Origin of the sequence: Arsenicibacter rosenii (assembly GCF_001870735.1) — a bacterium.
Taxonomy (GTDB): Bacteria; Bacteroidota; Bacteroidia; order Cytophagales; family Spirosomataceae; genus Arsenicibacter; species Arsenicibacter rosenii.
The window spans coordinates 57,672-158,359 of sequence record NZ_MORL01000011.1 but is presented as its reverse complement, the minus strand read 5'-3'; the positions used below and the strand labels follow the sequence as shown (position 1 = coordinate 158,359).

General features: G+C 51.1%; 92 protein-coding genes and 2 tRNA genes (1 of these 94 only partly in view). 55 read left to right on the top strand and 39 right to left on the bottom strand.

Features of this window, described 5'->3' with window-relative positions:
• From BLX24_RS19365 to BLX24_RS32755, 17 genes are all read left to right on the top strand, one after another.
• The coding region (locus BLX24_RS19365) for a putative Ig domain-containing protein (protein WP_177225875.1) at positions 1-2,964 on the top strand (2,964 nt) is incomplete at its 5' end.
• On the top strand, positions 2,964-4,064 hold the full coding sequence (locus tag BLX24_RS19360; protein WP_071504837.1) for a hypothetical protein: 1,101 nt from the start codon (positions 2,964-2,966) through the stop codon (positions 4,062-4,064). The genes BLX24_RS19365 and BLX24_RS19360, both read left to right, overlap by 1 nt.
• Positions 4,065-4,271: 207 nt before the next feature.
• On the top strand, positions 4,272-7,097 hold the full coding sequence (locus tag BLX24_RS19355; RefSeq protein ID WP_071504836.1) for a phage head spike fiber domain-containing protein: 2,826 nt from the start codon (positions 4,272-4,274) through the stop codon (positions 7,095-7,097).
• The gene (locus BLX24_RS19350; protein WP_071504835.1) at positions 7,097-7,654 is read left to right on the top strand and encodes a hypothetical protein; all 558 of its coding nucleotides are present in this window, start codon (positions 7,097-7,099) and stop codon (positions 7,652-7,654) included. Before BLX24_RS19355 ends, BLX24_RS19350 begins: the two co-directional genes overlap by 1 nt.
• A 4-nt stretch (positions 7,655-7,658) precedes the next feature.
• Complete coding sequence (locus BLX24_RS19345) at positions 7,659-8,078, top strand: hypothetical protein (protein ID WP_071504834.1); 420 nt, start codon at positions 7,659-7,661, stop codon at positions 8,076-8,078.
• A gap of 1 nt (position 8,079) precedes the next feature.
• Complete coding sequence (locus BLX24_RS19340) at positions 8,080-8,466, top strand: DUF1353 domain-containing protein (RefSeq protein WP_071504833.1); 387 nt, start codon at positions 8,080-8,082, stop codon at positions 8,464-8,466.
• Positions 8,463-9,221 (top strand): hypothetical protein, encoded by a 759-nt coding sequence (locus BLX24_RS19335; protein ID WP_071504832.1) that lies wholly within the window; start codon positions 8,463-8,465, stop codon positions 9,219-9,221. The genes BLX24_RS19340 and BLX24_RS19335 overlap by 4 nt, the downstream gene beginning before the upstream one ends.
• Positions 9,182-9,703 carry a hypothetical protein gene (locus BLX24_RS19330; RefSeq protein WP_083422069.1) on the top strand — a complete coding sequence of 174 codons (522 nt, stop codon included), beginning with the start codon at positions 9,182-9,184 and terminating at the stop codon, positions 9,701-9,703. Before BLX24_RS19335 ends, BLX24_RS19330 begins: the two co-directional genes overlap by 40 nt.
• 9 nt (positions 9,704-9,712) lie before the next feature.
• Positions 9,713-10,003, top strand: coding sequence for a hypothetical protein (locus BLX24_RS19325; protein ID WP_071504831.1), 291 nt, complete (start codon positions 9,713-9,715; stop codon positions 10,001-10,003).
• Positions 9,993-10,382: a hypothetical protein gene (locus BLX24_RS32760; RefSeq protein ID WP_071504830.1), complete on the top strand. Its 390-nt coding sequence runs from the start codon at positions 9,993-9,995 to the stop codon at positions 10,380-10,382. The genes BLX24_RS19325 and BLX24_RS32760 overlap by 11 nt, the downstream gene beginning before the upstream one ends.
• On the top strand, positions 10,282-10,677 hold the full coding sequence (locus tag BLX24_RS32210) for a hypothetical protein (protein WP_177225874.1): 396 nt from the start codon (positions 10,282-10,284) through the stop codon (positions 10,675-10,677). Before BLX24_RS32760 ends, BLX24_RS32210 begins: the two co-directional genes overlap by 101 nt.
• A gap of 50 nt (positions 10,678-10,727) precedes the next feature.
• The gene (locus tag BLX24_RS19315; protein ID WP_071504829.1) at positions 10,728-11,030 is read left to right on the top strand and encodes a ubiquitination-like system serine protease family protein; all 303 of its coding nucleotides are present in this window, start codon (positions 10,728-10,730) and stop codon (positions 11,028-11,030) included.
• Positions 11,031-11,032: 2 nt separating this feature from the next.
• The gene (locus BLX24_RS19310) at positions 11,033-13,117 is read left to right on the top strand and encodes a hypothetical protein (RefSeq protein WP_071504828.1); all 2,085 of its coding nucleotides are present in this window, start codon (positions 11,033-11,035) and stop codon (positions 13,115-13,117) included.
• Positions 13,117-13,596 carry a hypothetical protein gene (locus BLX24_RS19305; protein WP_071504827.1) on the top strand — a complete coding sequence of 160 codons (480 nt, stop codon included), beginning with the start codon at positions 13,117-13,119 and terminating at the stop codon, positions 13,594-13,596. The genes BLX24_RS19310 and BLX24_RS19305 overlap by 1 nt, the downstream gene beginning before the upstream one ends.
• Positions 13,596-17,177: a phage tail tape measure protein gene (locus BLX24_RS19300; RefSeq protein WP_071504826.1), complete on the top strand. Its 3,582-nt coding sequence runs from the start codon at positions 13,596-13,598 to the stop codon at positions 17,175-17,177. Before BLX24_RS19305 ends, BLX24_RS19300 begins: the two co-directional genes overlap by 1 nt.
• A 49-nt stretch (positions 17,178-17,226) precedes the next feature.
• The gene (locus BLX24_RS19295; RefSeq protein WP_177225873.1) at positions 17,227-18,387 is read left to right on the top strand and encodes a putative phage abortive infection protein; all 1,161 of its coding nucleotides are present in this window, start codon (positions 17,227-17,229) and stop codon (positions 18,385-18,387) included.
• Positions 18,388-18,586: 199 nt separating this feature from the next.
• On the top strand, positions 18,587-18,736 hold the full coding sequence (locus tag BLX24_RS32755) for a hypothetical protein (RefSeq protein ID WP_177225872.1): 150 nt from the start codon (positions 18,587-18,589) through the stop codon (positions 18,734-18,736).
• A 14-nt stretch (positions 18,737-18,750) separates the two neighbouring features.
• Here BLX24_RS32755 and BLX24_RS19290 read toward each other — a convergent pair whose 3' ends face one another.
• The 4 genes from BLX24_RS19290 to BLX24_RS19275 all read right to left on the bottom strand — a co-directional run bounded on the left by BLX24_RS19290 (position 18,751) and on the right by BLX24_RS19275 (position 21,310).
• Positions 18,751-18,993 carry a hypothetical protein gene (locus tag BLX24_RS19290; protein WP_071504824.1) on the bottom strand — a complete coding sequence of 81 codons (243 nt, stop codon included), beginning with the start codon at positions 18,991-18,993 and terminating at the stop codon, positions 18,751-18,753.
• A 9-nt stretch (positions 18,994-19,002) separates the two neighbouring features.
• Positions 19,003-19,572 carry a recombinase family protein gene (locus BLX24_RS19285; RefSeq protein ID WP_071504823.1) on the bottom strand — a complete coding sequence of 190 codons (570 nt, stop codon included), beginning with the start codon at positions 19,570-19,572 and terminating at the stop codon, positions 19,003-19,005.
• A 190-nt stretch (positions 19,573-19,762) separates the two neighbouring features.
• The gene (locus tag BLX24_RS19280; protein WP_071504822.1) at positions 19,763-20,245 is read right to left on the bottom strand and encodes a hypothetical protein; all 483 of its coding nucleotides are present in this window, start codon (positions 20,243-20,245) and stop codon (positions 19,763-19,765) included.
• A gap of 12 nt (positions 20,246-20,257) precedes the next feature.
• Positions 20,258-21,310 (bottom strand): helix-turn-helix domain-containing protein, encoded by a 1,053-nt coding sequence (locus tag BLX24_RS19275; RefSeq protein WP_071504849.1) that lies wholly within the window; start codon positions 21,308-21,310, stop codon positions 20,258-20,260.
• Positions 21,311-21,524: 214 nt separating this feature from the next.
• On the opposite strand from BLX24_RS19275, the gene BLX24_RS19270 reads away from it, so the two are divergent.
• Genes BLX24_RS19270 through BLX24_RS19260 form a run of 4 tightly spaced genes read left to right on the top strand, consistent with a single transcriptional unit; the run spans position 21,525 to position 24,859 of the window.
• On the top strand, positions 21,525-22,340 hold the full coding sequence (locus tag BLX24_RS19270) for an SMODS-associated NUDIX domain-containing protein (RefSeq protein ID WP_071504821.1): 816 nt from the start codon (positions 21,525-21,527) through the stop codon (positions 22,338-22,340).
• Between the two features lie 7 nt (positions 22,341-22,347).
• Complete coding sequence (locus BLX24_RS19265) at positions 22,348-23,520, top strand: cyclic GMP-AMP synthase DncV-like nucleotidyltransferase (RefSeq protein ID WP_071504820.1); 1,173 nt, start codon at positions 22,348-22,350, stop codon at positions 23,518-23,520.
• Positions 23,513-24,004 carry a type II CBASS E2 protein gene (locus BLX24_RS32205; protein ID WP_143092718.1) on the top strand — a complete coding sequence of 164 codons (492 nt, stop codon included), beginning with the start codon at positions 23,513-23,515 and terminating at the stop codon, positions 24,002-24,004. The genes BLX24_RS19265 and BLX24_RS32205 overlap by 8 nt, the downstream gene beginning before the upstream one ends.
• 54 nt (positions 24,005-24,058) lie before the next feature.
• Entirely contained in the window at positions 24,059-24,859 is an 801-nt protein-coding gene (locus tag BLX24_RS19260; RefSeq protein WP_071504819.1) for a matrixin family metalloprotease, read from the top strand.
• Between the two features lie 9 nt (positions 24,860-24,868).
• Here BLX24_RS19260 and BLX24_RS19255 read toward each other — a convergent pair whose 3' ends face one another.
• The 6 genes from BLX24_RS19255 to folP form a co-directional block, all read right to left on the bottom strand.
• Positions 24,869-26,149, bottom strand: coding sequence for a Y-family DNA polymerase (locus tag BLX24_RS19255; protein ID WP_071504818.1), 1,281 nt, complete (start codon positions 26,147-26,149; stop codon positions 24,869-24,871).
• On the bottom strand, positions 26,146-26,598 hold the full coding sequence (locus tag BLX24_RS19250; RefSeq protein ID WP_229201851.1) for a LexA family protein: 453 nt from the start codon (positions 26,596-26,598) through the stop codon (positions 26,146-26,148). The genes BLX24_RS19255 and BLX24_RS19250 overlap by 4 nt, the downstream gene beginning before the upstream one ends.
• A 415-nt stretch (positions 26,599-27,013) precedes the next feature.
• A complete protein-coding gene (locus tag BLX24_RS19245) occupies positions 27,014-27,448 on the bottom strand; it encodes a hypothetical protein (RefSeq protein WP_071504817.1) in 435 nt (144 codons plus the stop codon).
• 408 nt (positions 27,449-27,856) lie between these two features.
• The gene (locus tag BLX24_RS19240) at positions 27,857-29,179 is read right to left on the bottom strand and encodes a hypothetical protein (RefSeq protein WP_071504816.1); all 1,323 of its coding nucleotides are present in this window, start codon (positions 29,177-29,179) and stop codon (positions 27,857-27,859) included.
• Positions 29,180-29,439: 260 nt separating this feature from the next.
• Positions 29,440-29,512, bottom strand: a tRNA-Lys gene (locus BLX24_RS19235).
• 53 nt (positions 29,513-29,565) lie between these two features.
• Positions 29,566-30,444: a dihydropteroate synthase gene (gene folP / locus BLX24_RS19230; RefSeq protein ID WP_071504815.1), complete on the bottom strand. Its 879-nt coding sequence runs from the start codon at positions 30,442-30,444 to the stop codon at positions 29,566-29,568.
• Positions 30,445-30,511: 67 nt separating this feature from the next.
• Here folP and BLX24_RS19225 point away from each other — a divergent pair, with 67 nt between their 5' ends.
• The 3 genes from BLX24_RS19225 to BLX24_RS19215 all read left to right on the top strand — a co-directional run bounded on the left by BLX24_RS19225 (position 30,512) and on the right by BLX24_RS19215 (position 32,865).
• On the top strand, positions 30,512-31,051 hold the full coding sequence (locus tag BLX24_RS19225) for a DUF1599 domain-containing protein (protein ID WP_071504814.1): 540 nt from the start codon (positions 30,512-30,514) through the stop codon (positions 31,049-31,051).
• 79 nt (positions 31,052-31,130) lie between these two features.
• Entirely contained in the window at positions 31,131-32,273 is a 1,143-nt protein-coding gene (locus BLX24_RS19220; protein ID WP_071504813.1) for a BT_3928 family protein, read from the top strand.
• An 85-nt stretch (positions 32,274-32,358) separates the two neighbouring features.
• A complete protein-coding gene (locus BLX24_RS19215) occupies positions 32,359-32,865 on the top strand; it encodes a shikimate kinase (RefSeq protein WP_071504812.1) in 507 nt (168 codons plus the stop codon).
• 89 nt (positions 32,866-32,954) lie between these two features.
• On the opposite strand, the gene BLX24_RS19210 is transcribed toward BLX24_RS19215, so the two are convergent.
• Positions 32,955-34,529: a hypothetical protein gene (locus BLX24_RS19210; RefSeq protein WP_071504811.1), complete on the bottom strand. Its 1,575-nt coding sequence runs from the start codon at positions 34,527-34,529 to the stop codon at positions 32,955-32,957.
• Between the two features lie 140 nt (positions 34,530-34,669).
• Entirely contained in the window at positions 34,670-36,019 is a 1,350-nt protein-coding gene (locus BLX24_RS19205; RefSeq protein WP_071504810.1) for a pilus assembly protein, read from the bottom strand.
• A 225-nt stretch (positions 36,020-36,244) separates the two neighbouring features.
• Between BLX24_RS19205 and proS the strand changes: the two genes are divergently transcribed.
• Complete coding sequence (proS, locus tag BLX24_RS19200) at positions 36,245-37,717, top strand: proline--tRNA ligase (protein ID WP_071504809.1); 1,473 nt, start codon at positions 36,245-36,247, stop codon at positions 37,715-37,717.
• A 116-nt stretch (positions 37,718-37,833) separates the two neighbouring features.
• Positions 37,834-38,265, top strand: a complete 432-nt coding sequence (locus tag BLX24_RS19195) for an FKBP-type peptidyl-prolyl cis-trans isomerase (RefSeq protein ID WP_071504808.1) — start codon at positions 37,834-37,836, stop codon at positions 38,263-38,265.
• Positions 38,266-38,343: 78 nt separating this feature from the next.
• Here the strand turns inward: BLX24_RS19195 and BLX24_RS19190 are convergent, their stop codons facing one another.
• From BLX24_RS19190 to BLX24_RS19180, 3 genes are all read right to left on the bottom strand, one after another.
• Positions 38,344-38,745, bottom strand: coding sequence for a hypothetical protein (locus BLX24_RS19190; RefSeq protein WP_071504807.1), 402 nt, complete (start codon positions 38,743-38,745; stop codon positions 38,344-38,346).
• Between the two features lie 260 nt (positions 38,746-39,005).
• Positions 39,006-39,626 (bottom strand): hypothetical protein, encoded by a 621-nt coding sequence (locus BLX24_RS19185; protein ID WP_071504806.1) that lies wholly within the window; start codon positions 39,624-39,626, stop codon positions 39,006-39,008.
• Between the two features lie 337 nt (positions 39,627-39,963).
• Entirely contained in the window at positions 39,964-40,662 is a 699-nt protein-coding gene (locus tag BLX24_RS19180; protein ID WP_071504805.1) for a TetR/AcrR family transcriptional regulator, read from the bottom strand.
• A gap of 125 nt (positions 40,663-40,787) precedes the next feature.
• On the opposite strand from BLX24_RS19180, the gene BLX24_RS19175 reads away from it, so the two are divergent.
• The 4 genes from BLX24_RS19175 to BLX24_RS19160 all read left to right on the top strand — a co-directional run bounded on the left by BLX24_RS19175 (position 40,788) and on the right by BLX24_RS19160 (position 45,497).
• Positions 40,788-41,783 (top strand): ABC transporter transmembrane domain-containing protein, encoded by a 996-nt coding sequence (locus BLX24_RS19175; protein ID WP_071504804.1) that lies wholly within the window; start codon positions 40,788-40,790, stop codon positions 41,781-41,783.
• A 32-nt stretch (positions 41,784-41,815) separates the two neighbouring features.
• Positions 41,816-43,168 (top strand): HlyD family secretion protein, encoded by a 1,353-nt coding sequence (locus BLX24_RS19170; RefSeq protein WP_071504803.1) that lies wholly within the window; start codon positions 41,816-41,818, stop codon positions 43,166-43,168.
• Entirely contained in the window at positions 43,165-44,619 is a 1,455-nt protein-coding gene (locus BLX24_RS19165) for a TolC family protein (protein ID WP_071504802.1), read from the top strand. Before BLX24_RS19170 ends, BLX24_RS19165 begins: the two co-directional genes overlap by 4 nt.
• Positions 44,620-44,759: 140 nt before the next feature.
• Positions 44,760-45,497, top strand: coding sequence for a toxin-antitoxin system YwqK family antitoxin (locus tag BLX24_RS19160; RefSeq protein WP_143092717.1), 738 nt, complete (start codon positions 44,760-44,762; stop codon positions 45,495-45,497).
• Here the strand turns inward: BLX24_RS19160 and BLX24_RS19155 are convergent.
• From BLX24_RS19155 to BLX24_RS19140, 4 genes are all read right to left on the bottom strand, one after another.
• Positions 45,491-46,453 (bottom strand): glycosyltransferase family 9 protein, encoded by a 963-nt coding sequence (locus tag BLX24_RS19155; RefSeq protein ID WP_071504800.1) that lies wholly within the window; start codon positions 46,451-46,453, stop codon positions 45,491-45,493. The two genes, BLX24_RS19160 and BLX24_RS19155, sit on opposite strands and share 7 nt — an antisense overlap.
• 52 nt (positions 46,454-46,505) lie before the next feature.
• Positions 46,506-47,579 carry a DUF4249 domain-containing protein gene (locus tag BLX24_RS19150; RefSeq protein WP_071504799.1) on the bottom strand — a complete coding sequence of 358 codons (1,074 nt, stop codon included), beginning with the start codon at positions 47,577-47,579 and terminating at the stop codon, positions 46,506-46,508.
• Positions 47,580-47,615: 36 nt separating this feature from the next.
• Positions 47,616-50,069 (bottom strand): TonB-dependent receptor, encoded by a 2,454-nt coding sequence (locus BLX24_RS19145; RefSeq protein WP_071504798.1) that lies wholly within the window; start codon positions 50,067-50,069, stop codon positions 47,616-47,618.
• A 195-nt stretch (positions 50,070-50,264) separates the two neighbouring features.
• The gene (locus BLX24_RS19140; RefSeq protein ID WP_071504797.1) at positions 50,265-51,989 is read right to left on the bottom strand and encodes a helix-hairpin-helix domain-containing protein; all 1,725 of its coding nucleotides are present in this window, start codon (positions 51,987-51,989) and stop codon (positions 50,265-50,267) included.
• Positions 51,990-52,125: 136 nt separating this feature from the next.
• On the opposite strand from BLX24_RS19140, the gene BLX24_RS19135 reads away from it, so the two are divergent.
• Positions 52,126-52,422, top strand: a complete 297-nt coding sequence (locus BLX24_RS19135) for a 2TM domain-containing protein (protein WP_071504796.1) — start codon at positions 52,126-52,128, stop codon at positions 52,420-52,422.
• Positions 52,423-53,036: 614 nt separating this feature from the next.
• Here BLX24_RS19135 and BLX24_RS19130 read toward each other — a convergent pair.
• The 5 genes from BLX24_RS19130 to BLX24_RS19110 all read right to left on the bottom strand — a co-directional run bounded on the left by BLX24_RS19130 (position 53,037) and on the right by BLX24_RS19110 (position 56,144).
• Complete coding sequence (locus tag BLX24_RS19130; protein ID WP_071504795.1) at positions 53,037-53,417, bottom strand: hypothetical protein; 381 nt, start codon at positions 53,415-53,417, stop codon at positions 53,037-53,039.
• Between the two features lie 96 nt (positions 53,418-53,513).
• Positions 53,514-53,966, bottom strand: coding sequence for a DUF4488 domain-containing protein (locus BLX24_RS19125; protein ID WP_229201850.1), 453 nt, complete (start codon positions 53,964-53,966; stop codon positions 53,514-53,516).
• A gap of 53 nt (positions 53,967-54,019) precedes the next feature.
• Positions 54,020-54,805, bottom strand: coding sequence for a class I SAM-dependent methyltransferase (locus tag BLX24_RS19120; protein ID WP_071504794.1), 786 nt, complete (start codon positions 54,803-54,805; stop codon positions 54,020-54,022).
• A 50-nt stretch (positions 54,806-54,855) separates the two neighbouring features.
• Complete coding sequence (locus BLX24_RS19115; RefSeq protein WP_071504793.1) at positions 54,856-55,677, bottom strand: thymidylate synthase; 822 nt, start codon at positions 55,675-55,677, stop codon at positions 54,856-54,858.
• A gap of 5 nt (positions 55,678-55,682) precedes the next feature.
• Positions 55,683-56,144 (bottom strand): OsmC family protein, encoded by a 462-nt coding sequence (locus BLX24_RS19110; RefSeq protein WP_071504792.1) that lies wholly within the window; start codon positions 56,142-56,144, stop codon positions 55,683-55,685.
• Between the two features lie 60 nt (positions 56,145-56,204).
• On the opposite strand from BLX24_RS19110, the gene BLX24_RS19105 reads away from it, so the two are divergent.
• Complete coding sequence (locus tag BLX24_RS19105; protein WP_071504791.1) at positions 56,205-56,519, top strand: hypothetical protein; 315 nt, start codon at positions 56,205-56,207, stop codon at positions 56,517-56,519.
• A 1-nt stretch (position 56,520) separates the two neighbouring features.
• Here BLX24_RS19105 and BLX24_RS19100 read toward each other — a convergent pair whose 3' ends face one another.
• From BLX24_RS19100 to pgi, 4 genes are all read right to left on the bottom strand, one after another.
• Complete coding sequence (locus BLX24_RS19100; RefSeq protein ID WP_071504790.1) at positions 56,521-57,087, bottom strand: precorrin-2 dehydrogenase/sirohydrochlorin ferrochelatase family protein; 567 nt, start codon at positions 57,085-57,087, stop codon at positions 56,521-56,523.
• Between the two features lie 84 nt (positions 57,088-57,171).
• On the bottom strand, positions 57,172-58,014 hold the full coding sequence (locus tag BLX24_RS19095; RefSeq protein WP_071504789.1) for a hypothetical protein: 843 nt from the start codon (positions 58,012-58,014) through the stop codon (positions 57,172-57,174).
• Between the two features lie 128 nt (positions 58,015-58,142).
• Positions 58,143-58,976, bottom strand: coding sequence for an outer membrane beta-barrel protein (locus BLX24_RS19090; RefSeq protein WP_229201849.1), 834 nt, complete (start codon positions 58,974-58,976; stop codon positions 58,143-58,145).
• A 109-nt stretch (positions 58,977-59,085) separates the two neighbouring features.
• Positions 59,086-60,741 carry a glucose-6-phosphate isomerase gene (pgi, locus tag BLX24_RS19085; protein ID WP_071504787.1) on the bottom strand — a complete coding sequence of 552 codons (1,656 nt, stop codon included), beginning with the start codon at positions 60,739-60,741 and terminating at the stop codon, positions 59,086-59,088.
• Between the two features lie 269 nt (positions 60,742-61,010).
• On the opposite strand from pgi, the gene BLX24_RS19080 reads away from it, so the two are divergent.
• Positions 61,011-61,694, top strand: a complete 684-nt coding sequence (locus tag BLX24_RS19080) for a hypothetical protein (RefSeq protein ID WP_071504786.1) — start codon at positions 61,011-61,013, stop codon at positions 61,692-61,694.
• On the opposite strand, the gene BLX24_RS19075 is transcribed toward BLX24_RS19080, so the two are convergent.
• From BLX24_RS19075 to BLX24_RS19065, 3 genes are all read right to left on the bottom strand, one after another.
• Positions 61,683-62,510: a helix-turn-helix domain-containing protein gene (locus tag BLX24_RS19075; RefSeq protein WP_071504785.1), complete on the bottom strand. Its 828-nt coding sequence runs from the start codon at positions 62,508-62,510 to the stop codon at positions 61,683-61,685. The genes BLX24_RS19080 and BLX24_RS19075 overlap by 12 nt on opposite strands.
• A 413-nt stretch (positions 62,511-62,923) precedes the next feature.
• Positions 62,924-63,700, bottom strand: a complete 777-nt coding sequence (locus BLX24_RS19070) for a glycoside hydrolase family 25 protein (RefSeq protein ID WP_083422066.1) — start codon at positions 63,698-63,700, stop codon at positions 62,924-62,926.
• A gap of 79 nt (positions 63,701-63,779) precedes the next feature.
• On the bottom strand, positions 63,780-64,415 hold the full coding sequence (locus BLX24_RS19065; protein WP_071504784.1) for a peroxiredoxin: 636 nt from the start codon (positions 64,413-64,415) through the stop codon (positions 63,780-63,782).
• 212 nt (positions 64,416-64,627) lie between these two features.
• Between BLX24_RS19065 and BLX24_RS19060 the strand changes: the two genes are divergently transcribed.
• The 4 genes from BLX24_RS19060 (at position 64,628) to BLX24_RS19045 (ending at position 66,276) form a co-directional block, all read left to right on the top strand.
• A complete protein-coding gene (locus BLX24_RS19060; RefSeq protein ID WP_071504783.1) occupies positions 64,628-65,080 on the top strand; it encodes a DUF3299 domain-containing protein in 453 nt (150 codons plus the stop codon).
• 117 nt (positions 65,081-65,197) lie between these two features.
• Positions 65,198-65,271: transfer RNA gene (locus BLX24_RS19055), tRNA-Ala, on the top strand.
• Positions 65,272-65,413: 142 nt separating this feature from the next.
• Positions 65,414-65,668 carry a GIY-YIG nuclease family protein gene (locus BLX24_RS19050; RefSeq protein WP_071504782.1) on the top strand — a complete coding sequence of 85 codons (255 nt, stop codon included), beginning with the start codon at positions 65,414-65,416 and terminating at the stop codon, positions 65,666-65,668.
• A gap of 47 nt (positions 65,669-65,715) precedes the next feature.
• Positions 65,716-66,276, top strand: coding sequence for an NUDIX hydrolase (locus BLX24_RS19045; RefSeq protein WP_071504781.1), 561 nt, complete (start codon positions 65,716-65,718; stop codon positions 66,274-66,276).
• A gap of 18 nt (positions 66,277-66,294) precedes the next feature.
• Here the strand turns inward: BLX24_RS19045 and BLX24_RS31750 are convergent, their stop codons facing one another.
• Both BLX24_RS31750 and BLX24_RS19035 read right to left on the bottom strand, forming a co-directional pair.
• Positions 66,295-66,867: a C40 family peptidase gene (locus tag BLX24_RS31750; protein WP_083422065.1), complete on the bottom strand. Its 573-nt coding sequence runs from the start codon at positions 66,865-66,867 to the stop codon at positions 66,295-66,297.
• A 66-nt stretch (positions 66,868-66,933) separates the two neighbouring features.
• A complete protein-coding gene (locus BLX24_RS19035) occupies positions 66,934-68,253 on the bottom strand; it encodes an alkaline phosphatase D family protein (RefSeq protein WP_071504844.1) in 1,320 nt (439 codons plus the stop codon).
• A 148-nt stretch (positions 68,254-68,401) separates the two neighbouring features.
• Here BLX24_RS19035 and lysA point away from each other — a divergent pair, with 148 nt between their 5' ends.
• The 3 genes from lysA (at position 68,402) to BLX24_RS19020 (ending at position 71,383) form a co-directional block, all read left to right on the top strand.
• Positions 68,402-69,679 (top strand): diaminopimelate decarboxylase, encoded by a 1,278-nt coding sequence (gene lysA / locus BLX24_RS19030; RefSeq protein WP_071504780.1) that lies wholly within the window; start codon positions 68,402-68,404, stop codon positions 69,677-69,679.
• A 61-nt stretch (positions 69,680-69,740) separates the two neighbouring features.
• Positions 69,741-70,454, top strand: a complete 714-nt coding sequence (locus BLX24_RS19025) for a YebC/PmpR family DNA-binding transcriptional regulator (RefSeq protein ID WP_071504779.1) — start codon at positions 69,741-69,743, stop codon at positions 70,452-70,454.
• A 125-nt stretch (positions 70,455-70,579) separates the two neighbouring features.
• Positions 70,580-71,383 (top strand): SDR family oxidoreductase, encoded by an 804-nt coding sequence (locus tag BLX24_RS19020; RefSeq protein ID WP_083422064.1) that lies wholly within the window; start codon positions 70,580-70,582, stop codon positions 71,381-71,383.
• On the opposite strand, the gene BLX24_RS19015 is transcribed toward BLX24_RS19020, so the two are convergent.
• Both BLX24_RS19015 and BLX24_RS19010 read right to left on the bottom strand, forming a co-directional pair.
• On the bottom strand, positions 71,380-72,096 hold the full coding sequence (locus tag BLX24_RS19015; protein ID WP_071504777.1) for a GAF domain-containing protein: 717 nt from the start codon (positions 72,094-72,096) through the stop codon (positions 71,380-71,382). The genes BLX24_RS19020 and BLX24_RS19015 overlap by 4 nt on opposite strands.
• Before the next feature lie 93 nt (positions 72,097-72,189).
• A complete protein-coding gene (locus tag BLX24_RS19010; RefSeq protein ID WP_071504776.1) occupies positions 72,190-75,798 on the bottom strand; it encodes a carboxypeptidase regulatory-like domain-containing protein in 3,609 nt (1,202 codons plus the stop codon).
• Between the two features lie 172 nt (positions 75,799-75,970).
• Between BLX24_RS19010 and BLX24_RS19005 the strand changes: the two genes are divergently transcribed.
• Together BLX24_RS19005 and BLX24_RS19000 are read left to right on the top strand one after the other, a co-directional pair.
• The gene (locus BLX24_RS19005; RefSeq protein WP_071504775.1) at positions 75,971-77,218 is read left to right on the top strand and encodes a DUF2264 domain-containing protein; all 1,248 of its coding nucleotides are present in this window, start codon (positions 75,971-75,973) and stop codon (positions 77,216-77,218) included.
• 81 nt (positions 77,219-77,299) lie between these two features.
• Entirely contained in the window at positions 77,300-78,181 is an 882-nt protein-coding gene (locus tag BLX24_RS19000) for a sugar phosphate isomerase/epimerase family protein (RefSeq protein WP_071504774.1), read from the top strand.
• Between the two features lie 52 nt (positions 78,182-78,233).
• Here BLX24_RS19000 and BLX24_RS18995 read toward each other — a convergent pair whose 3' ends face one another.
• A complete protein-coding gene (locus BLX24_RS18995; RefSeq protein WP_071504773.1) occupies positions 78,234-78,575 on the bottom strand; it encodes a XisI protein in 342 nt (113 codons plus the stop codon).
• 168 nt (positions 78,576-78,743) lie between these two features.
• On the opposite strand from BLX24_RS18995, the gene BLX24_RS18990 reads away from it, so the two are divergent.
• A complete protein-coding gene (locus tag BLX24_RS18990) occupies positions 78,744-80,255 on the top strand; it encodes a glycine--tRNA ligase (RefSeq protein WP_071504772.1) in 1,512 nt (503 codons plus the stop codon).
• Between the two features lie 220 nt (positions 80,256-80,475).
• Here BLX24_RS18990 and BLX24_RS18985 read toward each other — a convergent pair whose 3' ends face one another.
• Both BLX24_RS18985 and BLX24_RS18975 read right to left on the bottom strand, forming a co-directional pair.
• Positions 80,476-81,447, bottom strand: a complete 972-nt coding sequence (locus BLX24_RS18985) for an Imm49 family immunity protein (RefSeq protein WP_083422063.1) — start codon at positions 81,445-81,447, stop codon at positions 80,476-80,478.
• A gap of 710 nt (positions 81,448-82,157) precedes the next feature.
• Entirely contained in the window at positions 82,158-82,592 is a 435-nt protein-coding gene (locus tag BLX24_RS18975; protein WP_071504769.1) for a DUF6705 family protein, read from the bottom strand.
• Between the two features lie 636 nt (positions 82,593-83,228).
• Here BLX24_RS18975 and BLX24_RS18970 point away from each other — a divergent pair.
• The 5 genes from BLX24_RS18970 to pelA all read left to right on the top strand — a co-directional run bounded on the left by BLX24_RS18970 (position 83,229) and on the right by pelA (position 90,200).
• A complete protein-coding gene (locus BLX24_RS18970) occupies positions 83,229-83,627 on the top strand; it encodes a sugar 3,4-ketoisomerase (protein ID WP_071504768.1) in 399 nt (132 codons plus the stop codon).
• 22 nt (positions 83,628-83,649) lie between these two features.
• Positions 83,650-85,983: a glycosyl hydrolase family 28 protein gene (locus BLX24_RS18965; RefSeq protein ID WP_071504843.1), complete on the top strand. Its 2,334-nt coding sequence runs from the start codon at positions 83,650-83,652 to the stop codon at positions 85,981-85,983.
• A gap of 1 nt (position 85,984) precedes the next feature.
• On the top strand, positions 85,985-87,901 hold the full coding sequence (locus BLX24_RS18960; RefSeq protein ID WP_071504767.1) for a glycoside hydrolase family 88 protein: 1,917 nt from the start codon (positions 85,985-85,987) through the stop codon (positions 87,899-87,901).
• Between the two features lie 111 nt (positions 87,902-88,012).
• The gene (locus BLX24_RS18955) at positions 88,013-89,086 is read left to right on the top strand and encodes a pectinesterase family protein (RefSeq protein WP_071504766.1); all 1,074 of its coding nucleotides are present in this window, start codon (positions 88,013-88,015) and stop codon (positions 89,084-89,086) included.
• 85 nt (positions 89,087-89,171) lie between these two features.
• A complete protein-coding gene (gene pelA, locus BLX24_RS18950) occupies positions 89,172-90,200 on the top strand; it encodes a pectate lyase (protein WP_229201848.1) in 1,029 nt (342 codons plus the stop codon).
• Between the two features lie 122 nt (positions 90,201-90,322).
• Here the strand turns inward: pelA and BLX24_RS18945 are convergent, their stop codons facing one another.
• Positions 90,323-91,342 carry a LacI family DNA-binding transcriptional regulator gene (locus BLX24_RS18945; protein ID WP_071504764.1) on the bottom strand — a complete coding sequence of 340 codons (1,020 nt, stop codon included), beginning with the start codon at positions 91,340-91,342 and terminating at the stop codon, positions 90,323-90,325.
• Positions 91,343-91,595: 253 nt separating this feature from the next.
• On the opposite strand from BLX24_RS18945, the gene BLX24_RS18935 reads away from it, so the two are divergent.
• The 7 genes from BLX24_RS18935 to BLX24_RS18905 all read left to right on the top strand — a co-directional run.
• The gene (locus BLX24_RS18935) at positions 91,596-93,125 is read left to right on the top strand and encodes a tagaturonate reductase (protein ID WP_071504762.1); all 1,530 of its coding nucleotides are present in this window, start codon (positions 91,596-91,598) and stop codon (positions 93,123-93,125) included.
• Positions 93,126-93,154: 29 nt separating this feature from the next.
• Complete coding sequence (locus BLX24_RS18930) at positions 93,155-94,810, top strand: UxaA family hydrolase (RefSeq protein WP_071504761.1); 1,656 nt, start codon at positions 93,155-93,157, stop codon at positions 94,808-94,810.
• A 122-nt stretch (positions 94,811-94,932) separates the two neighbouring features.
• Complete coding sequence (uxaC, locus tag BLX24_RS18925; RefSeq protein WP_071504760.1) at positions 94,933-96,399, top strand: glucuronate isomerase; 1,467 nt, start codon at positions 94,933-94,935, stop codon at positions 96,397-96,399.
• Positions 96,338-97,348 (top strand): sugar kinase, encoded by a 1,011-nt coding sequence (locus tag BLX24_RS18920; RefSeq protein ID WP_071504759.1) that lies wholly within the window; start codon positions 96,338-96,340, stop codon positions 97,346-97,348. Before uxaC ends, BLX24_RS18920 begins: the two co-directional genes overlap by 62 nt.
• Positions 97,349-97,399: 51 nt before the next feature.
• Positions 97,400-98,059, top strand: a complete 660-nt coding sequence (locus BLX24_RS18915) for a beta/alpha barrel domain-containing protein (RefSeq protein ID WP_071504758.1) — start codon at positions 97,400-97,402, stop codon at positions 98,057-98,059.
• Positions 98,060-98,064: 5 nt separating this feature from the next.
• Positions 98,065-99,384 (top strand): MFS transporter, encoded by a 1,320-nt coding sequence (locus BLX24_RS18910; RefSeq protein WP_071504757.1) that lies wholly within the window; start codon positions 98,065-98,067, stop codon positions 99,382-99,384.
• Between the two features lie 388 nt (positions 99,385-99,772).
• Positions 99,773-100,688, top strand: partial view of a SusC/RagA family TonB-linked outer membrane protein gene (locus BLX24_RS18905; protein ID WP_071504756.1) — the 5' portion only. Its footprint extends 2,276 nt past the window's final position; 916 of the gene's 3,192 nt are visible here — the first part of the coding sequence; it begins with the start codon at positions 99,773-99,775; the stop codon falls past the right edge of the window.

Sequence of the window (100,688 nt, the reverse complement as noted above, 5' to 3'; positions counted from 1 at the left end):
ACCGGTACGGCCGGCGCAGCGGGTTCCCGGTTCTACGCCGGTGCCGGAGCACCTTCGGCCGGTACCGGCACAACCATCGACCTGTACCTGAACACCACCACCGGTGATGTGTATGAAAAAACGTCCGGATCCTGGGCGGTGTCGGGCAATATTAAGGGGGCACAGGGCAATACCGGCAATACCGGTACCGCCGGCAACAATGCCTACACCGGCACAACCGCGAATTATACCCAGCCCAATGTGGGTAACAGCGTAGCCGTATCGGTCGGTAATGCCGGCTGGGCGACCGTGGGTCAGATTGTCTACCAGACTTTCGGGGGCTACTATGAGGTTGTCACGACCGGATCAGGGACGCTGACGCTGAAAAATCTGGGTTATACCGGCAGCGGGGCAGGAGCAACCGTGATTCCGGGTGCTCTGGTACCGGCCGGTATGCGGGGTACGGACGGCAAGACCATTATTTCGGCCACCGTTGCTCCGGACAACGGGCTGGGTAACAACGGTGATTTCTGGATTAACATCAACACCAATATTTTCTACGGGCCTAAGTCCGGCGGCGTCTGGCCGTCCGGCATTTCGCTGGTGGGTCCGCAGGGCCCTAAAGGGGATACGGGTTCACAGGGAACCCAGGGCATTCAGGGACCGCAGGGACCGGCCGGGCCGGACTGGGTACTGCGTTTCGGGATCAGTAACGGTCCCCGGTTTATCAAGCTGGCCACCCTGCCGGCCACCAGCTCCGGAACGTACGATGAGACCGTTGTGTCTGGTTGTCTGGGTGGCTTTCTCAACAATGAGAAATGTCTGATCACGGCCCGTTTCTCCACCCGCTCCTCAGTAGCCGGAGAGCTGGGCTATAACTACAACTACTCAGGCAACAACGGATCGGCCGGCATCAGGGTATACAAAAACGGTGACGGCAGCTTTACAGTCTATGCCTATGCGTCCGCGCAGTTTGTGTCGGGGGCGCTGATGGTGTTTTCTTCTCAGGGAACTCCGGAAACGACAACGGGAAATCAGTATACCGCTGTAGGCGGCACACTGATGTTTGACAGTCAGGCGCCTTCCACGTACGTGCCGGACTGGCGCTTTGATGTGGGTGGATTTACCGTCAAGGGTGGTCTGGCCGCCCCGCGCCTGTTTGGTACGGCGATGCCGGCGATCAATAGTACGGTGCTGAGTAACTCCGCCTATACCATGGTCGCCCGGGAAAATGCGACCACCGAGCTGGTGACTGTTTCGCTCTCCCAGCTCAAGCAGGCCCTGTCGGTAACGACGAGCAGTATTTCAGCGCAGTCGGGCAGTACCGGCCAGAACTTCAGCTACAACGCCGGTCAGCACTTTACCGATCCGACCGGCAAGCCGCTGTCGTTTTCGGTGTCGGGAGCGCCGCCCGGTATCAGTATCGGGGCATCTACCGGCCTGATCAGCGGCACGCCGTCGGCGGCGGGCGTGTACACCGTTACCGTTACATCGACCGACATCGTGGGCTGGACCAAAAGCGTGTCTTTTCAGCTGACCGTGCTGCAGGTGGGCAGCACGGTCGATAAGCTCTATTACGAGTGGGACACCAATTCAAAGGGGTACTGGGGCTATGCCGCCGTTTCTGATACGGACAATGCCGTCGCGTATGAGATTCTGCTGACGCCGCTTTCGGGACAAAGTGGCGGACCGGCCCAAACGTACCGTGCCATGAGCGCGGGATCGTGGACCTACAGCGGCATTACCTACAACCGGCGCTATCAGTTTGTGCCGGCCTTTGCCGGCGGGGCGGACGTGAATGCCGGCTGGTGGCGCCAGCGGGTGCGGAAGGTATCGGATACCACGGTTGCCCGGCAGGCCGACGTGCAACTGATTGCCGGCTCCAACAGCAGCGGGGATATTACCAACAACTCACCCTACGTGCCGCCGGCCAACAACCCGCCGGTCTGGCAGGCAGGCGGCCCCTACCGGGTAGCCCGCAAACGCCAGTCGGTTACGCAGCTGCCGGCGGCCATCGATCCCGAGGGGGGGGCGGTCAGCTACTCCTGCGGATCACTGCCGGCGGGCTTAACATTTAACAGTACAACCCGCCAGATTTCAGGTTTGACGGAAGTAGCCATCGGTGACTATGCGGTGGTGGTGACCGCCACTGACAGCGCCGGTCAGGCGGCGGTGATGACGATTACCCTCACAGTGGCCATGTCGCCCTGTACGGATTTCCGCACCTATACCGGTGCGGATAATGTCGGAACGTCTCAGATCATCTGGGAGCGGGCCTATACGCAGGCGGATAATTACGGACTGCCCCGTGCGTTCGTTTCGAGTGCAGAACTGATTTCGTCGATGCAGACCGAAAACAGCGGTTACTACGGTTTTGATCTCAACCGGGTAACCGGCGGCAACTGGGTTGTCGGCAGCCGGGTATGGGGCAGTAATAACGCCAACCTGACAACTGGCTGGGCAGACTATCCCTACGACGACGCCGGCTGGATTGCCCGGAATGCTACATGGTCCGGCGGACAGCTCCAGAGCGTGGACATGATCCGGATGAATAACTGCGGCTACATACAGGAGATCCAGACCTACACGGCGGGCAGTACCCAGCCGCCGGCCGGATTCGACTATACAGTACCGGCGCTGCTGTCAAGCTGGCCCGAATCGGAGCCCCGTACCAATTACCATGGTAAACCCATAGGTCCGGGCAAAATGTCGCTCGACAACGGCATCATCCATATCGAAATCTGGCAGGGCTACGGGGCGACCATCGGCTTTTTCGGGGCATCGGGCGGCATCAACGTCATTAATCAGAACGACCACGGTCGCGGGGCCGATGACGGGATCTACACCGGTCCGGAGCCCAACTATTCCCAGAACGGCAAGAATCCGAATCCGAACTGGCCGGGCCTTGGCTACAACCCGCTGGGTATCGGGGACAGCTACAACAACTCCAGTCTCGTGCTGGCATACTCAAAATACACAGTCTGATGGCAGATCAATTGTATAGTAAAACCCGCATGAAGCTCTGGCCGCTCGACAACGAGCTGTCCGATGCGGTCATCGAGCGCTGGGCACGCCTGAACGGACGGGCGGCTGAAGTCTTCCGGAAGGTAACTATGTCCCGCTCCGACAAAACCTTCTACGCTGCCGACCAGCAGGAGCGGCCCTGCTTCATGATCAACGGCTCGCAGCGCAACATTGTCTTCTATAACGGTTCGGCCCCGTGGACACGCGCGGCCGTTACCGTCACTAACGGCTACGAAACGGTAGGGGGCGTCTATCAGCCGCATGAGCAGACGCCGTTTCACGTCTCGGAGCCGTGGATCGGGGTGCAGGTGGGCACGGTGGGCTCTGAAATGCTGGTGGCCGCGCTGTACTGTCCGGACGGCTACCGGATGTGCTACACCCACTACGCCCAGAACGATACGGGAACGACCGATCTGGAGAATGCCTGTACCTATCTGGCCAACTCCCCCATGGCCATCATCGACTCGGACGCGACGTATTACTGGCGACACGCCTACATCCTGGGTACGGTCGATCAGATCCGGGACTACGTGTACGCGCAGGCCCGGCAGGCAAAACCGGACTGGAGCTTTACCATGGCAAACGGCCGTAACGATTTTCACCCCTGGAAGGGGGGGGATCAGAAAATGCCCTTCCCCCAGGACAGCTGGCGGGTGACCATGCAGGACCATGAATCAAAACTGGTCTCGGCAATGGGCAGCTGGGCGGCGTCGGGTATCACGAACCTGAAAATCCAGATGGCCTATACCGGCTCACGCTCAAACCTGTTTGCCTTGTGGCTGCGCTCGGGTCAGAAACCGGCGGGCTTTAACCCCGACCGGCCCTCACAGGAGAGCCTGCGCTGGCCGAATGGCACCATCGCCGGTCCGGCGTATGACACCCAGTCGATGACCTTTCCGGTGACGGGCGACGGGGTAGAACGAGTGTATACCATCAACGTGGCCAGTAAATCGGGCTGGACGGGCATCATCCAGCAGTTTGAGATCGGCTACTACTACGGCTGGGCGGGCAGCGTGAATCCCGGTGAAATCTTTAATGTGAAACGAATCTGGTGTGAATAATGCGAATTCTCGATCCAAACCAAACCTTCACCGTCTGCGCCGGTGAGCGACCCATTATCGGCGACGTGCTGCACTGTCCGCTCCGGAGCGCCTGCACGGCCCATCACCACTACATTAAGGCAGAAGCAGGCCTGTTAAAGGCCGGCAGGGTTGCCGAATATCGCCCTGATTCAGGCGACGAGTTCTGCCACTTTCCCACACCAGAGCATGAGTAGTATTCTTTTTAAACCGCAGCCCACCGAGATCGAAGGCTATGCGCACGGCCAGCAGGACGTGCTGCTTCGCTTTGCGGCGGGCAGCATTCCGTCCGGACTGACCGTAAGGGTCTACAGCGGTCTGGGACAAACGCTGATGCCGGGCTTTGCGCCGGCGCTGGTCGCTGCCGGTCTGACCGATGCAATATTTCTGCGGTGGACCCAGATCCAGAAACAGGCTATGTCCGCCTACAGCTCACTGTGGATCGAGCTGATCTGGGACGGAGTGTGCCAGCTGGCAGGCCCGCTGCGAATGAACCTCAGTCCGGCGGCCGGTCCCGAGGTCGGGCTGGTAACGGCACGCACGCGTACCTCCGGTGATGTGTTCGTGTATGCCGATCAGCTGGTGAGTCTGGCGCTGAGCATTCAGGCGGATGTAACCGGCAAGCTGGGCCAGATCAACGCCGTTAAGCAGCACGTAGACCAGAAGTCAGACCATGTAGATGAGCAGGCCGATCACGTGGATGAGCAGACGGATCATGTTGATCAGCAGAAAACGCTCATCGATCAGGCTAAGCAGCACATTGATGGCCAGGCCAATCACGTGGATGATCAGACGGATCATGTTGATCAGCAGAAAACCCTCATTGACCAGGCGAAAGAGCACATTGACGGGCAGGTTACCCACGTTGATGTGCAGACTGATCATGTTGATCAGCAGAAAACCCTCATTGATCAGGCGAAACAGCACATTGACGGGCAGGCCACCCACGTGGATGAGCAGACCGGTCACGTGGATCAGCAGAAAACCCTCATTGACCAGGCTAAAGAGCACATTGACGGGCAGGCCACCCACGTGGATGAGCAGACGGACCATGTTGATCAGCAGAAAACCCTCATTGATCAGGCGAAACAGCACATTGACGGGCAGGTTACGCACGTCGATGATCAGACGGACCATGTTGATGCTCAGAAAACGCTCATTGATCAGCAAAAGGCGCTGATTGATCAGGCGGCCCAGCAGGTCGCCCAGAACGCGCAGACGGCCACCGATCAGGCGGGCATTGCCGTGGCCAACCGGTTTGTCTTCAAGGGAAGCTATCAGAATAACACGGTTTACGCCGCCGGTGACGGGGTAATGTATGCCAACAGCTTTATCCGGCGAAAAACGGCGGGCAGTTCGGGCAGTACGTTTGTTCCCGGCGACTGGGACTTTCTGGCGATGGGCATAAATCTGCGGGGCACTTATCAGAATAATACCTATTACGCCCTGAATGATCTGGTGATCTTCCGGCGCTCAGCCTATCTGGCACCGGCCAACCTGACGACCGGGGCGACCTTTAACCGCGCCAGCTGGGTGCGTATTGCCGCCGGCTGGAATCCGGCCGGCGCCTGGACGGCTGCTGCGGCAGTATACGAAGATGACATCCTGACCAATCAGGGCAGCACTTACCGGGTGACTACGGATCACACCACGCCCGCAAGTTTCAGTACCGCAAATCTGGAGCTGATTGCCGCCAAGGGGGATCCTGGCACATTAACGGCGAGTGCGTTTCCGGTAGTTTCCCTGCCGCTGTCCGGCACCGATAAAATCGTCATCCAGCGCGGGGATGGTTCGATGGGTAAAATCGACCCGTTTACGACGGGCTTTCCGGATAGTAGACCGAGTGTATTATTTGACTTTGCGGGTTCCGGTGTTGTTTCGCCCAGACTGGTTTACAGCCGGTCGGGTCAGGCAACACGGTTTAACCGCGCGGGCAATCTGGAAACGGTCGGGGCGAATGTGCCCCGGATTAATCACGATCCGGCTACGGGGAAATGTCTGGGCTACCTGTCGGAAGAAACCCGCGCTAACCTGATTACACAGTCGGCCGGATTTGACTCCTCGGCATGGGTGCGGATGGGTTGTACAACATCAGCCGGGCCTGTACTGACGCTGGATAACGCCTTAGTGACCAAAGTCATTCCAGGAGCTGCTTTTGCCGGTGTGGGCTTAATGCAGAATATAACACTCAGCAACCAGAACGCGGTGTTATCGGTCTTCGCAAAAGCCGGTGAGTACAACGGCCTTCAGCTGAATATGAACGGTAGCGGAGCGGCGGCCAGAGCATTTTTTAACCTTGTAACGGGTACGGTAGCGTTTGCCACAGCCGGCACAAGCGGCATTATTCCGCTTAAGGACGGTTGGTATCTGTGCTGGGTAGCAACCGCTGCTGCTGTTACCGGCACAACAACGTGTCAAATCATGCCGTGGGATAGTGTCATTGCGACTCCAAACGGGACAGGAGGGGTCTATATGTCTGACCCGCTGGCCGAAGTCGGAACGTTTGTTACCTCACGCATCAAAACGCTGGCAACCTCACTCACGCGGGGCGCTGATCTGCTCTACCTGCCTGTTTCATCAAGTTGGTTCAATAAAATGGAAGGGACACTTTTTGTTGAAGTCTATACGCGTGGTATCTCGAGTGCAGTACAGCAGTTTGCCTTATCGCTGGTCGGGCCTGCCTGGGGGATTGGCATTAGGCAGACATCTGCAACTACAATGTTTGGTCAGTTCAGGGATCAGGGTTTAGGAGGCGATGCCGGTACATTTACTATCGTTCCCAATACGGTACAGCGTTTTGCGATTACCTACAAAGACGGGCAACCGATTAAGTTTTACGGGGCTTCTGGAGTTAACACCGGAGCGGCTAACTACTCAGCTGCTTTAGGGGCGCTGTACACAAGGTTGTGTATTGGCTGTTACAACGATTCTAATGTTTTTAACAATCACGTGCTGAAAGCCGCCTACTGGCCTGTCCAGCTGACACAATCACAAGCCCAAACACTGGTATTATAATGGGACCAAACGCAAGCGGGACAAGTCCCGATCAATTATCACCTAATTCCCTGCTGGGCGGAGCCGCATTTATCGAAGTGTCCGACCTGTACGCGATGCTGGTAGCCCATACCACGCTCGATCTGCTGCGCGGCAGCAAGAATACAACGGCGCGGGTGGTATACATAACAGACTCTGCTGTTCAGGGTGTATTCATCCGCGACGATGCGGATACGACCACGCCGGACGACGGAAAGGACTGCTTACTTACAGCGGATGATACACCGGTCCGGTTTAAGCGCCGGTTGGCGCTCCGGACGTATACGCCCACCTCGGGCAGCGACACCACTATGATAACGGGTGCAGTAGTATATGACGCAAACGGCATCTGGATAAAGACGGGGGCCAGTACAGTCATGCTTGCCCAGTTCATGCGATCCGGAGCGACAAATGCCCGGCCGACCGGCCTGACAGCAGCTCATACCGGATTACAGTATTACGATACATCCCTAAACAAACCAGTCTGGTATAGCGGATCAGGGACAACCTGGAAAGACGCGACCGGCGCAACCGTTTAACATCATGCAGCAGCAACGAATTACCCTGCCCGACGATCCGACGCTGGTCGGTATCCGTCAGGATCTGGTCTGTGAAGGCTTCGCAGTTTCCTTTACTGAGTCACGGATTATTCCGGTCCTGTTTCTGGAGCAGTTCTTCCGGACGCAGACCGAAGTGCCCGCCGAAGACGGCAGTACAACGATTGTCTACGGCGAGTGGCAGCCCTATAAGCGGTTCTACCCGTCGGGCCGCGTCTCGATTCCGACCGAATCCAACAACATCAAGCGGGTCGATCCGGCTACGTTTGAGCTGGTGGAAAGCGGCGGCATCGGGGAAGTGGACGCCATCTGGTCGCAGTTCGGCGGGCCGATTTCGGTGCTGCTGGGCACGCTGATGAACCGGATGATCCAGCGGGGAAACCTTAACGATCTGAGTCAGCTCTGATATGGCCGTTCACATTCTGCTTGTCTCTGTAATGAAGGTCTACGGCGAAGATCCCGAGTGGTGGATGCTGACTGAGCCGGCACGGATTCCCTGTCCGGGTGGCGATGTGATCGTGCCGGCCGGCTATATCACCGACTACGCCTCCAGACCCAAATTTGTGCCGGACTGGCTTATCCCCAAATCAGGGCTGAGTGCGATGCCGTCAGCCGCACACGATTATCTCTGCGAGACGGGAGTCGTTTCGCGCAGGGAAGCCGACCTGACATTTAACCGGCTGCTGCTGGAGGCGGGCGTTCCGCGCTGGCAGCGGCTGCTGATGTATTACTATGTCCGGCTATTAGGCTGGGCGCGCTATAAAAAACAACCCGAACAAACTTTACCTCAATGACACAGCCAATAGCCCCCGATCTGCACCGGGGCGTAAAACAACTCAACAGCCGGCAGCCGGCACCGGACAAGGAAAACCTGAAAGCCCAGCTGGCCGCACTGGCCAGCCAGGTCGCCGAAATTGAACTGGAAGAAGTGCAGCAGCAGGAGCAGCAGCGCACCCAGGCCCAGCGCGAATATCAGGAGCTGCTCAAGGGAGCCGAAGATTTCCGGCAAAAAGCCATGAAGGCCATCACAACAACCAAGAAGGAGGCCTTTGAGGAAAAAATGTATCAGTGCCTCGACGCTGCCCAGACCATGCGGGAAGAATTCCCGTTCCTGGCTGAGCAGGCCGAAGCCGTTCAGCAGGAGCAGGCTCAGAAGCAGCCCAAACACTTTGTGGTCGGCAGCACGAATGCACTGGTCGTCATGCTGGTCATTTTTGTGGCCTCCTGCGCGCTGACCTACTGGATTTTCGGGGGCGATGCCAAAGACCCGCTCAATCCGCTGGGGAACACCATCATTCAGAATGCGCCGATCCGGGCAGCGGTGACCTTTAACATCGACTTTATGGGACATCTGGTTGGCTTCTTTTTCATCTGGTTACTGCAACCTTATATCTACCAAATATGGCACAACCAAATCCACTCCGAGCGGTCCTTAAAATCACTCTTGTTTTCCGATGCGCCTGCATCCTCTGTCTTGTTTGTCTCAGTAGCGGCCTTCATAGCCGAAGTGTGGCTGTTCATTACGATCTACAACGCAGTAGTGATCTGACGCCGCCGGATTCTGTACTGGAGGCGCGCCGGGCGTGTATCCTGCGGGCGACGGCCAGTCAGGCCTACGTGGTCGAAAAGACCGGCCGGAATGATCACCCGCAGATCTACGAATATTTCCGGGTCGCCGGTTTTCCCAACGCAAAGTCCTGGGACTGGCACGGTCGCGCCTGGTGCGGGGTCTTCGTCTACTGGGCAGCTAAGGAATGCGGCTGCGTGCTGCCGAAGGGTAACTACGCAATGGTGCTCACGTGGCAGAATCTCAAGTCGTTCCGGCTGCTGCCGGGCGAGATTCCAAAGCCGGCCGATGTGGTGACCTACAAGCCCTACAGCCACGTCGAGTACGTGAATATCTGGCCGCCGGATCCCCGCAAGCTGTTCTTTTACGCTGACGGCGGAAATACCGGTGGCAGCGTGAAAACGCAGATTATGGTACTACGCCGTAAGGCTGACGTAAAAACTGTAATACGTATCGTTCGCTAATATCCAACCATGAAAAACAACCTCTCTCTGCTGGACCGGCTACAACTGCCAACCAGTCCGTTTTTTAAGCCCCTGGTGAAAGCCGGGCTTTTAGTTGCCATGCTATCCGCCTTTCTGGTGACCATTCAGGCCAGCCTTACCTCGGGCGGCATTGATGCGCCGGTTTGGCTGAAAACCACAACAATCGTTGTGGGCGCCATCGGGGCGGGCATTGCCGCCGCCGCTAAACTGACGGTCGATTCTGAGGCTCCCGAGACAATTGCGCGCATCCGGATCAACAGCCTGAACGATGTCGTTTAAGAGTCTTACCAGGGCGGTAGTTGATTTTACAAAAGCCAACTACCGCCGTTTCCTGGCTGATCTGCTGATTGCCGGTCTCGCCGCCGGGGTAACCGGCCTGTGGGGAGCCTTCAGCGAAAACCGTGAGCTGAAAACCTGTCAGGATGAGCGTACGGCTTTGTTGCGGGAAAATACCCGTGCGCAGAGTGTACAGGACAGCATTCACTACGCGGGTATTATTGCCCGGAAAAACGACACCATTTCCCGAAAAGATGAACAGATCCGTAATTTTCATCTGCGTGCTGCACGCGATTCTATCTATCAGCAGTCCCTGCTGCGGTCAATTCAGGAACTCAACCGGTACGCCAAAACAGGTCAGCTCTCCGGACTCCGTAAATGAAGTTGCGGAGCTGGTCAGCAACGCCCGCGCGATCCGCGACTCGCTGACGGTATTTGAAGACCTCAAGCTCCGGATCAAACCGATTAAGTCTGAGCTGGAGCGCTGCCGCGAGCAGAATGCGGCTCTTGAGGTAACCGGTCAGAAGCTCCGGACGGCGGTCAATACAATGGCGGAGAAGTATGCGCAGTCCGATCAGCGCGCAGCCGATTACCGGCGACAGCGAAACAAGGCCCGGCTCGAGGTCTGGGCGTGGCGGGTGAGCGCCGCCGCCGCCCTGTATTTATGGCTCAGGTAATACCCATTGGTCGGGACAATCATGTCCCGACCTGATTTTTTGACCACACCATGAAGATTCTTGATCTGAACCCTGACGGCAAACGCGATAGCTGGCCGACGCACTTGTTTTATTGCCCGGGCTGCGAGAGCTATCACGGCTTTAATGTTATCGACGGCCGGGGCTATCCCGTCTGGAGCTACAACAATGATCCGGTCCGGCCGACCATCCGCGCCAGCCTGCTGGTACGCTATCCCAAAGGCGATACGATGCATATCTGCCACAGTTTTATTACGGACGGACAAATTGAGTTTCTGACCGATTCCACCCATGCACTCGCCGGCCGGACCGTCGAGCTGCCTGATACCGACTAGCTATGATTGAGATCCGCAATGCCGAAGGGCTTTCCCTGCAGCTGCCGGCCGGCCAGAGTATCACCGTCGAGCAGGCTTCGGGCTGGCTGGCCGGCGATGAGCTGCCCGGCTCGTTTTCCTATCCGATATCGGCTCCGCTAAATGAGAACAACGAGCGGTTTTTAAAGTACGCCTACCGGCCGGCCAGCACCCGGCCCGTCATGGAGCTGCCGGTAAACGTGCAGCTGCAGGGCGTGCTGTACCGGAAATGCCTGTTTGCCTACCGGATTAACGAAGGGAAAATTGACGGTTATCTGAAGATTGATGCCGGCGAGGTCTGGCCGCAGCTGCGCGACAAACAGATCGGCGACGTGCTGCCGGAGTATCTGCACCTGGGTGACGGGATATTTTCCGGAAGCTACATTTCTCTGAAAGACCGCCTGAAGCAGATTGCACAGATGCCGCCCGGGACATACCCGTTCACGTTTTTCCCGATCAAAAACGATCTGCAGATTGAAGAAGCCTTTACGGCCGATAAGCTTTCCGGATTCGTGCGGACGGGCTATCTCAACGGCTGGAGCGGATCGGATTTCCGCGTCGATACGGGCTCCGTATTCGGGCACCTGATCAGTCCCCAGCTGTATCTCTGGTACGTATTTGAGCAGATCATGCTGGCAGCCGGCTACCGGCTGGCGGGTGACTTTTTCGCTGAGCCGGAAGTGCAGCGCCTGACGATTCTGAACCTGACGGCCATGCATCAGGCCTCCGGATTCAATGCGCTGGCCGGTAATCTGATGTATCCGAAACTGCACCTGCCGGATCTGTCGGTGTCGGATTTTCTGAAAGCCGTCAAGGCGCGCTACGGGCTTATTTACAGCTTCAACTCAACCGACAAGATCTGCACCGTGCGGCGCTATGCCGACATCTGGAAAAACCGGCGGGCGATTCAGGACTGGCGGGAGTTTCAGCTGGCCGGCTACGGCATTGAGGAGCCGTCAGGTAAGGGCTTTACGCTGGAAGAATATATCGATCCGGCGGATGAGCTCTTTAAGATGCCCGATCCGCAGGGAAATCTACGGCCGGGCATCCCGAAAACCTACGTGCTGGGCAAGGGAGGAGAGCCGGTTTCTCTACAGGTCGGCACCACGCAGATGACTTATATTCCCGCCCCCTACAGCACATCGGCCCGCTGGATGGTGCCGGTCGTGCGTCAGCCGGGCACGATTCTCGATCCGGCCTACAAACAATCGGATCGCTATATCGAAGATAATAATATCCAGAATGCGGTAGGGCTGAGACTGCTTTCCTATCGTGGTCTGGTCGATGACTCGCAGGGGGGGAGATACCCGCTGGGCACCTCCGACGTCAGAAACGGCCGGCAGGAGGTCATCGGGCAGGTAGCCCCGCGCATGTCGGGCACCTACGGCGGCTGGAATACGGGGCTGAAGCTCTACTATGATTTTCTCGATAAGAACCGCAAGGTAACGGTTGACCTGCTCATCCCGGCGCAGCGGCTTTCTGGGCTACAGCTGCACGAGCCGCTGATGTGCAGCTTCAACGGGCAGAACGTGAGCCTGCTGCCGGGGCAGGTCAGGGCTGAAGCGCCCGGCTCGTCGGGCAAACTGACTACCGAGCTGGAGGCCTACACCGTTCCGGACGGAGCCGATATTCCCCGGATCACTCCGGATCCGCTGGTCTATGTCGAGCTGATCCAGACGGTGCTCGAGTCGCGTACAGGTGTGATTGGTATAGTGCACGAAATCCGTAGCCTGACCGTGAAGGTCTGGAAGGATGCCGCCCGCAGTCAGCCGGTGTCAGCCGGTCAGTTGCCCCTGTCGGTGAATATATTCATGTCGCGCACCAAACGGTTTTACACTACGGACCGTAACACGGCAAAGAGCTATCCCGACCGGCTGGAGCAGCAGATCAAAACCTACACGATCACCGGTGCCGTCCAGCAACTGGAGAGTCAGAAAACTGTCCTGATGCAGGGCGAGCCGCCGCTTCCGGAAGAAGGGAAAATACCCGCAGGCTGGAGCACCCCGATCTATATCCAGACCACATCGTTCTATGTCACCATCGGCGATGATTATGATATTCTGATCTGATGAATTACCGCGAGCTGGACATTAATCAGCGTATTAACCTGAAGGGGCTTTTTGCCGCCTGGACCGATATTACCGTAGACCGGTTCCGAAAGGAGCTGGACAGGAAAGTCTATTCCCGCTACGACCGCCGTACCCGCTCCCGCGTCAGCCGGGCAACCCGCACCGGAGAGCTGCGGACCAACTGGCGGCAGCAGGTGCGCATGGCTGACCTCTCCTCGGGAGGGATCATGATCTCCTTTCTGAAGTACGGGCGCTTTGTCGACATGGGGGTAGGGAAGGGCGTTGACTATGCCCTTTCGAAATATTCCCGTGTGCGGGCCAACGGGGATCCCATCAAGCGCCGCCCTAAACGCTGGTACGCAAAACGCAAGGCCTATGAGGTGCACCGGCTGCGGGAGCTGATGGTGCGCTACTATGTCAATATTCCGGTCGATCTGCTGGAAAATGCATTAACCACATCCATTAATATTACAATCTGATGGCAACCACCCAGAACGACCGGGCTGTAATCAGTCTGGTCATCAACGGCGAGCAGGCCAAGGCCTCGCTGAAGGAAATTTCACTGGCCACCACCCGGCTGCGCTCCGAGGTGCTGAAAATGAAGGAGGCGGACAATCCGGAGCTGTACCGGCAGAAGGTCAAAGAACTTAACGCCATGAATGCCGCCTACCGGGCGCAGATGAGCACCCTGAGTCAGGTCACCACCGCCTGGCAGCGCTTTAAAAAGGAAATGGGCACGGTGGCCGTCGGTGTGGTAGGGGGCAACGTGATGACCTGGGGGCTGCAGCAGTTTGCCTCCCTGGTTCCGGATACGATTAACCGGACCATGAAGCTGCGCGATGCGTTCGCTGACATTGAAAAAGCGACCGGCCTTTCTTCGCAGAAGGTAAAGGAGCTTAACCGGGAGCTTAAAAACATCGATACACGTACCAGTAATGATGATCTGCGCAGCATTGCGGTGGTCGGTGGCCAGCTGGGCATAGCCAATGCCGAGCTGGTTGATTTTGTAAAAAACACGGACATGGCGGTGGTGGCGCTGGGCGATGAGTTCAAGGGGGGAGCTGAAGAAGTAGGTAAGGTTTTCGGCGGCATTGCCAAACTCTACAAGGAGACGAAAACCATGAATATCGGTAAGGCCATCAACGATATCGGGTCGGCAGTTAACGAGTTGGGTGCTGACGGTGCTGCCACCGGGCCGGTGATTGCTGAGTTCGTAACCAGAATCGGCCAGATGGGTGATCTGGCCCCGAGCTTAACGATGTCGCTGGCACTGGGTGCTTCGTTTCAGGAGCTGGGGCTGACCGCTGAGATTGCCGCTTCCGGCCTGACGGGACTGTTATCGACCGCCGCTAAAGAGTCAGATCTGTTTGGTCAGCAGCTGCGGATGAGCAAAAAAGAACTGGAAGCCCTCATCAATACGAAGCCCGATGAATTTATCCGTCAGCTGGCTGCCAGCTTCAAGGGTATGACCGCCACGCAGGTGCAGCAGCAGCTGGCCGCCCTGAAGGTCGAAAGTCAGGAGTCGGCCAAAGTGATGAGCATACTGGCCAATAACACAACCCTGGTTGAATCCAAATTCCGGCTCACGGCAAAGGCAATGGCCGAAGGCAGCAGCCTTGCCAAAGAGGCGGCTGCCCGGAATCATCAGCTGGCTAAGGACCTGAAAGACCTTAATGAGTGGTTCAGCGGACTGCTGACGTCAGAGGGGTTACAGAACTTTCTGGTTAAGGCGGTCCATAATACCCTTGAATTCACCAGAGTGCTTTCCCGTCTGGGGCCATGGCTCAAAGAGAATCAGGAGTACCTGTACCTGTTTGCGGCGGCGACGGTGGCCTATTACGGTGCTACCATCAAGGCCACGCTGGCCACGGTCGCCAATACCGCCGCCGAGACCTACCGGAAGGTAGCCTACGAGGCGGGCTTCCGCTGGCTGATCATCAGCGAAGCAGCTACCAAAGCCTACGCGTTTACCACCGGCGTGCTCACCGGACAGATTTCGCTCCAGACAGCGGCGGTCACCATTGCCCGTGGTGTATGGACCGGCTTTAATGCCATCCTTGCGGCGAATCCGATCGGTGCCGTGGTAGCCGCCATGACGGCGCTGGTGTTCATCGTGAAACGCTCTTCCGAGCACGCGGAGCAGAATCTGGCCATCGCCCGGGAGCAGGCCCGCATTCAGTTTGAGCTCAAGCGGGAAATCATCAACCATTCCCGCGCGCAGGATGAGCTTAACAAAAAAGTCTCGACGTACAATGATCTGTCGGCGCAGGAGCAGGCAAACACCAAAAAGAGCATTGCCCTGAAAATGGCGGAAGCGTCGGCCCGGCTGGCCAACCTGAAGGCACGGGCGAGAGAGCTGGCTTTGCAGGCGGCCGGTAATGAGCCGACTGCCTGGGAAAAGCTGAAGTATGATGCCGAAAACTTCTTTAAGTTCAAACAGGGCTCCCGTCGCGGGGCCATCTTTGAGATTCAGCGCCAGAAAATGAATGAAGCCTACAGTGGTGCGATGGCCGGATCAGACGAGCTACAGCGGGAAATCGACGGTTATAAGGAGTTTCAGAAACAACTTGAGGTCTTTGACCGGATGAAGTCGGGCGGCGGGGTTGTCACGCCTCCAACCATTAAGGATAAAGATAAAAAAGGGAATGCGAAAACCCAGGCCGAAAAGGATGCGGACAGTCTGGAAAAAATGCTGGAAGACGCCCGTCAGCGGATCATGGAAGGGGAGAAGACCGACTATGAAAAGCAGGTGGCCGCCTTTGCTGAGAAATACAGTAAAATGTATGAGCTGGCCAAAACCGACGAAACGAAAATTACGGAGATCCGTCGGCTGAGCCTGCTGGAATGGGGAAATATCGAGAAGAAGTACAATGAAGAGCAGGCGGAGAAAAAACAGCAGGAACTGAGCACCCGTCTTTCGGAGGCGGAGCAGGAGCTGGAGCTGGAGCGCCAGCTGCGGGCGCGGGAAATTCAGCGCATGCTCGATGACGGCAAACTCACGCAGGAGCAGGCGCGTACGGGAGAACTGAATAATGAAGAGATCTATCTGGAGGCAAAAAAACTCCTTTATTCGGGGCATTATAAAGCTCTGGAAGAGCTTTTTCAGGGATTTGCGGATAAGGAAAAATCCATTGCCGAAAAAAGGAAGAAGGACCTCGGTAAAATAGACAAGGAGATACAGCAAAATCAGAATGAAAAAGGGGCGCAGCAGTCTAAAAATGCACAGGAAACAAATCAGCAGCAAAAAGATCTCATTTCTCAGAAGGATAAAGAAAAAGAAAAGCAATTAGAGCTTGCGCTGACCTATAAGGAAACAGGGCAGATGGCTGCCGAAGCTCTGAAATCAACATTTCAGGAGCATACGGTAGCCTACAAAGCTGCTATTGCGGCTCAGAAAGCATTTGCTATTGCCGAAGTAATCATTAACCTACAAAGACAGATTGCACTGATTAATGCGCAGGCCAGTACTTACATGGCTAATCCGGCCCAGGGCGCAGCAATCCGTACAGCCCAGGCAACGGCGGCACGTATTCAGGCCGGAGTCGCTATCGCAGCCATCGCTGCTGCCGGTGCCCGTGAACTGTCTGCTAAGGGGACACAATTAAACCCGAATACACCTACCAAAGCGATTGGCGGATACACGGACATTAATACCCTGCGCATGGATACGTCGGGCAGTCCGTCAGGGTTTGTATCGGATCCTACGTATTTCGCGCTGGGTAGCCGCAGCTATGTCGCCGGCGAGGCAGGGCAGGAGTTTATCATTAATAACCGCGCCCTTCAGTCGCCGGTGGTAGCCAGCTTTGCCAGGATGATTAACGCGGTGCAGCAGAGCGGGCATTACTCAGCGTTGTCGGGTGGTTCGGCGGCTCAGGGCTCCGGACCGGCTGCTGTGCCGGCCGATCAGTCGGCGGTGCTGGCTGAAATGCGGGCCATGAACCGGCAGATGCGGGATATGAGCAGTGCGGTGATTTACGCCGTCAATGAGTCAAATAACTATTTCCGGCTTAAAAAGCGGGATGAGCGGGTGGAGGAGATCCGGAAGGGGAGTAGTCTGTAGTGAGAATTACTTTATAAAGTAATTCTCACTCATTTATATGTACTTAATTATGAAACAGGAGGAAAAGATTTTTGCTGTTGATAGAATTGTTACACTTGGCATCATATTGTCTGTTGGTACAATGATCTTTGTGTTAGGTTTGATTTTTTCGCGCATATATAATCTAAATACGATTTTTGATTCAGCAAAAGAGATAGAAGGCCTAGGTCAGATTGGTGATGTTATAGGTGGGGTATCTTCACCTATAATAGGTCTTATCGGAGCATTATTGACTTTTCTCGCTTTCTGGATTCAGTATAGTTTTAACCAGTATCAGACAATCAAGATTGAAGAGCAAGGAAGAGATTCGGAAAGAAGTCGTTTTGAAGGGTTATTCTTTGAGATGTTACATATACACAGAGAGAATGTCTCAGATATAACAATTAAGAATACATCAAAAGGCCGGAGGGCGTTTATCTCAATGTTCAAGGAGTTTAAGTTTTGCTATTATGTCCTCATTAATATTTATAACGAATACAAAAAAGAACATGCAGAATTTGAATTGACGGATATACAATTAGTGAACATAGGGTTTGTGACGTTTTATTGGGGATTGGGAGAGTCTTCAGAAGAAATCGTTAATACACTACTTTTTTCGTATCCTGAGGAGTTTAGAAAAAAATATTATGAAAAGCTGGAATATTACCAACAACGATGGATAGGGCAAGATCTTGAAATAGAGCGTTATGCAAAATCAAAAGCACTACAACGAGAAGCTGAATTTTTTGGCGATGGAAAACCATCACATAAAATTGAAGTTCAGATAAAAGCTGGAAAAGCTTATTCTCTAACAGCTGGCTATAAACCTTTTGCTGGGCACTTGGCTCGTTTGGGACATTATTATAGACATCTTTTCCAGACTGTTGATTTTATTGAGCGTCAAAATCCACAGAATAAAAATGAGTATATTCGGATGTTAAGGGCACAGATTTCATCCCATGAGCAGCTTTTACTTTATTATAATTCATTAACAGTGATGGGGACACCATGGTGGGACCGTGAATTCATAAAACAATATAAATTAGTTAAAAACATTCCGCTACCATTAGCAAATATTAGTCCCTTACCTACTGATAAGCTTTCATTTAACTATTTTGAATGGGATGAGATAACCCTTGCCTTGCAAAAGCAGCAACGCGAGGTAATGACTGATCGCATAAGTGACATTTAGTTTTCCGGTTCCGAGCTGTTATATTTGCCCCGCTAAGCTTATTGAATTTCCCAAAGAGGTATGGTACCGCCATTCAGTTGGCGGTGCTGTACCCCCGTTTCTGTATTATAATGGTACAGATAGTTACCTCTTTGGGATGGAGCTTAGCAGCGGGACAGGCAGCACCGCCAGTTGATTGCCGGTAAACTCTACTCTTCTCATGGCATCGTCCGATCAGCCAACAGCTCAGCAGCAGCTGGAGCAGCTCCAGCGCCAGCTTATTATTCTTAAGCAGAAAAAAGAGGTAATAGATAAGGGAATAGCTGACACGGAAGCAGCAATTGCGCGGCTGGAAAAAATGCAGAAATAGGTAGGCGAGCCGGCTTACTCAAAAAAGTCCAGCCTTAAGAACTCGTTGAGCAATGCTGACGGGAAGGCATAATTCTTCTTTATCTCCCAGTCAGATTCGTTCATCTCGGGATGACCGGTCAGTCTTCTTACCAGAAATTCTTCTTTCCCCTTAATGGTGATCCTGATCCAGGAAGTGCAGTTATAGCCTGAATTTCTGGGAATGATGAATTCCTTATAGTCCGGGCTGTTCTTTTTGGAGGCGTATACGTAAAACATGGTTTTTGCTTAAACTTCTACACCCCGTTCGCGCAGATATTTATAGACAGTAACCTTTGATTTTTTCAGCCGTTTGGCTATTTCGGTTACCGTGTGCTTCTCCCTGAAAAGCGTTTCGGCAATGCGGGCAGTGCTCTCCGCATCTTCCGACATTCCTTTGGGCCGGCCGCCGGTACGGCCCTGTCTGCGGGCACTTTCCAGTCCGGCCATTGTCCGCTCCCTGATCAGCTCCCGCTCAAACTCGGCAAGACTACAAAAGATATGGAAGATCAGCTTTCCGCTGGGGGAGCTGGTATCAATCTTTTCATGCAGGCTGGAGAAACTGATGCCCTGACTGGAAAAATTATTGACCAGCTCAATGAGATGGACCAGCGACCGTCCCAGACGGTCCAGCCGCCAGACAACCACCTCGTCTCCGGAGCGAAGTGCCTTCAGCAGTTCTTCGAGTTGCGGGCGGTCTCGTTTGGTACCGCTTAAGGTATCATAATATATTTTGTCGCAGTCAGCCGTCATCAGCGCCTGAAGCTGCATATCCAGATTTTGTTCCGAGGTCGATACCCGGGCGTAGCCAAACCTCATAGCATTTGTTCAGAAAAACGGGTGATGTGTAAAAATAACTGAACGAAGTTTACTGAACGGGTTTTCTTTACACAATTTTTGCGGAATTCACATCTGCGGGGTGATTGGGGGCGGCGTACAGATAAAGGACCGTTTTACTGTACACATTATTGGTGGATATAAGCTAATTTGCTAAGCCTTAAAGTCTTTGTTAACTAGGCCAGTTAATCTCGGATATACCTTTGTTAATTTGCCTTAGCTGGTTGAGACATTGGCAGGCATATATTTTATTGATAGAATCGCGTAAGTAAAGTTCATAAATTAACCATGAAATAGATTGTACGGTTATACCTCTGGCCTGCGCCTCTTGTTGTACCAATTTAACATGAGTTAATAAAACACTTTTATTTTCTGCTGCAAGCTCAAAAGCCATTAAGTCTTGTAAACAGAATTTATTGCCGAATTTTAATTCGTGAGATATTAACTCAAGTTTGATAGGATTAAAGTTGTTTATAATTAGAGAGTTATTACCAATGAAAGGTTTGAATACATTTTTTTCATGTGATGTTAATTCATCGAAAGTTAGATGAGGAATGTGGAAAGCAGCATCTAACTGAAAAAGCAGATGCACTAGATTAACTTGGAGTAAATCATGAAGAATAGTGATGTCGTGGATAGTTATATTTTCAGGCATGGAAGAATTAGGCTATAATATTCTATCAAGTATTCGTTTTAACTCTATTGTTTTCATTTCGCCTAAAGCCGCAGCTTTACCAATTGTTACTAACTCTTCTGCTGCTATTCTATATAGTAGCTGAGTAAAGCGGAAGGTTCTTTCTTGCCCTTTGTATTTACCCAAGCCTTCTTCCTTTCTATTTTTACTTATAGATATGAAAAAAGCTTTGTATGCGTATTCTGTTATTATTGACAGATCTTTACATCTTCTGACAATAGCCTGAAGAGATATTCCGTAGTTTTCTTTGATTGTTATTAGTTCAGCTATTGTAATTGTTGATCTTTTAAATCCAATTAAATTAATCATAACCGGTTTAGGGATGAGCATTGCACTTGCAAATCTATGACAAATACTTTCTACTACTTTGCTGTCCAACTGACGAGGTATTTTAAGTAAAATATGGCCTAATTCATGTAAAGCTGTAAACCTTTTTCGCTCCGGCAAAAAATTCTTGTTTAAAACAATAACAGGCGTATGATCTGCAAATGCAGCGAGGCCATCAAATGCTTCAGGTGCGTCTATCTCAATAATTTTGACACCTTTTTCTTCTAACATTTCAATTACATTTGGGATAGGGTTATATCCCAAATGCCACTCTCTTAATAAATGCAAAACAATATTTTCAACCGATTCAGTATCTTGTACAAGCATATCTGAAATAGGATTGTAGAAGTTATTCTCTATCCTTAATATATTTTCTATTTCAAGATATCTTTCTAAATGACTTCTAATTTGTTCTTTTATGCTGTTAAGATCTTTAACGCTAAGATTTGCTCTTTTTCTGAACTCCACTTTGCTAAGCTCTACATTCATCGCCTTAAAGAAATAGTCAGGCCCAACGTTTAAAGCTTGAGCTAGCCCAGTAATTACACTTTCATCGGGCATCATTTTACCATCTTCATATTTTTTGATCGAATTGTAACTTACAATTGATCCGGACTTCTCTGAGAGCTCACGTAGTGAAAGCTTTGCTAACAAACGAGCTTGCCTGAGTCGGGATGGAAAAGGATTATTGGTACTCATAGTTGCCTTCATAGGTTGACAAATATATAAACTGAATATTATCTGTAACCTAATTTATTGTATTAATGATTTTTTTATTTTTATAAATTGCTGATAATCAGTGATTCAATGTTTTTTTTGATTGGATTCTTTTTTGTAAAATGTGGTTGACAAAAGAAGGTTTGGAACTTTTTTTGTCAACCAATCATTGTTGTTGTATCTATACATATGAGATATGAGCAATTCACTTAGCTTGCTAATAAGTATACTTGTTATCCTTATTAGTATATTCTTTTTAAAAGATTGGCCAAGCATTCAGGCTCCAATCCGAGATGGCGGTATCGGGATAGCTATTTCATCACTAATTGGGATTTTGATTGATGCTTGGAGACTAAAAGATTATATATTAATCTGTGTCCAGGTGTATTTTATAAGGCCATTAAGACCTGTGCGCTTGTCAATTGCATATTTTTTCAGAATAGAGATAGATGGCAAGTATTTATTAATAAGGAATCATAAAAAACCTGAAAGAGGTTATCAACCTGTTGGCGGCGTATATAAATATCTAAAAGACGAAAATGCGGAGTTTTTTCACAATATAGGTATTGAAGATCATACTGCGATGGGAATTGATGATGTGAGTAGAAACGATCTAAGATGTATTATAAAACATCGCATGAATCTGCCTAAATTTATTGATTGGTTTAGTTCTAAGAAAAATAGAGAACTTGATCCTTGGAGGGAGTTTTATGAAGAATTAATAGCTGATAATTTATTGAATAGAGAAGTATTTCCCTATATACAATATACTTATTGTAGGTCTGATTATGAAGGAATAAATGCTCCAGATTTTTTTTCCTATGAAGAGTTTTTATATGCAGATATATATCAATTGAAACCTGATGGAGAAAGGCAAAAGAGAGAAATAAGAAAACTTTTTGACGAACAACATCAGAACGAGAGCTATATTTTTGCTACACCTGAAGAAATTCGTAAGGGCAGGACAGATAATGGAAAAATTATATTACCTCAAGCAAGAAAAATTATTTAACTAAAATATGGAAAGTATGTTAAATTATGATGATCCAATTGTTCAATTAGATGATCAGCTGGATAAAATGGCTGAAGCACTTCAGTTAGACGATACCCGTCGCGAACGTATGGAAACGGCTTATAAGGCAGTTCATCAGTTTGTATTAGATGATACGGTTTTTTTTAAAGCCCTTGTTTCTGAAGCATATGCTCAAGGAAGTGTTCGTATGGGGACAACAAATAAGCCTTACGAAGGTAATGAGTTTGACTTGGATACCGTAATCCAATTAAAAACTATTGCTTCAAAATATCCTCCTGATGAGATAAGAAGACAATTAGAAAGGAGATTACGTGAGCCTGGAAGTAGGTGGAAAGATACTTTAGAAGTAAAGAGCAGGTGTTTACGAATACAATACAAAAATGATTTTCATATGGATCTGCTTGTTGCAAGTCAACAATCTGATTTTTGTAAAAATACTATTCTTGTCCTAGATAAAGAAACGAAGCAGGTATGTATAAGTAATCCAAGGGGACATGCAGATTGGTTTATTGAAAAAGCAAATCTTATTGTAGAATCTTTATTAGAGCAGGCAGATAAGAGAGTAAAAGCATCTGCTTCACTTGAGCGCCTTCCTGCTGATGTATTCAAACGTAAAAAGCCCCTACAAAGGAGTGTTCAATTACTAAAGAGGTATAGAGATATTTTTTTCGCGGGGAATAGTGATTATGCTACGTCAAGTATTATCCTAACTACTATAGCTGGGCAGTATTATAATGGAGAAGCATCAATATTTTCTACAATGGATGGGATTATAAATCGAATCATCAATGATGCAGACGATTTTATCTTTATGGGAAGTGGAAGGATAAAGGTCCTTAATCCTGTAAATAAAAATGAGGATTTTACTTCTAAATGGGATACTGAACCTCAATATTATAGTGAGTTTTTGCGTTTTGCACGCCATCTCAGAGGAGAGTGGAATAAGTTTAAGTATCAGCAGGGCGTATTGGTAGAGAGCCGAATTTTAAAGGGATTATTTGGTGAGGATGCATATAATCTTGGATCTATTAAACGCTCTGAGGAAATTAATAAATTGCGTTCAAATGGATTGTTACGCCAAGACCGTCAATCAGGAATAATTACTTCAAGCGTAATTGGCAGTAGTTTAGTTAAACCAAATACATTTTTTGGTGAGTAAGCAAAACTTTATTAAAAAGCCTAATTTAGGCCAACAGGCTGCTTCAATAAGGCGTTTGTATCCTGATTTTGAAGTTCAACTTGAAAAATATAACCAGCTAATAGTGTATGGATATGCAAAGCCAACTGCAAGGAGCTGCCTTTATAATTTCAAGTTAGTATATAGACATAATAAAAGGCCTGTTATTCATATTCTTGATCCTGTTTTAGAAAGAGGATTGAAAGGCGAAAAACCACCTCATCTTTATGGAGACTGGTCATTATGCCTATATTTACCTGGAATAAAAGAATTTACAGACTATGACAGGCTAAGTGATACAATAATTCCGTGGATATCTTTGTGGTTGTATTATTATGAAGATTGGTTAACTAACGGTAATGTTTGGAATGGAGGTGGAATACATCCTAATGTAATGCGTAAAACTGAAAAAAAACCTTATATACGTAGCTCAATTAGTAAAAGTATATCTTTTGTGAAAAAGTAGATATATTAATTGAATTGCGTTGACCTTGTATTTATTATATAAATTTCATAAATAATGGAAAATAAATTGATATTTGAGTATACAAAAGAAATAGCTCAAGAAACAAAGCAAAGGGCTATTTTACGTTCAATACAGGAACGAGAAAGTAATCTTAGTGATTTAAGTGATCAACAGAAAGGATTGTTAAATGAAATTAAGGTAAATCCTGAAAATAATATTCTGGGAGATAAATACTCCCTTATTCTTGAAATGGCCGCACAGTTAAAAAAAATGTGGCGTCCTAGTCGAGTATTAAAAGTATATTTTTTTCAGGGTGATAATATAAAATCTAGAGTTTTGGAATACGCTTCAATTTGGAGTGAATATTGTAGTATTAGATTTGTGGAAACAATGGATAGAAATGAGTCTGATATACGAGTTTCATTTGAAAATACAGGCTCTTGGTCTTATATAGGTGTTGATGCACTAAGGGTTTCTAAATCTGAGGCAACAATGAATTTTGGCTGGCTAAATGACCTTACTCCTGAACGGGAATTTAAAAGAGTTGTTTTGCACGAATTTGGCCATGCTTTAGGGCTTATTCATGAGCATCAGAGCCCGGCTGTTAATATAAATTGGAATCGAGACTATATTTACAATTCATTGTACTTCACCTTAAAGTGGGATAAAAATACTGTTGACAAAAATTTCTTTCAAGAGTATGAAAAAGCGACTACTCAATATTCTCAAGTAGATCCACTGTCAATAATGGCATATAGTTTTCCTGCTAATTTTACTTATGATGGTACAAGCTTCCCTTTAAACTACGAACTATCTGATATTGACAAAGAATATATTGGTAAAGTTTATCCATAATAAGCTTTATCAATAAACCTTCATGATATCTTTCCACCTGGTTGTATACTGCGGCGACATAAACTGCTGCCGGTGCTTCCAGGTGGGATCATAGCCGGCGCTGGCTACGCGCACCCGGTCACGGCCGAAACGTTCATTCAGTTTATCCATCGCCAGCGAGGCCTTCAGCAGCCGTTCATCCGGTAGATTGGTGAAGAAACTACCCTGCTGAAAGTCAAGCGGTACGAAACCCGTCAGAATAACCCCGATCTTCTGATAATTATAACCGAAAGCATAAATGGATTTCAGTGCTTCCTGCGCGTAGGCAATCAGCTCGGATGTACTGGCCGACGGGTGGGGCAGCTCCACAGTCCGTGAGTTATAATACTGCTTTGCGGGTAAATTGTTGCCTGATGTTCTGTGGCGGTTTGTGTGAATAAATATTGTCATAACGCCGGCCGCTGTCTTCTGCTTTCTGAGTTTTTCGGCTGCTCTGCCAATGTAGGTTGAAAGAGCTTCAGACATGGTTTTCAGGTCCGGTACCATCCGCCCGAATGAGGGAGCCACGCAGATGGCCTTTTTGGATGCTGCTTCCGTTTCAATCATCTTACAGGGCGTTCCACGCAGCTCATAGGCCATACGCAGGCCATTCACCGTCAGGTTATCAGAAATCCAGTCATCAGGCAGGTTCCGGAATTGCAGGGCTGTCCGGATCTCATTATGCTTGAGAAATGCTGCATACCGGTGGCCGATTCCCCAGAGTTCAGATACATCGTAGCTCTCAAGAGCAGCTTGGATCTTTTCTTCAGAATCGAGCAGATACACGCCCTGATGATCCGGATTCAGCTTGGCCAGTTTATTGGCGATTTTGGCCAGTGTTTTTGTCGGCGCCATACCGATGCTGGTAGGGACCCGCTGCCACCGGAGCACCGTGCTGCGGATTTCTTTTGCCAGTGCTGTCAGATCCGGATAAGTAGATTCATAGCCGGCCAGATCCAGAAAGGCTTCGTCGATGCTGTACACTTCAACATTTTCTACGAATCTGCCGATGGTGGACATAATCCGGGCCGACATATCACCGTAAAGCGTGTAGTTACTGCTGAAAACCGAAATGTCGTGCCGGTCAATTAATTCCTTCAGCTGAAAGTAGGGCGTACCCATTTTAATGCCGAGCGCCTTGGCTTCGTTGGAGCGGGCAATGGCACAGCCGTCATTGTTGCTCAGCACAATGACCGGTTTGTTTTCCAGCGCCGGATTAAAACTGCGCTCACAGCTTACGTAGAAATTATTGCAGTCGACAAGGGCGATCATAGCGGCTTATGAATAACGAAGGTGACCACACCGAAAACACGGAAATCGTCGCCGGGGTGCACGTAAATCGGCTCGTATTTGGTATTTGAGGGCATCAGGATCACCATGTCGCCGGCGTAGTGGATGCGTTTGACGGTGTGTCCGCCGCTGTACCAGGCGATGATGATTTTGCCGTCCACTGCTTCGCGGGAACTATCTACGACCAGGACATCTCCCGCCTCAATACGGTCACCGATCATTGAATCAGACGTTACCCGCACAAAGTAGGTGGATTCGGCATTAGTCACGCACAGATCATTAAGGTCACAGACCTTTTCCAGATAATTATCGGCGGGGCTGGGAAAGCCGGCCTGCACATAAGAGGAGAAAAAAGGTATTTCGTAGCGTGTCTCAATACTGGCCTTAACAATATCGGCCGGATCGATATAATCTGAAATAGCGATCATCATACAGGAATTTGCTGCTATGATAGCTATTTAAAGGGGTAAATACAACGCAGGGTAAGTGATATGATAATGAGTGAGTATTACCCGATGGAGGGGAAGTTTTATAACAGGTAGAAATTTGTTACTAAGCGTCGTATTGCCCATTTGTTGGGCAATCGTGAACTTTATTCCCGTCAAAATATCTGTTAATTGAGATACTTATCTGGCGACCAGGGCGACCTGTCTCAGATGTGCAATGCCTCCTCCTTTGTTATCGCAGATATAAATAGCAAAAGAGGAGACAGGTAAAGTAATGTTTTTTTGTTGGGAAAAGAAGCAATAGATCTAATACCTTTTGTCATTTTATTCAATAATAGAAGCAATTTGGAAAGTTTGTTTTATACAACTTTTCTATTCAAAACTTTCTGACTTCTGGTAATCAGTTCATTTTAATCCACTTTTGATTTGGATTACATGCATTATTAGGGTAAGTCTGTATCATTTCTTGGCCATTTGCTTGAATTACAATTTCAACTTTTAAGTTAGGATCTTGGACTACTCCACCGTTATTCCTTGTGTAGCCTATCGCAGAAAAGTTATTGGGCGATGTAGTTTGATTAATATTGGAAAGAATTTTTTCTCCAGTCTTAAAGCCATTCTCTGTTGCTGGCAATGAAAGTATTGTTGATTCACCATTTTTGATTTCACAAACGGTGCCAATTAAATTACTGCAACCTCCGTTGATATTACTTTCATATTTCCATTTGCCATTCACAGCAGAATTAGGTGAAGGAGTAGTGCCTGAGTCACCTTCTTTCTTTTTACAATCTGTTAACAAGAAAGAAATCGAGATAAGAAACAATAAGCGCTTCATATGAGAATTGTTTTTATGGATTGGCTATAGAATTTTACTGCTTTGAAAAATAATAAAAGTTGTTCTACATGATAAAATGATTTACTGAAAGGTACTCTAAATTTATTTAATGACTGTTTTGGGGACGAATCGAGGGAATATAGGTCTTATTTGTAGCGTTTGGCTGGCTATTTAAAGGGGTAAATACAACGTAGGGTAAGTGACACGATATAAGTCTGTATTACCGGAAAGAGAGGCTTCTGACAACAGGTACAAACAAGCGTAGGCGTTAGCGCGCAGAAAGTAATCCATAAATAAAGGTGTGTAAACAATTAATACTCAAGGTGTGTACGTGGACCTCTACTTATGGATTACCATAAGTAGGCAATTTCAGTCTGTCTGAAGCAGACGGGAAACTAGCTTACATGCTTACGCCAGCTTTGACGTGATCTGATCCCACGAGGAGAGCAGCTGCCGCAGCCGGCTCCGGCGCGGCCGTGCATAGTGGCGCAGCTGCCGGGTGGAGTTCAGGCCCAGCAGCGCGGCCACGTCGTTGGCATCGAGCATCAGCTCGTTCAAGGCCATATCCGCAAACGTCTTCCGTGCAATTTTGGTAGTCAGATCAATGGATAGTTTACAGTGCGCAGCAATCAAATGCAGGTAGTCGTTACGTCCCCCGTTAGCAATAGCCGGTAGCTCAGCCAGTTCAGAACCATACTTTTTGAAGATGGCCACCGCAGGCTCAAGCAGTTTGATTGTAAAGCCGCCGCCGGTTTTTTCTCTGGCACCGTTAAGCCAGTACTCGCCGGTTTTCTCCTCGATGGTGAACTTCTTGGCCCGGTAGTCAACATGGTGCATACCCGTAAAGCAGTTGAAGACAAAGGCATCCCGCTCCCGGGCGAGTGCATCAGCCTTTTTCTGCGTCAGCTTTTTCTGCCGGGCCAGCGTGTTGAAGTCAAAATCGATCAGCCGTTTCAGTTCCTCAATCGACAGGTGAGTTGTGTCCGGAACATCACAGCCACGGCTGATGCGGAACTTCTCCAGCGGATTGAACCGGATCAGGCCTTTTGAGGCTGACCAGCTCATTACTTCAACGACATAGCGCAGGTGCTTTTCGACGTAGGAATACTTAAATTCCTTTTCGTGCATGAAGTGATCGGTCAGGTTTTCCATATCAGTGTCGGTCAGGCCGGTGGCCGGACTTTTATCCTTATGGATGGTAGCCAGAAAATCCTGAATGTTTACCAGATGATTTTTCTTTCTGCGGACCGTGCTGCTTTTGATTTTCTTGCGGTCGACAAGCCGCTGCTGATAATCCATGTAAAAGCCGTGCAGATCTGCAAAGCAATACACCTTACGCCGTGTCAGGCGCTTTTCTATGACCTTCCCGTTTACTTCGACCTTAACGATCTGAACTACCACGTCACCGTTCAGGCAGCGCTCTTTAACCAGATCGACATTGATGTCTGCATTCTCCAGCTCCAGCCGGCGGAACGCGTCGTCAATTTTCCTGCGGATCTGCCGCAGCTTTTCATTCTGATCTCTGGCCCAGACGGAGCTGCCGGCCATTGCCTGTTTTTCGCGGTCCCACTGGCTGCTCAAGCATTCGATATGGGTTGAGCCCAGTTCGGCACGCTTGCCCTCATAACTGATGCGTACCTGAATAAATCCTGACGGATTTTCGGATTTTGTTTCGCTTGGTTTTTTGCGAAACCAGAAGAGCACGTACATGTGCGGAATGTTGTTGAACATAGGATGATGCAGTTTAGTGCATCATACCGAAGTTGAATTTTAGTATATTAATACTATCATATTGTATATATGGCTCTGAAAAGCCATGTAACCGCAGGTCACTCTTGTAACCGGGATTGTAACCGCAGCCATAACGTGCTGAATACAAGAATGAGGATTGAATGGCGTTAAATCGCTTTGTACGAGACAAAAAGAAAAAGCCACGTATTGCTACGTGGCTCGGTCATTTTTGAACTTTTGTCTTATTTCTGAAGACTTTGTGATCCGGCTGGGATTCGAACCCAGGACCCATACATTAAAAGTGTATTGCTCTACCAGCTGAGCTACCAGATCGTTTTTCCCTGTGGCGTATTATCGATTTGGGACTGCAAAATTAGTATTTGACTTTATATGACGCAATACCCCGTCTGAATTTTTTTTAAATTTTTTTTCAGCAGGATAACTTCAGCGGCCTCCCGGACATCATGCACCCGTATGATATCGGCCTGCTTCAGTACGGCTATTGTGTTCAGCACCGTGGTACCGTTCAGGGCCTCGGCGGCGGTTATGCCCAGTGTGCGCCAGATTGTTGACTTCCGCGACAGACCAACCAGAACGGGAGCGTCGAAAACGCGGAACGCGTCCAGTTTTTCCAGGAGTTCAAAGTTTTGGGCGGGTGTTTTGGCAAACCCGAAGCCGGGGTCAAGAATAATATCTTTGTGCCCCAATTGTTGCAGACGGGCGTATTGTTGCCCGATTTCGTCGATCACCTCCGGTACCAGGTCCTGATAGGCTGTATAAGACTGCATGGTTTGGGGTGTACCACGCATGTGCATGAGTACGTACGGAACACCAAGCTGTGTTACGGTTGCAAACATGTCGGGATCGAGTGTTCCTCCCGCCACATCATTAACCATGACCGCACCGGCTTCTACCGCCTGCCGTGCAACCGACGCCCGGAACGTGTCTACCGAAATCAGCGCATCCGGCAGGGCTGTCAGAATGGCCTCAATGGCCGGTAATACGCGGTCGGCTTCTTCGGCCGGGCTGATGTCGGCAGCACCAGGGCGGGTCGAATAGCCTCCGATATCAATGAAACGGGCGCCCTCGCGAATCATCTGTATGGCTGCATCGGCTACCTTTTCGGGCTTCATGCGGCTATGCTCATAGAAGGAGTCCGGTGTCAGATTCAGAATACCCATGATGCTGGTGTCAGGTGTAGGGCCGTCGGCCAAATTGACAAGCCGCCCCCGGCAGTTCAGCGTTTTTTTCGTAACTTTCGGCATATTTTTTGAACAATACGGTTCTGTCTGATACGTTCAGGAACCGTACCTGTCTTATTATTCTTAGCTAATGTCTCAAACAGAAACCCAATATCGTCAGGTCATTCAACGCTGCAAAGAATTATTTCTGAAAAAAAATCAGGACTACGGAACGGCCTGGCGAATTTTGCGACTGCCTTCCATCACTGACCAGATCTACATCAAAGCCCAGCGCATCCGGACGTTACAGGAAACAGGCATCAGCAAAGTCGGGGAGGGCATTGAACCGGAGTTTGTCGGGATCATCAATTATTGTGTGATGGCGCTTATTCAGATTCAGCTGCGTAACGACCCGCGGATGGAACTGCCAACCGATGAACTGGAAGTACTATATGATCATCAGGTAGGCCAGGTGATGCACCTGCTTTTTGCAAAGAACCACGATTATGGCGAAGCCTGGCGCGAGATGCGGGTAAGTTCGATGACCGATATCATCCTGATGAAATTGCTCCGTACCAAACAGATAGAAGACAATCAGGGAGCAACGCTGGTCTCAGAGGGCGTCGATGCAAATTATATGGATATGATTAATTACGCCGTTTTCTGTCTGATTAAACTGACACTGACTTAACAACTCATTAACAAGCAAGGGCAGGAACAAACACTATTTTTGCCGTACTGTACGCCTCTCTATTTTCTGAACATACTACATGGAAACAAAAGTAACTACGCCTAAAGTAAAGACCGGTACGCCCGGCATGTTGCTCATTGCCCAGATATCGCGCTTTCTGGTTGGCATTGTCTTTATCATTTCGGGACTGATTAAACTGAACGACCCTGTCGGGACCCAGATTAAGCTGGAAGAGTATTTTGAGGTATTTGCCGAAGATGTGCCCTTTCTGCACGATTTTTTCATGGGGCTGGTACCGGCTGTTCTTGGCTTATCGGTGTTTATGTGTGCCCTTGAAGTCGTTTTAGGCGTAGCCTTGCTGGTCTCCTACCGCCCGAAACTAACGACCTGGATCCTGCTGTTGCTGGTTTCTTATTTCACATTTCTGACGTTTTATTCGGCCTATTTCAATAAAGTGACCGACTGCGGTTGTTTTGGCGATGCGCTGAAGCTGAAACCATGGACATCGTTCACGAAAGATGTGGTGCTGATGGTCCTGATCCTGTTTATTATCGGACACCGTAACCGGATGAAATCGCGGAATACGGGCTGGATTGTGGGCGTGGCCACCATTGCATCGGTTGGCCTCGGTATCTATGCCATTCAGTACCTGCCGCCATGGGATATGCTGCCATACGCCGTTGGCAAAAGCATCCCCGATCAGATGAAACCGTCGGAGCCGATGCGCTACAAGTACATCATGGAGAAAAACGGCAAAACGGAAGAATTTGAGCAATACCCGTCGGATACAACCTACAAGTTCAAGGAGATGGTCTTGCTGAATGAAAACGCCAAACCGAAAATTACCGATTATCGTGTATGGAGCGATGCAGAAGGTGACTTTACGCCGCAGACGTTTGAAGGCAATAAGCTCTTCATTATCGTGAAAGATGTAAAGAGCTTTGATTCCGGCAGTATTCCCGGCATTCGGGCGCTGGTAAAAGGCCTTAAAGGCAGTAACATCACGCCCTATATCCTGACGTCGGCCAGCGATGAAGAAATTAAGGCGTTCAAAAACGAGTTCCAGCTCGACGTGCCGGATTATAAAGCCGATGCCACCGTACTGAAAACCATTATGCGCTCAAATCCGGGTACCTGGTTACTGAGCAACGGTGTCGTAAAGGGCAAATGGCATTCGAATACCACCCCGGACGCAGAAGAAGTGAAGGGCCTTGTGAATTAATCAAAGAGCAAAAAAGCGCAAGAGTAAACGAGCGAAAGCGTGGTTCTCCACCGCTTTTGCTCGTTTACTCTTGCGCTCTTTATGTATGAAAAATATTTACCTGATTGGCATGCCTTCGTCGGGCAAAAGTACGTTGGGGAAGCGCCTGGCCCGCATGCTGCATTACCGCTTTGTTGATACCGACAAGATTATTGTGAAAGATGAGCATCGCAGCATCAACGAGATTTTTGCTACGGATGGCGAATCTTATTTCCGCGATGCCGAAACGCGGGCGTTGCATACTGTTAAACCCGGAAAAAGTCTGGTAGTAGCAACGGGAGGCGGAATGCCTTGCTTTAACGACAATATGGCCTACATCAAACAGACAGGCGTCTCCGTCTTTCTGAATGTAAAGCCGGAAACGCTGGCAGAACGTCTGCTGGCCCACGCTACCGACGACCGCCCGCTCTATAAATTCGACGATCCGGCTTTGCTCGAAGGCCTTCGTCAGAAATACAACGCCCGCCTCCCGTTCTACCAACAAGCGGATATCATCATCACCGGCGAAACCTCAGAAGACGTCCTCATGAAGGAACTAGGGAAGTGGCTGTAACGATAGAGCGAAAGAGTGAAAGAAAAAAGAGTTGGATTGCGAATCACTCTTTTTTCTTTCACTCTTTCGCTCTTTATCTCTTTCACTCTTTAGAAAAACGTTCCCACCGACAGGGATACGGTTGTCAGCTTGTTGTTGATTTCAGCAGACGCGTAATCGCGGGAGTTCGGGAGCGTATAAGGCGTAAAGGCTGATTTAACGGCGTTGAATGAACCGGCAATATCAGCGAAGAAACGCTCGTTACGCACCCCAATACCGCCCGAAACTAACAGCTTTGTCCGGTCGATATTATCAAGCTTCTTTACATACGGATCCGGCATATACGCTGCCCCTGCACGGAAGCGCATCATACCTACACGGATTTCAGCTCCTGCACGGAAATTAATCACGTTCTGATAGGTCCGCTGAATAGCGCTGCGTACATCATTCCGGAAGTCGGTATTGCTCTGGCTGTTGTAAAAGTTGGTCCCAACCCGCATACCCGAATACCCGACATATTCGGCGCTGGCAGTCAGGAAACCGATGGATTTTGCCCCCTGCCCCAGGAATACCGTTGCCCCGCCTGATGCACGGAGCGGACTGGTAACGGTATAATTGAAATCTGACGGGAATACATCAACACTGTTGCGGTCAATCGGCAGATTCGGGTCTTTAACCGATACACTCAGCCCCTGATTAAAGGTTTCCTGAAACTGTGACCAGGTAGGCGTCGTCAGTGTGGCGCCGACTTGCAGAGTAGGGGCCACTTTATAGATCATACCAAGGGCCACGTTCAGGCCGCTGCCGCGTACACTTAACTGATCCCGCTGCGTATTGCTGTTGAATACCTGTCCGCCAACAACTGTTTCTGTAAACACGTTATCGGAGTTGAAGCGCAGGCGTGTCAGCGAAATGCTGGCACCGATGTAGAATTTATCGTCGAGGTTACCGGCATAGGCGGCCGTCCACTGTGAGCTGGCACCGTTGGCTTCGTAAGTGTTGCGCTGGTCGCGGGGAACGTTGGCGTCGTAGCGGCGGTAAGGTGCCCGGCTGTCTTCCTGCCCCTGGCTGTTGGTAAACGGTGTACCATCAATCAGGAAAAGCTGGTAAGCGGCTCCCGGCAGGCTGTTGGCCTGGCCGGTTCGTGAATCATATTCTGCATCGAGTTGGCTACCGGTTAAGCCCGAGCTGTTGGCATCATTGACAAACCCCTGCACAAATGAGCTGTTAGTGTTGTTGTTCCGGCCGCTGAAGCTAAACCGGTTGCTGAAGTTGTTCGTCTGCATATAGGTAATGCCAAAAACCGAACGTTTCCACCGGGAGTTGTAATTACGGTCACCGCCGGCCAGCACAAGGCCCAGCTGCGATATAACCGGCTTCGTTTTTGAGTCAGTCAGCGTGCTGCCGATATAGTTTCCTGTGGCGCTGTTGACCACAACCGACGGACTGATGCTTAGCTCTGAGCGATTGTAAAAACCAAGGCCGGCGGGATTGCTGACAATTGAGGAGGCGTCGCCTCCCAAAGCTGCTTGGTTGCCTCCCAACGCTCTGAAGCGGGCTGTACCATACTGCGGAATCTCGGAAAAGCGGAAGGCTTCTCCAGCATAAATATCGGCGGTCTGGCCAAAAGCTGCCTGCAGGCTTAAGGCCATAGCAGCTGTCAGAATGAGTTGTCTGTTCTTCATAGTGATCGTTCATCTAGTGGAGTTTGGCACTTAGACATCATTAGTGTACGAACGTTTAATTTAATCGGTACTGTACTATAAACGAAAAACCCTGCCGAAAGTAATTATCGGCAGGGTTTTTTTATGCAAAAAAGCTAATATTAACGTGGACCGCGTGAACCGCCGCCACCTGAGCTGCTTCCTCCGCCAGATGAACCACTGCTGTAGCTACCACCTCCACGGCTGCCACCGCTGTTGTACGAAGGCGTACTTTGCTGAGCAGGTGCTGAGTAGCTCGGCTGTGAGCTCCGGTTATTATACGACGGTGCCTCATAACTGCGCGACTGCGTTGCCGGGGCCTGATAGCTGCGTGACTGATACGATGGGGCCGAATACGTTGCCGAACGACCGCTGCCATTGCTGTAATCAGACGATGGTGGTGTATAGCTGCTGCCACGGCTGTTCTGACGAGGACGGGCATAGTAGTCGCTGTTGCCTGAGTTGCTGTAGCTTGGCGCTGAATAGCCTGAGGCACTGTTGCCCGAGCTTGTCCGGCCACCGCTTGTCGAAGCACCGTTTTCGTAGTAGTAACTGCCACGGCTGTTCTGACGAGGACGGGCATAATAGCCGTCGCTCGAGGAAGGCGTACCGTTTGAATTTGAGTAGGCAGGGCGCCCGCTGTTTGTACCAGCTGCTCCGCGACCACCGTTCGGGTTGTACGAAGGCGCACTGTTTACGAAATCGCTGTTATAACGGCCTGATGATGATCCGGTACGTGGTCCGCTGTTGCGGTAGTTACGATAAGGGTCGGCACCGGTCACAACTACGTTGTTATTCACGATAACCGGGCGACCCCAGCCACCGCCATAAAATCCGCCATAACCGTAGTTCCACGAGTTATAGCCCCAGTACGGATCGTAGCCATAGTAATTGCCATATCCCCATGGGTTATAGGCCATGGAGTTGTAGCTACCCCAGAACGGATCGTAGAAGCCCGAGCCCCAGCGGCTCATGCCCCAGTTGTTCCAGCCCCATGCTGATCCCATGCCAAGGCCGATACTGAATCCGTTGTTGAACGGGTTGTTATACCCCCAGCGGTTCCAGCTCCATGAGTTATACGCCAGTGAACCGGCGTTATAGCCATTGACAAAACCGGCATTATAATCATCGGCACTACTCCAGCCCGGATCGGCAGAAATGCCGCGCTGTAGCTTACGGGTAGTTAATTCGGTAAAATACTCGTCCTGATTCTGGCTATAGCCTACTTTTTCGTCGGTATAGTCAGGGTTCAGGGTTGATCCGGAGCGTTGGCGCTGCGGCTGAAGAGAGCGTTCGGTTCGCTGTTCGGTATATTCCTGACGATTGTCGGCAAATACAACCGCATTGGCTGAACTGGCGTAGAGATCGTCGACTTCACCGGAGCGCTGGGCTACTTGCTTAGTTGAGGTACAACCCCAGATACTAAGCAGCGTAGCCATAGTTAGGTATTGCCACGTGCGTTGCGTTTTCATTGGAAAAAGTCAGTTTTGTATTGGAAACTCCAAATTGTCGTACTTTTTAGGTAATAACGCCTGGAAGAGCACTTTGATTACAAATATAGTTTAAAAACCTATCTTTGCAAGCCCTTTTATACATTAGACCCAAATTGGGTGATAAGGGTTTAAATGCGGTTAAAAGTTTTTTATTTATCCAAAATGGTGACAATAGAAAACAGGGTAACGGACAACTAAATTAAGATGGCAAAAGCGATTCCTTCACGCAGCGAAAATTATTCGGAGTGGTATAACGAATTAATCAAAAAGGCAGATCTGGCCGAGAACTCAGCCGTTCGTGGTTGTATGGTGATCAAGCCGTACGGGTACTCTATCTGGGAGAAAATGCAGCGGGCGCTGGACGATATGTTTAAGGAAACAGGTCATTCCAACGCTTATTTCCCGCTATTTATCCCCAAATCGTATCTGAGCAAGGAAGCTTCGCACGTAGAAGGGTTTGCCAAGGAATGTGCGGTGGTGACCCACTACCGGCTCAAAAATGCCGAAGATGGCTCAGGGGTAATTGTTGACCCTGAAGCGAAACTGGAAGAAGAACTTATTGTGCGCCCGACATCGGAAACGGTTATCTGGAGCACCTACAAAAACTGGATTCAGTCGTACCGTGATCTGCCGCTGCTGATTAACCAGTGGGCAAACGTGGTGCGCTGGGAAATGCGTACCCGGATCTTCCTGCGTACAGCCGAATTCCTGTGGCAGGAAGGGCACACCGCGCATGCGACGCAGGCAGAAGCGGAAGCCGAAACACGGCAGATGCTGGATGTCTATGCCCGTTTTGCCGAAGAATGGATGAGTATGCCGGTGGTTCGGGGCAGCAAAACCCCTAACGAGCGTTTTGCCGGTGCTGAAGATACATTGTGTATCGAGGCAATGATGCAGGATGGCAAGGCCCTGCAGGCCGGTACATCGCACTTCCTCGGACAGAATTTTGCGAAGGCATTCGACGTGCAGTTCCTTAACAAGGCAAACCAGCAGGAGTTTGTATGGGGAACCTCATGGGGTGTCAGTACCCGTCTGATGGGGGCGCTGATTATGGCGCACTCGGATGATGACGGTTTGGTATTGCCTCCGAAACTGGCACCGATTCAGGTGGTTATTGTACCGATTTACCGGAACGAAGAACAACTGGCACAACTCTCGGAGCGGATACTGCCGCTGGTGAAAGACCTGCGGAAAGCCGGTATTTCGGTGAAATTCGATGATAGTGACACCAACAAGCCGGGCTGGAAATTTGCCGAATACGAACTCCGGGGTGTTCCGGTTCGTCTGGCCATGGGTATGCGTGATTTTGAAAACGGTACCGTCGAAATCGCCCGCCGCGACCTGAAAACGAAGGAAACCGTTCCGTTTGAAGGCATACTGGAGCGTATCCAGGCGTTGCTGGACGATATTCAGCAGTCGATTTACCAGAAGGCATTGGCTTTCCGTCAGGCAAATACGTTTAAAGTAGATACCTGGGACGAGTTTAAGGAACAGATCGAGAAAGGCGGATTCATTCTGGCTCACTGGGATGGCACGTCTGAAACCGAAGAGGCGATCAAGGAAGAAACCAAAGCCACGATCCGTTGTATCCCGTTTGACGCAGCAGCAGAAGAAGGCGTCTGCGTATTCTCCGGAAAACCATCAACACGCCGGGTCGTCTTTGCGCGGGCTTACTAGGCATACGGGCTGGCCGACGGGTGGTCATTAAGTAAGCATTTTACATTGTTCATTAGCCATTATCCATTTTTCATGGCGCATTTTACTAGTTTTGCCAAAAAAATAGTAAAATAGATATGGCACAAGTGAAAGCCGGGGATACTGTACAGGTGCATTATACAGGCACGTTGACAGACGGAACATTGTTTGACTCATCGGAAGGTCGTGAACCGCTACAGTTTGTGGTTGGCAGCGGTCAGGTTATCAAAGGTTTTGATGACGGCGTAACCGGAATGACGATTGGTGAGTCTAAAACAATCAATATTCCGGTAGAAGAAGCCTACGGTCCTGCTCATGAGGAAATGATCTTTACACTCAACCGGACGGATATTCCGGAAGATATTCCGCTGGAAGAAGGCATGACACTGAATATGCATGAAGATGGTAATCCTCGTCCGATTCCGGTAATTGTGCGTGAACTGACCGCCGATTCGGTTACGCTTGATGCAAACCACCCGCTCGCAGGTCATGAACTGATTTTTGACATCGAACTGGTAGCAATTAACTAAGCAGATCCGATACGTTTCCTGACGTTTGAGACCGGCATACATTCGTTGTATGTCCGGTCTCAAACGTTTTTTTATGACCTATGCATTTACCTGCGCCAGAACATTATCAAGCTCCCTGACAACAACCTGAATACCATCATTATCGGCCCGGGATACGTAGGCGGCCAGTGCCACCAGAATAGCCCCTGAACTCAGGCAGATAGACAGGTCATTGGTTTTGTCAAAAACGGTCAGCCCACGGCAGGTGGCGGTCCGGACAACACTTAGCAGATGATCGGCCTGCCGGAAGGCAGGAGGGGCCGGACGGTTCTGAAGATCATGGGCGCGGGTCAGCAAGCTGTTCTGATAGGCATTTACATCAAGGTGTTGCTCAAAACTGAATTCGTTCCAATGCGTTGTCTGGAAACGGCAGAGATAGCAGGCTGTTTTCTCCCACATAGCAATCAGTTCTTTGGTTTGTTCTTTATCCAGACTTTCCATGGCGTGTCGATGCCTTTGTACTGCTTTGTGATAAATGGTATACTAGTTTGTATGATAACAGTTTAAATTAGTGGTACACAGGCATAATGCAATAACTTATTGAACGAACGGTCTTTTGAGAAAACGGTAGCTGGCGGCAACACGGGCTAAATCACAGCCTGATAAAATAGGAAACCCCGCCTTTTCGGAGCGGGGTTTTGTTAAAACACATTGCCTGACAACGGCTTTAGCCGTACGGTTTGTGAATGAAAGCGAATGAGTTAATGGCTGATATCGATCAGTTCACTGAATTTTTTAGCCGGTGAGCCGACCGACATGGTGTATCTGCCGGCGGGCAGTGTCGACAGATCATAGCGTTTAACCACTCCCGACATATGTTCGGCAAAGACAAGCTCGTTGTTTTTGTCGTAGAGTGCAACGGTCATTTCCGGAACATTGGTCGACTGAACCGTTAGCTGAACTTTGTTTTTGGCATAGCTCGACACCACGGGCCGCATCACCTGCGTTACGCGCTTATCATCGACGGATAAGGTATTGCCATTAATCTCAAAAGGTTGTGATGTCCACCACGCATCGTTGGTTACGGCCAGGAAATACTGCCCGTCGGGTAACGAATTCAGGTCATACGAGATACCTTGCTGGTAACGGTCAATAGCAGTCCCCTGGTGCAACACATTGCCATCGGCATCGGTCAGGCTAACCTGTACCTGTGACCCACCCAACGGCAGCGTTGACGGAATATACAAACGGAATTTCTTTCTCTCAGACTTAACAACTTTCACTGTACGTACTTCCGGATTTTTCCCGGTCAAGGCACCTCCCATGCTGACCAGACTCCCCATTAACAGCAATGAGGTCACGGATAAACGAATTGTTTTCATAGCGAAAAGTTTAATTTTTCCGTGACAAAGGTATCTAAGGTAAAATCGGATAAACAAGTAAATCAGGTCAATTCAGGCCTTTATGGGGCAAAGTTCTTCGTTTTGACATACTTTTTGTTTGATAATTGAGTTGAATATTAGCAGACTACAAAAGATTCTCTGAAATGTCGGATGAGTTGTATTTTTCTAATAAAGTGATAAAATTGTATTACTGCTGCCGGTGACGCTATTTTCCGGGTGCATTGTCCAATTTCAGAAAATTGCCGTGTTCTGCCGGTAATAAAAAAAAGACAAGCTCATGGCTTGTCTCTTTGGGCTGCATGCGGTTGTCAGACGCTCAGACTGCCGGTTGATGCAGGGCAGAAAAGAGCAGGTGGCGTAAAAAGAGCAATAGTTGTGAGGCGCCTCCCGTTGGTTCAAAATTGGTCAGAGAAGGCAGATGCTGCATAAAAAACGTCTGGTAATGGGCCGTTTCAACCAGCGTACTGGCCAGCGAACGGGCAAACGCATACTGAGGCCGGACGTCCTGAATCATGCGGGCCAGCCGGTTACACAAGTCTTTGTAAGGCTTAAACAAATGCTGGCTGTTGTCTTCCGTAACATGGTGCGTGAGATAAGCCTTGCTGGCTTCATGCACCACAATACCATGGAGGGCTTTCAGGTCAATACCATCAGCAGAGTCACTGGTCCGGATCGTTTCCGGCAAATCAATGTGTAACAGGAGATGCAGCGCCCGTTCCAGTTTTTCTTTGGGATCAGTAAGATTATGCGTCTCGTATACCAGTTGATATTCCATCCACTGCCAGTACCAGTCAACAATGTAAATCAGTAACCGGTGCTTGCTTTCAAAATAACGGTAAATGCTGGCCTCCTTTGTGCCGATACGTTCCGCTAGTTTTTTAAACGTCGCTTCTTCGAACCCAATGTCAGCAAACATCAGAATGCCCTGCCTGACAATTTTACGGCCCAGCTCAGAGCTATCCGGATTCCGCAAATATAAGTTTGCGTTCATCCGGATATGTACAGTGTATTCCATGTTTACAGCAACATATTTATTGATTAATAGAGTATTTTATATTTGTTTACAAAGATAGGAACAAAACCACACCTATAATAGTTATGTTATCAATAATGATAGTAAAACTATCAAATGCACTAGCTATGCTTCAGGAAGTTACTACCCAACCACCAACCCCGTTACAGCGGCTGATACGCCTGCTGACGACGGAAAAGAGAGATATCTTATATGTCTATTTATATGCCATCATCGCCGGTTTAATCAGTTTGTCGTTGCCACTGGGCGTACAGGCCGTTTTCAACTTTGTATCGAGCGGGATGGTGTTTAACTCTATTTATCTGCTTATTGCGCTGGTAATCATAGGGGTTGTGCTAAACGGATTACTGACCATCGGACAGATGTCGCTGGTAGAGGTGCTGCAGCAGCGCATTTTCGTCAAAGCCGCTTTTGAGTTTACGTACCGGTTGCCACGGATCAAGGATGAGGCCCTGGAAGGGTCTTATCCACCAGAATTGATGAACCGTTTTTTTGATGTACTGACGGTGCAGAAAGGCTTGCCAAAACTGTTGATTGATATTACGGCGGCCGTACTGCAAATCATTTTCGGGGTAATTCTGCTTTCCTTCTATCACCCTTTCTTTATTGTATTTGGTTTACTGACATTCCTCTGTGTGGCGGTCATGGTCGCGATTCTGGGGCGCCGCGGGCTGGAAACCAGTCTTAAAGAATCAAAATACAAGTATAAGGTCGTTGCTTATCTGGAAGATCTGGCCAGAGATCTGCCGGAATACCGCAAAGCCGGGAATTGTGATATAGCGATTGGAAAAATGGATAAGCTGGTAGCGGGTTATCTCGAAAACCGGAATGATCATTTCCGTGTATTAAAACGCTTTTTCTACAGCACGGTAACGTTTAAGACGTTCATTGTCGGAGGCTTGCTGATTGCCGGTACGCTGCTCGTAGTAGAGCGCCAGATGACCCTGGGCCAGTTTGTGGCAGCAGAGCTCGTGATTGTTCTGGTTACGGGGGCGGTCGAAAAGCTGATCATGAGTATTGATACGGTTTTTGACCTGTTGACTGCCGTTGAGAAACTCGGTAGTGTTACCGACCTGCCGATCGAAGAAACCGAAGAGGCGTAATCCATTCACAAGACTTTGTTTGCCATTTCAATATGCTGAACTTATCAAGACAACGCGTAGATGAAGCCCTATGGAAAACCTATCCGTTGCAGGCACTACGCTCAATACCCGAATTACAGGCTGCCCGCAAACTGGGTCGTTTTATGCTCTTTATGCTGGCTGGCCTGATTGTGATTCTGTTTCTGCCGTGGCGGCAGAACGTTACCGGCGAGGGAACCGTTACCTCGCTCACACCGCAGGACCGGCCGCAAACCATCCAGAACGCCATCGCCGGCCGGATCGAACACTGGGCGATCCGCGAGGGACAGCTGGTTAAGAAAGGAGATACGCTGCTGGTGATTTCCGAGATTAAAGACGAATACTTTGACCCTAACATCGACCAACGGCTGGAAGAGCAGCTGGGGGCCAAACAGGGAAGTCTGTCAGCTACAGATTCCAAGATCTCGGCGCTCGAAGGCCAGTTGAAAGCCCTTGAAGATGGCCTGCGCTTCAAGCTGTCGTCGGCGCAGAATAAGGTGAAGCAATCACGCTTTAAAGTCAGAATCGACAGTACGGACCTGATTGCCATCCGGAAAAATTACCAGATTGCGGTCGACCGGCTGGAGCGTTACGAAAAAGGCTACAAAGACGGCCTGTTTTCCCTGACCGATCTGGAAACCCGCCGCCTGAAATTGCAGGAAGATTATGCCAAGGTGGTAACGCAGGAAAACAAACTGGACGTGTCGCGGCAGGAACTGATCAATGCCCGCATCGAGCTGAGCAACATTCAGGCCGAATATCAGGAAAAAATGGCCAAGGCCATGTCGGATAAAGCGTCGGCCGTTTCGTACCGGGCCGAAGCCGAAGGGGAAATCTCGAAAATCCGGAATAAAATCAGCAGCGTTGACGTACGTCAGGGAATGTATGTGATCCGGGCACCGCAGAATGGTTATGTTGTAAAAACCCTGAAAGCGGGTATTGGAGAGACAATTAAGGAAGGTGAGTCGATTGCAACCTTGCAGCCTGAGTCACCCTTGCTGGCGGTTGAACTGTATGTGCGGGCCATGGATGTGCCGCTGATTACGCCGGGCCGTACGGTTCGGCTTCAGTTTGATGGCTGGCCGGCAGTGCAGTTTTCGGGCTGGCCGACTGTGGCGGTTGGTACGTTTGGCGGTGAAGTTGCCATTATCGACGCAGTAAGCAGCACCAACGGTAAATATCGTTTGCTGGTAAGGCCCCACGCCGACGATCATCCGTGGCCGAAGCAGCTGCGGTTAGGCTCCGGTGTATACGGCTGGGTGATGCTCGACGATGTACCGATCTGGTACGAAATCTGGCGTCAGCTGAATGGCTTCCCGCCAAGCCTGAAAGAAGAGCCGAAGCCTGCGGAGGGGGCTAAAAAATGACATTTGCCGTCAAACAGCCGCTGACCGGCTGGTGTAGTGTTGCCATATTGGTACTGGGGATGTGTATTGGCCGGCCGGTAAGCGCACAGGATACGACAGCCGTGTTTTCGCTGAGCGATCTGTCGGCGCTGATGCTGAACAATCACCCGATTATCCGGCAGGCTAACCTGCTGAGCGAAGAGGCGCGGCAGGAGGTAATGCAGGCCCGTGGCGGCTTTGACCCGAAACTGGCTTCCGGCTTTGACCGTAAGCAATTCGGTAATCCGGACGATTCAAAATCATTGTACTATAACAAATGGGCGAACGAGCTGAAAGTACCCGTCTGGTGGGGGGGAGCCGATCTCAAAGTAACCTATGACCGCTTTGTCGGGCAGGCGGTGAATCCGGAAACGCGGACTTCAAACAGTGGCCTGGCCGGTGTCGGCCTCAGCATTCCGCTGGGGCAGGGCCTCCTGATCGATGCACGGCGGGCAACCCTGAAACAGGCGCAGACGATGCTGACGGCGGCCGAAGCCGAACGGGTGAAGCAGATCAACAAAGTCTGGTTCAGCGCCGCTAAGGAGTACTGGACCTGGTATCTGGCCTATCAGCAGGTGCGATTGTTACGCGAGGGCTTTCAACTGGCAGATACACGGTATCTGGCCGTGAGTCGGCGGGCCCGCATCGGTGATGCCGCCGCTGTTGATTCCGTAGAAGCGAAAATCACTGCCCAGGACCGGCAGGTGCAGCTCGAGCAGGCGCTGGTGGCGTTGCAGAATGCAAAGCTGATGCTATCGACCTATTTGTGGAACGATAGCTCGCAACCGCTTGAACTGCCTGATCGCGCCGTTCCGCAGTTGCCTGCGGAGGGGGTTGTGAAGGCCGATGTGTTTCAGCAACTGCTGGCACGGGCGGCTGACCAGCATCCCGAATTACTGAAACTGGATGCTAAGGTGCAGCAACTGGCTATTGAAGAACGATTCCGCCGCGAACTGTTGAAGCCGCAGGTTAACGTTACGGGGACATTGCTGAGTCAGCCCCCTTTGTTTGCTGCCCAGGGACCATCCTATTACGATTTTAACCTGAATAATTATAAAGTCGGCGTTGATTTTCTGTTTCCGTTGTTTCTGCGGAAAGAGCGGGGAAAACTGAAACAGGTGCAGATTAAGGCGCAGCAAACGACCCTGGAACGGACACAGACCAACCGGGATATTCAGAACGGGGTGCAGGCGGCCTATAATGACCTGCTTGCGCTGGAGCGACAGATTCAGATTCAGCAGCAATCGGTACAGAACCAGGTCGTGCTGGTACGGGCCGAGCAGCAGAAATTTGATATGGGAGAGAGTTCGCTGTTTTTGGTCAATACCCGCGAAAGTAAGCTGATTGACATGCAGATAAAACTCGCCGAACTCCGGTCTAAATACCAGAAAGCCGTGGCCGAACTTTACTACACGGCCGGTACACGGGGCTAATATAGAGGCGTTGGTTACAGATCAACGCCTTTTTTGTACCGCTTGTGTATATTTTTAACACCCATACCTAGTCGTGAGCGTTATAATATTGCGTTTTGGGAAGATGATTTATAACTTTAGATACAACAACCCTAAATACAATGAATAGCCTATACATCTGTATGCTGGTGGGCTTGCTGGTAGGGATGACCGACGAAGATGATCCACGGCTTGCCAAACGTCTGAAGGACCGTGTACAACGGAAAGAATACCTCGACGGAATCGAAGAAATAACGTTTAATGATCGCCGGAAAGAAAATGCGACGGTTCGTTATTACACGAAAGATGGCCGCCGGCTTTCCGAAGAACATTATAGTAACTATCAGTTAAGAATAAAGCATGGCCGTACGCAGTTCTGGTATACCAACGGGCAACTGCACTGGGCGTGTGACTTTAATAACAACCAGATCAACGGGCCTTTCTTTTCCTATTACGAAGATGGCTCGCTGAAACGGAAAGAGCTCTATAAGTGGGGTTATGTGAAATCCGGGCAATGTTACTCGCCCGAAGGCGAACGCACCGAATGTGAACCGTTTATTCAGCGTGCTGATTTTCCGGGCGGGCGGGATAAGTTTCTGGCGTTCGTCCGTGACCGGCTGAAGCACGTTAAACCGGCACAGTATCCGGCTTTTGTCACGCTCGAAGGCAGTGTCTGGGTAGATGGTACGGCCTATCTGAAACGACCTGCCCCCGATCGGGACCTGTTTATTCAGGTGGCCGACTCTATCGGGATTATGCCCGCCTGGAGGCCGGCTAAAGTCGATGGCGTGCCCGTACAAAGCGGCTTTCAGGTTATTCTGGCCTTTCGCGAAGGAACCGTCTTCGTATACGACTACTGAGACAGATCAAAGTCCAGTGCGAGGTCGTTCATGCATCTGAAATGCTTTAACGGACACTCTTTATACCCGATTTTTGAGCACGGACGGCAACTCAGGTTGTTATTTTCCAGTATGACAAAAGGTGTTTGGTAGGGATACATGCCCAGTAGCGGCGTCGTATTTCCCCAGATCGAGTATACTTTTTTCTTCAGCGCTGCGGCAATGTGCATCAGGCCTGTATCGTGGCTGAAAACGACGCGGGCCCGTTGCAGCAGGTCGGCCGACTGGTTCAGGTTATATTTGCCGCACGCGTTATAAATCAGCCGGTTGCCCAGGGCTTTTTCAATCTGTTCGCCGGCTTCGGCGTCTTCTTTCCCTCCCAGCAGCACAATCGGGTAATTAATCTTCCGGCACAACTCAATCATACGCGGTACCGGTAGTTTTTTGGTCGCATGCTGTCCGCCGATGGCATAGGCAATGTAACCGCGCCGGTGGGTATCCGGGAGCCAGTCCGGTTCAATCTGGTCTTTGTAGGGAATAAAATAATCGAGCCCCTTCCGGTCATTCGTCACTCCGAACGGTTTCACGGTCGCCATATACCTGTCAACGATATGAACGGTGGGCATCACGTTGATTTTCCAGCGGACCAGCAACCATTTCTGCCAGTTCAGTTTGTCGAAACTGTAGGACTTTACACCCAGCCGCAGTTTGATAAGACTCGTGCGCAGGTTGTTGTGCAGATCGATGATATAGTCATATTTTTCCTGCCGGAGCTGCCGGACTAACTCGTTTAATGACCCTTCCAGATAAAACCGCTTGTCGATATACGGGTTGTCATCGATCAGGACTTTATTTGCCTTTTTAGTACAGAAATGCACTTCTGCACCGGCAACCTGTTGTTTGAGGCAACGGATAACGGGGGTAGTCAGGACAATATCGCCAATAGACGAAAAACGGATAATCAGAAACTTCGGCATACGCTGCAAAGATAAGCAGATAAAGCCGGGTTCGTGAAGCGCTCCGGCAATGTTAATCTTTCCACCAGCGTGGTTTAACGCCCGTGCGATAGATACTTTCGACGCAGGTCCGGCAGGGTGGTGGCATTGAGGGCACCGGTGGTGGCGGCGGCAGCAGATTCGGGGTATCGCCGGTTTTGGAGCGATCAATCAGAACCGCCTTCGTAGACGCACCCGAGGCGCCGAAAAAGCCGAAAACGCGCTCCGCCGGATCATTGACATTGCTGACGTTGCCACCCAGGGTAATCGGTGCCGAATCAAAAATGCCGCCGGTATTCTGGGCCAGACTTTTAACCGTTTTCCAGTAATCAAATGCCGCTTTGCTGATCGAATACTGGGTGATCTCTACGTAATAGGGGGCAATTGACTCAAACGGCGCCCGCAGTACCGGCTGCCGGCTGATTTTCTGGCCGTTAATGAGCTTATCGGAGGTGGTTGTTACACAGGAATAGCACCGGTTAATATCCCAGCAGTCGGTACAACAGTAGTGCGGAATCAGCGTCTCCGCATTGTTGGAAAACCGGTTGCGGACCACTTCAATTTCGCAGAAAAGGACCCGTTGAAACGCCTGCCAGCTCCAGCGGTAATAGTTGTCGGGTGTTGCCGGATCTTTTGTATCAATGTATACATCAAAACCTTTATCAACATAATCTGATCCGGCCGTTGCCTTACGGTTGTAACTGTAGTACAGCGTATCAATCGGTGGCACGGCGCTCAGCAGATCGGGTTGCGAACGGTAGGTTTTGCCGTCTGTGGTCGTCACCGTCAGGGTATAGGTCCGGCCTGCCATGCCTGCCCAGGTCGTTAACGCAGGCTTGTACAAACCTGCCCCTACTTCCACCAGCTGCGTTTTCTGTCCCAGATTATCGCTGATGGTAACCAGCGCTTTCTGAACAGTCAGGTTAAGCGAACTGGCTGTGTAATCGGCGGTACGGGTCAGGGAAACAAAGGTTTGTCCGGGAAAGTCGGTTACCAGGCCATCCACGATCATCAACCCCTCCATCGACGGAATATCCAGGTTATAGGGTTTGATGCAGGACCCGAGAAACAGTAAAACAAAATAGATAATATAGGTTGTTGTTTTCATGACAGGTTAAAGGACTGCTACGTAGAATCTGCCGGATTAAAACTTGAAATTATACGTAAGCGAAGGCAGGGGAGCACCGAAAATCGACAGCTTATAGGCGTCGCTGAAGGAACTGCTGCGTAGTTTGAAAAAGACAGAGTAGGCATTTTGCCGGCCATACAGGTTGTAGATGGAGAAAACCCAGCTATACCAGTATTTTTTCGATTTTTCGGGGTGCTTCTCCCAGGTCAGCGACAGGTCAAGCCGGTGGTAATCCGGGATGCGCTGCTGGTTGCGGTCGAGATAAATCGGCACAATAACCCCGTTTACGCGTGCTTTGGCATAAGGGATCGTAACCGGCCGGCCGGTGCTGTAGGTAAAGTTAAACGACGCGTTGAACGTCAGTGACGGCCGGTAAATAGCAACGGCATTCACCGTATGCGGCTTATCAAAATTGGCCGGAAACCAGTTGCCGTTGTTGACCCGTTCGCCGGGTGTCGGGCCGTTAATCAGCAGCAGACTGCGGCTATAGGCATAGCTTAACCAGCCGGTCATAAAGCCTTTGTTTTTCTTCACCATTAACTCCAGCCCGTAGGCCTTGCCTTTGCCCTGAAGCAGTTCTGTTTCGGGGTTGGGGGTGAGCAGTAGCTGGGCCCCGTCGCGGTAATCAACGGCATTCTGAATGTTTTTATAATACACCTCGGCCGATGTTTCGTAGGTGTTGTTATCGAAGTTCCGGAAATAGCCAAGGGAGAGCTGATCGGCAATCTGCGGTTTCGTATAAGTATCACTCAGCTTCCAGCGTGATGTTGGCAGGGCCGCCGTCGTGTTCGAAATCAGGTTGAGATACTGGCGCATTCGCGTATACGACAGTTTCACCGAGCTTTCGGGGTTTTGGCTCCACCGGAAGGCCAGACGAGGTTCGAGCCCACCGTAGGTTTTCACAAGGCTGCCGGAGCTATAGGTCTGTTCGCCGGTAACATTGTCTGCCAGTAATCCGCCGGAGCCGGCATATTGCTGCACCGTTGCCGGACCATAGTTTAAGAACTGGCTGTAGCGCAGCCCGGCAATGGCCGATATTGTTTTGGTTAACGTAATCTCGTCTTCAATGAACAGCGCTGCTTCCAGACCGTGTTCTTTCGGCAAGGTAACCGGCAACACATTGGAATTCGGCCCCGGAATCAGCGAGTTGGGCGAAAGCCGGTATATCGTTGTCTGAAGGCCGCCCGACAGCTTGTGTTTACCGGTGGTATAGTCCAGTTCGGCTTTGACAATGTTCGTCCAGAGGTCAGATTGCAGACGGAATGCATTGCTGGAATCAGGACCGGCGAGGGCAGCGGAATAATGCCCCATTACCCCGGTAATGGTCGAAGACAGATTATCTTTAAAGGTATGTGTCCATTTAATGGAGCCGTTGGTTGTCCGGTAATAAAAGTCGGTTCGCGACGAATTGATATCCAGCGAAAGCAGTGAATCGGACGGGAAACGGATAAAGTCGTGGCTGGCGTAACCAGACAGCCAGACTGTATTTTTCTCATTGGGCAGGTATTTAACCTTGGCCGTCAGGTCATAGAAACTGGCACGGGTATCACGGATATTCGGCGGCCCGAGCTGAAACAGGAAACTGTTTGCCGACAGACGGGCATCGGCCAGAAACGTGAGTTTCGGCGGCCCGGTTGTTTTCCGGGATAGCGGCCCTTCAATACCTAAGCGGCTGGAAATAAGGCCTATGCCTCCGCTGACGGTCAGCTTTTCGTTGTCCGGTTCTTTGGAACGTACATCCAGTACCGACGAAACACGGCCACCATAACGGGCGGGCAGACTACCTTTCTGCAAGGTCACATCCCGTACCGCATCCGGATTAAATACGGAAAAGAACCCCATCAGGTGCGATGAGTTGTAAATCGGAGCATCGTCGAGCAAAACAAGGTTCTGGTCAATACTACCACCGCGCACGTTGATCCCCGTGGCCCCTTCGCCCACGGTCGAAACCCCGGGCAGCAGCAACAGGCTGCGCACAATATCCACTTCGCCCATCAGGGCGGGCATGCGTTTGATGTTCCGGATCGACATCTGGGCGACACCCATCTCAATTTTCTTGACGTTCCGGTCGACGCTTTCCGTCCGGACTGTAACCTCATCGAGCAGTTTAGTGTCGGGCGCAAGCAGAATATTGTTTTCGTAGACGCTGGGAGGGACTTTAATTTTCTGCGTTTGTTTCAGATACCCGACGGATGTTATCAGCAGACTATAAGTGCCGGCCGGAATATTGATGAGGTAATATCCGTCTTTGTCCGTAGTGGTGCCACGGCGGGTTTCCTGAACGAAAACCGTAACACCGGAAAGGGGCTTATTCGTACCTGTTTCGCGCACATAACCGGCAATGGTGTGCGCTGTGGTCTGAGCACGGGCTATGCCGTAAACGCCTGTCAGAAAAGGAAGAACAATCAGAAGGATAATCGCCTGCCAATTGCCTGAACGGCAAGGCTTATCCGGCTGAAAAACGTACATGTCAGGAGAGTTTAGGAAATAAAATAACCTAAATAAAAGACAATTTTTTCGTTTTCCGGCACTATTCTGTCTTGTGAGGCTTATTTAAAGTTAATTAAATACTAATTTGTTTATAGAAGTGATTGTTTGAAGACCGGTTCAGGAGGCATCTTATCCGGTTTACAGGGTATAGATGCCTCCTGAACCAGTGGCCGTTTAACGGCTATTGGCCGGGAGTTCAATGCCTTTCCGCTGCTTACGGTCGGCAAGCCATGCCTTCATTTCGGGCAACGTGAGGGCGTTAAACGTCATTTTCCGGGTTAGGCCGCCTTTACGCCCAATGGCAATACCATAGTGCATATCGAGCAAACCCGTTGTGCTGTGGGCGTCGGGATTAATGCTGAGCATAACGCCCTGCTGCATGGCATAGTCGATCCAGCGCCAGTCGATGTCGAGGCGGTAAGGACTGGCATTAATCTCAATAATTACATGGTGGGCCGCACAGGCGTCGATAACCGCTTTGTGGTCAATCGGGTAACCGGCGCGGGCCAGCAATAAGCGGCCGGTCGGGTGGCCGAGAATGGTTGTATACGGGTTTTCGATGGCTTTAATGAGCCGTGCCGTCGCCTTATCGATGGCCATGTTCAGGTTCTGATGAACCGATGCCACGACATAATCGAACAGGGCCAGGGTATCGGTCTCATAATCCAGGGAGCCATCGCCCAGAATATCCGACTCAATGCCTTTCAGGATCTGGAAATCGGGACCGTACTGCTCGTTCAGGCGGTCGATATCGGCATGTTGCTCACGGACCTGCTGTGGTTTCAGGCCGTTGGCATACGCTGCCGTCTGCGAATGGTCGGCAATTCCGAAATAACTGAGGCCCAGCTCGCGGGTAGCATCGGCCATCTGCCCGAGTGTATGTTTGCCATCCGACCAGGTGCTGTGGTTATGCAGCGTTCCCCGCAGATCATCCCAGGTCACCAGCTCATCTGCCTGGTGGTAGGCCGACCACCGGAACGCAAAGGCATCTTCCCGCATTTCGGGTACGATATACGGAAGGCCTGCCCGGTCATAAATAGCCGTTTCGGTCGTATCGTCGCCGGACATGGCAGCCTGCAGCAATGTTTGTCCCGCCTGCCCCGCCTGTTTCAGATGGGCCTCAGCGGCCGTGTGAATAAACAACTGACGATCAAGCTGATTGGCCGGATAAAGCAGCAGCTCGATGGCAACCTCAGTACCATCCATCGACCCGCGCCAGGCAAACGGCGAGGATTCGGCTGCGTGCTGGTGCAGAAACGGAATGGTATTCAGAGCGTTCATGGTCGCCCGTAGCTGGCTGGTACCGATCAGGAGCTGAATGGTATCAACTTCCTGTGCTTTCCGGCGTACCTGCCCGCTGATTTCTACCCGGTCGACCTGCGGGGCAATGGCATCGCGCAGAACACCGGCCAGGGCATCGGCCTTATCCATCCGGATTTTGCCGCTCTGGCTTTGCAGGAACTCCAGCGAGCTGAGGATTTTTTCCTGTGTGCTGGCTCCGAAGCCTTTTAGTGTAGCGATCTGGCCATTCTCGCAGGCAAGTTGCAGGTCGCGCAGGTTTTCGATACCCAGTTCGTGCCAGATGGTGCGGATTTTTTTTGGGCCAATGCCTTTGATCCGGAACATATCCAGCACACCCTCAGGGGTTTGTGACAGGAGGGTGTCCAGTTCATTCAGGTGTCCGGTGTCGATGATTTCGCGGATTTTGTTGGCCATACTCTTACCAATGCCGGGCAGTTTGACCAGCTCGGTAGCGGGTAGTTCCGTAATATCTTCGGTAAGCTTATCCAGATTGAAGGCGGTCGACTGATACGAGCGGATTTTAAAGGGATCGTCGTTGTGTAGTTCCAGCAATTTGGTGGTTTGTTCGAGTATATCGACAATATCAGCGTTTGTCATGGTAAAAAGCCTGTTTACTCCGCAAGTTAGGCAATTGGTCAGAATCTGATAGCGAAGCGGGGGACCGTACGCTACCTTTGATTCATCAATGACAGGCCAATAGGCTGTCAGCCAAACTACTAAACGAACCGAAGTCATGGAAACTCAGTCAACCAATCTGTCACACGATCCATATATCTGGCGTCAGGCCAAGGCACGGGTCGGTTTTAAAATGCACTTACGCACCTACGTCATCGTGTTAGCCGGTTTGTGGGCGATCTGGTTAGTAACAAGCTTGTTTTTTAACAAGAGCGGCTTTATCTATCCGTGGCCAATCTGGGCAACGCTGGGTTGGGGCATCGGGCTGGCTTCCCACTATTTCAGCGTATACCACGGTGGCGATGAAAAAAGTATGATTGAACGGGAATACGACCGGCTGTCGCAACGGCAGTAGTTTCTATCGACGCTGAGCTGTTATGCTCCTACGGAGCAATTGATACATGGCGTTTGGGGGGGCTACCGACGCTGCGCTGTTGCGCTCCTACGGAGCGGATTGATATATGGCGTTTGGGGGGCTACCGACGCTGCGCTGTTGTGCTCCTACGGAGCGGATTGTCGGATAATTGTCCCGTCAGGGACAATACAGCGGAGCGTCGGTAGCCCGCCCGTGAGGTTCCCAGCCACCGTCTCGTGCCATAGGTACGAAACCAGCGTTTGTACCGCCCCTACAGGGCGGATTGATGCGGGATGTTGTTGCTACCGACGCTGCGCTGTTGCGCTCCTACGGAGCGGATTGATCGCCTGATTACCTGAAAACTGCCGGCGGTTAAACTGCGAATTCTTTCGTGAACCACTGCCGACATAATCTGTCAACCTCCTGTCGGTTGATTGTACCGGGTTGACGGCGGCAGGCCTGATAGTGCTCCATACTGACCTTATAGGTCAGTTCACCAACTGTTTTGATAGTCATATGTCGCCCGTACACAGTAGAGAGGCATAAGCCTCCTATTGCCGAAAACAGTACCGTAGTAAACAGAAAACCACTGAAAAACAGCAGTAAAGGTGATGTCAGCAGGCAAAAAAAAGGCAGGTTACCAGCCAGTCCGGTGGTTTCAGCAGGTGTACTGAAACGCCAAGTTCATGCTCAAGTTGCCGGACGGCAGCACGCCTTTCCTGTTTTGGAAAAATCATGCTGAGTGCTGTCGAAGGTCGTATGTCCTGTACAGGCGAAACCGTTCGGAGGGCTTGCCGGAGTTTATAAAAAGCTTGCTGTGAGGTGCAACTGTTGTCTGGGTGCTCAGGAAGCTTTGCCATAATAGCGGCATGCAGCTCATCAGCGGTTGTTGCGATGATTTCGCCTTCGGCAAAGTGAATACCGAATGATTTTTCGATAGCTAGTATCCAGTCGTTAAGCTCTTCGTGGTCAAATTTGTTGAGTGGTGTGTTCATATCCGGTGAAATTAGCCACAAAGGCACCAAGGCCGGAAAGATACACGAAGAAAAACTTCGTGCTGCTTCATTTCTTATTGCCTTTGTGGTTCAAAACTACTTACTCCGCACGTACTTTTCAATAATCACCCGGTCGATGCCCAGTTTCTCAACCTTCTCGACACCTTTCTGGATCAGTGTATCGTTCCGGAGGGTTACGGTAAAGGCAAAGGTATGGTGTTCCCAGGCCGGATCGCTGAAGTAATCCAGGTGTTCGGTATACGTGCTGTCTGTCAGTGTATACGTTCCGCCACCGGCCGAAAAGAAATGCTTTGCTGAATCGGCGGGTTGTGCGCTGTGGTTCAGAAAGGCAAAATGGGTGTCGTTGATGATTTTAATCATCTTGTGTGAGGCATCAAACGTCGAATAGGAAGAATCCTGTTCAATTGTTGTGGCATCTACCAGCTCCCAGGTGCCTTTCAGTGGCAGCGAATGGTCAGTTGGGGCTTGCTGACAGGACGCAAAACTAACTGCCAGCAAGGCAGCTATTACCATGTACCGGATGTGCATAAAGGTTTAAAGGAATTAAGGGTAAAAGGCTTATAGAGGTGATACAGCCGGATTTACACCGGTTGTATCAGGTAATACACACACGTTGTTACAAAATTACGCAGGTACGGAATATGGGTAATCAGGCCAAACTGTTCACGGGGTTTCAGCTTAAACTTAAACTCGTAAATCGGATTAATCAGATAATGACGGCGGTTAGCGGTCCGGTAGCCGGTTTGCTTCACAATCCGTTCGAAACGCTCGATTGAGATGCCGGTATCCTTAATTTCGAGCAGATCCCGCGGCTCCTGACCGAAGGCCCGCAAAAAGGCAGCGTACAACGGTCGTGGCAGCAGGTGATAATAGGGCAGCGTAGACAGCAGCTTATTGCGGCAAACCTGCTGGTGACCGCCAAACGGCATCTGCCAGGGCGGAAACCCAAAGTAAATGGCCCCGCCCGGCTTCAGAAACGTCTTCAGCAACTGCAGACACCGCTCCTGATCGTGAATGTGCTCAATCACATCTTTCAGCACAATCAGGTCGAAGAGGTCGCCGAATTCCTGTCTGATGTCGACCAGGTAAATGTCTTTCTGCGAGAACGTAGCCTTGCCGGCGGCAATCTCATCAGCCATCATCTGCCTGGCAATGTCGACTTTACCGGCCACAAGCTCAACGCCGACGCCGATGCAGCCACGGTTGGTAAACGCTTTCAGTACGCCTCCCTCACCCGAACCGACTTCCAGTACGCGCATACCCGGCCGGAGCGCGAAGGTCTCTTCGATAAACGGAATGACGTATTTCTCGGCGTTGATCGTTTGCTGGTGAAAATACGCAATACGGTCTTTATGAAATTCGAACATAAGGTTAAGCGGAAAGCGGACACCGGTTTATGGTATCCGCTTTCATTATATTAAACGGCGACAGGGGCTTTGATCGCCGGATACGGATCGTAATTTTCGAGGGTAAAATCGGCGTACGTAAAATCAAAAACCGAGGATACATCCGGATTTAACCGCATGGTTGGCAACGGCCGTGGTTCGCGCGACAGCTGCGTTTCTACCTGGTCGAGGTGGTTGAGGTAGATGTGCGTATCGCCGCCGGTCCAGATAAACTCGTACGCTTCCAGACCGCATTCCTGCGCAATCATCATAGTCATCAGGGCATACGACGCGATGTTGAACGGCACACCCAGAAACACGTCGGCGCTGCGCTGGTAGAGCTGGCACGACAGTTTGGCTTTGGTTTCGCCTTTTTCGGGATCGGCCGGGGCAACGTAGAACTGAATAAACGCATGGCAGGGGGGAAGGGCCATATTCGGCACCTCGGCCGGGTTCCAGGCCGAAATAATGATCCGGCGCGAATCCGGTTTAGTCTTCAGCTGGTTCAGCACATCCTGCAACTGGTCGATGGTCTCGCCCGTGGGAGATTCCCAGCGCCGCCACTGTTTGCCGTATACCGGACCCAGTTCGCCGTTTTCGTCGGCCCACTCGTCCCAGATCGACACGCCGTTGTCTTTGAGATACTTGATATTCGTATCGCCCTTGATAAACCAGAGCAGCTCGTGAATGACCGATTTCAGGTGTACTTTTTTGGTCGTTACCAGCGGAAAGCCCTCCCGAAGGTTAAAACGCATCTGGTACCCGAACACGCTGATCGTACCGGTGCCGGTACGGTCGGTTTTGCGGGCGCCTTCTTTCAGGATAAAGCGTAGCAGGTCGTGGTATTGTTGCATGAAACTTAAGCGGTAATCTCGAATGAGTAGGTAATATCAGCCGTGGGCCGGAGCTGGGCTGTGGCTGAACAGTATTTATCCATCGACAGGTCAATCGCCCGTTTTACTTTGGCTTCGTCGAGCTGGCCTTTCAGCCGGTAGGTAATGTGAATCGCCTTGAAGGGAGCAGGCGTAGCGCCTTTCTCGCGTTTGCCTGATACCGACAGTTTGAAGTCTTCGATAACCTGCTTCTGTTTTTGCAGAATCAGAATCACGTCAATGGCCGAACAGCCGGCCAGTCCCATCAGCAGCATCTCCATCGGACGGGCACCGGCATTGTGGCCGCCGATGTCGGTAGCCGCATCAATATCTAACTTAACCCCTGACACACCGGTGGCAGCAAAATGAAAGGCATCGTCCACGCGGGCCAGTTCAACCGTCATCGTATTATATTCGGTTGTTGTATCAACAGTTTGGGAATCAAGCATAAAATGGTTGTTTTTACGTTGTAAAATTAGTAACTTCACCAAAAAGAATAACCGAAAGCCATGTCAGAACGATTTTCAAGTGACCTTTTCGATATAAAGAACGACCGCCGTCTGAGCGTTTACCTATACCGGCTTGGTTTTGGTTTCTGGCTTCTCTACATTGTCTCAGGCGCACGGTTCATGCATGCTTTCAGTGTTTACCGAACAGATTTCGGGGTGTTCTCGTTCTTTCTGATGGTATTGGGTTTGTCAACCTCGATGGTGTATGATTATTACCACCAGCCTCTTGAGTTTGACCAGAAAAAAAAGTGGCTCATAATCAGTTATGTGGCCCTTGCCGGCGTAATTTACTTCTTTATCCTGCGTAATCGTTAGGTTACTTCATAACGCGGGTGATTTCGTTCAGCCGCTCCAGCTTTTCCTGAAAATCGCCTTTGAGTTTGTTCCGTATCTGGGTCAGGTTATCAAGGGTTTCCTGTAAACTGTCGGGTAAAATCTCTTCCAGTACTTCGCGGAAGCGCTTGGCAAACGTGGGCGACTTTCCGTTGGTTGACACTGCTATTTTCAGATCTCCCTTTTTGACTACCGAGCTAAGGTAAAAGTCGCACAGGGCAGGCGTGTCAGCCACATTCACCAGAATCTTCTGCGCCTTACAATCCTGCTGTATCTGCTGGTTGACCGCCTTGTCGTTGGTTCCCACAATCACCAGGTCCTTTCCCGTAAGATAGTTTTTGTGGTACAGGTCTGTCACCAATGTCAGGTTCGGGTACTGGCCGGCGAGTTCACGGATCTCATCACGGATTTCGGGGGCCACCAGCGTAACGGGTGCTGCCGGCGCATTGGATAACACAGCCGTTACTTTTTCCAGACCGACGTAACCGCCCCCGACAATAAGCAGCTGAAGCTGTTCGACCTTGACAAAAATGGGAAATAGGGTGTTCATAAAACAAAGATAGTCGGTTTATGGCAAGGAAGATAAACTACCTTATCCATAAACCGACCAGCCGGGTGTTTTCGGGAAATAGCTCTAGAACTTCAGACCAACGTTAACGCCCAGAATCCGGCGTTTCGAGTTACTTTGGTCTTTCAGAACATCCGCAAAACCGTGGTGATAAACCAGATCCAGAAACAGCGGACCTGCATCAAACCCAAGATTGGCCAGACCGCTTAAAGTCGCATTCTGGAAATCGCTGCGTTCAAAACCGAAATCCTTGTTGTTGTTGTTGCCAACCGGCGTGGCGAATTCGGCACCAACCTGCAGGCGTACCGCTGATATTCCCCGCTTTGATTCGGCCAGTTTAAAGCCAATGTAGGCCGGAACGTGTACGTAGCGCAGGTCAATCTGTGAGGTGATATCGTCAACTGAAGCACCATCGCCTGCCTGGTAAAAATCGGAGCTTGAGGTAAGGTACTCCGCACCGATCTGACCGTATAACCGGCCTCCGCCCCGAACAAACGCACCAAACTGCCAGCCCAGACGACCACGCAAAGCATTGCCGTTTACATCCTCCCCTTCAAAACGGGTAGAGTTGGCACCGGTATAAACACCGAATGTAAAGTTTTTATAATCCGACTTACGGTTGTCTTTTTCCCTGGCCTGATCGCGGTTATATTCTGACCGCAACATTTCTTTGGCGTCGCGCCTGCCGTCCTGATAGCCTTCATCATAAGCCCGCTGCAATTCGCGGTTATCCGGCTGAGCGCGGTAATTGTCGTTACGGCGGTCGTACCGGTCATCGTACCGGCGCGGGTACTCATTTTCATAGCCGCGTCCGTTGCGGTTTGAGTCATAAGTACGCTGACCAAAGGCGGCAGTTGATAAGCCAATTGTAGCCGTGGCCAGGATTAAGAGAGTCCATTTGTTGTTCATAACGTATTGAGTTAATCTATCAATTTAACAGGGATGTAGCTGTATTGTTTGTTAGTTTGAGGGAATAGCCATAAAAAAGGCTGCCCGTTGAGGGCAGCCAGGTGATGAAGTATAATCCGGCACGCTTGTTAGAAGCGGAAGCCTAAGTTAAATGCCAGAATCCGGCGTTTGGTGTCGGCACCATTGTCAAATACATTAGCAAAACCGTGGTTATATACGGCATCTAATGTGAGCGGACCAAGGTTTATACCAGCGCCTACCAACCCGTTCAGGATCGTACGGTTCAGGTCATCTTTACCCAGCTGGAAATTGTTGTTGCCAATCGCTACCAGCGAAGCTAACTCGGCACCAGCCTGAATCCGCAGCCCTGCCACACCACCGATCCGTAAACCTACATAAGCAGGAATAGCCAGGAAGTGCTGATCGATTTTACCACGAACTTCGCTTACCGTTGTTCCTGAACCGGAGCGAATCAGGTTCGACGTTGAATTGCGGTATTCCAGACCGATTTGCCCGAATACCGTACCGCCCGAACGACCATAAAGACCAGCCTGCCAACCTGCGCGGTATGCGTTATCTGGAATCGGCTCATTGATGAAGCGTGAGAAATTCACCCCGGCGTAGATACCGAAACGTCCCTGCTTGCCGTCGGCGCGCGTGCCGTTCCGGTCTTTTGAGTCACTGCTGTAATCGGTCGTAGTCGTCGTGGTGGTGGTGCTGTTGTAGCTGTTCCGCGAGTTCATGTCCGACGAGCCTGTATTGTTCATGCCGTTGTCGTATGTAGTCGTCCCGGTTGTCGATGTATTGTTGTTGTACATCGGCGTACTCATTGTCGCCCCATTATTCGCACGGTTGGTCGAATCATAGGTTGTCGTTGTAGTAGTGGTTGTCGACGAGTTCATGGTCTGACCATATACGGCACCGGCGCCCAACAGGCAAAGTGCAAATACTGACTTTTTCATAGCGTTCATAACGTTTGTTGAGTTGATAAGTAAGCTAGACGGACCAGCCCAAAAAAAGGGTGCAATCAGCTGATCACACCCCATTAACAGAGCAGTAAGTTGCAATGTTTTAAAAATTTCTCATCTGCTTATAAAAATTAATCAAACCGTTGGTTGAGCTGTCGTGCGAACTGATGGCGTCATCTGTCTCTAACTCAGGCACAATACGGTTAGCCAGCTGCTTGCCAAGCTCTACACCCCACTGATCGAAACTAAAAATATTCCAGATTACGCCCTGTGTGAAAATTTTATGTTCATACATCGCAATCAGGCTGCCGAGTGCGCGTGGCGTGATCGTTTTGAGTAGAATAGAGTTGGTCGGGCGGTTACCGGAGAAAGCTTTAAACGGCGCCAGAAACGCAATCTCTTCGGGCGTTTTTCCTGCTTTTTTGAGCTCATAGGCGGCTTCTTCCTCGGTTTTGCCGTTCATCAGGGCTTCGGTTTGTGCAAAAAAGTTTGACAGCAGGAGCTTATGATGTTCGCCGATCGGACGATGGCTGACAGCCGGTGCAATAAAGTCGCACGGGATCAGTTTTGTCCCCTGGTGAATGAGCTGATAAAACGCGTGCTGACCGTTAGTACCTGGTTCGCCCCAGATAATCGGGCCCGTCTGGTAATCGACCGGATTGCCGTCGCGGTCCACCGATTTTCCGTTACTTTCCATATCGCCTTGCTGGAAGTAAGCAGCGAAACGGTGTAAATACTGATCGTATGGTAAGATAGCCTGCGACTGGGCACCGAAGAAATTATTGTACCAGATGCCAAGCAGGGCGAGCGTTACCGGAATATTCTGGTCGAAAGCGGCTGTCCGGAAGTGTTCGTCCATGGCATGGGCACCGTCCAGCAGCTCAGTGAAATTATCAAAGCCAATGTAGCAGGCAATTGACAGGCCGATCGCCGACCAGAGTGAGTAGCGGCCGCCGACCCAATCCCAGAACCCAAACATGTTTTCGGGGTCAATACCGAATTTTTCTACTTCTTTTTTATTGGTCGAAATCGCTACGAAGTGCTTCGCCACGGCCGCCTCATCACCGGCTTTTTCGAGGAACCAGCTCCGTGCCGAGTGGGCGTTGGCCATTGTTTCCTGCGTAGTAAAGGTTTTCGACGCGATCATAAACAGCGTAGTCTCCGGATTGACCGTTTGCAGCGTTTCGTAAATATGTACGCCGTCGACGTTGGATACGTAGTGGACATTCAGGTTCGGGAGCGCATAGGGCTTAAGCGCTTCGGTAACCATGACCGGACCCAGATCCGATCCGCCGATACCGATATTGACAATGTCGGTGATGACTTTACCCGTATATCCTTTCCAGTCACCGGAAGCGATCCGCTCCGTAAAGGTCTTCATCTGCGTCAGCACCGCATTTACGTCAGGCATTACGTCTTTGCCATCCACCAGAATCGGCCGGTTGGCGCGGTTACGCAGGGCTACGTGCAAAACCGCCCGTCCTTCGGTAGCGTTAATGGCGTCTCCGCCGAACATTTTGCCGATTGCCTCGCTCAGACCGGCCTGTTCGGCTAATTGAACCAGCAGGGCATGGGTTTCGGCCGTAATCCGGTTTTTCGAAAAGTCGACCAGCATGTCTTCGAAACGAAGCGAGAACCGGGCAAAGCGTTCCGGATTGTCGGCAAACAGGTCGCGCAGGTGTTTCGGCTCGATTTCGGCGAAATGGCTTTTCAGCTGCGCATAGGCCGGCAGGTTCAAAAAGGAGTGATTCGTAAGCATGGGCTAAATTCAGTGGTTTGTTTGATGGGCGAATATCGGAATTTTGCCGGTAACGATAAACGTACCGCTTCTCAGGGGGGTAGAAATAACGACATAGAGACCGGAAAACTGCCTGACGCGAACCTGCCTCCCCGCCTTGAAAAGTGCGCTGAACAGCCTGAAAAACCTTGTTTTAACGATAAAAAAAGCGTATTTTAGTGTACTAAACGAGGTGCATGTCACCCCACCTTCTCACACAAATCTACATTGAACGCCTGCACGTTTTGCCTATGGAAAACACTTACGCGCTACCTGTTCTTCCTGACATTTTCGTTGATGCCTATGCGCCTGAACGGGTTCAGACGCTCCCGTTTTACTTTGCCGTGGTGGATACCGAAACCGAATTGATCCGCTTTCGGGAGGCCTACCGGCGCTTGTCGGGCAATGAAGTACCCATGCCCTACCTGCGGTCAGCGTTTGTCATTCAGTTTTACCGGGGCTGGGAGTGTGTCGGCGGGTTTGTGCTGAACACTGTCGAACGGCAGCCGCTTCGTTACTTTTCTTACCTGAAACCGGGTCTGGCCGAAAAACTGCTCGATGCCAGCGACCTGCATGCTGCCGATATTGTCGAATCATGCTGCAACTGGCTGAAACCAGGGTTGCCGCTCCGTTATAAGCTACAGTTTTACCTTGTTATGCTGAATCAGGCAAGGCGGCTGGCGATTGGAACCGGTAAAACCGTATTAATGGGCGGTAGCATTGAGAAAAAAGTCAAAATGCTGCAGAAGATGGTCATGTCCCACTCCTTCTACCACGGCGAAGTGTTTACCGACGGTGGCGAAACCAACGATGACACAAAGCTCCTTGAAATCTATACAACGCCCATCCGGCGGATGCGTACCCGGCTGGTACGGGCCATGGTCCGGAAGTTTATCCTTGAACCATTGGCCCATACGCGGTTTTCAGGACAATAACCGGTTTTTCTGGAGAAACGTACTGACATCGCGGGCCGTTTTAACCGGCAGATCGTCCCCGAACATTTGTTTTGCCTTAGTCAGGATCGTTTTATGATATCCCTGAATGGTCAGGGGTTGTGTCTGCGTCGCCTGCGCGATTTCTTTAGCGGTAAGCGAACCCTGCTGATCAGCGGCATAGAGCCGGAGAATTTCCATTTCCTTGGGTGAAAACAGATTCTGTTTGGCTGGCAGGTTGGCAAACAACTGCCGGATGATCTGATTGTATGCCTGTTCCTTAACGGGATCAACATCCAGAAACCGCGGATTCAGGGGTTCTCCTTCGTACTCTTTCAGAATGACAAATTCAGAAAGATAGGCCGTAATCTTCCCATCCTGATTGAGCTGCCAGGGCGAAATGGTTCGTTTGAGCAGTAATGTCCGGCCATTGGCGTGTTGCAGAGGGATGTTAGACACAAGCTTAGGGCTCAGAAACGACGTTGACGTATGGTCTGCCATGCGAAAGGTCTGTTTGCCCAGCAATGTGATCAACTGGAGCATACCGCCATTCGGAATCATGCTGAGGTACTTACGGAACGTAAAGATATCATCCTTGTATCCGAGGGCTTCTAGTCCTGTGGCATGGGATAGGGTCAGAGTCACAAAATCGACGACGAAAAAGAATTGTTCGGTACGAAGCCCCTGCTTCAGCTTGTTCAGTTCGTCTGCCTGTAGTTCCGGCGAAATAACTTTTTGAAAAGAATCAGGATCGGGGTAAAGTGTGTTTACAAAGGTTTGGATACGCTTGTATTCCTCTTCAACGGTAAAAAGCTGCATAAAAAAGTAAGCACGGTTACGTATAGCGGCAAATACCCCCAGGGTAGGGGATGTTGGTTAATACGCACCGACGTAAATTTGTAACAAGTTTTAAAGCACAACACAACTTAGCAAGTTTTGCTGATTCTTTAAAATCTACACCAGAAAATGAATCAGCAAGGCAGGCATTAATAGCCGGCTTATCCACGCTCCGACACATCCACATCACCTGAAGGCGCCCTGTTTTCGCAGGACGCTTTCGGCGTTTTATTAAAGAGTGACAGAACGAAAAAACGAAAGAGCGGATGTGTGTACCGGCATCTGCCGGAAAACGGTAAGGACAGTCAGGACATCAGGAAAGGTAAAAGATACTCTGTGTAACTCCGTGCCATTACTCCGTGTCCTCTGTGGTTAAAAAGCTGTGGTTTAAAAACTTACAGACAAATCTCCGTAATCCGGTCGGGTTCGGCAACGAAGGCATTGAAATCGACCTTGCCGCGTATTCCGTCGACCCAGCCGCTTTGGTTATGCTGCCAGATATACAGCTGGTCTGCGTCGTATTTATTGAGGTGGGTATTCGAGTAGTCGGCAATCCAGAGCGGGTACTTATCGAAGTTGCCTTTGATGTAGCGTTTATACAGCGTTGCGTTGGTGTAGATAATCGGCTTGATCTCGTAATGGTCTTCAATGGCTTCCAGCCACGTTTTTAGTCCGTCAATCAGCTCCTCATCGGGAACACCGTTGATTACCTCAAAATCCAGCACGGGTGCAAAGTCGCCTTTCGACAACGAAACACGATTAATGAAATTATTGGCCTGCTTGATCGGGTCGCGGGTTGGGTGGTAGAAGTGATAGGCACCCCGTAAAATATTGGCGTTCTTCGCCTCCCGCCAGTTAATCGGGAATTGTTTGTCGCTCAGCGTTGCGCCTTCGGTGGCTTTGATGAACACAAAATGAATCTTAATGCCTTCGGCCCGCATGTTCTTCACTTTCGTCCAGTTGATCCGGCGGTTGTGTTTAGATACATCGATGCCGTGGAGGGCAAAATGCATTGGCATCCTGATACCAAAGGCTTTTACAAAACGCCAGTCTTTGTTGGGTTCGCCAAAACACGAACGCAACACCCACCATGCTGAAAGAATCAGCAGCAGGATCGCAATCCAGAATGAATTTCGGCGGGACAAAATGCGGGCCAGTACGCGGCTTTTCATGAATCAGCAATTTCGGGCCATAAAAATACAAAAGGTGAGCCATTAGCTCACCTTTCCGCATGCAGGATTACACAACCGGCTATTTGTTAGGCTGAGGGGTTACCCGCAGGTATGGTTTTACAAACGTAACGCCTTTCGGGAATTTTCCTTCCAGCTGATCGTTCGGAACCGCCGGCGTCACGATCACATCTTCGCCTTCTTTCCAGTCGGCCGGCGTGGCTACCTGATAGTCAGCCGTTAATTGAAGGGAGTCGATGACACGCAGGATTTCGTTGAAATTCCGGCCGGTAGAGGCAGGGTAAGTCAGCGTCAGTTTGATTTTTTTGTCAGGACCAATGATAAACACCGACCGAACCGTTGCCTTTTCGCTGGCGTTCGGGTGAATCATGTCGTATAACGTAGCCACATGCCGGTTTTCATCGGCAATGATCGGGAAGTTAACTTCAGTATTGTTGACTTCATTGATATCCGGTACCCAGCGGTTGTGCGATTCCAGATCATCAACCGAAACGGCGATTACTTTCACATTACGTTTTTCGAATTCGCCTTTCAGCAGTGCCGTTCTGCCAAGTTCGGTCGTACACACCGGTGTAAAATCAGCCGGATGTGAGAAAAGAAGACCCCATGAGGTACCAAGCCATTCGTGAAAATTAATGTGTCCCTGTGTTGTGTCGGCGCTGAAATCAGGAGCAATATCGCCTAAGCGGAGTGACATAATGAACTGTGGTTTAGTTTATAAAATCTATCAACTTTATGTATTAACTAGTAAACTGAAAAACCGGCTTTTGGGGCCGGTTATGTTACTAAAACCAAAGGAATTCTGAAATAGTTCGTAATTTTTTTATATACTGTCCAGTATTGTTTTCGCTTTGGAACCAAGCTTTGTATTTTTACGTACTCATTGAACAAGCTGACCTTGATAACTCTATGAAGCGTTTAGTGCTTTTAACGACCCTTCTGGGCATTTTTCTGACTGGTTTTCGTCCTGCAACGTTCGAGCCAATTAAGCTTACCTGGGAAACTCTGCGTGATGTGACCTTCAAAAAGAAGTGGTATCCGGAAGAGTCAGTGTACATGCTGTATCCGACATTTGGTCCAAGTGTGCAGAAACTGAACGGCAAACCTGTAGAGTTGACAGGGTATGTACTGCCGGTTGACCTTGAAGCCAATCTGTATGTACTGTCGGCTTTCCCGTACAGTGCGTGTTTCTTCTGCGGGGGGGCGGGTCCTGAATCGGTCGTTGCCCTGAAGTTTAAAAAGTCGGCTCGTAAGTTCAAAACCGACGAGCGCCGGACATTCCGCGGTACCCTGAAGCTCAATGCCGACAATATTTACGAATTGAATTACATTATTGCCGACGCTGAAATGCTTGAGCAATAGATGATAACATACTGAATGTGAGTAAAAAGGCCCTCAGGGGCCTTTTTTTATAGAAAAAGTTGCGGTTGAGAGTTGACAGGAATCAACAAAATTCTCATATTTGCACCCACAAAACGCGGGGGTATAGCTCAGTTGGCTAGAGCGCTACAATGGCATTGTAGAGGCCGTCGGTTCGAATCCGACTATCTCCACAAATACAGTCAATAAAAAGCCGCTACGATTAGCGGCTTTTTTGTTTCTTATGCTGTAAAAAATTCCCGATAAGTCGTATTTTAGCAAACTACAAGTACGTAATTAACGAGCAAGCGTTGAAACTTCTCGTGTGTCAGATACATGCATACTGTCTATATCATTTACAGCGAGCCGCTTGATGCCTATCACATCGGCCTGGCTCGTGATCTGAAAATCGCGCTTTGGCAGCATAATGCAAAAGCAGTTCCGGCCACTGCCGACGGGAAGCCCTGGGTACTGAAATTCTCGAAAAGTTTTGAAACGCGTAAAGAAGCGCAAAGTCTCGAAATGAAACTCAAACACCGGAACCGGGAGTTTTGGGAAGAATTGATACAGTCGGCCGCTGTAGGTCAGTAAACCTTTGAAACACATCTGCCACCGAGAGGTGGCATTTTTTTTGACATATGGTTCTCCTGGAATTATTCGATGAAGCGAATCAGCCGCTTGGCATCACAAAAGAAAAGGCGGCAGTACATATCGACGGGGACTGGCACCGCACCTCGGAAATCGTTGTGATTAATCCGCAACATGAAATTCTGCTGAGCCTCCGGCATCCGGATAAAAAATACCTGCCCAACTTCTGGGATGTTTGTCTGGGTGGCCACCTCGACCCCGGCGAAAGCTATGAGTCGGCGGCGCGTCGTGAGCTCAAAGAAGAAATCGGCATTAAACCGGCAAAGGGCGAACTGGTTTATCTGGGCGTCATGGATGTGGTAGCGATTGATCCGGCGTGCCGGCTGATTGACCGTGAACATGCCGGGGTCTTTGTCTGGCCGGCCGATGTGCAGCCCGACGCTTTAACCATGCAGCCGGATGAAGTTGCTGACCTGAAATGGGTAGCTATCGACGCGGTGATCGCAGACATAGACAGTGAGTTGCCCTCCCTGCGGTTTACGCCGCCCCATCATACGTACCGGGAAACATTACGATGGGTAAAAAAATGGCTCAGTACCCGTCAGGCATAAGCTGACAGGTACTGACGCTCAGAAAGGCCGGACTGCTTTCACAAACCGGCCTTTAAAATAGTCGGTAAACAGGTTGTCTTCGCGTACGCCCCGCGACGAAGACGCATGAATAAACCGGATGTCTGCCCTGCTGCGCACTTCCGTTACAATGCCCGTATGGGAAATATAGCCCGCTTTGCCTTTGTCCGGCACAAAAAACAACAGATCGCCGGGACGGACTTTATCAACCTCAACTTCATAGCCAATCTCTGACTGCTGCCACGAAATGCGCGGCATCTGCAACCCGACCGTATTGAATGCGGCATAGAGCAGCCCCGAACAGTCGATGCCGGACGTGGAGGTACCGCCTGACCGGTAGGGCGTCCCGGTATAGGTCCGGGCAATACTGACGACTTCGCGGGCATATTGCCGCTGATAGGTGGCCGCATCGACAACCTTGCCCGCCGGTTTAGCGGCGCCCGGTCGTGTGCCCGGTTTCGGGGCCGGATTCCGGTAAACGACCGGCTCCGGTTTCGACCGGAACAGGCTGCATGAAGTAAGCAGAAACAGAAAAACAAAGGGCAGGAAACAGGTAGTTTTCAGTTGTTGCATACGGTTCGATGCTTATGAAATTTCTGTAAGGTTGTCAGGAAACGGTACAGATACAACGAAAAAAAGCTATTTCAATTGACTGGCTTTAATCTCCTGCACCCATTTTTCTTTACCGTTACTGTCGTAAACCGTGACTTTCAGCGCTCTGTCTTTCATGGGGCCGGTGATGTTCATCATCGCAAAATTACGTTCCGTTACCAGCGTACCTTCCACCACGGTCGGTTGTTTCAGTTCGTCGGCCAGTGGTTTGGCGGGCCCTGATGTCAGCGGCGAAATGGTGAAATCGTAGAGCGGATAGGTACCGGGGCGGTCGAGCTTGTGCACAATCGAGTGGTGACGGTCGCCTGTGATAAAGATAACCCCCGGAATCTTCGCATCGGTAATGGATTTGATCAGGCGGTTGCGCTCGTCGCCAAAAGTAGCGTAAGTTTCATACACCGCCATCGGGTTAATCACCTGTCCGCCGATGATCACAAACTTAAACGGCGCCTGACTGCTGCTGAGGGCATCAATCAGCCAGTCGAACTGCTTCTGACCAAGCATGGTACGCTCCACCGTTTTCAGATCGTTCGGGGTGCGGTAGGTCCGGTCGTCGAGCAGGAAAAACTGGCAGTCATTCCAGAAAAAGGTACCCGTACAGCCTTCGTTAAAAATGTAGTTCGGGTTAGCCCAGAACAGTTTAAAGGCTTCGAGGGTAATCGGCTTAAACCAGTAGGCCCGGTCGGAGTCGTTGGGGCCGAAATCGTGGTCGTCCCACATGGCGTAGTTGTGGGTAGACCCAAGGAGCGGCTGCATTTCCGGCAGAGAGCGGGTGTGGGTATACCGTCGTAAAACGCCCGAACGCGTATTCCAGTCGACCTCGCGGAGGTAGGTATTATCGCCGGTCCAGAGCATGAAATCCGGCTTTTTAGCGGCAATGCTGGTGAAGATTTCGTAGTTGCCGCCGTATGGTGTGCCCGGGCGGTCGACGTCCGGCTCGTTGACGTATGCGCAGCTACCCACCGCAAACTGAAATGCCGGCGGATCGGTACGCCACTGCCAGAGCGTCTGGGTCTGGAACGTGGTCGGGTAATTGAGCGCGACTTTCTTGCCGTTGATCAGCACCTCATAGTCATATTTTTTACCAGGCTGTACCTGATCGGCCAGTAAATGAGCCGTAAAGGCCGTTTGTTTAGCCGTCTGTACTTCGTCAGTCAGAAAGGTTTGTTTCGGGGCGGCCTGGTCCCAATACCGGATCTGTACCCGGGCAGGCTCCTTTGTTTGGGCCCAGAGCATTACCTCACGCATCTCGGAATAACCCACCATCGGGCCCGATTGCAGCGGGGATTGGGCATAGGCGGCGACCAGCAGCAACTGGCACAGGAAGAGAAGAATTGTTTGTTTCATAAAAAATGAATTAGGTGCCAATCCGTCACACCAGCGACAGGAATCAGCAAATTTGTTGATGCACAGGCCAGCATTTCCGGTCAGCCAAAGCAAAAGGAATTTTTAACGATTATATTTGCACTTCTTTTTGAAAAGACACCGCAAGTCGATGCAGTTAGCACAAAACCGTTATACCATTCAGGGCGTTGATGTACTGGAAATTGCCGAAGAGTTTGGCCTGCCATTGTACGTATACGACGCTGACAAAATTATTGAAAAAATCGGTGTACTCCGGTCGTCATTCTCCGGTGCGCCGGACCGCGGGGTTAACCTTAAGATAAAATACGCGGCCAAAGCGCTGACCAACCTGTCGATTCTGAAGCTGATGCGTATGCAGGGCATCGACATCGAAGTAGTGTCGGTCAACGAAGCGCGGCTGGCATTGCTGGCGGGTTTCGAACCGGCGCAGATTATGTTTACGCCGAGCGGCAACGCCTTCGCCGAGATTCAGGAAGCAATCGGCATGGGGCTGAAACTGAACGTCGACAGTATTCCGTTGCTGCAGCAGATCGGTGAGGTATACGGCGGTTCGGTGGCTGTTGGTCTCCGGATTAACCCGCACATCACCGAAGGCGGTAATGTAAAAATACAGACGGGCCACGTTGATTCTAAATTCGGTATTTCGGTGTTGCAGCGGGCTGACATTCAGGACGTCGTGAAGCAATACGGCATGACGGTCATCGGGTTGCATGTTCATACCGGCTCTGATTTTAAAAATGCCGATGCGTTCCTGAAAGGGGCTAATGTCTTGTTCGAGCTGGCATCGGATTTTCCGGACCTGCAATTCCTGGATTTTGGCAGCGGGTTTAAGGTGGCCTACAAGGAAGGCGACCACTTTACCGATGTAGCCGATCTGGGCGCAAAGGTGTCGGCAGCCTTTCAGGCGTTCTGTGCCGGCTACGGCCGTGAGCTGGAGCTTTGTTTCGAGCCGGGTAAGTTCCTCGTGAGCGAATCGGGTCACCTGCTGGTGAACGTAAACGTGGTCAAACAAAACCCGAACCGGACGTTTGTTCAGGTAGATTCAGGGCTGAACCACCTGATCCGGCCGATGATGTACGACGCATGGCATGACATCGTAAACGTGTCGAATCCGGCAGGAGACCACCAGCGGTATAACGTGGTTGGCTACATCTGCGAAACCGACACGTTTGCCACCGATCGGGATCTGCCGGAAGTGCGCCCCAACGACGTACTGGCGTTTAAAAACGCGGGGGCCTATGGGTTCTCCATGGCCTCTAACTACAACTCGCGGCCCCGTCCGGCCGAGGTGCTGGTCTACGACGGCAAGCCGTATCTGATTCGTCAGCGCGAAACGTTTGACGACATCCTGCGCGGACAAGTAAATTTATCTGTACTGAATGAAGCGGCGACTGTGGCCGGTGAGTAAAAACTCGTCGCGGTCAGGTTTGCGTATCATCAATTGACTTATAATTTTTTCATTTCACAAAATGGGAAGAGCATTTGAATACCGTAAAGCACGGAAAATGAAGCGGTGGGGGCAGATGGCAAAAACCTTCACCCGAATTGGTAAAGATATCGTTATCGCGGTTAAAAGCGGCGGACCAGACCCTGACACCAACGGCCGTTTGCGGGCGGTGATCCAGAACGCGAAAGCGGCAAACATGCCGAAGGAAAACGTTGAACGGGCGATTAAAAAAGCATCCTCGAAAGAGCAGGAGGATTACAAAGAGCTTACCTACGAAGGCACAGGTCCTCACGGTATCGCGTTTGTGATTGAAACCGCCACCGACAACCAGAACCGTACGGTAGCCAACGTACGCAGCTACTTCAATAAAGTGGGCGGAACGCTGGGTACATCCGGCATGAATGACTTTTTGTTTAACCGGAAAAGTGTATTCCAGATTTCGGCTGAAGGCGTTGATGCGGACGAGCTTGAGCTGGAATTGATTGATTTCGGTGCCGAAGAGTTTGAGTTTGACGAAGAAGCCAACGAAATCGTCATCTATGGCGGGTTTACATCATTCGGCGGTATTCAGAAATACCTTGAAGGAAAAGGCTATGAGCTGAAACGCGCTGAATTTGAACGGATTCCGACAATAACAAAAGAACTGAGCGAGGAACAAATGGCGGACGTTGAGAAGTTGATTGACAAGCTCGAAGACGACGACGATGTGCAGAACGTTTACCACAACATGGTGTAACGCGATCGCATTCAGATAAAAAGGCCCTGAGCAATCAGGGCTTTTTTGTTTGTCGTCCGGAAGGATATTCCGTGTGCAGAAAATAAATTTTTGCGGCACTGCGTCTCCTTCCGGGTTACAGGGGTATGATACACACAATGGGAAGAGGCGATCTGGTCGGCAAGGTGGCACTGGTGACCGGCGCGGGTTCAGGAATCGGGAAGGCAGCGGCGCTGCGCTTCGCACAGGAGGGTGCCAAGGTGGCTGCACTGGGCCGGACAAAGGACGAGTTAACCAAAACGGTTGACGAAATCGAAAAAGGGGGCGGTGTCGCCAGAATAATCCTGGCTGATATTGCCAAACCAGCTGATATGCAGCAGGCTGTCGCCGATATCGAAGAGGCCTGGGGGCAGCTCGATATCGTGTTTGCCAATGCCGGGGTGAACGGCGTCTGGGCACCCCTCGAAGAACTGGAGCCCGAAGAATGGGAAAAAACGGTGCAGATTAACCTGACAGGTACCTTTCTGACGGTAAAATATGCCATTCCGCTGCTGAAAAAAGTAGGCGGCTCGATCATCATTACGGCTTCGGTCAACGGCACCCGGATTTTCAGCAATACCGGTGCTACGGCCTATTCGAGCACCAAAGCCGCGCAGGTGGCTTTTACCAAAATGGCTGCTCTGGAGTTGGCCAAGTACAAAATCCGGGTCAACGTGATTTGCCCGGGAGCGATCACAACCGAAATTGACGACAGTACCGAAAGGCGGGGTATTGAGGCCGAAAAAGAACCGGTCGAGTTTCCGGAAGGCAATATTCCGTTAACCGACGGGGAACCCGGAACGAGCGAACAGGTTGCTGAACTGGCCCTGTTTCTGGCCTCTGACCGCGCAACCCACATCACCGGCACACCGATCTGGATCGATGGCGGTGAGTCGTTGCTGATGGGCTAGGATAACAGGCTGGTCCCTTTTTTGATCTGGTCGCAGGCGTCTTTGATGGTATTTAGCGGCAACAACTGATCGTCGCGGGTTACCAGCTTGGCCATGCGCTGTGTATTCGCCTGAATCGACAGGATATTGGGTTCCAGTGTGTTGGCAATAAACAGCCGGAATCTGGCTTTGCGCTCCCTGACAATCTCGATCTGGCGCTGGTGTTCGGCTAGTTCCAGCCTCGTACGGTGCAAAGTAAGGTAAGCATTAACCAGTTTGGCCAATGTTTTCAGCGACAGAATCTGATTATCGGTTAGCGTACGGGGGCGGCTGTCGACCACACACAGTGAGCCAAGGGCATAGCCATCGGGATCGGTTAGCGGAATACCGGCGTAGAAAATAACGTACGGTGCGCCGGTGGTCAGCGGGTTGTCGGCAAATCGTTCGTCGAGGCGTGCATCCTGCACAATCAGCGGCTCATCGGGTTTGAGAATCGTATGGGCGCAGAACGAGTGTATGCGCGGGATATCGCCATCGGCAAGGCGTTTTTTAGCTTTTGTCCATTGACGGTCTGTGTCAATCAGGTTAATGGCCGCGATGGGTGTCCGGCATATTTCGGAGGCGGTCCGGACAATGTCATCGTACGTTTGTTCCGGGAGCGTATCCAGGATATTGTATGAGGCAAGAGCCTTGAGCCGAGCCGATTCGTTGGCCGGTAACGGAGCTGGTTTCATTACGTTGAGGTCAGTATTCACTTGTAAAAATGTGAATATAGCGAACGGAGCGGGGTTGGGCAAGTGTAAGCAGCGTTGATTGATCAAATCCGCTTATTGCACCCGAATTAGTTGTTCGACACTAATCGGGCGGCCATAGGTCGTAATACCCTGCACGGATACCCGCAGATACCGGACTACATCCGAGATCGGGAAGTCTAGTTTTACCTGACCCTGGGCGTCGGTTTGCAAAACGGGTTTCCAGAAAATTATATCACGGCGGTCAACGGGTTTGGTGCCGTCGGGCATAGCCTCAAAGGCCGGTATATAAAACTCGCGGACGGTCGGAAAACCAATAACAGTCAGGTCCGTTGCCACGAGATCGGCGGAGGCGGGTTTGGTTTTTGCAGGGCCTTTTTTTGTGTAAAAAATAATGACGCCGTTAGCACCCCGCGCCCCGTAGGCGGCTACACCGGCGTTTTTAATGATGTCGATGCGCTCAATGCTGTTCGGATCGAGTGACAGCAGAATACTGCCTTCTTCATTTTCTGTCAGATAAACACCATCAAGGATATACAACGGCTGAACGCTTCCCGTGAGTGTGCCAATGCCGCGAATCACAACCGTATAGCCGCTGGCCGACTGAGACAACCGTGAGACCTGTACGCCCGGCACGCGTCCCATCATCATCTCATAGACGTTGGGATACTGCGAAAGTCGTTCATCAATGGTAATACTATAATCCGGTGTGCCTAACGAACTGGTCCGTTGCCTTTCCACGTCCCGTGGCTTTTCGGCCCTGACCGTGACCTCACCCAGCAGCTTCGCATTACGCTGCCGGTAAAATTGCGGTGTTGCTTCCTGCCGCGCCCGCGCCGCCCGCAGGGCTGAAGACAAAGCGGCCCAGTCGACCAGTGTACTATCATTGACAAAGTGCGTTTGCCGGTCGACAGGGACCGACGCAGCGGGCTTATCAAACAGAATGGTCGCTTTAATGGCCTGTAGCTTGTAATCAAATGCCTGTGCCATCAGTTTCAGGGTATCGGTAATCATGAGGCCGCCAAGCCGGAAATAGCCTTGATTATCAGCGCCGACCGACCGGCTGAAGGGCCGTCCCGATGCACGGGACGTAAACATAACTTCGGCATTCGGCACCGGTTTACCCTTTTTGTCAAGAACACGGCCGCTGATGACAATGCCTCCCAGTGTGTCAGCGGCTTCGGTGACAGCGGGTTGGGTCTGCTGCCAGTTTATGCGCCGCCAGCCGAAGGTCATCAGCGCCTGATCGAGCGTTACCCTGCCTGTGTGTGCGTTACTGCGTAAAAACGTAGTCAGGCCGGTCATCGGACGTTGTAGTTCACCGGTTAGCAGCAGGTGGGTGTATATATCGGCCGTGAGCGTATCAGGGGGGAGTTGGTCAGCATCTGCAATGGCGGTCGACAGGTTGGCATTCAGCGGAAAACCGCCGCCATCGGTAAGCGTCATCGTGAGCCGGGCCTGCTGCCGGGGTTGGTAGCGTGTCTGATCCATCTGCATGCTGACCTGCACAGGGGGCAAATGCTCCGGAATAAACACCAGCCGCTCAGCCCACGGCCGCGCATGGGCATCGAACAAGGTAATCTGGCACAGGCCCGGCGGCAGTTTAGCCACAAGCAAATCCAGATTGGCCTTACCCTCTTCCAGCTGGATTTTGTTTTGTTGCAGCAGCTGGCCCCGGCTTTGAATCGTCAGGTAAATGATTTGTCTGGCGTAGGCCGCCGAACCACGGATGTAAATCGCCAGACGGCTGCTGTCTGTCGTGACGTCGGCTTTCAGGGTCAGTCCTGCGGGGTCGGGTTGGCGGAGCGTAATCATCCCTGAGTCGCTTTCGGTTTGCCAGTGCGCCACATACGTCTGGCTGTCTGCGGGTGTCAGCGTAAGAAGACCCAGACCATGACTGCCTGTTTCAAACCGGACGGCATCACCTGCCGGCATTACCTGCACCCGTCCCCGCACGACAATGCCCCTGCCATGCCGGTCTACGGCGCGAATGGCCAACCGGCTCGTTAGCCCGGAAACCCACCGCCCGCCTTCCGGTAAAAACTGTATGTCAATTGCCCGGCGATCTGTCAATGGCAATGAGTTGCCTGCTGGCTTAACCGGATTAACGGAGGATGCCGGTGTTGCGGACGTTTGGGCTGCCGGAAAGAAGTTGTAAACCGATAATGTTCGCTGAAAGGCAGGCAATGAGTCAACCCGCTGGCCTTCGGTGTAGGCGTACAGGTGGTACAGACCCGTGCGCAGCGTATCCGGGAGGAAGAAATCCCCGCTGCCCCGTCCGTCGCGCAGGGCTACCCATTCGTGGCGGACGATTTGCCCGTCGGGGCCGAGCAGGGCAACATGGATGGATGGATCAAGGTCGGAGAACGTGTTCGGAATCAGCTGCAGGCTGGACGCATGCAGGTAAAAGGCACTGAACCAGAGCCGGTCGCCGGTGGCATAGAGGGCTTTGTCGGTATGCAGGAAAACGGCGGGCGTTTGCCGGGTATGCTGCTGCTCCCAGGCCCGGCTTAGGGAATCTAGGCGTTTGTCGGCTTTCAGGATGGTGCCTGCGCTGGGAATCTGCGCTGCCAGCGAGGCCCCTTTAACGGGCGGGTACCAGTCGGCGGGCAGCATGTTCGCCAGCCGGTCGTTGCCGAGATGACCGCGTATTTCCATGCCCTGGGCCTGCGTAATCGTACCGTCGACATTGACCTCGCAGGTTCCTTTCGGCAGCATCATGAGCGAATAGGCATAGGGCATGTCGCGGTATGGCGACGTTTTGGAAAAACGATGCGTATAAAAGATTTCGAGTGGTTTGGTCGTCGTCATAATCCGCTCAAAAGCCAATTCGCCCTGCCTGAACAGCGTATCCGTTTTAACGGGTTTCGACCGGAAGTGATTGTCGTTGAGTAAGATCTGTGACGAAGCTATTGATGGTACATTGATGCTGCTCTGGTATATCATAAAGCCTTCCCGTTCGGCCGTACCGGCAATCATACTGGCCATCAAATGGCGGGTCGACCCGTCGTAAGCCTGTTTGCGGTGCCGCTGCCAGCGTTCGGTCTGGTCGGGATTAGCGGCTTTCAGCTCTTCAAAACGGGCGGTGCCGGCATAAAACGTAGCCATCTGATACAGATCGAAATACGCCAGATCATAAAAAATCCGGTAACCAAGTGCCCTGTTCTCAATGATTAACGGTTCGGATGCTTTTGCCTTCAGGTGGCCTTCTTCTTCCGATAGCTGAACAACGCCGGAGTTGATGATCGCACACTGACTCTGAAATGGTGAATCGCCCAGGAGGGCTTCCCGGAACAGGCGGAACCGGCGCTCCCAGAATTTACTGCGTTTCGCCGATACGGTAACACCGGTCAGTTGGCTGGCATCGGCTTTGAGTTTGATCTGAACCGAATACGCCGGCCGGTCTTCGAGCCGCAGGTACTGACGGATCGTCGTGTAGCCGACAAACGAAGCGACAATTTCGATGGTGCCGATGGGTACATTCGCCAGCCGATAGTTCCCGTTCTCGTCGGTTGAGGTACCACGCGTGGTATTGTTGATAAAAACGTTGGCAAAAGGCAGCGGATTACCGGTCGCTTCATCAACGACTTTTCCCGTCAGCACGGTAGTTGGGGTACCGGATTGAGCCATGCTATCCGGTAAACAGAAAAAGAGAAGAAAGATAAAGGACAGCAGAGGCTTCATACCGATCGGCTTAGGTAAGGTAAATATATTGAAAAATAGAGTTTTAAAGGAAGATGTGTGGATTTTCCGTGATAGATGAAGCGATGGCGGGCATGGGATAGGCTAAACGTTCTCTAAAAGTAGAATGCCGGCACAAAAGCGCTTTATTAGGTAAAATTTGACAACGTTTTCGATGAACCGACGCTATTTTACCCGCCTCTTTTCGGCGCTTCCGCTTGCCGGATTTACCTCTGTACAGGGTTTTGCTGCTACAAATACCGCACCGGCTACCCTGGCCGAAACAGACCGCGCCTACTGGCTGCAAACGCTCCTGAAAGTGGCCGATCCGGTGCTGAATGCCTTAGCTAAAGGACAGCTGAAGGCAACCATGCCGGTCGAGTCGGCACCAGGGCAGGAAGAAGGCCGTCGGCGGGTGTCGCATCTGGAAGCACTTGGCCGGACGCTGGCCGGGCTGGCTCCGTGGCTCGATGCCCCGGCAACGGGAGCGGAGAAGGCGCAGCAGCAGAAATATGGTGACCTGGCGCGCAGAGCTATTGCCAGCGGCGTGAATCCACAGTCGCCGGATTTCCTGAATTTTACGCAGGGTGGTCAGCCGCTGGTGGATGCGGCTTTTCTGGCACACGGGCTGTTGCGGGCCCCTGATCAGCTCTGGAAGCAACTCGATAAAGATACCCAAACCCGCCTGATCACGGCCCTGAAAGCAAGCCGCGTGATTAAGCCGGGCTATAACAACTGGCTGCTGTTCAGCGCGATGGTTGAAGCGGCCCTCCTGAAATTTACGGGTGAGTGCGACGAAATGCGGATGGACTATGCTATCCGGCAACACCAGAATTGGTACAAAGGCGACGGCGCCTATGGTGATGGCCCTGACTTTCACTGGGATTATTACAACAGCTACGTGATTCAGCCGATGCTGCTGGATGTGGTACAAACGCTGGTCGATGCCCGGAAAGGCGACAAAAACCTCTTGGCTACCTTACGGGAACGTGCACAACGCTATGCCATGATTCAGGAGCGGATGATTGCGCCAGACGGGTCGTTTGCCGCCTATGGCCGGTCGCTGGCCTATCGCTGCGGCGCGTTCCAGCTCTTGGCCCAAATGGCTTACCAGAAGCAGTTACCCGCCGAATTAACCGCCGGGCAGGTAAAAGCAGCCTTGTCGGCCGTGATCCGCCGGACGATGGACGCGCCGGGCACGTTCGATGCCAAAGGCTGGCTACAGATCGGTTTGTGCGGGCATCAGCCGTCGATTGGCGAAGGCTATATCTCGACCGGAAGCCTGTATTTATGCACCGAAGCCTTCCTGCCGCTTGGCCTCGGTGCCGATGATCCGTTCTGGACGGCACCGGCCGAAGACTGGACGGCGAAAAAGATCTGGTCGGGGCAGGATGTCAAGGCCGATCATGCCATAAAGGGATAACGGGCGCAGTAATAAACCGGCTGGCGGGTCTTTGTTGGAGTACAACGTATTAACTCCTCCAACCCCTTATCCAGACTACGTATGTCGACCATTAACCGCAAAACGTTCCTGAAAGAACTTTCCCTGCTGGCGGGTGCCTCTGTGCTTACCGGTACAGGCTTTGCCCATGATCCTTCGTGGAAAAAATCAGCCATGAAACTAGGGTTTGTCACCTACCTGTGGGGAAAGGACTGGGACGTGCCGACGATCATCAAAAACTGTACAGACACCAATATCCTCGGCGTTGAGTTGCGGGTAGACCATGCTCATAAGGTGATGCCTGACCTGAGCACTGCCGCCCGGCAGGAGGTCAGGAAGCGGTTTGCCGACAGCCCGGTGCAACTGGTGGGCTTAGGCACCAATCAGCAGTATGATTTCATCGAACCGAACCGGGTGAAGGCGTCGATTGAGCGGACAAAAGAATTTATCCGGTTGAGTGCCGATGTGGGCGGAACGGGGGTAAAGGTGAAGCCAAACGCGCTGCACAAGGAAGTACCCGCCGAACAGACGCTCGAACAGATCGGAAAAGCGTTAAACGAACTGGCGATCTACGCAGCTGATTTCGGGCAGAAAATCCGGCTGGAAGTGCACGGCGAGGCCACGCAGGAACTACCGGCAACAAAGCAGATCATGGATGCCGCTCCGAACAAAAATGCCGTTATCTGCTGGAACTGCAACCCGCAGGACCTGAACGGACAGGGATTCGAGTATAATTTCAATCTGGTAAAAGACCGGTTCGGGGATACGTGTCACGTCCGTGAGCTCGACCGCACGGATTATCCCTACGCCGCCCTGCTCACCAATCTGGCGAAGATGAAGTACGACGGTTGGGTACTGCTGGAATGCCATACCAACCCTGCTGACAAAATTGCGTCCATGAAGGCCCAGCGCGAGGTATTCGACCGGATGGTGGCGAAGTTGTAACAAACTAGCCATTAACTCCCCGAGGGTTCAAAACCCTCGGGGAGTTGTCATCCTAAGCTACGGCATAACCTGCGTATTGCCGGGTAACGGGGTCATGGAACGCCGGTACTAAATCCATAGGAGCCACACCGGCATTTAATAACTGCCGGCCGATCTCCAGATCCGTCCCATCATGTCTGAGCCAGACTTTCCCGTCTTGCTTGACTTCAACATGGACTAGTGGGCCATACATTCGTAGCCCATCCTTTAGCCAGCCATCTGAAAGTAACAAATACTGACCATGCTGTTCGTCGAGCGCCGTCATGGTTTCTATATCTTTGTTTGCCGATGACCACGAGGCAATTTCTTCAATAATCCCGCGAACAATCTGCTTATACGTGGTTACTTTATCCATTTGACAATTTCAGCTATATCTGTTAATCAGCATACGATTCTCAGAAAAATAGATACCGAAAGTTAGGCAATTTCTGTCTTTATCAATGCAACGGTTATCTTTGCGGCTCAATTCGGGTTTCGGCCCGGTGAAATGTATTGACAATAACCAGCGGAAAGAAAGTCCCTCATGTCAGATAACAAAGAGACGCAGGCAGCAGCGACACCGGCAACCTCGTTGCAGGACATCATCGCGCACGCGAAAGAATACGGTTTTGTGTTCCCTTCTTCGGAAATTTATGATGGTTTACAGGCGGTTTACGACTATGGTCAGAACGGCGTTGAACTGAAAAATAACCTGAAAACGGCGTGGTGGAAAGCCATGACCCAGCTGCACGATGAGGTGGTGGGTATCGATGCGTCGATTTTCATGCACCCGCTGACGTGGAAAGCGTCGGGCCACGTTGACTCGTTCAACGACCCGATGATTGATAACAAGGACTCGAAAAAACGCTACCGCGCTGACCAGCTCCTGGAGGGCAAAGCCGAACAATACGAGAAAGCCGGTGACGAAGCCCGTGGCCAGGCATTACGCAATGAGCTGGGCCGCCTCCAGGGCGCCGAAGACATGGAAGGTCTCCGTGACCTGATCATTGCCGAAGGCATTGTCTGCCCGATCTCCGGTACATCAAACTGGACGGAAGTGCGTCAGTTTAACCTGATGTTCTCCACGCAGGTGGGTTCGGTGGCCGAAGATGCCAGCCTGATTTATCTGCGTCCGGAAACGGCGCAGGGTATTTTCGTGAACTTCCTGAACGTGCAGAAAACCGGCCGGATGAAAGTTCCGTTTGGGATTGCCCAGATCGGTAAGGCGTTCCGGAATGAGATCGTGGCCCGTCAGTTTACGTTCCGGATGCGGGAATTTGAGCAGATGGAAATGCAGTATTTCGTACGCCCCGGCACCGAAATGGAGTGGTACGAAAAATGGCGCGATACGCGTCTGGCGTTCCACAAGGCCATTGGTCTGCCGGCCGCAAAGCTGAAGTTCCACATCCACGAAAAGCTGGCGCACTATGCCAACGCGGCGGTGGATATTGAATATGAATTTCCGTTTGGTTTCCGCGAGATGGAAGGTATCCACTCCCGGACCGACTTTGACCTGAAGAGCCACCAGGAGCTGAGCAAGAAAAAGCAGCAGTATTTCGACAACGACATTAACCCGGAAACGGGTAAGCCCTACGGGAACTACATTCCGTATGTGGTGGAAACATCGGTAGGGGCCGACCGTCTGTTCCTGGCTACGTTCTGCAATGCGTTTACGAAAGAAACCGTTGGTGAAGGCGAAACTCAGAAAGAGCGGACATATCTGAAACTGCATCCGGCTCTGGCACCGATCAAGGCGGCGGTGTTCCCGCTGGTACGTAAGGATGGTTTGCCGGAAAAGGCCGAACAGATCGTGAAGTCGCTGCGGAGCGAGTTCCGCGTGATCATGGAAGAGCGCGACGCCATCGGAAAGCGGTACACGCGTCAGGATCTGATCGGAACCCCGTACTGTATTGCCGTGGATTACCAGACGCTGGAAGACGACACGGTTACGATCCGTCACCGCGACACAACCGAGCAGGAGCGCGTACACATCAGCGAGCTGAAGGCCAAAATCGGCCATGCCGTTTCGATGGAGCGGATTCTGGAGCTGCTGTAAGGCCGCTAACGCTCATCCGGATTTGCAAATCCGGATGCTGCTGACTGCGGATGTATACATCCGCGATTAAGTGCGTCGGGATTTAAAATTCCGACGAGCTGAAGCTGAACTTTTTCATATAAGCCCCGCCGCATCTGCGAAGCGGGGCTTTTGTATATTGATGGTTTGAGCTCATCCGGATTTATAAATCCCGACGAGCGGCAGTAACGGCTTATTTCACTTACTTTACTAGTAAATCGATACCGTTGAAATGACCTTCAATAAGCCATTGAGGAATATAATCAGACTCCAGAGAGCTCAGTGTTAATCCTCGTTCATAACCAAATGCACAAGCCGCCGTAATTGGCAACGAAAGGAATCCTTGCCCCCAAAGCGTACGATCTTCTTCCTCCTGATTTTCATCAATGCGGATACGGGTATAGTATGTTTTCCATTGATGGAGGGCTAACCTTACGGCATCCTCAAAGCCGGCCTGACTGGCTTGAAATATCTGATGGTAAATAGTAATTACCGGCAATGATATGGCTTCTACATACTCTTTTCGTGCTGTAAAAATTCGTTCCCATACCCATAGTTGATTAAACCCTTCAACCTTGATATACCGCTTATACGTTTCCCAGTCCAGTTGCTCCGAAATAGCATGGTAGGTAGCCTGTGCCTCGTTGGAATTGCCTTTACCCTTCGCCAGCATCTGATAAAAAGTCATTATAATCTCAAGGATCAGGTCATCCTGACTGCTTTGTTCCGTGAATGAAACAGGTATAGTTGCCAGATAGGCCAGCGCGTTTTCATCCCGCAGGATTAAGGCTGTTTCAATACCTTCTGTCACATCTGATGCACTAATACGGTGGTTTTCAAATTTACCGGTGGTTGATATGATACGGTTAACCAGGTTCAGAGTGACAGGATGGCTATCATTCATTGTATATTGGAACCATGCTAAACGGAGCTGGTTGAGGTAGAAGAGATAGTTGAACGTTAATTGCTCTCTACAATATAGCCATGCTCTTCCAATATTTTCAGATAGCCATCCAACAACAGATGCAACAGAATAATCAGGGAATTTGACTCTTAGTTCTTCCAGTTCGGACAGATCATTATAACGTTCTTGAAAAGAGACAAAAGTCTCTTCTTTCTTTTGAGGATTCTTCAACCACCTGCTTGGTACATGTACAATAAATTCAGTTTTCATATTTAATAAAAGCTTTAAAGAAGCCAACTGTACTGCTTTAAAATGATCCGCTCATCCGGATTTGCAAATCCGGATGTTGCTGACTGCGGATGTATACATCCGCGATTATGTACGTCGGGATTCGGAAATCCCGACGAGCAGGGCATCCGACGAAAACGCGTTTGATTTTTTGGAAATTGCGGTTAACTTTGATAACAGAAAACGCCCCGTCTTGCCGGACGGAGCGCTTTTAAGCACTAGCCTACTGATGTCGATGCCATTCCATCAACATCGAAAAGCCAGTCCGTATCGCGCCAAAGATCGTTTGGATCAGCGGCTGAGACGTTTTTAGCCAACTTAGTAGTTTCTGGACTAAGCTGTGCTGTTTAGCTCTCTTCATGCGGATACATGGTTGAGTGTTAAACAAAACCCTCCACCTCCGGGGAGGTTTCGGGCTGATCGGCTGCTGCTAACAGTTGATCAGCACTGCAAATTAATATTTATTCATATAAGCTCCGCCCGCATCCGCGAGCGGAGCTTTTGTATATTGGTGACTCACCTCGCTCATCCGGATTTGTAAATCCGGATGTTACTGACTGCGGATATATACCCCGCTCGTCGGGATTTTAAATCCCGACGAGCGGGGTATATATCTAACAACAAGATTAAGCCACTACCCATTTTTTATAAAGGGGGGGGCATGAAAAACTTCATGTCCCCCCCTTATGGTATTATTTTTTTGTAAAAATAATCTTATCCGGTAATGTTTTTGATTGCTTCTCGCCGATAATAAACTCCGTTGGATCTTTAATTGTGGCAACTAATGTATCATCATCGACCAAATCGAGGTATACATGCAAAACTATGTTCTGTTTTGGGTCTGGAATTATGTACTTTATTATTCCATATTCGTTATTTGCTTCTCCATAACTTCTTGGGTTTGATTTTTCATCTTTAAATGTTAATGGTCCTACCAAAACGTCAATTTCAGCATTTAAGGCTTCTATCTTTTTTTTAACTTTCTTCAGAGAAAGCTTAAAGGATTTATCTTGAGACTGCCAACTACCTTCATATTTTTTAAGGTCAATAATACTAGCAGATTTACTTTGTGAAAACGCCCATAAGGTATTTAAAAGTACCAAAATTAATGTGAAGGTTGATTTCATTTTTTTGTTTAATTATAATTTGAAGTTGTGTGACTTATTCCATTTGTATTAAAGGTAACCTTTTTCCCGTCATCTGCATTATTACTTGGACTCGTAAATAATGTTATTCCAGCGTCTTTAAAAGTATGTAAAAATGCAAGTACATGTGCGGTACTCTGCGGTATTTGCAATAATGCATATGCACTCATTGCATTATCCCGCTCATCCGGATTTGTAAATCCGGATGTTGCTGACTGCGGATGTATACATCCGCGATTAGGTGCGTCGGATTTTAAAATCCTGACGAGCGACAAGCGGCAACACTGACTTAACGCAGGAAAGTACAAATCACACCCAGGCACTATCCGCCTGAAACCCATCGGCGCGGCAGAGAAAATACCGGAAAGGCGTTCAGGAAACCAGTACCCCGCTCAGGCTTCTTTGCAATTGCAAACGTTATCGGGAACGTTTGCGTAAAAAAAGTAAAAGCTTTTCATTGCATAGTACAGTCTTCCTTTCCATCTTCCCTTAGCTGAATAAAACCCTTATCGGGAGCAACAGCCAACCTATATCAAAAAAGTCATATTCGTTTGACGAATGGTATGTTGCCGGGCTACCGCAAAGTGTAGTCCGGTGGCAGCCAGAGCCCCTAATCAAATGCCGCAGCTCTTTTACCTTGATACCGTTCAGTCTGAAAAGGGAAGCCTGACCGTTTTTGAAAACGTATTCAGTCAGGAAATCAAGCGGGTATTTTTCATCTATGATGCCGAAGGAAAACAGCGGGGCGGCCACCGGCATCACTTAGCACAAGTGGCCCTGGTTTGTCTGAGCGGTTCCTGCAAAGTCTATGTGCACGACGGCAAGCGGGAATATACCTACTGGCTGAACCATCCGCAGAAGTGCCTGTTGCTGGCTCCCGAAGACTGGCACGACATGAGCGACTTCTCCGGCGGCTCGGTGTTGCTGGTCGCATCGGACCGGTTATACGACGAAGCCGACTATATCTACGAACCCTATACCCGGAAGGCAGCGTGTCTGTTTGCGCCGGCATGCTAGTCTCATTTGCAACCTCATGATCATGAAATCCTTGTATCGTATTGCCCTGCTGCTGTTTATGGTGGCGTTTAAGCCGGCCGAAAACAAGCCGCGTATCTTTCTGATCGGCGACTCGACCTGTGCCAACAAACCGGCCAATGCCGCTCCCGAAACCGGTTGGGGCATGGCCCTGCCCGACTACCTGCTGGAGGGCGTAGAGGTGCAGAACCATGCCGTCAATGGCCGCAGTACCAAAAGCTTCCGGACCGAGGGCCGCTGGCAAAAGGTACTGGAACAACTGCGCCCCGGCGATTTTGTCCTGATTCAGTTCGGGCATAATGACCAGAAAATTGAGGATACCACGCGCTATGCCGCTCCGCAGACCGATTACCGCAAAAACCTGATTCGCTATGCCGAAGAGGCTAAGGCGAAAGGGGCAACCCCCGTACTACTGACACCGGTCATGCGCCGGAAATTCGATGCCAATGGTCAGTTCGTGGATCAGCACGGCGAGTACCCGGGCGTGGTGCGGGCCATCGCGAAAGAATACAAACTGCCCCTGATCGACCTGCACGCCACGAGCCGTGAGGTGATTGTCGGCCATGGCGTGGAAGGCTCAAAGGAACTGTTTATGCACCTGCCGCCGAAGATGTACCCGCGCTTTCCGGACGGCAAAGTCGATGATACGCATTTTTCGGGCTATGGGGCGGCGGTAATGGCCGGTCTGGTGGCTGAGGGTTTCCGGTCAATTGCTCCGCTGGCGGGACTGCTGAAACCATCGGCCTTTCCGGGCAAATATGCCTATGAACTGCCGAAAACCGTTGAACCGGCCTTTCGTAAGGATACGTTTAACATTACCCGTTTCGGCGCCAAAGCCGACGGGCTGACTGTCAACTCGAAAGCGATCAATCAGGCCATTGACGCCTGTACGAAAGCGGGCGGTGGTACGGTGCTGATTCCAAAAGGGTTCTGGCTGACCGGCCCGATTGTATTACAGTCGAATGTGAACCTGCACCTCGAAAAAGGAGCGTTGCTGCAATTCAGCGAAAATTATGATGAGTATCCGCTCGTCAAAACGTCGTGGGAAGGGCAGGAGGCAATCCGGTGTCAGTCGCCGGTGAGTGCCGAGAATGCGCACCACATCGCCATCACCGGTGCCGGCATTATCGACGGGGCTGGTCAGGTGTGGCGGGCCGTGAAGAAAGAAAAAATGACTGCCAACCAGTGGAAAAAGCTGGTCGCGTCGGGCGGGGTGCTGGATGAATCGCAGAACATGTGGTATCCGACCGAGGCCTCTCTGAAAGGATCAAAAATTCCGCGTGCCGGTCAGGTGGCGGCGGGCTATACCATCGAAAGTTCGAAGGAATTCAAAAACTTCCTGCGCCCCAACATGGTGCGGCTGACCAACTGCTCATACATTTTGCTGGAAGGCGTCACGTTTCAGAACTCACCGGCCTGGAACCTGCACCCGATGCTGTGTAACCATATTACGCTCCGCAACGTGTCGGTACGCAACCCGTGGTATGCCCAGAACGGCGACGGCGTCGATCTGGAATCGTGCCGCAACGGATTGGTCGAAAACTGTACGTTCGATGTCGGCGACGATGGCATCTGCATCAAGTCGGGCCGCGACGAAGAAGGCCGCAAACGGGGTGTACCGACCGAAAATTTCATTGTCCGCAACTGTACGGTCTACCACGCACACGGCGGATTTGTGATTGGTTCTGAAATGTCGGGCGGGGTGAAAAATCTGTATGTGTCGAACTGCAATTTCCTCGGCACCGATGTGGGCCTGCGTTTTAAAACGGCGCGGGGGCGTGGCGGGGTTGTCGAGCAAATCTACGTAACCGACATCAACATGACCGATATTCCGGGCGAGGCCATCTTGTTTGATATGTATTACATGGCCAAAGACCCTGTTCCGCAGCCCGGCGAGAGCAACGAACTGCCAACGATGGAGGCGCAGCCGCTGAACGAGGGGACGCCGCAGTTCCGCGATTTCCATATCCGGAATGTTGTTTGCCAGGGGGCCGAGACCGGTATTCTGATCCGTGGTCTGCCCGAAATGTCGATCAAAAACATTGACATTGAAAATGCGGTGCTGGAAGCCAACAAAGGCCTGGTCTGCATCGAGGCCGAAAACATCAGCTTGAAAAACATCACGCTGATGACCAAAGAAAAAACGGTCATGAAGGTGCAGAACAGCAAAAACATTACCCTCGATCAGATCAGCTATAAACCCGGCGCCGATTTAGTACTCAAAGTGATGGGTGATCGCTCGAAGGCAATCCGCCTGTTGAACACCGATGCCTCAAAGGCTAAGAAAGAAGTAGAATTCGGCAGCAACGCACTATCTACAGTTGTAACAAAGAAATAACATGAAAAAGAACCACCTATTGATCGGCTTATTGCTGGCCGGTCAGGCTGCCGTAGCACAGCCGACGCTTCCGTGGTCGCAGCGGATGACGGCAACGATGATGACGGTTAATAAAGACTCGGTTGCCTACGCAAAGGAGGGACAGCGGGTACACTGGAACTATGAAATGGGGTTGCTGCTGAAAGCCATCGAACAGGTGTGGTACCGCACCGGCGATGCCCGCTATTTCAATTACATCAATAAGGTCATGGATCAGTTGGTGACGGCCGACGGAAACATTAAAACCTACAAGCTTGAAGATTATAACATTGATAACGTAACGCCGGGCCGCGCCCTGCTGACCCTGTATCAACAATCGTTGCCGAACAAGGAAAAGTATAAAAAGGCCGCTGATCTGCTGATGAAGCAGCTGTCGGAGCAGCCACGGACGAAGGAGGGTGGTTTCTGGCACAAGAAGCGGTATCCGAATCAGATGTGGCTCGATGGCCTGTACATGGGTGAACCGTTCTATGCCGAGTACAGCCTTGTATTTAACCAGCCGAAGAACTTTGATGATATCATCAATCAGTTTGTCTGGATGGAAAAAAATGCCCGCGATGAAAAAACGGGACTTTTGTACCATGGCTGGGACGAAAGCCGCGAGCAGAAATGGGCAAACCCGAAAACCGGTAAATCGCCTAACTTCTGGAGCCGCGCCATTGGCTGGTACGGGCTGGCACTGGTCGATGTGCTGGACTATCTGCCGCAGGATCACCCGCGTCGTGGTGAGCTGATTGCGATCCTGAACCGGCTGGCACCGGCCATTGTGAAGTATCAGGATCCGAAAGAAGGCGTTTGGTATCAGGTAACCGACCGCGTAGGCGACAAAGGCAATTACCTTGAAGCATCGGGGTCGTGTATGTTCGTGTATACCCTGGCGAAGGGTGTCCGTAAAGGCTACCTCCCTGCCTCAATGATGCAGTATGCCGATAAAGGCTATCAGGGCATCCTGAAAAACTTTATTTCGACGGATGATAAGGGGCTGATTCACCTCGAAAAAACGGTGCTGGTTAGTGGACTGGGTGGTAACCCGTATCGCGATGGCAGCTACGAATACTACCTGAGCGAGAAAATCCGGCAGGACGACCTGAAAGGCGTCGGGCCGTTTATCATGGCCGCGCTCGAAATGGAAACGGCGAAGGACCTGGCGGTTGGTAAAGGCAAAACCGTTGGCATCGACAACTACTTTAATCACGAGTTCCGCAAAGGGGTCAACGGCGATCAGGAACCGTTCCACTATACGCTCGATGACCGGCAGCACTCCGGTTTCTACTGGCTGGGCAATGTGTTCCGCGACTATGGCGCCAAAACAAAAATGATTCCGGCGGCCCCGACGGCGGCTTCGCTGAAAGGTACGGACGTGTACATCATCGTAGATCCGGATACCCCGAAAGAAACGGCGAAACCAAACTATGTGTCGGATGCCGACGTGAAAGCCATTTCGGACTGGGTGAAAGCTGGTGGTACGCTGGTGCTGATGGCCAACGATACGTCGAACTGCGAGCACAAGCATTTCAACCAGCTGGCGGGCGCTTTTGGCATGCAGTTCCTGCCGAAAAACCGGAACATGGTAAAAGGCGATCAGTATGAGCAAGGTAAAATCATGATTCCGGCGAATCACGAAATTTTTGCCAATACGAAAGAAGTATACATCAAGGAGCTGTCGCCGCTGAGCGTCAAGGCACCGGCACGGTCGGCGCTGACCGACCAGGGCGATGTGATCATCGGGGTGGCCAAAGTGGGCAAAGGCACTGTTTTTGCTGTCGGCGATCCGTGGCTCTATAACGAGTACACCGACGGCCGCAAGATCCCGGCCGAATACGAAAATTTCCAGGCGGCCAAAGATCTGGCCAAATGGTTACTGACAATCAAAAAATAAGCCGTTCAGCATCAAGGCCGCACCGTACACGGCCAATCCCTACACCGACTCAATGGAGGCAAGTTGAGGAAAGTGGGTGGTGTGTACGTTGTGGCCTGTTTTGAGTCCTCTATGCGTAATCTGACCGTATTTTTTCTGCTGGTCACCGGAATGCTATTATCCGGCTGGTCGGTGCAGAAAGCGAAACCAATCATTGTGGCGCAGGATGGCACGGGCGATTTCCGGACCATTCAGGCGGCTATTGAGAGCCTGCCGCCGGCCGACCCGGCAAAGGAAGAGCCGCGCGTCATTCTGATCAAAAACGGTATGTACCGTGAGAAGTTATACATCGGCACCCAGCATTTTCTGACTTTACGGGGGGAGAGTGAACAAGGCGTGCGGATCCTGACCAGCCAGGCGCGCGACATGTGGCGCTGCGAACATCCGGACGACTATGGTACCGCGGCCATCAACGTGCGGGCCCATGACCTGGTATTCGAAAGGCTGACCGTCATTAACGATTACGGGTTTAAGGCCAAAGGAGATACAACGATTCATTGCGCCAATGAGTCGGGCAGTAACGTGCCTAAGCCGGGCGGGGTAGGTCTGCCGCGCGAGGAAAATGAGAAAGCCGGTACAAAGATTGTCCGGAAAGACGGGCACCAGATGGCGTTCCGGTCGATGCCGGGGGCTACGCGGCTGGTGTTCAGAAACTGTACGTTCCGGGCGTTGGGCGGTGATACCGTCAGCCCGTGGGATGTCGAGGCGGGCATGTTTTATTTCAAAGACTGTACCATGGAGGGCGGCGTCGACTTTTACTGCCCGCGCGGCTGGAGCTATGCCGAGAACTGCCACTTTGTGTGCCATAACATGAATGCTGCCATCTGGCATGACGGCAGCGGCAACCCCTCTCAGAAAACCGTGCTGAAAAACTGCACGTTTGAAGGCGATACCGGCTTTAAACTGGGCCGCTACCACCGCGAAGCACAGTTTTACCTGATTGGGTGCCGGTTTCCGGAGAACATGGCCGATGCCGATATCTATTGGGTCACCAACGCCCCCGCGCCGGTGCAGTGGGGCCGTCGGGTGTATTACTATGATTGCCACCGGAAGGGTGGTGATTTTGCCTGGCACAAAGACAACCTGCCCGTCAAGCCCGCCGACATTACCGTTGCCTGGACATTCGACGGCAAATGGAAACCGTAGAGAATTCATAAACCACATAGGGTACAGAAGAGATAAAAAAATCTTTGTTTTTCTATGTGGCTATGTGGTAAAGAAACACAATACAATGATCGCATTATTGTTGTTAGCCGGAGCATTGAGCATGCCCGCACAGAGTAGCGGCATGGTGGCCGAACAGGATTCGGTAGGGGAGCGGATGCTGCTGTACCAGCGTAACAACGGCGGCTGGCCACAGCCCGGCGGCGATCCGATTAAATACCAGCTGAGCCTGACGCCGATACAGAAGAAAAAGCTCCTCTCGGAAAAAGATAGGCTGGATACAACCATTGACGATGACGCTACCACGCGCGAAATCCGCGGGCTGGTAGAAGCGTATCAGAAAACGAAAAACGACGCCTATAAAACGGCGGCTGAGCGCGGTATCCGGTACCTGCTGACCGCTCAGAACGCGCAGGGGGGCTGGGGGCAGTTTTACCCCGATTCGAGCGGGTATCACAAGCACATTACGTACAACGACAATGCCATGCTGAATGTACTGAACGTGATGAAATACACCGCCGAAGGGGCCAAAGGATTTGACGTACTCGATCCGGCACTAAGGGCGCCAGCCAGGCAAGCGGTCGACAAAGGCATCGGCTGTATTCTGAAAACGCAGTATGTCCAGAACGGCAAACTGACTGTCTGGTGTGCGCAGCACGACCGGAATACGCTGTTACCAGCTAAGGCGCGGGCGTTTGAACTGCCGTCGCTGAGCGGTGCCGAAAGTGTGGGGCTGGTCCGGTTCCTGATGCAGATTCCGAACCCATCGCCGGCAATCAAACAGTCGATCCGGGCGGCCGTGGCGTGGTTTGAGGCCGTGAAGCTGCCTGGAATCAATACAAAAGGCATTGTGGATGCCAGCCAGCCGAAAGGACGCGACCGGATTGTGGTCGATGATCCGTCGTCGACGTTATGGGCGCGGTTCTATGATCTGGAAACCAATAAGCCTTTTTTTGTTGGCCGGGATAGTATCAAGCGCAATGCGCTGGCCGATATTGAAAATGAGCGGCGGGTCGGGTATGGCTATTACGGCGACTGGCCGGCTAAACTTCTTCGTGTCGATTACCCGAAATGGGAAGAAAAATGGGGCAAATAGGAATTACGAATTACGAATTACGAATTACGAATTACGAATTACGAATTACGAAGTAAGCTTATGAGCTAATACGGTAATGACCCGTCCGGTAGCAGGTTCGTTCAGCCCTTGCTACCGGAGATTCAGCTAATCAATTCCGTTGATTCGCGGATGATCAGCTGTGTCGGGAGCTTAACGGTTTTGAATTCAACGCCTTTCTGCTTTCGTTCGATGAGTTCAATCAGGCATTCTGCCGCCGTTTGGCCGATTTCCTGCGCAGGCTGCACAACCGTACTAAGGGCAGGAGACAGCATGTCGGCCACATTCAGGTTGGTAAAGCCGATAAGCGAAGCCTGATCCGGAACGGAAATATGCCGCTGCCGGAGTACAGAAAGACAGCCCAGGGCCAGCCGGTCGCCGGCGGCAAAATACGCGTCGGGCGGATTGGGTAACGTCAGCAGGTCCTCAACCACCGGCTGCACTTCTTCACGACTAAAACCACCATACCGTACCAGTTCTTCATCGAACGGGACGCCGTATTGCGCCAGTGCGGCTTTATAGCCGGCCAGCCGTTCCTGGGTGATCGACATCCAGGGTTGGGTGGTGATGTGGGCAATGCGCCGGCGGCCGGTGTTGATCAGATGTTCGGTGGCCACAAACGCCCCCGAAAAGTTGTCGGCCACGACGCGGGTCGTCTCAATTTCGTCGGAAATGCGGTCGAACATCACAATCGGGACGCCCCGCTGCTGGATATTACGCAGATGACTGACATCGGAAGTCTGACTGGACAGCGAAATCAGCAGCCCGTCGACTTTCCGGGCCATTGACTGTTCAACGTTGGTGACCTCACGTTCGAAGGATTCGTGGCTCTGGAAAATAATAACGTGATAGCCACGGTTGTAGGCAATGGCCTCGATGCCGTTGATGGCCTGTGAAAAAAAGTAATTGGCAATCTGAGGGACAATTACCCCGATGGCCCGGCTACGGTTTTCGCGCAGGCTGAGGGCAATCGGATTCGGACGGTAGTTCAGGCGTTCGGCATACTCCATCACCAGCCGCTTGGTCTCCGGATTAATCTCATAACTGCCCCGCAACGCCCGTGAAACCGTTGAGGTCGACAGGTTAAGTGCCCGGGCAATATCTTTTATCGTGACGTTATCCAAAGGACAATACAGTTAAAGTACAATCTGAGGGCTACATGAAGCCTTCCTGTGTATAGAGAGTAAAAACAGCCGAAATATACCCGAAAAGTTGAACATGTTTATTCAGTGATTTTTTGGCAACGTTCCCGACAACGTTTGCACAAATAAAAAAAAACAAAGCTTTCCGGATGTCGGCCGGCTTATGTAAGCTTAACGTACCGACGAATGCCAAAACGTATTGACTAATAAAAATTCCTTAAAAAATTACAAAACTGTGGAACAGCTATCTCTCCCATACCTGAAGCTGCATGCCGACGGTGATACCAGTTTTCCGGCCAGTGAGCAGCTGGCTCGTTTACCCGAACGAGTGCTGCAGTTTGGAACAGGAGTGCTGTTGCGCGGCCTGCCCGATTACCTGATTGACAAAGCCAACCGGCAAGGTATCTTCAACGGCCGGATCGTCGTGGTGAAGTCGACGGATGGGGGCGGAGAATTAGCCGCCTTTAACCGGCAGGATAACCTCTATACCGTTTGTATACGCGGGCTGGAAGAAGGAGAAACCATTGAGCAAAATGTCATTTGCTCGGCAATCAGCCGTGTCTTGTCGGCAAAAGAGCAGTGGCAGGACATTCTTCAGGTGGCCACAAGTCCTGATCTGCAGATTGTGATTTCCAATACAACAGAGGTCGGTATTCAGCTGCAACAGGACGACATCCGGCAGGCACCGCCGAAGTCGTATCCCGGTAAACTGCTGGCCGTGCTGTATGCCCGTTTTAAGGCATTCAACGGCGATAAAGACAGGGGGCTGGTCATTGTGCCGACGGAGCTGATTCCTGATAACGGTACCAAACTGGAAGCCATCCTGCTGGAACTGGCCCACCGCAATGCCCTCGAAGCCGAATTCATCGACTGGCTCGAATCGGCCAACCACTGCTGTAACTCGCTGGTTGACCGCATTGTGCCGGGCCGCCCCGATATGGCCACACGCCATGCACTGGTAGAACAACTGGGCTATGACGATGAACTGCTGACCATTTCGGAGGTCTACCGCCTGTGGGCCATCGAAGGCGATGAGCATGTACAGGCTATTCTCTCGTTTTCTCAGGCCGACGAAGGGGTCATTATCCGGCCCGACATCAGTCTGTACCGCGAACTGAAGCTACGGCTCCTGAACGGTACACATACCTTTAGCTGCGGCCTTGGCGTACTGTGCGGTTTTGAAACCGTACGCGAAGCCCTCGATAACGAGCTGATGGCCAGTTATGTCCAGAATCTGATGTTGGGCGAAATGGTGCCGGGCATTCCGATGGCGCTCGACGAAAAGATGGCGCAGCGATTTGGTATGCAGGTGATTGACCGTTTCCGTAACCCGTACATTGAGCACCGCTGGCTGTCGATCACGATGCAGTATTCGGCCAAAATGCAGATGCGCAACGTGCCGACCCTGCTGCACTTCTACCGGCAGGTAGGCGGCGTGCCGGGCTATATGGCCCTTGGCTTTGCGGCCTATATCCTGTTCATGCGGGCTATCCGCGAAAATGAGTCGGGCTGGTGGGGGATTGCCAACGGCGTGCCTTACCTGATTCAGGACGAAAAAGCGTCGTATTTCGCCGATTTATGGTCAAGCTATGCCCCGAAACAACTCGTAACGATTGTGCTGGCGAGCAAATCCCTGTGGGGTTTTGACCTGACCCAGTTGCCTGGCTTCGCCAACAGTGTCTATGGCTATCTCAACGAGATGCTGAATGGGGGCGTTTATGAAACCGTCGCCCAGTTCCTGAACAAAAAAGAAACCGTAAGCTAAGGGCTGACCACCGGCCCCTTTTTATACCCATGAAACAACGAGTTATTAAAATTCATCCGGACGACAACGTGCTGGTTGCGTTGACCAATCTGGAACCGGGCGAAACCGTTCAGTGTGAAGGTATTGACTACCTGGTCACCGAACCGGTTGAGGCCAAACACAAAATGACTACCCACGATCTTTACACCGGCGATCCGGTGTATATGTACGGGGTGCTGGTCGGCAAAGCCAAACAACCCATCCAGGCTGGCGGCGTTGTGACGACGTTTAATCTCAAACACGCTACCGACGCCTATTCGCCCGAAAATCATCAGGCACCGTCGTGGACCGCTCCTGATGTCACGCCGTGGGCAAACCGGACGTTTATGGGCTACCACCGCGCCGACGGGAAAGTAGGGACGGCCAATTACTGGCTGGTTATTCCGTTGGTATTCTGCGAAAACCGGAATATTGAGGTTCTTGAAGAAGCACTGGTGCAGGACCTGGGCTATGCGCGTCAGCGTACCTACCGCAACCAGACACAGGAGCTTATTTCGCTGGTATCGGCCGGCAAGACGGTCGATGATATTTTGCAGGCCGACCTGCAGACCGCCCTGGCCGATCACCGTCGGCCGCGTTTGTTTCCGAACATCGACGGCGTGAAATTTCTGTCGCACGAAGGCGGTTGCGGCGGCACCCGTCAGGATGCGCAGGCGTTGTGCGGGTTGCTGGCGGGGTATATTACCCATCCGAACGTAGCGGGAGCAACGGTGCTGAGTCTGGGTTGCCAGAACGCGCAGGTAGCCATGTTGCAGGAAGAAATTCAGCAACGTGACCCGCACTTCGGAAAGCCCCTGTTTGTGCTTGAACAGCAGAAAGTAGGCACCGAAGAGTCGCTGATCAGCCAGGCACTGCGGCAGACCTTTGCGGGGCTGATGCAGGCCAACGCCAATGTCCGGAAGCCGGCTCCGCTGAGTAAGCTGTGTATCGGTCTGGAGTGCGGCGGGTCTGATGGCTTCTCCGGTATTTCGGCCAACCCGATGATCGGCTATACCTCCGACCTGCTGGTAGGGCTGGGTGCCCGCGTTATTCTGTCTGAGTTTCCGGAGTTGTGCGGCGTAGAGCAGGAGCTGTGCGAGCGTTGTGTCGACAGCGAGACGGCGGGCCGCTTCTCAACCCTGATGTCGACCTATGCCGACCGGGCGCAGGCTGTCGGGTCGGGCTTTGACATGAACCCCTCGCCGGGCAACATCCGCGACGGACTCATTACCGACGCCATTAAGTCGGCGGGCGCGGCCAAAAAAGGCGGGTCGTCGCCGGTCGTGGCGGTACTCGACTATCCGGAGCCTTGTGTTAAACCAGGGTTAAATTTGCTCTGTACGCCCGGAAATGACGTAGAATCGACGACGGCAGAAGTAGGATCAGGGGCAAATGTTGTTTTATTTACAACCGGCCTGGGCACGCCGACCGGGAACCCGATTGCGCCGGTGGTTAAAATTTCGACCAACACGGCCCTCGCCCGCCGGATGCCCGACATCATTGATTTCAACGCCGGTTCGATCATTGAAGGGGACGAAACCCTGAAGGAAGCCGGAGAGCGCATGCTCGACTACATCATCGGTGTGGCCAGCGGCGAGATCGAAGTCAGTGCCGTCCGTCACGGACAAGATGATTTTATCCCCTGGAAACGGGGCGTTTCACTTTAATAATTTGTGAATGGGTGATTGTGTGAATGAGCGATTGCTACTCAGTTCTGAAACAGGCAAAGACTCCATTTACCGCAGTGGCGGACACGCAATCACCCATTCGCTCAATCACTCATTACATAATGAAGAAACCCTTTCTAAACGAAGACTTTTTGTTGCAGACCGAGACGGCGCGGGAGCTTTATCATGATTACGCGAAGCAGATGCCGATCATTGATTATCACTGCCACCTGCCGCCGGATCAGATTGCCGCCGATAAACAGTTTGAAAACCTGACCCAGATCTGGCTCTACGGCGACCACTACAAGTGGCGGGCCATGCGGACCAATGGCATCCACGAAAGCTATTGTACCGGCGATCAGTCAGACTTTGCGAAGTTTGAAAAATGGGCGGAGACTGTGCCTTATACCATGCGGAACCCGTTGTACCACTGGACACACCTCGAATTGCAGCGCTATTTCGGGGTAACGGAGGTCCTGAACGGCAACAGCGCCCGGCGCATTTACGACGAGTGCAGCGCGAAACTACAGACACCGGATTACTCTGTGCGGAGCCTGTTACGTAAAATGAACGTGGAAACGGTATGTACAACCGACGACCCGATTGACTCCCTGGAATACCACCGCCAGATTGCGGCGTCAGACCTGGAGGTTAGTGTGCGGCCAACGTTCCGCCCCGACAAGGCCATGGCGGTTGAGGATGCGGCTACATTCAATGCCTACGTTGACAAGCTGTCAGCAGCAGCGGGTATCGATATTACCTCGTTCGAAGACTTTATGGCCGCCCTGCGTAACCGGCACGACTTCTTTGCCGCAATGGGTTGCCAGCTGTCTGACCACGGGCTGGAGCAGATCTATGCTGAAGATTTTACCGAGCTTGAAATCAAGGCTATTTTCCGGAAAATCCGTAGCGGGCAGGGACTGAGCTACGCCGAAATTCTGGCGTTTAAATCGGCCATGCTGATTTATCTGGCCGAAATGGACTGGGAAAAGGGCTGGACGCAACAGTTCCACCTCGGAGCGCTCCGCAACAACAACTCCCGCATGCTGCGTTTGCTGGGTCCGGATACGGGCTGGGACAGCATCGGCGACTTCTCGCAGGGCCGTGCGCTGGCGAAGTTCCTGAACCGACTGGACGAAAACGATAAGCTGGCAAAAACCATTCTGTATAACCTGAACCCTGCCGATAACGACCTCATGGCAACCATGATCGGCAATTTTAACGACGGTTCAGTGGCCGGGAAAGTGCAATTTGGCTCAGGCTGGTGGTTTTTAGACCAAAAAGAGGGTATGGAAAAGCAAATGAATGCTTTATCTAACATGGGACTACTGAGCCGCTTTGTTGGTATGCTGACCGACTCACGCAGTTTCCTGTCGTACCCGCGTCACGAGTATTTCCGTCGTATCCTCTGCAATCTGTTTGGAAATGATGTCGAAAACGGCGAGCTTCCAGACGACATCAACTGGATTGGTCAGGTAGTGCAGAATATTTGTTACGGAAACGCCAAAGCTTATTTTGATTTCAAGAATGACAAAAGTAGTAACGTTCGGCGAGGTGATGATGCGCTTGTCGCCTCCGCTGAATTATAAATTAATACAAACCAACCACCTGGACATCATCTATGGCGGAGGAGAGGCCAATGTATCGGCTTCACTGGCGCAGATGGGTGTTCCGGCCGAACACGTAACTTGTTTCCCGGCCAACGATCTTGGCAAAGCGGCGGCGCAGTTTTTTCAGCAATACGGGGTCAGCATGGCCAATACCGTTTTCCGCGGCAACCGGCTTGGGCTGTACTTCCTGGAAGCAGGCGCTTCGGTCCGGGCGAGTAAAATCGTGTATGACCGCGCTGATTCTGCCTTTGCCAATCTGGATCCTGCCGGCTTTGACTGGGAAAAAATCCTGACCGGAGCCGACTGGTTTCACTGGACGGGTATTACACCCGCCATTTCGGACACTGCCGCCAGAGCCTGTGCCGACGCCATCGCAACGGCACGACGTTTGGGTGTGAAGGTTAGCGCCGATGTTAACTACCGCCGTAATCTGTGGCAGTATGGCAAAAAAGCACAGGACGTGATGCCGGCCCTGGTTGAAGGCTGCGACGTGGTGGTCTGTGCCGAAAATGATGCCGACGACCTTTTCGCAATTACCCCCGATCCGGCCGCCGACCACTCGTTTGTGTCGATGTCAGAGCAACTGATGGCACGTTTCCCGGCGATTAAGCAGGTCATTACCACGCGCCGCGACACGCTGAGTGCGTCGCATAACCAGCTGCGCGGGCTGTTGTATGACGGCGAATCATTTGTGGAAACGCCAACCTACGATATCGTGCCGATTGTCGACCGTATTGGCGGGGGGGATGCCTTTATGGCCGGTTTCATCTATGGCTCCCTGACTTATCCGTCGGCCAGCGAAGCGCTGCTGTGCGGAGTAGCCGCCTCGGTAATCAAGCACTCCATCCATGGCGACTTTAACCTGGCGTCTGTGGCTGAAGTGGAAGAAGTCATGCGCGGGAATACATCCGGTCGTCTGTTACGGTAAGGAATAAACGTTGTTGCGGACAGCAACAAAAAAAGAAAACTATACGCTTGAATGAGTAGCCAACCGACAAGTAGTTTATTGCAGAAATGCCAGCAGGCACCCATCGTTCCGGTGTTTTATCACCCCGATGCGGTTTACACAAAAGGTATCCTGAAAGCCTGCTATGATGGCGGTTTACAGGTATTTGAATACACGAACCGGGGCGCAGGGGCACTGGAGGTATTCCGGGAACTGGCCGCCTACGTCAGCGAAAGCTGTCCGGGCATGCTGTTAGGAGCCGGAACCATTCTGACCGCCGATGATGCCAACGCGTTTATCGATGCAGGGGCGTCCTTTATCGTTCAGCCGGTAATCACACCGGCCGTGGCAGAAGCGTGTCAGCAACGTAATATCCCATGGCTTCCGGGAGCGGCTACATTAAATGAAATTCATCAGGCTACCTTATTAGGGGCTGAGGTGGTTAAAGTATTTCCGGGCAACGTGGTTGGCCCCGGCTTTATCAAAGCCGTTAAAGGCCCGATGCCACACCTGCGCCTGATGGTGACGGGTGGTGTGGAGCCAACCGCCGACAGCCTTAACGCCTGGTTCAAAGCCGGCGTTACCTGCGTAGGTATCGGCTCACAGTTGTTTGCCGGCGATAACCTCCCGGCCGCCGTACTGACAGACCGGATCGCCCAGCTCCTGACCATTCTCAAACCTTATATTTCTTAACCCGTATGAACAAAGTAGGCAGGTATCGCTGGATGATCTGTGGTCTTGTGTTTTTTGCGACCACTGTCAATTACCTTGACCGGCAGGTGATCAGTTTATTAAAATCGACGCTGTCGTCTGAATTAGGCTGGAACGATGGCGATTATGCAAACATTGAGATTGCCTTTAAACTGTTCTACGCGTTCGGGATGTTGGGTGCAGGCCGGCTGATTGATAAACTGGGGACAAAACTAGGGTATGCCCTGGCAACGACCCTGTGGAGTATTGCTGCCCTGGCCCATGCCTTCGTCAGTTCGGTGTTTGGTTTTGCGGTAGTGCGGTCGGCCCTCGGGATTACCGAAGCCGGTAACTTCCCGTCGGCTATTAAAACCGTGGCCGAATGGTTTCCTAAGAAGGAGCGGGCGCTGGCAACGGGGATTTTTAACTCCGGAACGAACTTCGGCGCCATTGTAGCGCCCCTGTCGGTGCCGTTTATTGCCAGCAGCATTGGCTGGCAATGGGCGTTTATCATTACCGGTCTCCTTGGTTTTGTATGGCTTGCGTTCTGGCTTTATTTCTACGAGATACCGTCAAAAAGTGCCAAGCTGAGCAAAGAAGAGTTCGATTATATTCACTCGGACAAAGACGAAATGCCGCTTGTGGATGGCGAGCCGGACGTTGCTGCGGTATCGTGGAGCAAGCTGCTGGGCTACAAACAAACCTGGGCATTTGCAATGGGTAAGTTACTGACCGACCCGATCTGGTGGTTCTACCTGTTCTGGCTGCCGGATTTCCTGCAAAGTCAGTACGGTCTGACCGCGACTCAGTTTGCGGTACCGGTAGCGGTGGTGTATACGCTGTCGACCATTGGTAGTGTCTGGGGCGGATGGCTGCCGATGTACTTTATCAAAAAGGGCTGGCCGGTATTCCGGGCACGAAAAACGTCGATGCTGATCTTTGCTTTCCTGGTGATTCCGATCATTACGGCGCAGGTAATGGGTAGCATTAACATGTGGCTGGCGGTGCTGGTGATCGGTATTGCGGCGGCGGCCCACCAGGCATGGAGTGCTAATATCTTCACAACGGTGTCGGATATGTTCCCGAAAAAGGCTACGGCTTCCGTTACCGGAATTGGCGGTATGTTCGGTGCACTGGGTGGCATCCTGTTGTCAATGCTGGTGCAGAAAAACATGTTCGTTTATTACCGCTCAATCAACCAGATCGAAACGGCTTACTATATTATGTTCGTTGTGTGCGGCGGCGCGTATCTGCTGGCCTGGGTGATCATGCACTTCCTGGTACCGCGCTATAAGAAAATAGACTTATCGTCGGCGGGTAACCCTTAAAACATACGTGTTGAGGTAAGTTAATGACCGGTAATATATTTGAGTGGAGGCACGACTTAGCGTCGTGCCTCCACTTTTTTTTGTCCTTTTATCACCTGTAGATTAATGATTCATTAAGAAACGATATATAGGAAAAGTCTAATTATTTAAAGACGGAAAACAGAAAACAGGCATAGGGCATAAAGCTGTTCTTGCTTAGCAATACTATATTTTCTTATCATAATTATACGAAATGTTAGCGTCCGGCAACGTTCCCGATAACGATTGCATAGAAAAAGTCCCTCAAAACATTGTGCAGCCCGATTTCCCTCTTTAGGTTCGAAGTAAGAGTAAGTTTCACTTTCCTTAAAAGGTATCCTGATAAATCTTGGGTAAATTCAATTAATCTATGATTAAAAAACTACTGATGACCGTTGTCATGCTGCTGGTGATTACTGCGGGTTTTGCGCAGCAAACACGGCAGATCGCAGGCCGGGTCAAAGATGGAAGCACAGGCGGTTATCTGCCTGGCGTGAGTGTGATCGTAAAAGGTACGACGGCCGGCACCACCACCGATGCCGACGGGAAATTTACCCTGCGTGTACCTGACCGAAACGACCTGACGTTGACGTTCAGCTTTATTGGCTACACATCGCAGCAGGTGGCCGTTGGCCGGCAGACCAGTGTGGAGGTAACCCTGGAAAGTGACCAGAAAACCCTCGACGAAGTCGTTGTGGTAGGGTACGCTACCGTAAACCGCCGTGATGTAACCGGTTCGGTTTCGTCGGTAAACGCAAAGCAACTGAAAGATATTCCGCTGACGGATGCGGCTCAGGCCCTGACCGGCCGCCTGGCCGGTGTACGGGTTACGACTTCGGAAGGAGCACCCGGCGCCGATATCCAGATCCGGATTCGCGGGGGCGGATCGATTACGCAGGATAACTCACCGATCTATGTCGTAGACGGGATTCAGGTAGAAAACGCCCTGTCGTTTATTTCACCTCAGGATATTGAAACCATTGATGTACTGAAAGATGCCTCTACAACGGCCATCTACGGGGCGCGCGGGGCCAACGGGGTAGTCATCATCACGACTAAATCCGGTAAAAACGGCAAAACAACCGTGAGCTACAACGGCTCGGCCGGTTTCCGCGAGATCTCGAAAACGCTGGATGTGATGAACCCGTACGACTTCGTGCGCTGGCAGTATGAACGCAGCCGCGGCGATGCTACGGCCGAAACCAGCTTTGCCAGGCTATATGGTACCTGGGATGCCATCGATCAATACAAGACCACAACACCGATTAACTGGCAGGAGGAAATTT

Coding starts and splice junctions, on each gene's coding strand:
- BLX24_RS19360 (WP_071504837.1), top strand. CDS start 2,964: ATGGCAGATCAATTGTATAGTAAAACCCGCATGAAGCTCTGGCCGCTC.
- BLX24_RS19355 (WP_071504836.1), top strand. CDS start 4,272: ATGAGTAGTATTCTTTTTAAACCGCAGCCCACCGAGATCGAAGGCTAT.
- BLX24_RS19350 (WP_071504835.1), top strand. CDS start 7,097: ATGGGACCAAACGCAAGCGGGACAAGTCCCGATCAATTATCACCTAAT.
- BLX24_RS19345 (WP_071504834.1), top strand. CDS start 7,659: ATGCAGCAGCAACGAATTACCCTGCCCGACGATCCGACGCTGGTCGGT.
- BLX24_RS19340 (WP_071504833.1), top strand. CDS start 8,080: ATGGCCGTTCACATTCTGCTTGTCTCTGTAATGAAGGTCTACGGCGAA.
- BLX24_RS19335 (WP_071504832.1), top strand. CDS start 8,463: ATGACACAGCCAATAGCCCCCGATCTGCACCGGGGCGTAAAACAACTC.
- BLX24_RS19325 (WP_071504831.1), top strand. CDS start 9,713: ATGAAAAACAACCTCTCTCTGCTGGACCGGCTACAACTGCCAACCAGT.
- BLX24_RS32760 (WP_071504830.1), top strand. CDS start 9,993: ATGTCGTTTAAGAGTCTTACCAGGGCGGTAGTTGATTTTACAAAAGCC.
- BLX24_RS19315 (WP_071504829.1), top strand. CDS start 10,728: ATGAAGATTCTTGATCTGAACCCTGACGGCAAACGCGATAGCTGGCCG.
- BLX24_RS19310 (WP_071504828.1), top strand. CDS start 11,033: ATGATTGAGATCCGCAATGCCGAAGGGCTTTCCCTGCAGCTGCCGGCC.
- BLX24_RS19305 (WP_071504827.1), top strand. CDS start 13,117: ATGAATTACCGCGAGCTGGACATTAATCAGCGTATTAACCTGAAGGGG.
- BLX24_RS19300 (WP_071504826.1), top strand. CDS start 13,596: ATGGCAACCACCCAGAACGACCGGGCTGTAATCAGTCTGGTCATCAAC.
- BLX24_RS19295 (WP_177225873.1), top strand. CDS start 17,227: ATGAAACAGGAGGAAAAGATTTTTGCTGTTGATAGAATTGTTACACTT.
- BLX24_RS32755 (WP_177225872.1), top strand. CDS start 18,587: ATGGCATCGTCCGATCAGCCAACAGCTCAGCAGCAGCTGGAGCAGCTC.
- BLX24_RS19290 (WP_071504824.1), bottom strand. CDS start 18,993: ATGTTTTACGTATACGCCTCCAAAAAGAACAGCCCGGACTATAAGGAA.
- BLX24_RS19285 (WP_071504823.1), bottom strand. CDS start 19,572: ATGAGGTTTGGCTACGCCCGGGTATCGACCTCGGAACAAAATCTGGAT.
- BLX24_RS19280 (WP_071504822.1), bottom strand. CDS start 20,245: ATGCCTGAAAATATAACTATCCACGACATCACTATTCTTCATGATTTA.
- BLX24_RS19275 (WP_071504849.1), bottom strand. CDS start 21,310: ATGAGTACCAATAATCCTTTTCCATCCCGACTCAGGCAAGCTCGTTTG.
- BLX24_RS19270 (WP_071504821.1), top strand. CDS start 21,525: ATGAGCAATTCACTTAGCTTGCTAATAAGTATACTTGTTATCCTTATT.
- BLX24_RS19265 (WP_071504820.1), top strand. CDS start 22,348: ATGGAAAGTATGTTAAATTATGATGATCCAATTGTTCAATTAGATGAT.
- BLX24_RS19260 (WP_071504819.1), top strand. CDS start 24,059: ATGGAAAATAAATTGATATTTGAGTATACAAAAGAAATAGCTCAAGAA.
- BLX24_RS19255 (WP_071504818.1), bottom strand. CDS start 26,149: ATGATCGCCCTTGTCGACTGCAATAATTTCTACGTAAGCTGTGAGCGC.
- BLX24_RS19250 (WP_229201851.1), bottom strand. CDS start 26,598: ATGATGATCGCTATTTCAGATTATATCGATCCGGCCGATATTGTTAAG.
- BLX24_RS19245 (WP_071504817.1), bottom strand. CDS start 27,448: ATGAAGCGCTTATTGTTTCTTATCTCGATTTCTTTCTTGTTAACAGAT.
- BLX24_RS19240 (WP_071504816.1), bottom strand. CDS start 29,179: ATGTTCAACAACATTCCGCACATGTACGTGCTCTTCTGGTTTCGCAAA.
- folP (WP_071504815.1), bottom strand. CDS start 30,444: ATGCCGAAAGTTACGAAAAAAACGCTGAACTGCCGGGGGCGGCTTGTC.
- BLX24_RS19225 (WP_071504814.1), top strand. CDS start 30,512: ATGTCTCAAACAGAAACCCAATATCGTCAGGTCATTCAACGCTGCAAA.
- BLX24_RS19220 (WP_071504813.1), top strand. CDS start 31,131: ATGGAAACAAAAGTAACTACGCCTAAAGTAAAGACCGGTACGCCCGGC.
- BLX24_RS19215 (WP_071504812.1), top strand. CDS start 32,359: ATGAAAAATATTTACCTGATTGGCATGCCTTCGTCGGGCAAAAGTACG.
- BLX24_RS19210 (WP_071504811.1), bottom strand. CDS start 34,529: ATGAAGAACAGACAACTCATTCTGACAGCTGCTATGGCCTTAAGCCTG.
- BLX24_RS19205 (WP_071504810.1), bottom strand. CDS start 36,019: ATGAAAACGCAACGCACGTGGCAATACCTAACTATGGCTACGCTGCTT.
- proS (WP_071504809.1), top strand. CDS start 36,245: ATGGCAAAAGCGATTCCTTCACGCAGCGAAAATTATTCGGAGTGGTAT.
- BLX24_RS19195 (WP_071504808.1), top strand. CDS start 37,834: ATGGCACAAGTGAAAGCCGGGGATACTGTACAGGTGCATTATACAGGC.
- BLX24_RS19190 (WP_071504807.1), bottom strand. CDS start 38,745: ATGGAAAGTCTGGATAAAGAACAAACCAAAGAACTGATTGCTATGTGG.
- BLX24_RS19185 (WP_071504806.1), bottom strand. CDS start 39,626: ATGAAAACAATTCGTTTATCCGTGACCTCATTGCTGTTAATGGGGAGT.
- BLX24_RS19180 (WP_071504805.1), bottom strand. CDS start 40,662: ATGGAATACACTGTACATATCCGGATGAACGCAAACTTATATTTGCGG.
- BLX24_RS19175 (WP_071504804.1), top strand. CDS start 40,788: ATGCTTCAGGAAGTTACTACCCAACCACCAACCCCGTTACAGCGGCTG.
- BLX24_RS19170 (WP_071504803.1), top strand. CDS start 41,816: ATGCTGAACTTATCAAGACAACGCGTAGATGAAGCCCTATGGAAAACC.
- BLX24_RS19165 (WP_071504802.1), top strand. CDS start 43,165: ATGACATTTGCCGTCAAACAGCCGCTGACCGGCTGGTGTAGTGTTGCC.
- BLX24_RS19160 (WP_143092717.1), top strand. CDS start 44,760: ATGAATAGCCTATACATCTGTATGCTGGTGGGCTTGCTGGTAGGGATG.
- BLX24_RS19155 (WP_071504800.1), bottom strand. CDS start 46,453: ATGCCGAAGTTTCTGATTATCCGTTTTTCGTCTATTGGCGATATTGTC.
- BLX24_RS19150 (WP_071504799.1), bottom strand. CDS start 47,579: ATGAAAACAACAACCTATATTATCTATTTTGTTTTACTGTTTCTCGGG.
- BLX24_RS19145 (WP_071504798.1), bottom strand. CDS start 50,069: ATGTACGTTTTTCAGCCGGATAAGCCTTGCCGTTCAGGCAATTGGCAG.
- BLX24_RS19140 (WP_071504797.1), bottom strand. CDS start 51,989: ATGACAAACGCTGATATTGTCGATATACTCGAACAAACCACCAAATTG.
- BLX24_RS19135 (WP_071504796.1), top strand. CDS start 52,126: ATGGAAACTCAGTCAACCAATCTGTCACACGATCCATATATCTGGCGT.
- BLX24_RS19130 (WP_071504795.1), bottom strand. CDS start 53,417: ATGAACACACCACTCAACAAATTTGACCACGAAGAGCTTAACGACTGG.
- BLX24_RS19125 (WP_229201850.1), bottom strand. CDS start 53,966: ATGCACATCCGGTACATGGTAATAGCTGCCTTGCTGGCAGTTAGTTTT.
- BLX24_RS19120 (WP_071504794.1), bottom strand. CDS start 54,805: ATGTTCGAATTTCATAAAGACCGTATTGCGTATTTTCACCAGCAAACG.
- BLX24_RS19115 (WP_071504793.1), bottom strand. CDS start 55,677: ATGCAACAATACCACGACCTGCTACGCTTTATCCTGAAAGAAGGCGCC.
- BLX24_RS19110 (WP_071504792.1), bottom strand. CDS start 56,144: ATGCTTGATTCCCAAACTGTTGATACAACAACCGAATATAATACGATG.
- BLX24_RS19105 (WP_071504791.1), top strand. CDS start 56,205: ATGTCAGAACGATTTTCAAGTGACCTTTTCGATATAAAGAACGACCGC.
- BLX24_RS19100 (WP_071504790.1), bottom strand. CDS start 57,087: ATGAACACCCTATTTCCCATTTTTGTCAAGGTCGAACAGCTTCAGCTG.
- BLX24_RS19095 (WP_071504789.1), bottom strand. CDS start 58,014: ATGAACAACAAATGGACTCTCTTAATCCTGGCCACGGCTACAATTGGC.
- BLX24_RS19090 (WP_229201849.1), bottom strand. CDS start 58,976: ATGAAAAAGTCAGTATTTGCACTTTGCCTGTTGGGCGCCGGTGCCGTA.
- pgi (WP_071504787.1), bottom strand. CDS start 60,741: ATGCTTACGAATCACTCCTTTTTGAACCTGCCGGCCTATGCGCAGCTG.
- BLX24_RS19080 (WP_071504786.1), top strand. CDS start 61,011: ATGGAAAACACTTACGCGCTACCTGTTCTTCCTGACATTTTCGTTGAT.
- BLX24_RS19075 (WP_071504785.1), bottom strand. CDS start 62,510: ATGCAGCTTTTTACCGTTGAAGAGGAATACAAGCGTATCCAAACCTTT.
- BLX24_RS19070 (WP_083422066.1), bottom strand. CDS start 63,700: ATGAAAAGCCGCGTACTGGCCCGCATTTTGTCCCGCCGAAATTCATTC.
- BLX24_RS19065 (WP_071504784.1), bottom strand. CDS start 64,415: ATGTCACTCCGCTTAGGCGATATTGCTCCTGATTTCAGCGCCGACACA.
- BLX24_RS19060 (WP_071504783.1), top strand. CDS start 64,628: ATGAAGCGTTTAGTGCTTTTAACGACCCTTCTGGGCATTTTTCTGACT.
- BLX24_RS19050 (WP_071504782.1), top strand. CDS start 65,414: ATGCATACTGTCTATATCATTTACAGCGAGCCGCTTGATGCCTATCAC.
- BLX24_RS19045 (WP_071504781.1), top strand. CDS start 65,716: ATGGTTCTCCTGGAATTATTCGATGAAGCGAATCAGCCGCTTGGCATC.
- BLX24_RS31750 (WP_083422065.1), bottom strand. CDS start 66,867: ATGCAACAACTGAAAACTACCTGTTTCCTGCCCTTTGTTTTTCTGTTT.
- BLX24_RS19035 (WP_071504844.1), bottom strand. CDS start 68,253: ATGAAACAAACAATTCTTCTCTTCCTGTGCCAGTTGCTGCTGGTCGCC.
- lysA (WP_071504780.1), top strand. CDS start 68,402: ATGCAGTTAGCACAAAACCGTTATACCATTCAGGGCGTTGATGTACTG.
- BLX24_RS19025 (WP_071504779.1), top strand. CDS start 69,741: ATGGGAAGAGCATTTGAATACCGTAAAGCACGGAAAATGAAGCGGTGG.
- BLX24_RS19020 (WP_083422064.1), top strand. CDS start 70,580: ATGATACACACAATGGGAAGAGGCGATCTGGTCGGCAAGGTGGCACTG.
- BLX24_RS19015 (WP_071504777.1), bottom strand. CDS start 72,096: ATGAAACCAGCTCCGTTACCGGCCAACGAATCGGCTCGGCTCAAGGCT.
- BLX24_RS19010 (WP_071504776.1), bottom strand. CDS start 75,798: ATGAAGCCTCTGCTGTCCTTTATCTTTCTTCTCTTTTTCTGTTTACCG.
- BLX24_RS19005 (WP_071504775.1), top strand. CDS start 75,971: ATGAACCGACGCTATTTTACCCGCCTCTTTTCGGCGCTTCCGCTTGCC.
- BLX24_RS19000 (WP_071504774.1), top strand. CDS start 77,300: ATGTCGACCATTAACCGCAAAACGTTCCTGAAAGAACTTTCCCTGCTG.
- BLX24_RS18995 (WP_071504773.1), bottom strand. CDS start 78,575: ATGGATAAAGTAACCACGTATAAGCAGATTGTTCGCGGGATTATTGAA.
- BLX24_RS18990 (WP_071504772.1), top strand. CDS start 78,744: ATGTCAGATAACAAAGAGACGCAGGCAGCAGCGACACCGGCAACCTCG.
- BLX24_RS18985 (WP_083422063.1), bottom strand. CDS start 81,447: ATGAAAACTGAATTTATTGTACATGTACCAAGCAGGTGGTTGAAGAAT.
- BLX24_RS18975 (WP_071504769.1), bottom strand. CDS start 82,592: ATGAAATCAACCTTCACATTAATTTTGGTACTTTTAAATACCTTATGG.
- BLX24_RS18970 (WP_071504768.1), top strand. CDS start 83,229: ATGCCGCAGCTCTTTTACCTTGATACCGTTCAGTCTGAAAAGGGAAGC.
- BLX24_RS18965 (WP_071504843.1), top strand. CDS start 83,650: ATGAAATCCTTGTATCGTATTGCCCTGCTGCTGTTTATGGTGGCGTTT.
- BLX24_RS18960 (WP_071504767.1), top strand. CDS start 85,985: ATGAAAAAGAACCACCTATTGATCGGCTTATTGCTGGCCGGTCAGGCT.
- BLX24_RS18955 (WP_071504766.1), top strand. CDS start 88,013: ATGCGTAATCTGACCGTATTTTTTCTGCTGGTCACCGGAATGCTATTA.
- pelA (WP_229201848.1), top strand. CDS start 89,172: ATGATCGCATTATTGTTGTTAGCCGGAGCATTGAGCATGCCCGCACAG.
- BLX24_RS18930 (WP_071504761.1), top strand. CDS start 93,155: ATGAAACAACGAGTTATTAAAATTCATCCGGACGACAACGTGCTGGTT.
- uxaC (WP_071504760.1), top strand. CDS start 94,933: ATGAAGAAACCCTTTCTAAACGAAGACTTTTTGTTGCAGACCGAGACG.
- BLX24_RS18920 (WP_071504759.1), top strand. CDS start 96,338: ATGACAAAAGTAGTAACGTTCGGCGAGGTGATGATGCGCTTGTCGCCT.
- BLX24_RS18915 (WP_071504758.1), top strand. CDS start 97,400: ATGAGTAGCCAACCGACAAGTAGTTTATTGCAGAAATGCCAGCAGGCA.
- BLX24_RS18910 (WP_071504757.1), top strand. CDS start 98,065: ATGAACAAAGTAGGCAGGTATCGCTGGATGATCTGTGGTCTTGTGTTT.